General features: G+C 67.7%; 122 protein-coding genes, 1 tRNA gene and 2 pseudogenes (2 of these 125 cut by a window edge). 75 read left to right on the forward strand and 50 right to left on the reverse strand.

Going from position 1 to position 105,312, the window contains the following annotated elements; all coding sequences use genetic code 11:
* Positions 1 to 256 carry the 3' portion of a Rieske (2Fe-2S) protein gene (locus tag P1K88_RS07870; protein ID WP_276413913.1) on the forward strand. It extends 161 nt beyond the left edge of the window, so the window shows 256 of its 417 coding nt (coding positions 162-417); the start codon falls outside the window, past its left edge; its stop codon occupies positions 254 to 256.
* 30 nt (positions 257 to 286) lie between these two features.
* Here the strand turns inward: P1K88_RS07870 and P1K88_RS07875 are convergent, their stop codons facing one another.
* Positions 287 to 577 (reverse strand): transcriptional regulator, encoded by a 291-nt coding sequence (locus P1K88_RS07875; protein WP_276413914.1) that lies wholly within the window; start codon positions 575 to 577, stop codon positions 287 to 289.
* Positions 578 to 661: 84 nt separating this feature from the next.
* Between P1K88_RS07875 and P1K88_RS07880 the strand changes: the two genes are divergently transcribed.
* Positions 662 to 1,117 (forward strand): pyridoxamine 5'-phosphate oxidase family protein, encoded by a 456-nt coding sequence (locus P1K88_RS07880; RefSeq protein WP_276413915.1) that lies wholly within the window; start codon positions 662 to 664, stop codon positions 1,115 to 1,117.
* A 104-nt stretch (positions 1,118 to 1,221) separates the two neighbouring features.
* On the forward strand, positions 1,222 to 3,801 hold the full coding sequence (locus P1K88_RS07885; protein ID WP_276413916.1) for a cation-translocating P-type ATPase: 2,580 nt from the start codon (positions 1,222 to 1,224) through the stop codon (positions 3,799 to 3,801).
* 1 nt (position 3,802) lies between these two features.
* Here the strand turns inward: P1K88_RS07885 and P1K88_RS07890 are convergent, their stop codons facing one another.
* Positions 3,803 to 4,384, reverse strand: a complete 582-nt coding sequence (locus tag P1K88_RS07890) for a VIT1/CCC1 transporter family protein (protein WP_276413917.1) — start codon at positions 4,382 to 4,384, stop codon at positions 3,803 to 3,805.
* Positions 4,385 to 4,387: 3 nt separating this feature from the next.
* On the reverse strand, positions 4,388 to 4,678 hold the full coding sequence (locus P1K88_RS07895) for a DUF211 domain-containing protein (protein WP_276413918.1): 291 nt from the start codon (positions 4,676 to 4,678) through the stop codon (positions 4,388 to 4,390).
* Positions 4,679 to 4,778: 100 nt separating this feature from the next.
* On the opposite strand from P1K88_RS07895, the gene P1K88_RS07900 reads away from it, so the two are divergent.
* From P1K88_RS07900 to hpt, 18 genes are all read left to right on the forward strand, one after another.
* The gene (locus P1K88_RS07900; protein WP_276413919.1) at positions 4,779 to 5,645 is read left to right on the forward strand and encodes a universal stress protein; all 867 of its coding nucleotides are present in this window, start codon (positions 4,779 to 4,781) and stop codon (positions 5,643 to 5,645) included.
* Between the two features lie 86 nt (positions 5,646 to 5,731).
* On the forward strand, positions 5,732 to 6,097 hold the full coding sequence (locus P1K88_RS07905; protein WP_276413920.1) for a DUF4112 domain-containing protein: 366 nt from the start codon (positions 5,732 to 5,734) through the stop codon (positions 6,095 to 6,097).
* Positions 6,098 to 6,139: 42 nt separating this feature from the next.
* Positions 6,140 to 7,300, forward strand: coding sequence for a bifunctional phosphopantothenoylcysteine decarboxylase/phosphopantothenate--cysteine ligase CoaBC (coaBC, locus tag P1K88_RS07910; protein ID WP_276413921.1), 1,161 nt, complete (start codon positions 6,140 to 6,142; stop codon positions 7,298 to 7,300).
* A gap of 108 nt (positions 7,301 to 7,408) precedes the next feature.
* The gene (locus P1K88_RS07915) at positions 7,409 to 8,464 is read left to right on the forward strand and encodes a monovalent cation/H+ antiporter subunit E (RefSeq protein ID WP_379786848.1); all 1,056 of its coding nucleotides are present in this window, start codon (positions 7,409 to 7,411) and stop codon (positions 8,462 to 8,464) included.
* The gene (locus P1K88_RS07920; RefSeq protein ID WP_276413923.1) at positions 8,457 to 8,732 is read left to right on the forward strand and encodes a cation:proton antiporter; all 276 of its coding nucleotides are present in this window, start codon (positions 8,457 to 8,459) and stop codon (positions 8,730 to 8,732) included. The genes P1K88_RS07915 and P1K88_RS07920 overlap by 8 nt, the downstream gene beginning before the upstream one ends.
* On the forward strand, positions 8,729 to 9,049 hold the full coding sequence (mnhG, locus tag P1K88_RS07925; RefSeq protein WP_276413924.1) for a monovalent cation/H(+) antiporter subunit G: 321 nt from the start codon (positions 8,729 to 8,731) through the stop codon (positions 9,047 to 9,049). The genes P1K88_RS07920 and mnhG overlap by 4 nt, the downstream gene beginning before the upstream one ends.
* Entirely contained in the window at positions 9,046 to 9,585 is a 540-nt protein-coding gene (locus P1K88_RS07930; protein ID WP_276413925.1) for a DUF4040 domain-containing protein, read from the forward strand. The genes mnhG and P1K88_RS07930 overlap by 4 nt, the downstream gene beginning before the upstream one ends.
* Positions 9,582 to 10,055: a Na(+)/H(+) antiporter subunit B gene (locus tag P1K88_RS07935; protein WP_276413926.1), complete on the forward strand. Its 474-nt coding sequence runs from the start codon at positions 9,582 to 9,584 to the stop codon at positions 10,053 to 10,055. The genes P1K88_RS07930 and P1K88_RS07935 overlap by 4 nt, the downstream gene beginning before the upstream one ends.
* Positions 10,052 to 10,411: a cation:proton antiporter subunit C gene (locus tag P1K88_RS07940; RefSeq protein WP_379786850.1), complete on the forward strand. Its 360-nt coding sequence runs from the start codon at positions 10,052 to 10,054 to the stop codon at positions 10,409 to 10,411. The genes P1K88_RS07935 and P1K88_RS07940 overlap by 4 nt, the downstream gene beginning before the upstream one ends.
* On the forward strand, positions 10,404 to 11,903 hold the full coding sequence (locus P1K88_RS07945) for a monovalent cation/H+ antiporter subunit D family protein (RefSeq protein WP_276413927.1): 1,500 nt from the start codon (positions 10,404 to 10,406) through the stop codon (positions 11,901 to 11,903). Before P1K88_RS07940 ends, P1K88_RS07945 begins: the two co-directional genes overlap by 8 nt.
* A complete protein-coding gene (locus P1K88_RS07950) occupies positions 11,900 to 13,597 on the forward strand; it encodes a proton-conducting transporter transmembrane domain-containing protein (RefSeq protein ID WP_276413928.1) in 1,698 nt (565 codons plus the stop codon). The genes P1K88_RS07945 and P1K88_RS07950 overlap by 4 nt, the downstream gene beginning before the upstream one ends.
* Complete coding sequence (locus P1K88_RS07955) at positions 13,597 to 15,372, forward strand: Na(+)/H(+) antiporter subunit D (RefSeq protein WP_276413929.1); 1,776 nt, start codon at positions 13,597 to 13,599, stop codon at positions 15,370 to 15,372. The genes P1K88_RS07950 and P1K88_RS07955 overlap by 1 nt, the downstream gene beginning before the upstream one ends.
* A gap of 359 nt (positions 15,373 to 15,731) precedes the next feature.
* On the forward strand, positions 15,732 to 16,214 hold the full coding sequence (locus P1K88_RS07960; RefSeq protein WP_276413930.1) for a type IV pilin N-terminal domain-containing protein: 483 nt from the start codon (positions 15,732 to 15,734) through the stop codon (positions 16,212 to 16,214).
* A 132-nt stretch (positions 16,215 to 16,346) separates the two neighbouring features.
* The gene (locus P1K88_RS07965) at positions 16,347 to 16,925 is read left to right on the forward strand and encodes a DUF7344 domain-containing protein (protein ID WP_276413931.1); all 579 of its coding nucleotides are present in this window, start codon (positions 16,347 to 16,349) and stop codon (positions 16,923 to 16,925) included.
* 281 nt (positions 16,926 to 17,206) lie between these two features.
* Positions 17,207 to 17,641: a type IV pilin N-terminal domain-containing protein gene (locus tag P1K88_RS07970; RefSeq protein ID WP_276413932.1), complete on the forward strand. Its 435-nt coding sequence runs from the start codon at positions 17,207 to 17,209 to the stop codon at positions 17,639 to 17,641.
* An 87-nt stretch (positions 17,642 to 17,728) separates the two neighbouring features.
* The gene (locus tag P1K88_RS07975; RefSeq protein ID WP_276413933.1) at positions 17,729 to 18,217 is read left to right on the forward strand and encodes a hypothetical protein; all 489 of its coding nucleotides are present in this window, start codon (positions 17,729 to 17,731) and stop codon (positions 18,215 to 18,217) included.
* Entirely contained in the window at positions 18,214 to 20,112 is a 1,899-nt protein-coding gene (locus P1K88_RS07980) for a hypothetical protein (RefSeq protein WP_276413934.1), read from the forward strand. Before P1K88_RS07975 ends, P1K88_RS07980 begins: the two co-directional genes overlap by 4 nt.
* A 44-nt stretch (positions 20,113 to 20,156) precedes the next feature.
* Complete coding sequence (gene hpt, locus P1K88_RS07985) at positions 20,157 to 20,726, forward strand: hypoxanthine/guanine phosphoribosyltransferase (protein WP_276413935.1); 570 nt, start codon at positions 20,157 to 20,159, stop codon at positions 20,724 to 20,726.
* 120 nt (positions 20,727 to 20,846) lie between these two features.
* Here hpt and P1K88_RS07990 read toward each other — a convergent pair whose 3' ends face one another.
* The 4 genes from P1K88_RS07990 to P1K88_RS08005 all read right to left on the reverse strand — a co-directional run bounded on the left by P1K88_RS07990 (position 20,847) and on the right by P1K88_RS08005 (position 23,307).
* Positions 20,847 to 21,668, reverse strand: a complete 822-nt coding sequence (locus P1K88_RS07990; RefSeq protein WP_276413936.1) for a CPBP family intramembrane glutamic endopeptidase — start codon at positions 21,666 to 21,668, stop codon at positions 20,847 to 20,849.
* A 246-nt stretch (positions 21,669 to 21,914) separates the two neighbouring features.
* Positions 21,915 to 21,989: transfer RNA gene (locus P1K88_RS07995), tRNA-Met, on the reverse strand.
* A gap of 74 nt (positions 21,990 to 22,063) precedes the next feature.
* Complete coding sequence (locus P1K88_RS08000; protein WP_276413937.1) at positions 22,064 to 22,543, reverse strand: GtrA family protein; 480 nt, start codon at positions 22,541 to 22,543, stop codon at positions 22,064 to 22,066.
* Positions 22,540 to 23,307, reverse strand: a complete 768-nt coding sequence (locus P1K88_RS08005; protein WP_276413938.1) for a glycosyltransferase — start codon at positions 23,305 to 23,307, stop codon at positions 22,540 to 22,542. Before P1K88_RS08005 ends, P1K88_RS08000 begins: the two co-directional genes overlap by 4 nt.
* 98 nt (positions 23,308 to 23,405) lie before the next feature.
* On the opposite strand from P1K88_RS08005, the gene P1K88_RS08010 reads away from it, so the two are divergent.
* Complete coding sequence (locus P1K88_RS08010) at positions 23,406 to 25,733, forward strand: DUF2298 domain-containing protein (RefSeq protein ID WP_276413939.1); 2,328 nt, start codon at positions 23,406 to 23,408, stop codon at positions 25,731 to 25,733.
* Between the two features lie 32 nt (positions 25,734 to 25,765).
* On the opposite strand, the gene P1K88_RS08015 is transcribed toward P1K88_RS08010, so the two are convergent.
* Positions 25,766 to 26,038 (reverse strand): HAH_0734 family protein, encoded by a 273-nt coding sequence (locus tag P1K88_RS08015; RefSeq protein WP_276413940.1) that lies wholly within the window; start codon positions 26,036 to 26,038, stop codon positions 25,766 to 25,768.
* 185 nt (positions 26,039 to 26,223) lie between these two features.
* Entirely contained in the window at positions 26,224 to 27,210 is a 987-nt protein-coding gene (locus tag P1K88_RS08020; protein ID WP_276413941.1) for an LLM class flavin-dependent oxidoreductase, read from the reverse strand.
* A 323-nt stretch (positions 27,211 to 27,533) separates the two neighbouring features.
* Here P1K88_RS08020 and P1K88_RS08025 point away from each other — a divergent pair, with 323 nt between their 5' ends.
* From P1K88_RS08025 to P1K88_RS08050, 6 genes are all read left to right on the forward strand, one after another.
* A complete protein-coding gene (locus P1K88_RS08025; protein WP_276276875.1) occupies positions 27,534 to 27,812 on the forward strand; it encodes a 50S ribosomal protein L44e in 279 nt (92 codons plus the stop codon).
* A 2-nt stretch (positions 27,813 to 27,814) separates the two neighbouring features.
* Positions 27,815 to 27,988, forward strand: coding sequence for a 30S ribosomal protein S27e (locus P1K88_RS08030; protein ID WP_276276876.1), 174 nt, complete (start codon positions 27,815 to 27,817; stop codon positions 27,986 to 27,988).
* 1 nt (position 27,989) lies between these two features.
* Complete coding sequence (locus P1K88_RS08035) at positions 27,990 to 28,790, forward strand: translation initiation factor IF-2 subunit alpha (protein WP_276413942.1); 801 nt, start codon at positions 27,990 to 27,992, stop codon at positions 28,788 to 28,790.
* A gap of 4 nt (positions 28,791 to 28,794) precedes the next feature.
* Positions 28,795 to 28,977 (forward strand): RNA-protein complex protein Nop10, encoded by a 183-nt coding sequence (locus P1K88_RS08040; RefSeq protein ID WP_276413943.1) that lies wholly within the window; start codon positions 28,795 to 28,797, stop codon positions 28,975 to 28,977.
* A gap of 5 nt (positions 28,978 to 28,982) precedes the next feature.
* Positions 28,983 to 29,741: a proteasome assembly chaperone family protein gene (locus P1K88_RS08045; protein ID WP_276413944.1), complete on the forward strand. Its 759-nt coding sequence runs from the start codon at positions 28,983 to 28,985 to the stop codon at positions 29,739 to 29,741.
* Between the two features lie 85 nt (positions 29,742 to 29,826).
* The gene (locus P1K88_RS08050; protein WP_379689297.1) at positions 29,827 to 30,387 is read left to right on the forward strand and encodes a J domain-containing protein; all 561 of its coding nucleotides are present in this window, start codon (positions 29,827 to 29,829) and stop codon (positions 30,385 to 30,387) included.
* Here the strand turns inward: P1K88_RS08050 and P1K88_RS08055 are convergent, their stop codons facing one another.
* Positions 30,388 to 31,209, reverse strand: coding sequence for a hypothetical protein (locus P1K88_RS08055; protein WP_276413946.1), 822 nt, complete (start codon positions 31,207 to 31,209; stop codon positions 30,388 to 30,390).
* 452 nt (positions 31,210 to 31,661) lie between these two features.
* Positions 31,662 to 32,822, reverse strand: coding sequence for a threonine synthase (locus tag P1K88_RS08060; protein ID WP_276413947.1), 1,161 nt, complete (start codon positions 32,820 to 32,822; stop codon positions 31,662 to 31,664).
* Between the two features lie 82 nt (positions 32,823 to 32,904).
* Here P1K88_RS08060 and P1K88_RS08065 point away from each other — a divergent pair, with 82 nt between their 5' ends.
* Positions 32,905 to 34,164 (forward strand): NAD(P)/FAD-dependent oxidoreductase, encoded by a 1,260-nt coding sequence (locus P1K88_RS08065; RefSeq protein WP_276413948.1) that lies wholly within the window; start codon positions 32,905 to 32,907, stop codon positions 34,162 to 34,164.
* 26 nt (positions 34,165 to 34,190) lie between these two features.
* Here the strand turns inward: P1K88_RS08065 and P1K88_RS08070 are convergent, their stop codons facing one another.
* Together P1K88_RS08070 and P1K88_RS08075 are read right to left on the reverse strand one after the other, a co-directional pair.
* Positions 34,191 to 34,349, reverse strand: coding sequence for a hypothetical protein (locus P1K88_RS08070; protein ID WP_276413949.1), 159 nt, complete (start codon positions 34,347 to 34,349; stop codon positions 34,191 to 34,193).
* 37 nt (positions 34,350 to 34,386) lie between these two features.
* Positions 34,387 to 35,067, reverse strand: a complete 681-nt coding sequence (locus tag P1K88_RS08075; protein ID WP_276414130.1) for a metallophosphoesterase — start codon at positions 35,065 to 35,067, stop codon at positions 34,387 to 34,389.
* A gap of 85 nt (positions 35,068 to 35,152) precedes the next feature.
* Between P1K88_RS08075 and P1K88_RS08080 the strand changes: the two genes are divergently transcribed.
* The 8 genes from P1K88_RS08080 to P1K88_RS08115 all read left to right on the forward strand — a co-directional run bounded on the left by P1K88_RS08080 (position 35,153) and on the right by P1K88_RS08115 (position 40,975).
* Complete coding sequence (locus tag P1K88_RS08080; RefSeq protein WP_276413950.1) at positions 35,153 to 35,926, forward strand: DUF7839 domain-containing protein; 774 nt, start codon at positions 35,153 to 35,155, stop codon at positions 35,924 to 35,926.
* A gap of 36 nt (positions 35,927 to 35,962) precedes the next feature.
* Complete coding sequence (locus tag P1K88_RS08085; protein WP_276413951.1) at positions 35,963 to 36,130, forward strand: hypothetical protein; 168 nt, start codon at positions 35,963 to 35,965, stop codon at positions 36,128 to 36,130.
* 43 nt (positions 36,131 to 36,173) lie between these two features.
* Positions 36,174 to 37,337 (forward strand): thiolase family protein, encoded by a 1,164-nt coding sequence (locus tag P1K88_RS08090; protein ID WP_276413952.1) that lies wholly within the window; start codon positions 36,174 to 36,176, stop codon positions 37,335 to 37,337.
* A gap of 329 nt (positions 37,338 to 37,666) precedes the next feature.
* Positions 37,667 to 38,788: a pyridoxal phosphate-dependent aminotransferase gene (locus tag P1K88_RS08095; RefSeq protein ID WP_276413953.1), complete on the forward strand. Its 1,122-nt coding sequence runs from the start codon at positions 37,667 to 37,669 to the stop codon at positions 38,786 to 38,788.
* Positions 38,789 to 39,001: 213 nt separating this feature from the next.
* The gene (locus tag P1K88_RS08100; protein ID WP_276414131.1) at positions 39,002 to 39,280 is read left to right on the forward strand and encodes an ArsR/SmtB family transcription factor; all 279 of its coding nucleotides are present in this window, start codon (positions 39,002 to 39,004) and stop codon (positions 39,278 to 39,280) included.
* Between the two features lie 58 nt (positions 39,281 to 39,338).
* Positions 39,339 to 39,635 carry a DUF8036 family membrane protein gene (locus P1K88_RS08105; RefSeq protein ID WP_276413954.1) on the forward strand — a complete coding sequence of 99 codons (297 nt, stop codon included), beginning with the start codon at positions 39,339 to 39,341 and terminating at the stop codon, positions 39,633 to 39,635.
* Positions 39,636 to 39,689: 54 nt separating this feature from the next.
* The gene (locus P1K88_RS08110) at positions 39,690 to 40,061 is read left to right on the forward strand and encodes a hypothetical protein (protein ID WP_276413955.1); all 372 of its coding nucleotides are present in this window, start codon (positions 39,690 to 39,692) and stop codon (positions 40,059 to 40,061) included.
* A 59-nt stretch (positions 40,062 to 40,120) separates the two neighbouring features.
* Complete coding sequence (locus tag P1K88_RS08115) at positions 40,121 to 40,975, forward strand: UbiA family prenyltransferase (RefSeq protein WP_276413956.1); 855 nt, start codon at positions 40,121 to 40,123, stop codon at positions 40,973 to 40,975.
* A 73-nt stretch (positions 40,976 to 41,048) separates the two neighbouring features.
* On the opposite strand, the gene P1K88_RS08120 is transcribed toward P1K88_RS08115, so the two are convergent.
* The 3 genes from P1K88_RS08120 to P1K88_RS08130 all read right to left on the reverse strand — a co-directional run bounded on the left by P1K88_RS08120 (position 41,049) and on the right by P1K88_RS08130 (position 43,136).
* Positions 41,049 to 41,765, reverse strand: coding sequence for a hypothetical protein (locus tag P1K88_RS08120; RefSeq protein ID WP_276413957.1), 717 nt, complete (start codon positions 41,763 to 41,765; stop codon positions 41,049 to 41,051).
* A gap of 88 nt (positions 41,766 to 41,853) precedes the next feature.
* Positions 41,854 to 42,543, reverse strand: a complete 690-nt coding sequence (locus tag P1K88_RS08125) for a hypothetical protein (protein WP_276413958.1) — start codon at positions 42,541 to 42,543, stop codon at positions 41,854 to 41,856.
* The gene (locus P1K88_RS08130; RefSeq protein WP_276413959.1) at positions 42,540 to 43,136 is read right to left on the reverse strand and encodes a DUF7344 domain-containing protein; all 597 of its coding nucleotides are present in this window, start codon (positions 43,134 to 43,136) and stop codon (positions 42,540 to 42,542) included. The genes P1K88_RS08125 and P1K88_RS08130 overlap by 4 nt, the downstream gene beginning before the upstream one ends.
* Before the next feature lie 323 nt (positions 43,137 to 43,459).
* On the opposite strand from P1K88_RS08130, the gene P1K88_RS08135 reads away from it, so the two are divergent.
* The 4 genes from P1K88_RS08135 to P1K88_RS08150 all read left to right on the forward strand — a co-directional run bounded on the left by P1K88_RS08135 (position 43,460) and on the right by P1K88_RS08150 (position 47,351).
* Positions 43,460 to 43,984: a hypothetical protein gene (locus tag P1K88_RS08135; protein WP_276413960.1), complete on the forward strand. Its 525-nt coding sequence runs from the start codon at positions 43,460 to 43,462 to the stop codon at positions 43,982 to 43,984.
* Between the two features lie 372 nt (positions 43,985 to 44,356).
* Positions 44,357 to 44,770, forward strand: a complete 414-nt coding sequence (locus tag P1K88_RS08140) for a DUF1102 domain-containing protein (protein ID WP_276413961.1) — start codon at positions 44,357 to 44,359, stop codon at positions 44,768 to 44,770.
* A gap of 219 nt (positions 44,771 to 44,989) precedes the next feature.
* Positions 44,990 to 46,153, forward strand: coding sequence for a signal peptidase I (locus P1K88_RS08145; RefSeq protein WP_276413962.1), 1,164 nt, complete (start codon positions 44,990 to 44,992; stop codon positions 46,151 to 46,153).
* A 76-nt stretch (positions 46,154 to 46,229) separates the two neighbouring features.
* Positions 46,230 to 47,351 carry a DUF5305 domain-containing protein gene (locus P1K88_RS08150; RefSeq protein ID WP_276413963.1) on the forward strand — a complete coding sequence of 374 codons (1,122 nt, stop codon included), beginning with the start codon at positions 46,230 to 46,232 and terminating at the stop codon, positions 47,349 to 47,351.
* Positions 47,352 to 47,363: 12 nt separating this feature from the next.
* On the opposite strand, the gene P1K88_RS08155 is transcribed toward P1K88_RS08150, so the two are convergent.
* Positions 47,364 to 48,542, reverse strand: a complete 1,179-nt coding sequence (locus tag P1K88_RS08155) for a redox-regulated ATPase YchF (RefSeq protein WP_276413964.1) — start codon at positions 48,540 to 48,542, stop codon at positions 47,364 to 47,366.
* 96 nt (positions 48,543 to 48,638) lie between these two features.
* Between P1K88_RS08155 and P1K88_RS08160 the strand changes: the two genes are divergently transcribed.
* Entirely contained in the window at positions 48,639 to 49,067 is a 429-nt protein-coding gene (locus P1K88_RS08160) for a hypothetical protein (RefSeq protein ID WP_276413965.1), read from the forward strand.
* 1 nt (position 49,068) lies between these two features.
* Here P1K88_RS08160 and P1K88_RS08165 read toward each other — a convergent pair whose 3' ends face one another.
* Positions 49,069 to 50,088, reverse strand: coding sequence for a polymer-forming cytoskeletal protein (locus P1K88_RS08165; protein WP_276413966.1), 1,020 nt, complete (start codon positions 50,086 to 50,088; stop codon positions 49,069 to 49,071).
* Positions 50,089 to 50,218: 130 nt separating this feature from the next.
* Between P1K88_RS08165 and P1K88_RS08170 the strand changes: the two genes are divergently transcribed.
* The 3 genes from P1K88_RS08170 (at position 50,219) to P1K88_RS08180 (ending at position 52,132) form a co-directional block, all read left to right on the forward strand.
* On the forward strand, positions 50,219 to 50,416 hold the full coding sequence (locus P1K88_RS08170; RefSeq protein ID WP_276413967.1) for a DUF5800 family protein: 198 nt from the start codon (positions 50,219 to 50,221) through the stop codon (positions 50,414 to 50,416).
* A 166-nt stretch (positions 50,417 to 50,582) separates the two neighbouring features.
* Positions 50,583 to 51,749 carry a thiolase C-terminal domain-containing protein gene (locus P1K88_RS08175; protein ID WP_276413968.1) on the forward strand — a complete coding sequence of 389 codons (1,167 nt, stop codon included), beginning with the start codon at positions 50,583 to 50,585 and terminating at the stop codon, positions 51,747 to 51,749.
* Positions 51,746 to 52,132, forward strand: a complete 387-nt coding sequence (locus P1K88_RS08180; protein WP_276413969.1) for a Zn-ribbon domain-containing OB-fold protein — start codon at positions 51,746 to 51,748, stop codon at positions 52,130 to 52,132. Before P1K88_RS08175 ends, P1K88_RS08180 begins: the two co-directional genes overlap by 4 nt.
* A gap of 14 nt (positions 52,133 to 52,146) precedes the next feature.
* On the opposite strand, the gene P1K88_RS08185 is transcribed toward P1K88_RS08180, so the two are convergent.
* The 7 genes and pseudogenes from P1K88_RS08185 to P1K88_RS08215 form a co-directional block, all read right to left on the reverse strand.
* The gene (locus P1K88_RS08185) at positions 52,147 to 53,085 is read right to left on the reverse strand and encodes an alpha/beta fold hydrolase (protein ID WP_276413970.1); all 939 of its coding nucleotides are present in this window, start codon (positions 53,083 to 53,085) and stop codon (positions 52,147 to 52,149) included.
* Between the two features lie 82 nt (positions 53,086 to 53,167).
* On the reverse strand, positions 53,168 to 54,226 hold the full coding sequence (gene meaB / locus P1K88_RS08190; RefSeq protein ID WP_276413971.1) for a methylmalonyl Co-A mutase-associated GTPase MeaB: 1,059 nt from the start codon (positions 54,224 to 54,226) through the stop codon (positions 53,168 to 53,170).
* A complete protein-coding gene (locus P1K88_RS08195) occupies positions 54,223 to 54,645 on the reverse strand; it encodes a cobalamin B12-binding domain-containing protein (protein ID WP_276413972.1) in 423 nt (140 codons plus the stop codon). Before P1K88_RS08195 ends, meaB begins: the two co-directional genes overlap by 4 nt.
* Before the next feature lie 52 nt (positions 54,646 to 54,697).
* Positions 54,698 to 54,835: a hypothetical protein gene (locus P1K88_RS08200; protein ID WP_276413973.1), complete on the reverse strand. Its 138-nt coding sequence runs from the start codon at positions 54,833 to 54,835 to the stop codon at positions 54,698 to 54,700.
* A gap of 47 nt (positions 54,836 to 54,882) precedes the next feature.
* The gene (locus P1K88_RS08205) at positions 54,883 to 55,314 is read right to left on the reverse strand and encodes a hypothetical protein (protein WP_276413974.1); all 432 of its coding nucleotides are present in this window, start codon (positions 55,312 to 55,314) and stop codon (positions 54,883 to 54,885) included.
* Positions 55,315 to 55,320: 6 nt separating this feature from the next.
* Positions 55,321 to 57,445: pseudogene (locus tag P1K88_RS08210) on the reverse strand (alkaline phosphatase PhoX).
* A 272-nt stretch (positions 57,446 to 57,717) separates the two neighbouring features.
* Complete coding sequence (locus tag P1K88_RS08215) at positions 57,718 to 58,005, reverse strand: DUF7111 family protein (protein WP_276414132.1); 288 nt, start codon at positions 58,003 to 58,005, stop codon at positions 57,718 to 57,720.
* A 94-nt stretch (positions 58,006 to 58,099) separates the two neighbouring features.
* Between P1K88_RS08215 and P1K88_RS08220 the strand changes: the two genes are divergently transcribed.
* A complete protein-coding gene (locus P1K88_RS08220; protein WP_276413975.1) occupies positions 58,100 to 59,530 on the forward strand; it encodes an HTTM domain-containing protein in 1,431 nt (476 codons plus the stop codon).
* A 121-nt stretch (positions 59,531 to 59,651) separates the two neighbouring features.
* The gene (locus P1K88_RS08225; RefSeq protein WP_276413976.1) at positions 59,652 to 59,933 is read left to right on the forward strand and encodes a PadR family transcriptional regulator; all 282 of its coding nucleotides are present in this window, start codon (positions 59,652 to 59,654) and stop codon (positions 59,931 to 59,933) included.
* On the opposite strand, the gene P1K88_RS08230 is transcribed toward P1K88_RS08225, so the two are convergent.
* The 3 genes from P1K88_RS08230 to P1K88_RS08240 form a co-directional block, all read right to left on the reverse strand.
* A complete protein-coding gene (locus P1K88_RS08230; protein ID WP_276413977.1) occupies positions 59,930 to 60,919 on the reverse strand; it encodes a hypothetical protein in 990 nt (329 codons plus the stop codon). The two genes, P1K88_RS08225 and P1K88_RS08230, sit on opposite strands and share 4 nt — an antisense overlap.
* Before the next feature lie 58 nt (positions 60,920 to 60,977).
* On the reverse strand, positions 60,978 to 62,120 hold the full coding sequence (locus P1K88_RS08235) for an acyl-CoA dehydrogenase (RefSeq protein WP_276413978.1): 1,143 nt from the start codon (positions 62,118 to 62,120) through the stop codon (positions 60,978 to 60,980).
* 91 nt (positions 62,121 to 62,211) lie between these two features.
* Complete coding sequence (locus tag P1K88_RS08240) at positions 62,212 to 63,069, reverse strand: 3-hydroxyacyl-CoA dehydrogenase family protein (RefSeq protein ID WP_276413979.1); 858 nt, start codon at positions 63,067 to 63,069, stop codon at positions 62,212 to 62,214.
* Between the two features lie 257 nt (positions 63,070 to 63,326).
* Between P1K88_RS08240 and P1K88_RS08245 the strand changes: the two genes are divergently transcribed.
* A complete protein-coding gene (locus P1K88_RS08245; RefSeq protein ID WP_276413980.1) occupies positions 63,327 to 64,202 on the forward strand; it encodes a class 1 fructose-bisphosphatase in 876 nt (291 codons plus the stop codon).
* Here P1K88_RS08245 and P1K88_RS08250 read toward each other — a convergent pair.
* Entirely contained in the window at positions 64,196 to 66,106 is a 1,911-nt protein-coding gene (locus P1K88_RS08250) for a PKD domain-containing protein (protein WP_276413981.1), read from the reverse strand. The genes P1K88_RS08245 and P1K88_RS08250 overlap by 7 nt on opposite strands.
* Positions 66,107 to 66,290: 184 nt before the next feature.
* On the opposite strand from P1K88_RS08250, the gene P1K88_RS08255 reads away from it, so the two are divergent.
* The 3 genes from P1K88_RS08255 to P1K88_RS08265 all read left to right on the forward strand — a co-directional run bounded on the left by P1K88_RS08255 (position 66,291) and on the right by P1K88_RS08265 (position 69,982).
* Positions 66,291 to 68,048: an acyl-CoA carboxylase subunit beta gene (locus tag P1K88_RS08255; RefSeq protein WP_276413982.1), complete on the forward strand. Its 1,758-nt coding sequence runs from the start codon at positions 66,291 to 66,293 to the stop codon at positions 68,046 to 68,048.
* Positions 68,049 to 68,310: 262 nt separating this feature from the next.
* The gene (locus P1K88_RS08260; RefSeq protein WP_276413983.1) at positions 68,311 to 69,240 is read left to right on the forward strand and encodes a hypothetical protein; all 930 of its coding nucleotides are present in this window, start codon (positions 68,311 to 68,313) and stop codon (positions 69,238 to 69,240) included.
* 106 nt (positions 69,241 to 69,346) lie between these two features.
* On the forward strand, positions 69,347 to 69,982 hold the full coding sequence (locus P1K88_RS08265) for an HAD family hydrolase (RefSeq protein WP_276413984.1): 636 nt from the start codon (positions 69,347 to 69,349) through the stop codon (positions 69,980 to 69,982).
* Between the two features lie 102 nt (positions 69,983 to 70,084).
* On the opposite strand, the gene P1K88_RS08270 is transcribed toward P1K88_RS08265, so the two are convergent.
* From P1K88_RS08270 to P1K88_RS08280, 3 genes are all read right to left on the reverse strand, one after another.
* The gene (locus tag P1K88_RS08270; protein WP_276413985.1) at positions 70,085 to 70,444 is read right to left on the reverse strand and encodes a DUF5518 domain-containing protein; all 360 of its coding nucleotides are present in this window, start codon (positions 70,442 to 70,444) and stop codon (positions 70,085 to 70,087) included.
* Positions 70,445 to 70,508: 64 nt separating this feature from the next.
* Positions 70,509 to 70,910, reverse strand: a complete 402-nt coding sequence (locus tag P1K88_RS08275; protein ID WP_276413986.1) for a DoxX family membrane protein — start codon at positions 70,908 to 70,910, stop codon at positions 70,509 to 70,511.
* A complete protein-coding gene (locus P1K88_RS08280) occupies positions 70,910 to 71,359 on the reverse strand; it encodes a MaoC family dehydratase (RefSeq protein ID WP_276413987.1) in 450 nt (149 codons plus the stop codon). Before P1K88_RS08280 ends, P1K88_RS08275 begins: the two co-directional genes overlap by 1 nt.
* A gap of 78 nt (positions 71,360 to 71,437) precedes the next feature.
* On the opposite strand from P1K88_RS08280, the gene P1K88_RS08285 reads away from it, so the two are divergent.
* The 3 genes from P1K88_RS08285 to P1K88_RS08295 all read left to right on the forward strand — a co-directional run bounded on the left by P1K88_RS08285 (position 71,438) and on the right by P1K88_RS08295 (position 74,127).
* Positions 71,438 to 72,271: an HpcH/HpaI aldolase/citrate lyase family protein gene (locus P1K88_RS08285; protein ID WP_276413988.1), complete on the forward strand. Its 834-nt coding sequence runs from the start codon at positions 71,438 to 71,440 to the stop codon at positions 72,269 to 72,271.
* A 66-nt stretch (positions 72,272 to 72,337) separates the two neighbouring features.
* The gene (locus P1K88_RS08290) at positions 72,338 to 73,594 is read left to right on the forward strand and encodes a Glu/Leu/Phe/Val family dehydrogenase (protein ID WP_276413989.1); all 1,257 of its coding nucleotides are present in this window, start codon (positions 72,338 to 72,340) and stop codon (positions 73,592 to 73,594) included.
* A gap of 47 nt (positions 73,595 to 73,641) precedes the next feature.
* Positions 73,642 to 74,127, forward strand: coding sequence for an SRPBCC family protein (locus P1K88_RS08295; RefSeq protein WP_276413990.1), 486 nt, complete (start codon positions 73,642 to 73,644; stop codon positions 74,125 to 74,127).
* On the opposite strand, the gene P1K88_RS08300 is transcribed toward P1K88_RS08295, so the two are convergent.
* A complete protein-coding gene (locus tag P1K88_RS08300; protein WP_276413991.1) occupies positions 74,124 to 74,654 on the reverse strand; it encodes a hypothetical protein in 531 nt (176 codons plus the stop codon). The two genes, P1K88_RS08295 and P1K88_RS08300, sit on opposite strands and share 4 nt — an antisense overlap.
* A 126-nt stretch (positions 74,655 to 74,780) precedes the next feature.
* Here P1K88_RS08300 and P1K88_RS08305 point away from each other — a divergent pair, with 126 nt between their 5' ends.
* Positions 74,781 to 75,335 carry an FAD-dependent oxidoreductase gene (locus tag P1K88_RS08305; RefSeq protein ID WP_276413992.1) on the forward strand — a complete coding sequence of 185 codons (555 nt, stop codon included), beginning with the start codon at positions 74,781 to 74,783 and terminating at the stop codon, positions 75,333 to 75,335.
* Positions 75,336 to 75,350: 15 nt separating this feature from the next.
* Here P1K88_RS08305 and P1K88_RS08310 read toward each other — a convergent pair whose 3' ends face one another.
* Entirely contained in the window at positions 75,351 to 76,163 is an 813-nt protein-coding gene (locus P1K88_RS08310; RefSeq protein ID WP_276413993.1) for an RIO1 family regulatory kinase/ATPase domain-containing protein, read from the reverse strand.
* Between the two features lie 80 nt (positions 76,164 to 76,243).
* On the opposite strand from P1K88_RS08310, the gene P1K88_RS08315 reads away from it, so the two are divergent.
* Together P1K88_RS08315 and P1K88_RS08320 are read left to right on the forward strand one after the other, a co-directional pair.
* Positions 76,244 to 77,428, forward strand: coding sequence for an acyl-CoA dehydrogenase family protein (locus tag P1K88_RS08315; RefSeq protein WP_276413994.1), 1,185 nt, complete (start codon positions 76,244 to 76,246; stop codon positions 77,426 to 77,428).
* A gap of 206 nt (positions 77,429 to 77,634) precedes the next feature.
* Positions 77,635 to 77,919 (forward strand): hypothetical protein, encoded by a 285-nt coding sequence (locus P1K88_RS08320; protein ID WP_276413995.1) that lies wholly within the window; start codon positions 77,635 to 77,637, stop codon positions 77,917 to 77,919.
* A gap of 7 nt (positions 77,920 to 77,926) precedes the next feature.
* Here the strand turns inward: P1K88_RS08320 and P1K88_RS08325 are convergent, their stop codons facing one another.
* Entirely contained in the window at positions 77,927 to 78,334 is a 408-nt protein-coding gene (locus P1K88_RS08325) for a universal stress protein (protein WP_276413996.1), read from the reverse strand.
* A 49-nt stretch (positions 78,335 to 78,383) separates the two neighbouring features.
* Positions 78,384 to 79,841 carry an RtcB family protein gene (locus tag P1K88_RS08330; RefSeq protein ID WP_276413997.1) on the reverse strand — a complete coding sequence of 486 codons (1,458 nt, stop codon included), beginning with the start codon at positions 79,839 to 79,841 and terminating at the stop codon, positions 78,384 to 78,386.
* 217 nt (positions 79,842 to 80,058) lie between these two features.
* Between P1K88_RS08330 and P1K88_RS08335 the strand changes: the two genes are divergently transcribed.
* From P1K88_RS08335 to nth, 4 genes are all read left to right on the forward strand, one after another.
* Positions 80,059 to 80,583: a DoxX family protein gene (locus tag P1K88_RS08335; RefSeq protein ID WP_276413998.1), complete on the forward strand. Its 525-nt coding sequence runs from the start codon at positions 80,059 to 80,061 to the stop codon at positions 80,581 to 80,583.
* Positions 80,584 to 80,597: 14 nt separating this feature from the next.
* Complete coding sequence (locus P1K88_RS08340; protein ID WP_276413999.1) at positions 80,598 to 80,888, forward strand: hypothetical protein; 291 nt, start codon at positions 80,598 to 80,600, stop codon at positions 80,886 to 80,888.
* Between the two features lie 126 nt (positions 80,889 to 81,014).
* Positions 81,015 to 81,476: a redoxin domain-containing protein gene (locus P1K88_RS08345; protein ID WP_276414000.1), complete on the forward strand. Its 462-nt coding sequence runs from the start codon at positions 81,015 to 81,017 to the stop codon at positions 81,474 to 81,476.
* Positions 81,477 to 81,520: 44 nt separating this feature from the next.
* A complete protein-coding gene (gene nth, locus P1K88_RS08350; RefSeq protein WP_276414001.1) occupies positions 81,521 to 82,207 on the forward strand; it encodes an endonuclease III in 687 nt (228 codons plus the stop codon).
* Positions 82,208 to 82,228: 21 nt separating this feature from the next.
* Here the strand turns inward: nth and P1K88_RS08355 are convergent, their stop codons facing one another.
* The gene (locus P1K88_RS08355) at positions 82,229 to 82,711 is read right to left on the reverse strand and encodes a DUF7321 family protein (RefSeq protein ID WP_276414002.1); all 483 of its coding nucleotides are present in this window, start codon (positions 82,709 to 82,711) and stop codon (positions 82,229 to 82,231) included.
* A 152-nt stretch (positions 82,712 to 82,863) separates the two neighbouring features.
* On the opposite strand from P1K88_RS08355, the gene P1K88_RS08360 reads away from it, so the two are divergent.
* From P1K88_RS08360 to P1K88_RS08395, 8 genes are all read left to right on the forward strand, one after another.
* Positions 82,864 to 83,670 (forward strand): DUF7319 domain-containing protein, encoded by an 807-nt coding sequence (locus tag P1K88_RS08360; RefSeq protein WP_276414003.1) that lies wholly within the window; start codon positions 82,864 to 82,866, stop codon positions 83,668 to 83,670.
* Between the two features lie 81 nt (positions 83,671 to 83,751).
* Positions 83,752 to 84,405, forward strand: coding sequence for a halocyanin domain-containing protein (locus tag P1K88_RS08365; RefSeq protein ID WP_276414004.1), 654 nt, complete (start codon positions 83,752 to 83,754; stop codon positions 84,403 to 84,405).
* On the forward strand, positions 84,405 to 84,824 hold the full coding sequence (locus P1K88_RS08370; RefSeq protein ID WP_276414005.1) for a DUF7318 family protein: 420 nt from the start codon (positions 84,405 to 84,407) through the stop codon (positions 84,822 to 84,824). The genes P1K88_RS08365 and P1K88_RS08370 overlap by 1 nt, the downstream gene beginning before the upstream one ends.
* Entirely contained in the window at positions 84,824 to 85,687 is an 864-nt protein-coding gene (locus P1K88_RS08375) for a ubiquinol-cytochrome c reductase iron-sulfur subunit (RefSeq protein WP_276414006.1), read from the forward strand. The genes P1K88_RS08370 and P1K88_RS08375 overlap by 1 nt, the downstream gene beginning before the upstream one ends.
* Positions 85,688 to 85,690: 3 nt before the next feature.
* Positions 85,691 to 86,494 (forward strand): cytochrome b, encoded by an 804-nt coding sequence (locus tag P1K88_RS08380; RefSeq protein WP_276414007.1) that lies wholly within the window; start codon positions 85,691 to 85,693, stop codon positions 86,492 to 86,494.
* A gap of 4 nt (positions 86,495 to 86,498) precedes the next feature.
* Positions 86,499 to 87,266, forward strand: a complete 768-nt coding sequence (locus P1K88_RS08385) for a cytochrome b family protein (RefSeq protein WP_276414008.1) — start codon at positions 86,499 to 86,501, stop codon at positions 87,264 to 87,266.
* A 157-nt stretch (positions 87,267 to 87,423) separates the two neighbouring features.
* Complete coding sequence (locus tag P1K88_RS08390) at positions 87,424 to 87,732, forward strand: DUF7315 family membrane protein (protein ID WP_276414009.1); 309 nt, start codon at positions 87,424 to 87,426, stop codon at positions 87,730 to 87,732.
* Complete coding sequence (locus tag P1K88_RS08395) at positions 87,725 to 87,994, forward strand: DUF7314 family protein (protein ID WP_276414010.1); 270 nt, start codon at positions 87,725 to 87,727, stop codon at positions 87,992 to 87,994. The genes P1K88_RS08390 and P1K88_RS08395 overlap by 8 nt, the downstream gene beginning before the upstream one ends.
* A 387-nt stretch (positions 87,995 to 88,381) precedes the next feature.
* Here P1K88_RS08395 and P1K88_RS08400 read toward each other — a convergent pair whose 3' ends face one another.
* The 3 genes from P1K88_RS08400 to P1K88_RS08410 form a co-directional block, all read right to left on the reverse strand.
* Positions 88,382 to 88,843: a DUF7313 family protein gene (locus P1K88_RS08400; RefSeq protein WP_276414011.1), complete on the reverse strand. Its 462-nt coding sequence runs from the start codon at positions 88,841 to 88,843 to the stop codon at positions 88,382 to 88,384.
* 50 nt (positions 88,844 to 88,893) lie between these two features.
* Complete coding sequence (locus P1K88_RS08405) at positions 88,894 to 89,619, reverse strand: NAD(+)/NADH kinase (RefSeq protein ID WP_276414012.1); 726 nt, start codon at positions 89,617 to 89,619, stop codon at positions 88,894 to 88,896.
* 67 nt (positions 89,620 to 89,686) lie between these two features.
* Complete coding sequence (locus tag P1K88_RS08410) at positions 89,687 to 90,919, reverse strand: digeranylgeranylglycerophospholipid reductase (protein ID WP_276414013.1); 1,233 nt, start codon at positions 90,917 to 90,919, stop codon at positions 89,687 to 89,689.
* Between the two features lie 110 nt (positions 90,920 to 91,029).
* On the opposite strand from P1K88_RS08410, the gene P1K88_RS08415 reads away from it, so the two are divergent.
* Positions 91,030 to 92,196: a hypothetical protein gene (locus P1K88_RS08415; RefSeq protein WP_276414014.1), complete on the forward strand. Its 1,167-nt coding sequence runs from the start codon at positions 91,030 to 91,032 to the stop codon at positions 92,194 to 92,196.
* A gap of 6 nt (positions 92,197 to 92,202) precedes the next feature.
* Here the strand turns inward: P1K88_RS08415 and P1K88_RS08420 are convergent, their stop codons facing one another.
* From P1K88_RS08420 to P1K88_RS08430, 3 genes are all read right to left on the reverse strand, one after another.
* Positions 92,203 to 93,573, reverse strand: coding sequence for a cryptochrome/photolyase family protein (locus P1K88_RS08420; protein WP_276414015.1), 1,371 nt, complete (start codon positions 93,571 to 93,573; stop codon positions 92,203 to 92,205).
* Positions 93,574 to 93,738: 165 nt separating this feature from the next.
* A complete protein-coding gene (locus P1K88_RS08425; RefSeq protein WP_276414016.1) occupies positions 93,739 to 94,602 on the reverse strand; it encodes a 2-oxoacid:ferredoxin oxidoreductase subunit beta in 864 nt (287 codons plus the stop codon).
* A complete protein-coding gene (locus P1K88_RS08430) occupies positions 94,599 to 96,371 on the reverse strand; it encodes a 2-oxoacid:acceptor oxidoreductase subunit alpha (protein WP_276414017.1) in 1,773 nt (590 codons plus the stop codon). The genes P1K88_RS08425 and P1K88_RS08430 overlap by 4 nt, the downstream gene beginning before the upstream one ends.
* Before the next feature lie 141 nt (positions 96,372 to 96,512).
* On the opposite strand from P1K88_RS08430, the gene P1K88_RS08435 reads away from it, so the two are divergent.
* A complete protein-coding gene (locus P1K88_RS08435) occupies positions 96,513 to 97,148 on the forward strand; it encodes an FAD-dependent oxidoreductase (protein WP_276414018.1) in 636 nt (211 codons plus the stop codon).
* Between the two features lie 135 nt (positions 97,149 to 97,283).
* Here P1K88_RS08435 and P1K88_RS18430 read toward each other — a convergent pair.
* A pseudogene (locus P1K88_RS18430) lies at positions 97,284 to 97,394 on the reverse strand (FAD-binding protein); the annotation flags it as partial.
* A gap of 144 nt (positions 97,395 to 97,538) precedes the next feature.
* On the opposite strand from P1K88_RS18430, the gene pan1 reads away from it, so the two are divergent.
* Together pan1 and P1K88_RS08455 are read left to right on the forward strand one after the other, a co-directional pair.
* Positions 97,539 to 98,753 (forward strand): proteasome-activating nucleotidase Pan1, encoded by a 1,215-nt coding sequence (gene pan1 / locus P1K88_RS08450; protein WP_276414019.1) that lies wholly within the window; start codon positions 97,539 to 97,541, stop codon positions 98,751 to 98,753.
* Positions 98,754 to 98,816: 63 nt separating this feature from the next.
* The gene (locus P1K88_RS08455; RefSeq protein ID WP_276414020.1) at positions 98,817 to 99,449 is read left to right on the forward strand and encodes a DUF420 domain-containing protein; all 633 of its coding nucleotides are present in this window, start codon (positions 98,817 to 98,819) and stop codon (positions 99,447 to 99,449) included.
* A gap of 19 nt (positions 99,450 to 99,468) precedes the next feature.
* Here P1K88_RS08455 and P1K88_RS08460 read toward each other — a convergent pair whose 3' ends face one another.
* From P1K88_RS08460 to P1K88_RS08480, 5 genes are read right to left on the reverse strand one after another with little or no spacing between them, the layout of a single operon-like run.
* The gene (locus P1K88_RS08460) at positions 99,469 to 100,209 is read right to left on the reverse strand and encodes an ABC transporter permease (protein WP_276414021.1); all 741 of its coding nucleotides are present in this window, start codon (positions 100,207 to 100,209) and stop codon (positions 99,469 to 99,471) included.
* Entirely contained in the window at positions 100,206 to 101,147 is a 942-nt protein-coding gene (locus tag P1K88_RS08465) for an ABC transporter ATP-binding protein (protein WP_276414022.1), read from the reverse strand. Before P1K88_RS08465 ends, P1K88_RS08460 begins: the two co-directional genes overlap by 4 nt.
* A 42-nt stretch (positions 101,148 to 101,189) precedes the next feature.
* Positions 101,190 to 101,420 carry an Rdx family protein gene (locus tag P1K88_RS08470; protein WP_276414023.1) on the reverse strand — a complete coding sequence of 77 codons (231 nt, stop codon included), beginning with the start codon at positions 101,418 to 101,420 and terminating at the stop codon, positions 101,190 to 101,192.
* A 35-nt stretch (positions 101,421 to 101,455) separates the two neighbouring features.
* Positions 101,456 to 102,145, reverse strand: coding sequence for a DUF7546 family protein (locus P1K88_RS08475; RefSeq protein ID WP_276414024.1), 690 nt, complete (start codon positions 102,143 to 102,145; stop codon positions 101,456 to 101,458).
* Positions 102,142 to 103,545: a heme o synthase gene (locus P1K88_RS08480; protein ID WP_276414025.1), complete on the reverse strand. Its 1,404-nt coding sequence runs from the start codon at positions 103,543 to 103,545 to the stop codon at positions 102,142 to 102,144. Before P1K88_RS08480 ends, P1K88_RS08475 begins: the two co-directional genes overlap by 4 nt.
* Positions 103,546 to 103,676: 131 nt before the next feature.
* Between P1K88_RS08480 and coxB the strand changes: the two genes are divergently transcribed.
* Positions 103,677 to 104,402: a cytochrome c oxidase subunit II gene (gene coxB / locus P1K88_RS08485; protein WP_276414026.1), complete on the forward strand. Its 726-nt coding sequence runs from the start codon at positions 103,677 to 103,679 to the stop codon at positions 104,400 to 104,402.
* 45 nt (positions 104,403 to 104,447) lie between these two features.
* Entirely contained in the window at positions 104,448 to 104,882 is a 435-nt protein-coding gene (locus P1K88_RS08490; RefSeq protein ID WP_276414027.1) for a MaoC family dehydratase, read from the forward strand.
* Here the strand turns inward: P1K88_RS08490 and P1K88_RS08495 are convergent, their stop codons facing one another.
* Positions 104,883 to 105,312, reverse strand: the 3' portion of a protein-coding gene (locus P1K88_RS08495) for a CAP domain-containing protein (RefSeq protein WP_276414028.1). Its footprint extends 338 nt past the window's final position; the window shows 430 of its 768 coding nt (coding positions 339-768); its start codon lies beyond the right edge, outside the window; its stop codon occupies positions 104,883 to 104,885. It lies immediately after the preceding gene.

Genomic DNA, 105,312 nt, shown 5'->3' on the forward strand with positions numbered 1-105,312 from the left:
CCGCCTCGACAAGGGCAGCGGGGCGACGATGCGCGGGGACGAACTGGTGTGTGAGAAACACGGCGCGACGTTCGAATCCGACTCCGGGTACTGCAACTACGGCCCCTGTGAGGGGGCGGTACTCGAGGCGATCGCCGTCCGCGTCGAGGACGGAGCGGTGTACCTCACCGACGACCGCTACGAGTTCGAGAACCGTGGGCCGTCTGGCGACCACGACCGGTCCTCGCGGGGCCGGATCGGGTTCTCCGGCCAGTAGGCGGGCCACGCGACCGCCGACCCACACCGGCTACTGGATCCTGTAGGCCGGTTCCGAGACGCTCTCGTGTTTGCACTCCGGGCACCGACTGGGCCGGTTCGTCAGGTCGTCGAAGTCGGCGAACCCGCAGGCGTCACACTCCGGGGGCGCCACGAGCAGCTGTTCGTCGGTCGAGTCGAGCGACCGGGCGATGTGTTCGACGTGTGTGAGCGCGTCGCTGGTCTGTATCTCGAACGTCCGTGCAATCGTCCCGGCCGCCATCGGTTCCTCGCGCAATCGGTCCGCGATGCGCTGGCGCGTCGTCCGACTTGCCTCGCGCATGCCAGTAGTTGGCAACCAGCCGTTATAGACCTGTTCCTCAGGCGCCGGCGTGGCTTTATTACTTCCGGTAGAGTTACATGACGTATGGAAGACACACACCGCGCAGCGGTCGCCGCCGAGGAGCGCGACGAGTTCCTCGGGGTCGGCGGTACCGGCGTCGTCTCGTTCGAGACCGAGTCGGGCCGCTCGCCACACTCGGTCCCGGTCTCGTACGGCTACGACCCCGACCAGACGACGTTCTACTTCCGGCTGGCGACGGGCCTAGACAGCGAGAAAGGCGAGGTCCTCGACCGGCCGGTCACCTTCGTCACCTACGGTCGCGACGGGGAGACCGACCGCTGGGTGAGCGTCGTCGCGAAGGGTCGCCTGGAGGCCGTCGACGCCGAGGGCATCGAGACGGACACGCTCGCGGGCCTAGAGCAGGTCGACATCCCGCTCGTGGACGTCTTCGACGTGCCCGTCCGGGACATCTCCTTCGAGTTCCTCCGGCTCGTCCCCGAGGAGCTGACCGCCCGGAGGGAACTCCGGGCCGACGTCTGACCGTGTTCCGGTCACCGGCGTCGAGGGCGGCCGGCGCGACGCCGGGCGTGCGCGCCGCGTCCGAGCGACACGCGGCCAGTGGGGGCTGAGCCCGCGGGCGACAGATGGAGTGGCACGCACGCTCGGCGTCGGACGTCCTGGCGGCGCTCGAGACGACCGAAGAGGGGCTCTCGAGCGACGAGGCCGCCGAACGACTCGCGTCCGTCGGTCACAACGAGATACGGACCGACGAGCGCCGGCACCCGGTCTGGGTCTTCCTCGACCAGTTCTCGAGTGCGCTCATCTGGGTCCTCCTCGCGGCCGCGGCCCTCTCCTTTGCCATCGGGCACACGGTCGATGCCGTCCTGATAACGGTGATCCTGCTCGGCAACGGCGTCTTCGGGTTCGTCCAGGAGTACCGCGCCGAGCGAAGCCTCGAGGCGCTTCGCGAACTGGCCACGCCGGAGGTGCGGGTCCGCCGTGACGGCACCGACGCGACGGTAGCGGCGACAGATGTGGTCCCCGGAGACGTGGTCCGCCTGAAGCAGGGCGACGTCGTGCCGGCGGACTGTCGCCTGCTCGAGAGCCGGAACCTGGAGGTCGACGAGGCCGCGCTGACCGGCGAGAGCATGCCCGTCGAGAAAGCCGTCGAGGCCGTCGACGCGGACACACCGCTGGCCGAGCGCCCCAACGTGGTCTACAAGGGAACGAACGTCAGCCGCGGCCGGGCGCTCGCCGTCGTCGTCGAGACGGGGATGGAGACGGAGATGGGCGCTATCGCGACGGAACTGCTCGCCGCCGAGGATCCGGAGACGCCCCTGCAGCGTGACCTGCACAAGCTTGGGCGCCGACTGGGCCTCGCGGTCGTGGTCCTCTCTGCGATCATCGTCCCGTTGCTCGTCGCCGGCGGCACGGCGCTGGTCCAGGCGGCCCTGACGGCCGTCTCGCTCGCCGTCGCCGCGATTCCCGAGGGGCTGCCCGCCGTCGTCACGCTGACGCTGGCGCTGGGCGTCCGGCGGATGGCCGACGAGAACGCGCTGGTCCGGACCCTCCCGGCCGTCGAGGGGCTGGGCTCGGTCGACGTGGTCTGTACGGACAAGACCGGGACGCTGACCGAGGGCGAGATGCGGGTCCGGGTCGCCTGGGTCGACGACCAGTTGTTCCGCGTCGAGGGCGTGACGGACGAGACAGACGCCGAGCACGAGTCCGACGACCGGCTCCGTACCCTCCTCGAAATCGGTGCGGTCTGTAACGACGCGACCGACGACGAGGGCGACCCGACCGAACGGGCACTCGTCGCCGCCGCAGCGGAGCACGGCCTCGACGTGGGAACGCTCCGCGGGGAGCGCCCCCGCGAGGACGAGGTGCCCTTTACCTCGGAGCGAAAGCGCATGGCCACCGTTCACGAGGACGTCGTCTACGTCAAGGGCGCACCCGGGGTCGTCCTCGAGCGAGCGACCCGCGTGCTCCGCGAGGACGGCCCGGAACCGATGGACGAGGCGACCAGGGAGCGCATTCTGGCCCAGGTCGAGGGCTTTGCGAGCGACGCGCTGCGCGTGCTCGCGTTCGCCTACAAGGACCGCTCGGACGAGGGCGGTCCCGAGGAGAACCTCGTCTTCGTCGGCCTCCAGGGGCTCATCGACCCGCCGCGTGACGCGGTCGCGCCGGCCATCGACGACACTCACCGGGCGGGTATCGACGTGAAGATGATCACCGGGGACAACGAGGTGACGGCCCGCGCCATCGCCGGGCAGGTCGGAATCGAGTCGGCGTCGCTGACCGGCGCGGACATCGAGGCCATGGACGACGAGACGCTCCGCCAGCGAGTCGAGGAGATCGACGTCTTCGCCCGCGCCGAACCGGTCCACAAGGTCCGGATCCTCCGGGCGCTCCAGGCCAACGGCCACGCGGTGGCGATGACCGGCGACGGCGTCAACGACGCCCCGGCGCTGAAAAACGCCGACGTCGGCATCGCGATGGGCATCCGCGGTACCGACGTCGCGAAGGAGGCAAGTGACATCGTCCTGCTCGACGACAACTACGCGACCATCCGGACTGCCATCGAGCGCGGACGGACCATCTTCGACAACATCTGGAAGTTCGTGGGCTACCTCCTCTCGGCGAACGCCGCCGAGGTGTTGCTGGTCTTCATCGCGTCGCTCTTTGGCTACCTCATCCTGCCGGCGGTCCAGCTGCTCTGGATAAACCTCCTGACCGACGGCCTGCCGGCGCTCGCGCTCGGTACGGACCCCTCCGGCGACGTGATGGACCGCCAGCCCAGGGAGCGGGGGTCGGGCATCATCGACCGGGAGATGGTGGCGTTCATCGTCGGCGCGGGACTCGTCGCCACCGCCGTCATGCTCGGACTGATGTTTTTCACGCTGGACGGGGCACCGGCGGTCACGCCCTACGCGATGACGATGGTGTTCACTGGGTTCGTCGTCTTCGAGTTCGCCAAGCTGTACGTGGTCCGCTGGACGAGAGACACGCCCGTACTGTCGAACCGGTGGCTCGGGGCCGCCGTCGCGCTGTCGAGCCTGCTCCACCTCGCGGTCCTGTACACGCCGCTGCGGACCTACTTCGGGACGGTGCCGCTCTCGCTCGCCGACTGGGGCCTGCTGGCGGGCGCACTCGCCATCGGTGGACCGCTGTTCGTCGTCGTCGGCTTTGTCGTCAAGCGGTACGTCGCCCGGCCGACCGCCTGACTCACCCCGGCAGGACGAGGTTCACCGCCGCGACGACCAGTCCCGCGAGCCCCATCCGGGCGGCCGCGACGTACCACCGCTGCCCGGAGATAGAGCCCATGTAGGCCCCGAACGCGCCGAGGACGCCGACGCCGAGACCGACGGCGACGACCGCCGCCTCGGCCATCGTGAAGACCGACCCCTCGAAGAGGAAGGCTGTCAGCGGCACGAGGATGCCGACCAGCGGCCCGAGGCCGCTCATCGTCGCGTGCAGGACGCGTGCACTGCGGTGGTCCCGCTGGATCCGCGTGTCGTCCAGGTCGGTGAGCATCGCGCGCTCGATGCGCCGTATCTCGGCTCTGGTCTCGGCGCGCTCGATCTCCCAGACGCTCCAGACCGCGGAGGTGCCCAGGCCGACGGCGGCGCCGAGCCCGATTCTGATGACCGTCAGCCCGTCGGGCACTCCCGACAGGACGGCCCCGACGACGATGCCGATGCTGGTCAGCGTCCCGTCGAAGCCGTTCGAGATGAAGTACCGGCGCGAGATAGCGCGGACGTCCTCCCGGGCGAGCAGCGCCCGGAGCCGACTGCGAACGGGGGGCACGCCTCAGGCGTCCTGGAACGTCGCTCGTTCCTCGACGACGTACTCGCCACAGGACACTTCGTCGATGGAGTGGACCGACGCGCCCAGCTCCTCGATCGTGCCCTCGACGTCGTCGTAGGCGACGCTCTCGCCTTCCAGCGTGACCTTGACCGTCTGTACCTCCTTGTCCTGTTCGACCAGCGAGACGGTGGTCCCCACGACGCTCTCGACCCCGGTGATCCGCTTGGTGAACGCGGGCAGCGGGGGCTCGTGGGGCTTCAACACGTCGAGGACGATACGGCGGACGGCGACCATGGCACGTCGTAGGGGTGCCCCGGCCCTAAAAGTACCTCTCCAAAAGTACTTTCGGACGAGCAACAATTTAAGGCCGCATCCCCCGAACTCTCGGGCACAGATGTTCGACACCATCATCGTACCCACCGACGGTAGCGACCAGGCCCACCGGGCACTGGCGACGGCCGCCGAACTCGCGCGACAACACGACGCGACGGTCCACGTCCTGACGGTCGTCGACAGTCGCTTCCTCGGCAAGGCGACGGAGATAGACGACGCCGAGGCGACGGCCTCGGCCGACCTCGCGGAGTTTACCGCCGCCGTAGACACCGAGGGGCTGTCGGTGACCACGACGGTCCGCCACGGGATCCCCGACGAGGAGATCCGAACCTACGCGACCGACCACGATGCCGACCTGGTGGTGATGGGGACCCACGGCCGGACCGGCGTCCGCCGCTACGTCCTCGGGAGCGTCGCTGAGAAGGTGGTCCGTCTCTCCGACGTGCCGGTCCTGACGGTCCACGGGACGGACGGCGGCGCCGACGTCTCCTTCGAGAACATCCTCGTCCCGACCGACGGGAGCGAGGGGGCGCAAGCGGCGGCCCGTCCGGCCGCGGCCGTGGCGATGCCCACAGGCGCGACGGTCCACGCACTGTCCGTCGTCGACGTCCGCTCGATGGGCGTCGACGTCCGCTCGGACCTGATACTCGACGAGCTCCAGCACGTGGCCCAGGACGCCGTCGGCAGCATCGAGGACGACCTGGCGACCGAGGGCGTCCAGTCCATCCGCACCGAGATCGTCCACGGCGTGCCCTACCAGGCGATTCAGTCCTACGTCGAGGACAACGACGTCGACCTGGTGGTGATGGGGACCCACGGCCGGACCGGCCTCGAGCGCTACCTCCTCGGGAGCGTCACGGAGAAACTCGTCCGGACCGCGCCGGTGCCGGTGCTGACCATCCGGGCCCCGGAGGAAGGCGAGGAATGAGCACGGCGTGACGCGGGTTGTGCCGATGCCGGGACCAGGCCCTTGTTCGGTGAACGGGTAGTGGAGGGACACGCACCGCCAGACCGATGATACGCTATCGAACGCAACCGGAGCGGGAGGCCGGCCTCGAGCGCGCCCGCCGCGTCGCCCACGTCATGGACGGCGCGGTCAGGGTTCCGGGCACGGACGTCAGGGTCGGACTCGACCCGATCCTCGGCGTCGTCCCGGTCTCGGGCGACGCCGTCGCCGCGCTCGTGTCCCTGTACGTCGTCTTCGAGGGCCTCCGCGTCGGCCTCCCGAAGCGAACGCTTGCGGCCATGCTCTGCTGGGTCGCACTCGACTTCCTCGTCGGGTCGATTCCGCTCGTCGGCCCGCTGTTCGACGCCCGGATGCGAGTCAACGAGCGGAACGCGGGGACCATCGATCGGTACGTCGACCGACGGCGACAGTGAGAGGGGCCGGGACTTTTAGCCGATGGGGGCGAAGTGGCGGCCATGCTGACCGGAGTCAACGTCGTCCTCGGGGTGTCCGGGTCCATCGCCGCCGTCAAGACGGTGGAACTCGCCCACGAGTTGCGCCGCCAGGGGGCCAGCGTGCGGGCCGTGATGACCGACAGCGCGACGGGCATCGTCCACCCCTGGGCCCTCGAGTTCGCCACCGAGCACGACGTGGTGACAGAGATAACCGGCGCCGTCGAGCACGTCGACCTCTGTGGCACCGACGGGTGGGGCGACGTCCTCCTGCTGGCGCCCGCGACGGCCAACACCGTCGGGAAGGTCGCGGGCGCCATCGACGACACGCCGGTGACGACGTGTGCGACGACGGCACTGGGGGCCGGGATTCCGGTCGTCGTCGCCCCGGCGATGCACGAACCGATGTACGACCATCCGGGCGTGCTGGACGCCATCGAGCGCGTCGAGTCCTGGGGTGTCGGATTCGTCGACCCCCGCGTCGAGGAGGGGAAGGCGAAGATCGCCACCGAGGAGGCCATCGTCACCGACGTCGCCAGGGCGGCCGGGGACCGCCCACTCGGGGACCGCCACGTCGTCGTGACGGCGGGGGCGACCACCGAGTCCATCGACCCGGTCCGGACACTCTCGAACCGGGCGTCGGGCCGGACCGGCCGCGAGGTGGCCCGGGCGTGTTACGTCCGCGGGGCCGACGTGACGCTCCTCCACGACGGGCCCGACGTCCCGTACGCCACCGTCGAACGCGTCGAATCCGCCGCGGAGATGACCGCGGCGGCGACGGACCTGGCGCCGGCGTGCGACGCGCTCGTCTCGGCGGCCGCCATCTCGGATTACACCGTCGACCGGGCCGACGAGAAGATCCGCAGCGGCCGGTCGGGGCTGACGCTCGCGCTCGAACCCACGCCGAAACTCATCGACACGGTCCGGGAGGCTGCCCCGGACCTCCCCATCGTCGGCTTCAAGGTCGAGACGGACGGCGACGACCCGGCCCTCGTCGAACAGGCCCGCGCGCTTCGCGACCGGGTCGGCCTCGCCTTCGTCGTCGCCAACGACGCCGGCGTCATGGGCGCCGACCGGACCCGCGCGCTGGTCGTCCGCGACGGCGACGCCACGGAGTACGCCGGTGACAAGCGGGGACTCGGAGCGCGCGTCGCCGACGAACTGGCGTCGGAACTTGACAGCTGACACACGGCGGGTGACTCATTGCGAAATAGTTTTGCGTGTGCCGCAGTTTCTCACCGATAACGACAGTACAGCGCGCCAATCTACGATAGACAGGATTCTCAAACCACTGTGACTGTATCCAATTCACGCCGACTGCTGGTCCCTGTCGCCGATTCCGTGACGGTGCGAAACACCGTCGCCTACGCCATCGACCAGGCCGGGGTGCTCCGGCGGGACGGCGACGCACCGGTGGAGCTCCACTTCGTCGTCGTCCCGGGGACCCGTGCCGTCGATCCCGACGCCCCGGAAGAACTGGGCGCGGCGACCGACCTGCTCGACCGCGTCGCCGTCTGGACCGACGAGGACCTCGGGGGCGACCCCCCCGAGGGGCTCTCGGTGACCCTCGAGGTGGTCGGCGCCGACCGCTACCTGTTCAGTCCGGGCGACTACGCCGACGTCCTCCTCGAGTACGCGGCCGAACACGACATCGGCCGGGCGATCCTGGACCCGGAGTACAACCCCGGTGGCGCCGCGCCGATGTTGCGCCCGCTCGAACTCGAACTCGCCAGAAACGGTCTCGAGATAGAGGAGGCCCCGGTCGAGCGCGAGGCCCGACAGACGGTGCTGGCCCGCGCGGCGACGCTCCCGAAGTACGTGAGCGTCTTCGCCGCCTCGTACCTGTTTTACCTGCTGTTGAGCCCGTGGAAACCCCTGGACTTCTTCACGGGCGCGATAACCGCCACGCTGGTCTCGGCGCTGCTGGCGCCAATCGCCTTCAGCAAGCAACCGTCCATCACGCGCCTGCCCGTCCAGCTGGCCCGGATGGTCGTCTACGTCCCCTACCTGCTGTGGGAGATCGCCCTGGCGAACCTCCACATCGCGAAGGTGGTCCTGCACCCGTCGCTGCCTATCGACCCCACCGTCGTCCGCTACCGGGCGGCCGTCTGGGGCGACGTCCCGGTCACGACGCTCGCGAACAGCATCACGCTCACGCCGGGGACGCTGACGATAGACGTCACTGACCGCGCCTTCGACGTCCACGCCCTGACCGACAGCTCCCGGGCGGACCTCCTGGACGGCAGCCTCGAGCGGGCGGTCCGGTTCGTCTTCTACGGGCGCGAGGCCGCCGCCATCGCCTCGCCCGAGGAGCGCGGCGACGGCGAGGAGGTGACGTACGATGGTTGAGTTCGAGACGGCGCTGCTGGTCATCGCGGGGGCGTTCGTCGTCTTCGCCATCGTCTCGCTGTACCGGGTCTTCGCCGGCCCGACGCCGTTCGACCGCATCATCGCCGTCAACGTCGTCGGGACGAACACCGTCATCGCCATCTCGCTGGTCGCCGGCGCGTTCGACCAGTCGGTGTTCCTCGACGTGGCGCTGGTCTATGCCCTGCTGAACTTCCTGCTCTCTATCGCGTTCTCGAAGTTCACCGTCGAGCGGGGTGGTGTGCTGTGACGCCGACCGAGTGGGCCATCGTCGCGCTTGCGGCGCTGGGCGCCTTCTTCGGCGGTGTCGCGGCCATCGGCATCGTCCGTCTACCGGACGTGTACACACGCGCCCACGCGGCCTCCAAGAGCGACACGCTGGGGGCGGTCCTCGCGCTCGCGGCCGTCGCGCTGGCCATCCAGACGAACCTCTCGACCGTCAAGGCCGTGTTCCTGCTCCTGTTTATGTTCCTGACGAACCCGACGGCCGCCCACGCCATCGCGCGTGCCGCGGCCGACCAGGGCATCCAGCCGTGGACCGTCGAGGACGGGGAGGGTGACCGATGACGCTGACGCTCGTCGAGGCGGCGCTCATCGTCTTCGTCGTCGCCTGTGCGCTGGGTGCGGCGCTGTTGCGGGACCTCCTCTCGTCGGTCATCGCCTTCGCGGCCTACAGCCTCGGGGTCTCTATCATCTGGGTCATCCTCCAGGCGCCCGACGTGGGGTTGACCGAGGCGGCCGTCGGCGCCGGCATCATGACCATCCTGTTCCTGCTGGCGATGGCAAACACCGTTCGCCCGGACGAATCCCGGCGCTTCGAGTCGGTCCGGCTGCGGACGGTCGTCGGCGTCGGCGCGTTCGTCGTCGTCCTCGGTGCGACGATACCCTCGCTGCCGGCCATCGGCGACCCGACGGCCCCGGTGGTCGCCGGCGAGGTGACCCAGTACTACATCGCCAACGCCTACGAGGAGACGGGCGTACACAACGCCGTGACGGCGGTGCTCGCGGCCTACCGTGGGTTCGACACGCTCGGCGAGGCCGTGGTGGTCTTCGTCGCCGGCGTGGCCGCGCTGTCGGTCCTCCGGCAGGAGGTGTTCGCATGAGCGCCGACGACCAGCCCGGACTCTACGTCGAGAGCACCATCATCATGACGACGGTGCGGGTCGTCTCGCCGTTCGTCCTCACCTTCGCCCTGTTCGTGATGTTCCACGGGGCCGATTCGCCCGGCGGCGGGTTCCAGGGCGGGGTCATCGCCGGCGCGACGGTGATGATGCTCGCGTTCGCCTACGGCATCGAAACCACTCGCGAGTGGGTCGACGTGCGTGTCATCGCGGCGCTGGCCTCCGGCGGCGTCCTCACGTTCGCCGCCATCGGCCTGGGTGCCATCGCGCTGGGCGGAAACTTCCTCCAGTACGACGAGTACCTGTTCATCTACAAGGAGGCCAGCAAGTACGGTATCGAACTTGTCGAACTGGGCATCGGCGCCATCGTCGCGAGCGTCGCCATCGGCCTGTTTTTCCTCCTGGCGGCTGGCTACGGCCACGTCGTCGACGGCGAGGGAGGTGAGGCATGATACTCGACCTGCTCCAGACCCACTACAACTACTACGCGGTGGTCGTCCTGCTGGGTATCGGCCTGTACATGCTCGTCGATTCGGACAACCTCGTCAAGAAGGTCATCGGGATGAACATCTTCCAGACGGGCATCTTCCTGTTTTTCATCACGCTGGCCTTCCGGGCCGGGGGCAATCCGCCGGTCATCACGGAGGGCGGGGGTCCCTATGTCAGCCCGCTGCCCCACGTCCTCATCCTGACCGCCATCGTCGTGGGGGTGAGCCTGACGGCGGTGGCGCTGGCGCTCATCATCCGCATCTACTCGGAGTACGGGACGCTGGACGAAGAGACCCTCAAACAGCTCTACTATGATTGAACAACTCCCCGTCTTACTGGTCGTCGTCCCCATCGTCGGCGGTGCGGTACCGCTGGTGGCGAGTCTCGTCTCCGACCGTGCTGGCTGGCCCATCGCGACCCTCACGCTCGCGGTCCACACCGCACTCGCGGGGTGGCTCGCGTGGTCGGTCGGGACCGGCGGGACGATCGACTACGCGGTCGGCGACTTCGCCATCCCCTACGGCATCGAACTCGTGGTCGACGGCCTCTCGGCGGCCGTCGTCCTGCTCATCAGCGTGGTCGCTCTCGGGCTACTCGCCTACGCGCGCAGGGCGGGTCCGCGCTCGAACGCCTTCTACAGCCAGTATCTCCTGCTCGTGACCGGTCTCTCCGGGATGGCGGTCACCGGCGACGTGTTCAACCTCTATGTCTTCCTCGAGATCACCGGGCTTGCGGCCTACGGCCTGGTCGCCAGCGGCCGGGAAGCCAGCGCTGCCGTCGCCGCGCTGAAGTACCTCATCATCGGGACGGTCGGCGCGTCGCTGTACCTGCTGGGCGTCGGCTACCTGCTGGCGGTGACGGGGACGCTGAACATGGCCGACCTCGCGGGCAAACTCGCGGCCATCGGCTACGGATCGCCGCTCGTCCTGACTGCCTTCGCGCTCATGGTCGGCGGCCTGACGGTCAAGGTCGCGCTCTTCCCGCTGCACACCTGGCAACCCGACGCCTACGCCAACGCACCGGATACGGTGAGCGCGTTCATCTCGGCGCTGGTCTCTACCGTCGCGGCGTACGCGCTCGTTCGCGTGCTCTTTTCGGTGTTCACCGTCGACTTCCTCACGGCGGTGCCGGTGGCGCGCTGGACGCTCGTCGGCCTGGCCTGCGTGAGCATCGTCGCCGGCAGCGCCCTGGCCGTCTCCCAGACCAACGTCCAGCGGATGCTGGCGTACTCCTCGGTCTCCCAGTTCGGCCTCGTCGTCGCCGGGTTCGCCATCGCGACGCCCACCGCGGTCGTCGGTGCGACGATCCACCTGCTGGGCCACGCCGTGATGAAGGGGGGCCTCTTTGCCGCCACCGGCGTCATCGAGCGCGAGACGGGCGCGTCGACGGTCGGCGGGTACGCCGGACTGGGAAGTCGGGTGCCCGTCGGCGCGGCGAGTTTCGCCGGCCTCGCGCTGGCGATGGTCGGCGTCCCCCCGGCCATCGGCTTCGTCGGCAAGTGGTACATCGTCGTCGGCGCCGTCCGGGCGGAGATATGGCCCGTCGTCGTCGTCCTGCTGGCGAGCACGCTGCTGACGCTCGCGTACTTCGCGAAACTGGTCGAGCGGCTCTACTTCGCCGAACCGACGATCTACGAGGGCGACGACGACGCCGGGGCCGCACCGGTCGCAGACGGCGGTGAGAGCCCTGTCTCGGCCGGGATGCTCGCCGTCGTCGTCGGCGCGGCCGTCCTCGCCGTCGCGCTCGTCGCCGCCGTCCCGACACTCGAACAGACGCTGCTCGAAACGCTCCCACCGCTCCTGGACCAATGACAGACGTCGCCTCACTCAGACCCCTGCTCGCCGTGCTCGTGTCGGCCGTAGCGATCCCAGTCATCCTCTCGTTCAAGGAGCGCCCGAACGTCCGCGAGGGCGTCACCATCGCCGTCGCGCTCGCGAAGTTCGGCGTCGTCGCGAGCATGGTCCCCGGCGTGCTCTCGGGCACCCGCTATGTCTTCTCGATCGGTCAGTTCGCGACCGGCATCGAACTCGCTCTCCGCGTGGACCCGCTTGGCCTCCTGTTTGGCCTGCTCGCGAGTCTGCTCTGGATCGTCACGAGCTTCTACTCCATCGGCTACATGCGTGGGCTGAACGAACACGCCCAGACGCGCTACTTCGCGGCCTTCGCCGCGAGTCTCGCCTCCGCTATCGGCGTCGCGTTCTCCGCGAACCTCCTGACACTGTTTGTCTTCTACGAACTCCTGACCGTCTCGACGTACCCACTCGTGACCCACGACGAGACGCCACAGGCCCGCGCGGCCGGCCGGAAGTACCTCGCGTACACCTTCGGCGGCGGCGTCGCCGTCCTCGGTGGCACCGTCCTCGTGTTCTTCCTCACCGGGACCGGGGTGACCGGGGGCACGACGGCGTTCACGCCCGGGGGAATCGCCGCCCTCGCGACCGCCGACCCGACGCTGGCCCGCGCGGCGTTCGCGCTCCTCGTCGCCGGCTTCGGCGTCAAGGCGGCGCTGATGCCGATGCACTCCTGGCTCCCCGACGCGATGGTCGCGCCGACGCCCGTCTCGGGCCTGCTGCACGCCGTCGCCGTCGTCAAGAGCGGCGTCTTCGGCATCGCACGCGTCGTGCTCGACGTCTTCGGCCCCGACGTGATGGCCGACCTCGGCGTCGACCTCCCGCTCGCCGCCGTCGCCGCGTTCACGCTGCTGACCGCGAGCGTCATCGCCCTCCGCAAGGACAACCTCAAGCGCCGCCTCGCCTACTCGACGATCAGCCAGCTGTCCTACATCGTGCTGGGGCTCGCCTTGCTCGAGGGGCCGGCGCTGGTCGGCGGCCTGCTCCACATCCCCGCCCACGCGTTCATGAAGCTCACCCTGTTCTTCTGTGCGGGGGCCATCCACGTCGAGACCCACACCGACGACATCAGCGACATGGCCGGCATCGGGAGACGGATGCCGCTGACGATGGTCGCCTTCGGCGTCGCGGCGGCCGGGATGGCCGGCATCCCCCTGGTCGCCGGGTTCGTCAGCAAGTGGTACATCATCATCGGCGCGCTGGAGGGCGGTGGCCTCGTCTTCGCCGCCGCCCTGCTGGTCTCGGGCGTGCTGAACATCGCGTACTTCTGGCCCATCGTCTACCAGGCGTTCTTCGAGTCGCCCGACTCCTACGACGAGAAACCGCTCCTCGAGGAGGTGCTGGGCGGGCGGACCGCGGTTCGCGCCGACGGCGGCGACGAAGCCGCGACCGACGCAGAGGGCGAGGAGATTCCCCGGCCCGAACACGTCGACCACCTCGGCAAGCACCACGAGGACCACGATCACCACGGCGGTCCGCCCGCCGACGGCTGGGACGACCGCGGCTGGCTCGGCGCCGAGAGCACCTGGTTCATGCTCGCCCCCATCCTGACGGCCGCCACGCTCTCGCTCCTGCTGGGCATCGTCCCCGACACGGCCGTCTTCCTGCGCATCGTCGAGGCCGTCGTCACCGGCCTCCCGGGGGTGGTGGCCTGATGTCGACGCTGACGCTCCTCCCGCCGGTGGTCGTCGTGCTGGCGACGGCGATCCTCGTCGGGGTGCTCCCCCGGAAACCTGCCCACGCGCTCGGTGCCGCCGTCCCCGCGCTGGCCGTCCCGTGGTCGCTTTCAGTTCCCGCCGGGACCCATCTCCAGACGACGTTCCTGGGCTTCCAGGTCGCCTTCCTCAACGTCGACGAGTTCTCGCGGCTGATGGGCCTCATCTTCGGCATCATCGGCACCGTGGCGGTACTGTACTCCTACGCGAGCGAGGCCGAGTCGGTCCAGACGGCGTTCGCGCTCTCGTACGTGGGGACGAGCTTCGGGGCCGTCTTCGCCGGCGACTGGCTCACGCTCCTCTTCTTCTGGGAGCTGATGGCCGTCACGAGCACGCTGCTGGTCTGGCACTACCGCGGCGTCGCCGTCCGCGCGGGCTTTCGCTACGCCCTGCTGCACGGCATCGGCGGGACGCTCCTGATGGCCGCCATCCTCCAGCACTACGTCGTCCAGGGGACCTTCATGTTCACCGGCGACGGGATCACGGCGGGGCTCCCCGCGGCGCTGGCGGCCGTCGGCATCGGCGTCAACGTCGGGTTCATCGGCCTGCACGCCTGGCTGCCCGACACCTACCCGCGCCCGCACATCGCCGCCAGCGTGTTCCTCTGTGTCTTCACCACGAAGACCGGCGTCTACGGGATGTACCGGGCGTTCCCCGAGGGCAACGTCGCCATCGCGTACATGGGCGGCGGGATGGCCGTCTTCGGCGCGATGTTCGCGCTGTTCCAGAACGACATGCGCCGCCTGCTCTCCTATCACATCCAGTCCCAGGTCGGCTACATGGTCGCCGGCGTCGGCATCGGGACGACGCTGGCCCAGGCCGGCGCGTTCGCCCACGTCTACAACCACATCCTCTACAAGGCGCTGCTCTTCATGACCGCCGGCGTCGTCATCTACCGCACCGGGAACGAGAACCTGAAGAAACTCGGCGGCCTCGCCCGCGAGATGCCCATCACCGCCGTCGCGTTCACCGTGGCGGCGCTCTCTATCGCCGGCTTCCCCGGCTTCAACGGCTTCGTCAGCAAGGGCATCGTCATCGCCGGCGCGCACTACGACTTCGTGACGGGCCCCATCACGCTCGGCACCGAGCGCACGACGCTCGAGTGGCTCCTCCTGCTCGGGGGCGTCGGCACGTTCATGTCGTTCATCAAGTTCGGCTACTACGCCTTCTTCCACGGCGAGTACGACGGCACCGTGAAGGACGCCAACCGCGGCCAGACCGTCGCGATGGTGGCCGTCGCGGTTCTGTGTGTCGGCTACGGCCTCCTCCCGGGGACGCTGTTCGGCATCCTCCCCTTCGACGTGACCAGCGAGAGCGTCGTCTCGCACGTCTACGTCACCTACACCACGGGCCACGTCGTCGAGGGACTCGCGCTCGCGATCGCGGGCCTCGTCGGCTTCTATGTAACCAAGAAGCCACTCTCGAAACTCGGCCGGGTGCCCGACGTCGACTCGCTGTACAACCCGGCCGTGTTCTACGGCATGCGCGCGCTCGTCTACGCCACGACGGACCTCTATGCCGCCGTCGACCGGGCGGTGGTCCGGGGGACGGCGGTGACGACGCACGTCGTCTCCGAGCCAAACGAGGTGGTCCGCCGTCTGCGCGCGTCGGCACAGGACGACGAGTCCTTCGCCTACCCGCTTCGTGCCGGCATCGGGTTCAGCATCCTGGTGCTGGCGGTGTTCGTCGCGCTCGCGATGCTCGCCCTGTCGTGACCCTTCCGCTCTCCGCTCCTGTCCGTCGGTCGATGGGACTGGCGCCCCACGTCGCGGCACCGTCCGCACGGATTCGGTGACTGGTAACCGACCCCGTCGTCGATGGGCCACGCTTACCGACGATTGGACAGTTATAGTGACTGTTTACTGAAGCCGAATTACTCAAGGTAATTCGGGCTCTTTGGGGCCTAAAAACTCATTTCAAGGCGTAATTGAATCGATGAAGGGTGAGAAGGGTATATATGCGCTGCAGTCCAAGTACGAGTCAGCACACCTCCGCGAACAAGGCCCGACTTCCGAACAGTAGGGACTTGTTACCACCGTGCGATACGCACCGCCGGTGTGCGTGGACACAAGACATGAATCCGAAACAACTCCTCTCAGACGACGACGCTGTCTCGCCGGTCATCGGCGTCATCCTGATGGTCGCGATCACAGTTATCCTCGCCGCCGTCATCGCAACGTTCGTCCTCGGTCTCGGTGACCAGATCAGTAATACCGCGCCGCAAGCGAGTTTCTCGTTCGAGTATAACGAAGGTGCCGATGATAACTATGATAATGACGACGACGGCGATGGGACGCTGAATATAACCCATGATGGCGGAGACACGATTGAAGCCCAGGACCTTTCGGTTTCAGGTTCTCAAGACGACGGTTCTTGGGGAGATGATATTTCAGAGATCGACTCCAGCACTGCTCAGTTCGCTGCCACCTCTAAAATTAGCGCCGGAAGCACGCTTACAGTGAACGTTAATTCCGACGATACAGTCCGAGTCACCTACCAGGATCCCAGCGGCGGGAGCACGGCCACTCTCGGCAAGTGGGAAGGTCCCGACGCGTAACCACTTCGGTTCCAGTTCTCTGCGGATTTTCACGAGAAATCTCGGCCACCGCTGGAGTTATTAGTGCGCATCGCGCACCTCCTGGTATCGGATGGTTTCCGGACGAACGGGACGACGGGGTCCTGCCCAGCAATGAGTCAGGAGACGAAGGTGTCCGGGACCCGCACGTCGAGTGACCGGCTGTCGAAGGGCGAGATTTTCGACGTCCTCCAGAACGAACGCCGCCGCTACGTGCTCCAGTATCTACGCACAAACGGCGGCCCGGTCGAACTCGGCAATCTGGCGTCGGACGTCGCCGCGAAGGAATACGACTGCGTGCCTGCCGAAGTCTCGAGCGCACAGCGCAAGCGCGTGTACACGACACTCCAGCAGACGCATCTCCCGCGCATGCACGACGCGGGCATCGTCGAGTACGATTCCGAGAACGGCGTCATCGACACAACGTCACATACGAACGAGCTGACGGTGTATCTCGAGATCGTCCCGGGGGGCGAGTTCCCGTGGCGGGAGTACTACCTCTCGCTGGGCGCCATCAGCCTCGCCGTCGTCGCGATTCTCTGGGTCGGCATCTACCCGTTCACGCTCGTCCCACCGCTCGTATGGGCGACGGTGATGGCCCTCGTCCTCACGGGCTCGGCAGCGTACCACACGTACGTCGCACGCGAGGTCACGCTCAGCGAGTACGCCGAGGACCAGGAGAGCGACGAATAGCTGCGTTCGGTTTCGTGGGCGGCACTTTTCCTGTTACATTGCCGACCACTTTGTCGATTGGCCCCCTCGACCTATTACCTCACCAACTAGTCTCGGAATCCGGCTTCAACAGGCTCTTGACGCGTTTCAAGCCGGGGTTGAACGGGTGAAACGTGTTTCGGGTATAAGTCAGATCACGTGGATACACCAACCAAGCACACCTCCACGAGCAGCGAAATATCTCCTTACCGGAGATAGGTTCGAATTACTGCTCGGACAAAACCCGGTGTGTGGAGAACACAATGGATATCAAACGACTCATCCACGACGACGACGCTGTCTCGCCGGTCATCGGGGTCATCCTGATGGTCGCGATTACCGTCATCCTGGCGGCCGTCATCGCGTCGTTCGTCCTCGGACTCGGCGACCAGGCACAGCAGACGACTCCACAGGCAAGTTTCTCGTTCGATTATACATCCGGTGGCCCGCTTGATGTCACTCATGATGGTGGTGACTCTATCGAAGCACAAGAGCTGTATATTCGCGGTAGTAATCTAAATAGTCAGACTGGAAGTTGGGACTCAATCGGCTCTTACAGTCCAACTAGTGAAATCACAGCTGGTAATTCTCTGAGCCTTAGCGGGGTTCCAAATAACTACGATGTGAGGGTTGTCTACGAAACTGTGGAGGGCGACAACTCTGCGACTCTCGCTCAGGACCAAGGGCCTAACGCATAACTAACCCCGATTTTTCTCGTTTCTACCGTCCCACAGCGACCGCTCTCTACGATGCATTTATCTCCGGCTATCCAGTGGGTGCTAACGATGGACTATGCTCGTGGCGTCGTGTTCGGCGCGGTCGGCGTCATCCTCGTCACGACGCTCGTCTCCGGCCCCCTCGTTCCCGGTGTCGCGCTCACGTCCGAACCGGCCCAGCAGGCGCTGGGTCAGGGGACCGCCACCGTCGCCGACGCCACGCTTCCCGAAACCGCCACCTTCGAGCGTGCGTCCTTCGGGGCAGAGAACTACCATCTGACCGTGCCGGCGACGACGGTACGATTCAGCACGCTCGAGGGGAGTCCGACGCTCTCCTATCGGCTGACCATCGCCGGGCTCGATTACACACGGACGACGACGCACTTCCTCGGGCCGTCGACGGGTGACCGGTACCGACTGACGATGCGGTCGGACACCTTCTCGCTCGAGGCTATCAACCAGTCGTCGTACGAGGGCCGACTCTCGGTCGTCAAACGCGACTCGAGCGGTGAGACCGTCGTCGCGTCGCGAACCGTCACCATCGGGGTGTCCGGATGAGCGTCGCCGAAGCGGTCGCCAACCTCCGGACCGAGAATCCGCTCGACCATCTCCGAGAGCGGAGCGTGGCCGTCCTCTTCGGTGACAGACCCGGCCTCGCAGTCTTCTTGGGCACGCTGTGCCTGTTCGGCCTCGTCTGGCGCACCGACTTTCTCATCACCGACTCCTATACCCTCGCCAACGGGCTCTACAGTCTCTCGAACGGCCAGCTCGTCCTCACCGAAGCCGCCTACGGTCCGCGGCTGGATACCCCGGGTGCGGAACGGGTCGGCGACGCGCTCATCGCGCGGAACTACGGCGCCATCGTGCTCTCGCTCCCGGTCTGGCTCGCGCTGGAGGGGCTCGAACGCGCCGTCGACCTCCGCATCGCGCTCGTCGCGCTCTGGTCGCTGGCGCTGCTGGCGCTCGTCGTCACGGTCGGGCGCTACCTCGGGGACGACCGTATCACGGTCGCCGGTAGCCTCGGCGTGCTCGCGCTGTTCGCCCTGAACGTCACGCTCGCGCACCCGCTCGACGGCGAGATGACGCACCTCTACGCCCTGCAACTGTTCCACCTCGGGATCGCCGCGTTCACGCCGGTTCTCTTCTACCGCCTCCTTGCTCGCATGCACTCGGCGCGCGTGGGGCTGGCCGGCACCGTGGTGCTTGTCCTGGGCACGCCGCTGGCGCTCTGGGCCAGCGTGCCGAAACGCCACGCGCTCACGGCGACGGTCGTCGTCGCCGTCGCGTACTTCCTCTACCGGAGCCGGACCGATGCCGACGGCACGCTGGTGCGTCGCCCGGCGACGTTCCGCGGCCTCGGGTACGCGACAGTCGGCCTGTACGCCTGGGTCCACGCGCCCGAGGCGCTCCTGTTGCTCGTCGCGCTCGCCGTCGCCGACGTCCCGACAGCCCCGGACAACAGCGCGCGGACGCTCGCTATCGTCGCGGCGGCGTTCGCCCTCTCGCTGGTTCCGTTCCTCGTGACGAACGCGCTCGTCGTCGGGTCGCCGCTCAAACCGCCGCGGCTGTTCGCCGTCTCGGGTGGTGACGCGGTGAGTTCGGCAGCCGGTGGCTCGAGTTCGGGTTGGACTTCGACCGGCCCGCTCGAGCCGCTGCTCCTCGCCCTCTCGCCGTTCCTGTCCGTCGTCTCGAAGTTCCTCCGTCCGCTCACGATCCTCGCCGGCGAACTCGTCGTCGGGTTCGAGTCGATACTGACAGGACCGTCCGAAATCTACCACACGCTCGTCCGGTCCGGCCACACCTCGGGCACGCTGAACCTCGACAACGAGGAGGCCGTCAACCTCTCGGTGCTCGAGTCGGCCCCCGTGTTGCTTGCCGCCGCGGGTGTGCTCCGAGCCGCACAGGCGCGAGCAGCTGATCTTTCGCTCCCCGCCCGCGTGCTCCCGGCGAGCCGCGTCGTGGACCTCTTTGCCCTCCTGGCCGTCGTCGGCCTCACGCTGCAGTACGCCAGCCGCCTCCCCATCCACGCCCAGATAACCGTCCGGTACCTGTTCCCGCTCTTCCCGCTGGGTGTCTACCTGGTCGTTCGCCTCCGGGTCGTCCGGCAGACGCTCACCGACCACTGGCGACCGTTCGCCTGGACGGTCGCGGGGACGCTGCTGGTCGGCGGGCAACTCGTCGTCGTGGTCGTCTACCTCACCGCCGACGGCCTCGGCGAGGCGTTCCAGTTCCACGCGCTGCTCGCGCTCGCAGTCGGACTCCCGCTCGGGGTGTGGGCGCTCGCGGGTCGGTCCGACGGGTGGGGCGGCCGCGTCGGGGCCGTGCTGCTCGGCGTCGCCACGGCCGTCCCGACGCTGTTCGTCCTGCTGACCGCCCTCGAGTACTACCCGCTTGGCAACGCCCACGCGCTCCCGATGGTGCGGGAATTTGCCGATCTGCTGACACTGCTGTGAGTCGCTGACGGAGAATTTTTGTACGGGCTTGCAGTACCGACGCCATGGACCAGCTCAAGGAGTCGCTGCTCGAGGCGCCGATAATCGAGAAAGACGGATACCACTACTTCGTCCACCCCATCAGCGACGGCGTCCCGATGCTGCACCCGGAACTCCTCCGCGAGATCGTTATCAAGATCATCCGGAAGGCCGAACTCGACGACATCGACAAGATCGTCACGCCGGCCGCGATGGGCATCCACATCTCGACGGCCGTCTCGCTGATGACGGACATCCCGCTCGTCGTTGTCCGCAAGCGCAAGTACGGCCTCGACGGCGAGGTGTCGCTCTCGCAGGTCACAGGCTACTCCGAGAACGAGATGTACGTCAACGACGTCTACGAGGGCGACCGCGTCCTCGTCCTCGACGACGTCCTCTCGACCGGCGGCACGCTGGCCGCGCTCACCGGTGCCCTTGAGGACATCGGGGCCGAGATCTGTGACGTCGTCAGCGTCATCAAGAAGGACAACGGCACGAACGAACTCGACGAGGCCGGCTACGACGCCAAGACGCTCATCAACGTCCAGGTCGTCGACGGCGAGGTCGTCATCACCGACGAACACGGCGACGGTTGAGGGTCGCGGCGTCGCTACTACGGTCCCTCGCCGGAAGTCCGTTGCCCGTGATAGATTCACTGTGGACGAGAGACGTGGGCGTGCGACGGCTCTCGGCACCGAGGACAGGTGGTCGTCGTCTTATCGCGAGTTCGAGACGAGCTCGGCGCTCTCGGTGTGCGTCGCGCTGCCGTCGCGGGAGCGGCCATCTTCGGCGGCCCGGTCGTCCTTCCAGAGGAGCCAGACACCCATCACGCCGACGACAAAGATGACGCCCAGCGTCGTGAGGGTGTACGCCTGTGGCTGGCTGGCGCTGAGAAGTCCCGTCACGTTGACGGCGAAGTGCCAGACGATCAGTGGCCAGATACTATCGAGTCGGAAGGCGACCGCGGCGAGCCCGATACCCAGCGGGATGATGAGAATCATGGACGGGAGCCACTCGGCGACCGAGCCCCCGAGGATGATCTTCGAGACGTGCGTGAGACCGAATGCGGTGGCGGTGACGACGCCGGCAAAGAGGTGGCCCCGCGACTCGAGCGCCCGGAGCAAGACGCCCCGGTAGAGGATCTCCTCGAAGAGCGCCGCGCCGAGCGCAACGCCGACCACGATGACGAGGAGGGTCGCCCAGTCCTGGAGAATCACTCCCCGGACGAGGGATACCTCGGGGATAGCGAGTCCGAACACGACCGGTATCGCCACCGCTGCGCCGAACGGCAGGAGGTACACCAGCGCCCGGCGGTCGACCGGAGCGAGGAGACGGATCTCGTCCCACCACCCCAGCCACGCAACCAGTGCGATCGTGAGGCCGACGAACAGCCAGTTCAAGAGGAGTCCGACACCGTCGAGCGTGAGTTGCGGCAGGAGCGGCGCGAGGACGAACCGACCGCCGACGGCTACCCCGACAAGTACGACGGTCACCCCGAGGGTGAATGTGATCGGCCGACGTTCGATAATCGCGTTCATACGATAGCAACGACGTCAGACTACTTATAGAGATATTGATATATACTGGCAAACGATACCCTGCCGGCTCTGTCGCTTCGTTACTGTCACCGTTCAAAGCGCGACGGGTGTCGGTCCCCGCGATGTGACCGCCAGCCGACGGGAGGTAGATCTGAACAACGCGAACCCCTCGCTACGCTCGGCGTTCTCTCGTTCAAATCGACTCCGAGAGAATTTGCTGCTCGCGTGTTGCTCGCAGCAAAATTATAGCGGGAGGTAGATTTGAACTACCGATCTGCGGGTTATGAGCCCGCCGGAATCTCCTGGCTATCCCATCCCGCTACCTCTCGCTAACCCCGGCCACTCATTAAGGGTTGTGATTCAGGCGCCGTCCGTGAATTAGTACCGCGGTCGGCTCAGTCGGGCTCGTGGACCTGCCAGGTAAAGAGGCTCTCGAAGACGTAGTTGACGAACATCCCGACGCCGATGCCGCTTCCCTTGGCCACGAGCAACCAGAGGTCGACGCCGACGAGCGACAGCGGGACGAAAAGGAGGCGGTAGACGACGACGAAGACGACGAACTGCGTGGTGCTGCCGCCGGCCCGAACCGCGTGGGACCGGAGGAGGCGGCGACCGAGCGAGCGGTGCTCCCCCTCGGCGTCGAACGTCCAGTTGTCGTTGATCGCGAACATCACGAGGATGGCCGTCTCGATGCCGAGGACGGTGGCGATCTCGGGCAGGACGCCGAACACCTCGGTCAGCACGACCAGCACCGTCGTATCACAGAGGGCGCCGACGACGCCGACGGAGACGAACTGGCCGAAGCGCACGCCCGAGACGAGCGCCTCGAAGCGGTCGGGGACGACCTCGCGGAGTCGTGCCAGCCGTCCCGTCATCGCTCCTGTTCGACGAGTGCGGTCGGTTGCTCGCGCCGGGCGGCGATGGCGGTGTGGAGGCGACTGTCGCTGAGCCGTTTCGCCCGGTGACGGGCGGCCAGCAGGGCACGCATGAGCGCGACGGAGGTGCGGACCGGCGAGACGGTCGACCCCGGCCGGTCCTCCCACTCGATGGGGACCTCGACGACGTCGTGCTCCAGCGCGCCCGCGACGGCGATCAGTTCGACGTCCCAGGCGAAGCCGGGCTCGTAGATGTGCTGGCGGACGCGTTCCCAGGCCTCGGCGGTGAGGGCCTTCGCGCCACACTGGTAATCGTAGAGGTCGACGGCGAGCAGTCGGCCCGCCAGCCACGCGAACCCGTCGCCCAGGAAGCGGCGGGCGAACGTCTGGTGGCTGGTGACCGTTGCGTCGGGATGGCGGCGCGACCCGACGGCCAGGTCCGCGCCACGGTCGGTCACCTGCGCGACGACGCGCTCGAGCGAGTGGACCGGCGTGGATGCGTCTGCGTCGACGAAGGCGTAGACGTCGGTCTCGAGCCGTTCGAAGCCGGCGGTGATGGCCGCGCCCTTCCCCCGGCGGTACGGGACCGTCTCGATTTCGGCTGACAGGTCGGCGAGGGTGGCGGGCACGCCCTCGCAAGGGTCGTCGAGTTCGACGACGACCCTCGCCGGCGAGAGGGCGTCCTCGATGGCGACGACGTACGCTCGCAACTGGTCGACGTCGGGGCGAAAGGCGGGCACGACGACGCCGACGGAATCCGACATGGGGAACAGTCCACTCCCGGTGAGTAAAAACAGTTCGAATGTGCCAGTGCCGTCGCGGTGCAAAAGAGGTATAGGACAGGATTGCGCTCTATCTACCGATGGAGTACGGCCTCGTCGGGCTCTGGCTCGCGCTCTACCTGTTGTTGCTCTACACCGGCGGGACCGTCGCGGCGTCGCTCTGCCCGCGCTTTGCCGACCGCGGCGCGGCGTTCGGCGTCCCGGTCGCAATCGGGATCCTGTGGCTCGCGACGTACTTCTTCGGTCGCCTCTCGCTCACGCTGGGCGTCTGGATCGGTCTCGTCGTGCTGGTCGCGACGGCCATCGGGCTCACCTACCGGGGCGTCTCGGTGGACGAACGGGCGGCCGCCGAAGCGGCCGTCGTCTTCACGGTCGGGTTCCTGTTCGTCGTCTGGATTCGTGCGCTCGACCCCGCCATCGTCTCGCTCGGCGGCGAGAAGTTCCTCGACTTCGGGTTGCTCCAGTCGCTGCTGCGGGCCGACAGCCTCCCGCCCGAGGACATGTGGTTCGCCGGCGAACCGGTCGCGTACTACTACGGCGGCCACCTCGCCGCCTCGATACTGGCTCGGCTCACCGGGACGCCCGGCCAGTTCGCCTACAACCTCGCGCTCGCGGGGTTCTACGCGACGCTGGTGACGGCCGCCTACGGGCTCGCGGGGACCATCGCGGCCGACCGGGGCCTCCCGCGGCGACTCGCAGCGGGCCTGGGCGCGTTCTTCGTGGGCTTCGCGAGCAACCTCTCGACGCCCGCGCAGTTCGTCATCTGGCTGTTGCCCGGCGGCCTCCGACAGTCGGTGCTCGCGGCCACGGGCTACGAGCCACGGGGGCTGGCCGACGGCCCCGACGCGTTCAGTTACTGGGACGCGAGCCGGGTCATCACCGACGACGCCGGCGACTTTGTCACCTACGAACCCTCGGCGGCGTTCGTCATCGACGAGTTCCCGCTGTTCGCCTGGCTCAACGGCGACCTCCACGCCCACATGATGAGCACGGGCTTCCTGTTGCTCGTCGCGGCGCTCTGTCTCAGTTACGTCCAGACGCCCGAGACGGAGCGGCGCCGACGCCTCGCCCTGTTGTTCGGCGCGATACCGGCGGTCGGTGGCGTCGTCGCGGTCACGAGCACCTGGTCGTTCCCGTCGGTCGGCGGCCTCGTCTTCCTGACTGTCGCGGTGGCACCGGCCGATCCGGCGTCGCTCCTGCCGGCCGGTCTCCGGGCCCGGATTCCCTCGGCGGGTGTCTCTCACGAACTGACTCGAGTCGGCCTCGCCCTTTCGGTCGCTGCCGCGGTCCTCCTCGTCGGCCTGCTCTGGTCGCTCCCCTTCTGGCTCGGGCCCGCCAGCGGCCGCGAGATCGCCGTCCTCCCGGACCGCATCTCGCTGGTGGAACTGCTCTCGGTCCACGGCCCCTTCGTCGTCCCGTTCGCGCTGTACCTGTACGCGCGACTCGGTCGCGGGGTCGGGACCGCCCGGGCCCGCCTCGTCGGCGCGGCGACGCTCGCCCTCGTCGCCGTCACCGCCGTCCTCGACGCCGTCGCGGTCGGCGTCCTCGTTCCCCTGCTGGTGGGGACGTGGCTACTGGCGCGCTCGCCCGCGCTCGAACAGTCCGTCGCTGCCGTCCCCGCCCTGGCCGACGGCGGCGACCGCCCGGTGGGCTTCGAGGCGGTTCTCGTGCTCGCCGGCGCCGGCCTGGTCTTGCTCGTCGAGTTCGTCTTCGTCAGGGAGAACATCGGCCGGATGAACACCGTGTTCAAGACCTACATGCAGGTGTGGATCCTCTGGGGCGTCGCCGTCGGGCCGGTACTCGCGTGGCTCCTGACGCGCTGGCGACCCGAGCGGCCGGCGGCACTCGATGGGACACACTGGGTCCGCCCGGCGACGACGGTGTTCGTGACGCTACTGGTCCTCTCGACGTCGCTGTACGGCGCCTTCGCGCTCGCGAACCACGCCGAGCGGGGCGGGGACGCGACGCTGGACGGACTGGCACACCTGGAGCGGACCCAGCCAGTCGAAGCGGCGGCCATCCGGTGGCTCGACGCGACCGTCGAGGGCCGCCCGACGATGGTCACGGCAGCGCCGGCCGACTACGGGTGGGATCCGGCCGAGGGCGAGGGCGCGAGTGCGCCGGCGAGCCTGACGGGCATCCCCACCGTCGCCGGGTGGACCCACGAGGCCCAGTACCGCAACCAGTCGGTCTACGACGCCCGCGTCGAGGACGTTCGCACTATCTACACCGGCAGCGCCGACGCACAGATTCGTCTCCTCCGGGCCTACGACGTCCGCTACGTCTACGTCGGCCCGGCCGAGCGCAACCGCTACGGGGAGATAACGGTCGACCATCTCTCGGGTATCACGCCAGTGAGGCGCGCGGGTGACGTCGTGATCTATCGGGTCCACCCCGAGCAGCTGTAGGTCGGGCCGCCAAAAACCGGGTGTCGGGCCGCTCAGGCTTCGCCGGCGGCCGCGCCGCGCTCGCGGAGCACGGTGACGCCCTCGGCTTCGATGTCCTCGGTGTCGAGGTGCATCGGGATGTAGTCTTGCTTCTCGAAGGTCTCCTGTTCGTCCTCGCTCCCGATGGTACACCACAGCTGGGGCCGGTCGGGGCCGTGCCAGTCGCCCTGGCGCGCGACGGCGAACACCTCGTACTCCTCCCCGTCGTACTCGATGCGGCCGCCCTTCCGGAGGCCGGGGTCCCCGTGAATGATGAGTTTCTTCATGCCCAGGGGTTCGGAAACGGCGTACTTAGGGATATCGAAGGCGAGTCCGGCACCCGTGGGGGACCGTCGATATCCGATATCCGATATCCGAGGCGGTTCGTCCGAGCGGCCCGGTCCGCTTCGACAGAACGTGTGATACGCGTGCGCCACGAGACCGAGGCCACTGGTGGCTGTCATCGTCCCCATCAGCAGCGGTCGCGACTACTCGGGGCAAGTTCCCGGACCGTTCGCTCCCGGAGGTCGCGGCTCGCACCGAGCGGGATCGTGACGATGACGTCGTCGACTACGTCACGCGCAGCGAGACTCTCGAACTGCATACGGGCCTCGCTCGGACGACCGACGATTGCCAGCTGTCCCATCATCTCGTCGGTGACAGCGTTCCGGGCCGCGTCGCGGTCACCGTCGCGCCAGGCGGCAGCGATTCGAGCGGCCTGGTCGGGAAAGGAGAGCGCCACGGCGTTCTCGTAGCCCTCGCTGCTTCCCACGTAGTACGCGAGGTGGTTGCGAACCGTCGTGACTGCCTCGTCGGTGTCCTCGCTCACCGCACACGGGACGTACGGCACGACGGAAATCTCACTCCGGTCCCGGCCCGCGTCGCTGGCGGTCTCGGCTACTGTCTCGTAGGTCGCTGCTAACTTCTCGAAGGGGATGTTGTGTGGCAACCAGCCGTCGGCGACGCGACCGGTCGCACGTCGATTCGCCGCACCGAGGGCGGCCGCGTAGACCGGGATGGATTGGTCTAAGGGCGGGAAGTCCGCGACCTGAAACACCTGCCCGTCGTAGGTCACCCGGTCGTCGCCGTCCAGGAACAGCTTGACGAGTTCGACGGTCTCGTGGAGTCGACGCGGCGGATTGTCGAAGGCCATCCCGTGGAGGTCGGTCACGGCTTTGGCCGTGCTCGTCCCGAGACCGAGTCGGACCCGGCCGGACGCGGCGCCAGCGAGGGTCGCCGCGGCCTGCGCCAACGTGGCCGGCGAGCGGCCGTAGACGTTGACGATAGCGGTCCCGAGGTCGAGCGTCTCCGTCTGTTCTGCGGCCGTGGTGAGCGTGACGAACGCGTCTCGGCCCCACAGTTCGCTCGCCCACAGCGACTCGTACCCCAGCGATTCTGCCCGGGCGGCGAACGCCGTGACGTCGTCGTGCTCCGCCGGAAGCAAGAGGCCTGCTGCCATGGTGACTCCACCGCTCCGGCGACGTAATAACACTCCGCCGGGTCTCGACCCGCCAGCGAACCCGGCCGGCTAGCGATACGTGATACCGAGCACGGACGCCCCTGCACGCGGGACGCTGTCGTCACGGCTTCCGCAACATATCACGGGCCGTGGTGTGAACACGTCGTCCGTGGACTCGTCTGGCGTCCAGACGGCGACACGACGGCCGTTCGGGAGAGCGCAGTCGAGTACGTGCACGTCCACCAAACCACGCACGGCGGCCCGACTCCGAACCAAACGGGTTTTAAGCGGCCACGCCAAATCGCTCCGTAAGGTCGATATCTATGGAGATGCCGCGACGCTTTAACACGTACTGTCCGCACTGTAACGAGCACCACGAACACGAGGTCGAGAAGGTCCGTTCCGGCCGCGAGACCGGGATGAAGTGGATCGACCGCCAGCGCAAGCGCAACTCCGGCATCGGGAACGACGGCAAGTTCTCGAAGGTCCCGGGTGGCGACAAGCCCACCAAGAAGACGGACCTGAAGTACCGCTGCTCGGAGTGTGGGAAGGCCCACCTCCGCGAGGGATGGCGCGCCGGCCGACTCACCTTCCAGGAGTAAGCATGGCAGGGAGCTTCATCACCGTCGCCTGTCCGGACTGCGAGAACGAACAGACCATCTTCGAGAAGGCCGCAAGCGAGGTCTCGTGTGCCGTCTGTGGCCACACGCTCGCCCGCCCGACCGGCGGGAAGGCCGACATCGAGGGCGAAGTGACCGCCGTCGTCGAGGCACGATAGGATGAAATACAGCGGCTGGCCGGAGCCCAGCGAACTCGTCGTGGGCAAGATCGACGAGATAGAGGACTTCGGCGTGTTCGTCGACCTGGAGGAGTACGAGGGCAAGCGCGGGCTCGTCCACGTCTCGGAGGTCGCCAGCGGGTGGATCAAGAACGTCCGCGACCACGTCAACGAGGGCCAGACGGTCGTCGCGAAGGTCCTGGACGTCGACGAGAGCGCCCAGCAGATCGACCTCTCGATCAAGGACGTCAACGACCACCAGCGAAAGGAGAAGATACAGGAGTGGAAAAACGAGCAGAAGGCCGACAACTGGATGGAACTGGCCTTCGGCGAGGACTTAGACGACGAGACCTACGGCGCCATCGCCAACGAACTGCTCGCCGAGTTCGGCTCGCTGTACGACGGCTTCGAGGCGGCGGCCATCCACGGCGAGAGCGCGCTCGAGGACACGGACCTCGACGACGACGAGGTCGAGGCCATCGTCGAGACGGCGCGCAACAACGTCTCGGTGCCCTACGTCAACGTCACCGGCTACGTCGACCTGCGCTGTTCGACCAGTGGCGGCGTGGACGTCATCAAGGAGTCGCTCAAGGCGGCCGAGGGCAACGGCGAGGTTCCCGACGAGATCGAACTCGAGGTGACCTACGTCGGCTCCCCCGAGTACCGGATCCAGGTGCGAGCGCCCGACTACAAGACGGCCGAGAGCGAGCTCGAAGCGAGCGCGGACCGCGCGCGGGCCGTCGTCGAGGCCGAGGGCGGCACCGCCGAGTTCCACCGCGAGCGCCACGAAGACGACGAGTAGGGCGATGAAATCCGACATCCGGGTGTGCTCGGACTGGGAGACGGCACACGAGCGCCCGGTGTACACGCTCTCGGCGACGTGTCCCGACTGCGGGGCCGAGGCGATAAACAGCGCCCCGGCGCCGTTCGATCCGACCGATCGGTACGGCGAGTATCGACGTTCTCTTAAGCGCCGCCGCCGGGAATAGCGGGTATGGACGAATTCGACATCGAAGTGGCGGCGGACCCGACCCTCGAGGACCCGGTGCTCATCGAGGGACTTCCCGGGGTTGGCCACGTCGGCAAACTCGCTGCGGAGCACCTGCTCGAGGAACTGGACAGCGAACTGGTCCGGCGGGTCTACTCGACGCACTTCCCGCCACAGGTCACCATCGACGAGGGGCGCGCACAGCTGGCCTCCGCGGAGTTCCACGCCGTCCGGACCGAGCAGGGCCCGGACCTGCTGGTCCTCTCGGGTGACCACCAGGCACAGGACAACCAGGGCCACTACGGCCTGACCGACACCTTCCTCGACGTCGCCGCGGACTTCGGCGTCCAGCGGGTGTACGCACTCGGTGGCGTGCCCACCGGCGAACTCATCGAGGAGTACGACGTGCTGGGCGCGACCACCACCGACGAGTTCGCCGACGAACTCGAAGCGGCCGGCGTCGAGTTCCGCGAGGACGAACCGGCCGGCGGTATCGTCGGCGTCTCGGGCCTGCTGCTGGGCCTCTCCGAGCGACGGGACCTCCCCGCGACCTGTCTCATGGGCGAGACCTCCGGGTACCTCGTCGACCCCAAGAGCGCCCAGGCCGTCCTCGAGGTCCTCCAGGAGATGATCGGCTTCGACGTCGACTACGCGTCGCTGGAGGAGCGCGCCGACGAGATGGAGGAGGTCGTCCGCAAGATACAGGAGATGGAGGGGCAGAACGCACCGGCCCCGTCCGACGAGGACCTCCGCTACATCGGCTGAGACGGGCAGCGAGCATTTCTTTACCGCTCGGTTCCAACGCTGGCGCGTGCAAAGCGCACTGGGGACGCTGCCGGACTGGCTGACCATGGGACTCCTGCTCGGGGGTGGGTTTAGCCTCGCCGTCGCGGTCGTCTTCGTGGCCGCAGACCGCCTGTTCCCGACCGAGCGACCGGCCCGACAGCTGTACGACGGCGGCGAGACCAAGCGCCGGACCGAGCTCCGCGAGTACCTGCGGGCGATCGACGAGCAGTTCGCCGAGAACCACTTCGTCGAGGGCCAGCACGTCGCCTTCTACCTGCCCGAACGCGACGTCGCCATCACGTTCGACGCCCGGGCGTACTACCGCATCGAGCGCTCGCCGACGATTCCGGTGCTGGTCGAACACGAGATGCCGGGCGTGCAACTGGGGGCGCGCCTCCCCTTCGACGTCCCGGAGGTCGACCTGGGGCCGGACCCGAAGACGCAGGTCCACCCGACGGTGCAGGCGTTCGCCGAACTGGGCCTCCAGCAGACCGCCACCATCGACGAGGTGAAGTCGGCCTACCGGCGTCGCGTCAAGGAGGTCCACCCGGACCACGGGGGCGACGAGGCCGAATTCAAGCGCGTCCGCGAGGCATACACGACGGCCAAGCAGCACGCGTCGTAGTCACGGCTCGGGCGACGGGTAGTTCCCTCGGCCGGTCTCGGTGTACCCCGACGCCGTAATCCACCCGTCCTGTGGCCCGGTCGCCCGCGCGTGGACCCTGTCCTGATAGTCGTTGCCCGTCCACCCGCCGGTGAACCACTCGTTGGCCCCCGTGACAGACACTGTGCTCTCGACCAGCGCGTCGTCGCTCGTCTTGTAGTCGAGATACACCGGCGCGTCGTACCTGTAACAGACCGCCTCGTCGTGATAGGGGAGCGTACACTCGGTCAGGTCGCGCGCGACGCCCTCGCCGTAGAGCGTCGGCGAGACGCCGACCGGGTCGCGCGTCTCGATGGGGTAGGTCGCGTCGACCGAGATCGTCCTCGCGACGGTCCGCCGGTCCCGTTTGGCGTGGTCCGGGTTCTCGGGGTCGTACTCCGCCTCGGAGATCTCCTCCTGGCGACCCAGCCCGTCTTCCTCCACGTACCGGAAGTAGCGAGTCTCGACGGTCAAGCGCTCGGTCGTGAGCTCGAGCATCGGTCCGCGCTCGGTCTCGACGACCGACGCGTCGAACGTCTCGCCTGCCCCCTGGCCCCCGGAGTCGAAGTCCGCGGCGAAGGTGCCGTTCGGGGCGACCTCACCCGCGTCGACCGGGGACTCACCGTCGACGAGCGGCAGTGGCACGCGGACGGTCACGTTCCGGAGGGTCTCGTTGGCGTCGACGCCGACGCTGTACTCGTAGGTGCTGGTGTAACTGTCCGGGTTCGGGCCGAAGAACGAACAGCCGGCGGTCACGGCGAGACAGGCGACGAGCAGGAGGGTGAGTGGGGGGCTGGCGGACATGGATGGCGAGTGGTTCGATGGGACGAATTGACAGCCACCTCACAAAACTGTTCGGGGCTTTTACCCGCAGTGTTTCGTCAAGAGATTAAGATCGTAACCAGCCGGAAAACCCCGACTGACTGAACTCGGAGGCCTCGATGCGGTCCTAACCCACTACGTTCGTTGCGGTCCTTACGTCGGCCGCCGTCCTCAGAAATCGGAGATTGCTGCTGGGCTGCGCAAGAGCTGTGCTCTTGCGAACGTCGTTCAGCCTGCCGCTCTTTCCAGTCCCACCCAAGCCCGCTGGTCAGTTGGCATGGGCGGGAATGAAAGGGGCTGCGCTCTCAGCGAACCCCGGCGACGCAAGCACCGCAGTGAGGCAACGAACGAGGAGCGCAGCGAGTCCCGGCAGCTGAGAGCGCGGGGGATTTCTGGCTCTACAACCCGAATACGGCGAAAGTAAATACTGCTAGTCAGAGCCCGCGGCTCATCAGGTGCGAGCGCAGGAGGTCGGCCTCCTTGCTCCCGGCGACGGGGTTGACGAGCACCACGACGTCCTCGGCGTCGAACGCACCGCGCGCCGCGAGCGTGCGGGCGCCGGCGACGGCCGTCCCGCCGGTCGCGCCGACCTCCGGCCCCAGTTCACAGCAGTCGACGGCGCCGCGGAGGGTGTCCTCGTCCTCGACGCCGACGGCGCCACCGTCGCTCTCGTCGATTGCGCCCAGCGCCGCCTCCCCGGCGGCGGGCTCCGGGACCTCCAGCGGGCCGACGATGGTGTCCGGGTGCTCGATTCGCGCCGGCTCCGACCGGCCGTCAGCCCACGCCCCGGCGACGGCGTCCGCGGTGGCCGGCTGGGCGGCGTAGAGGCGCGGGGCGGCCTCGCTCAGCCCGCTCTCGGCCGCCACGTCGAACCCGCGCTGGAGGCCGACGAGCGACTCGCCGTGGCCGGTCGGCTGGACGACGGCGTCCGGGGCAGTCCACGACAGCGCCTCCAGCACCTCGAGGGCGACCGACTTCGCCCCCTCGACGCGGAAGGGGTCGCCCGGGGCGACGGGGGTCCAGTCGCCGTCGGCCTCGCGGAAGGCGTCGACGGCGTCGGCGTAGCGCCCCTCGACGACGCGCATGTCGCCGCCGTGGACGTTGACCATCGCCTTGTTGAGGAACGGACAGCGCGAGGGGACGAATCCCTTCGAGTCGATGCCGGCGCGGGCGGCGTAGGCGGCGCTGGCCTGGGCGCCGTTGCCCGTCGACGGCGTCGCGACTCGCTCGGCCCCGCGCTGGGTGGCCGCCGTCACGGCGAGCGAGAGCTTCCGGTCGGCCAGCGACCCGGTGGGGTTGCGGCCCTCGTCTTTCACGTAGACCGCGGCGACGCCCAGCTCGTCCGCGAGTTCCGGCACCGGGACCAGCGGCGTCGCCCCCTCGTCGAGGCTCACCGCCACGTCCCGCGGGAACGGGAGCAGCGGTTCGTATCGCTCCGGCCCGCTCACGTGGGGCAGGTCGTCGGGGTCGAGGGCCGGCACGTCGTAGTCGGCGACCAGCAGGCCCTGACACGCCGGACAGCGCCGGGTCCCGGGGTCGCTTCGCTCGCCGCACTCGGTGCATCGCAGGCCGCGGAAGGCCGCCGTCGTCTCCATGTCCGGTCCTCGGGGCGGGGGAACCAAGTGTCGTCCGGTCTCCTCCAGCACCCTCTTGACGGGTGCGGCCCAAGCCCCGCCCATGACCGAAGTCGCCGTCGTCGGGAGCGGGCTCGCGGGGCTGGTCGCCGCCCGCCACCTGGCCGAGGCCGGTGTCGACGTGACCGTGTTCGAGGAACGCGACGAGGTGGGTGGCCGGGTCCGTACGGCCCACGAGGACGGCTACACGTACGACCGGGGGTTCCAGGTGCTGTTCTCGGCGTACCCGGCGGTCCAGCGGGAACTGGACGTGAACGCTCTCTCGCCGCGGCGGTTCTCGCCCGGGGCGACCATCGCCCGCCCGAACCACCGCTCGGTGCTGTCGGACCCGCTCCGGGTGCCCTCGGCGGCCGTCGAGACGCTGTTCAACCGCGAGGTGAGCACGGCCGACAAAGTGCGGCTCTTCCGGCTCCAGCGCGAGCTGGCCGGCGCGGACCCCGAGACGCTGCTCGACGGTGGCGGGTCGACGATTCAGGACTACCTGGTCGACTACGGGTTCTCGACGCGGTTCGTCGAGCGATTCGCCGCCCCGTTCTACGGCGGCATCACGCTCGATCGCTCGCTGGGGACCGACTGCGCCGTCTTCGAGTACACCTACAAGATGCTGAGCGAGGGCGAGATCTTCGTGCCGGCCGCGGGGATGCAGGCGATGCCCGAGCAGCTGGCCCGGCGGGCCCGGGCCGCCGGCGCGACCATCGAGACCGGGCGCGCGGTGACGGGTGTCGACGGGGCCGACGACCTCGGCGAGACCACCGTGACGGTCGGCGGCGAGACGCTCGTCGTCGACGGGTGCGTCGTCGCGACGGACCCACAGGCGGCGCGGGACCTGACCGGCGTCGACGCCATCCCGACCGGGGGGCTTGGCTGTGTCACGCAGTACTTCTCCCTGCCGACGAACCGGGCGCCCGACACCGGCACGCGCATCGTGCTCAACGCCGCCGACGACCGGCCCAACACCGTGGCCCCGATGTCGGCCGTCGCGCCCGAGTACGCGCCCGAGGGCATGGAGCTGTACAGCGCGACGTTCCTGGGCGTGCCCGACGAGAGCGACGCCGACCTGGCCAGCGGGGTGCGGGAAACACTCCAGTCGTGGTATCCCGCGGCGGGGTTCGACGGACTGGAACTGCGACGGACCGACCGCGTCCCCTTCGCCCAGTTCGCCCAGCCGCCGGGGTTCCGCGCCGGCCGTCCCGCCCCCGACGCGCCCGACGGTAACGTCGTGCTGGCCGGGGACTACACCCGCTGGTCGTCGATACAGGGGGCCCTAGAGAGCGGCCGCGTGGCTGCGGGCCTGGTGCGATAGCGACGGGTCGCAGAACGCGCGACGGCCTAGACGGGTCGACCGCCGCTATTCGGGTTTCCCTCGTGGTCCTCGCTCTCGTCGTCGAGGAGGACCGCGGAGACGTACTTGATCGTCGCGTAGTACAGCGCCAGGAGTGCGATGAGCGTGACTCCGATAAGCGCGAGTGCGGCAGTGGTCTGGACCATGTTCGACGGTCCACCGCGATGGCTGAAATACCTACCGTTATAGCATCTCACGGAACTCCCCGAGGGCGGGGAACCGGAGCGCCTCGCGGCCGCTCTCGTCCCAGACGACGGGTTCGAGTCGGTCGCCGTCCGTCACGAGCGGCGACTGGAAGTCCTCGGCCCGCATCCGGTTGACCTCGACGCCCGCGTTGAGCGTGTTGAACGAGGGGAGCATCACGACCGTCGCGCCGCGCAGCTGGTCGCTGCCGACGAGGTAACAGGGCTGGCGCTGCCCCTCGATGGTGATGGTCGGGTGGTCGTGGCCGACGACGTACCGGTCGGCCTCGGCGTCGGGGACCTCGTGGCCGTGACAGACCACGGTGTCGCCGACGCGGTAGGACGGCGGCGCGGGGCCGTCCCAGACGGCATCGAGCATCGTATCGTGGTTGCCGGGGGTGACGACGAGGTCGGCACCGGCGTCCACACAGGCCGCCCGGAGGCCGGCGACCACGTCCTCGACGGTCCGGGGAATCGTCTGGAAGGAGTGCAGCAGGTCGCCGGCCACGACGACGTCGCTCGGGCGGTGCCGGTCGACCAGCGCCTCGAACCGCCGGGCGACGTCGGCGCTCGACCCGACCGGGAGTTCCAGGGACCCACCGGTCCCGCGGCCGAGGTGGAGGTCGGCCACCACGAGCGTCTCCCCGAGCAGGACCGCCCGGTCGTCGTAGGTGGGCGTCATCGCCTCCGGGTCGGGGCCGGCCACACAAAGCCGTGACGCCCGCGCCGTCGGTGGAGTTTTTACCGCCCACACCCGTGGACCCAGTATGGTCGACGTCCTCGAGAACAAGCGAGCGGCGACGCGCTTTCGCGTCCTCGTCGAGATCGCCGAGCGCCAGCCCGCGGTGAGCCAGGGCGAGATAGCGGAGGCCGTCGGCGTGACCAGCCAGGCCGTCAGCGAGTACATCCGCGAGCTGGTCGACGACGGCTTCGTCGAGAAGGAGGGCCGATCGCGCTATCGGGTCACCAAGGAGGGCGTCGACTGGGTGTTCCAGGCCGCCACCGACCTCCGCCGGTTCACCGAGCGGGTGACCGAGGACGTCCTGGGCAGCGTCCAGGAGGACGCCGCCATCGCGTCGGCCGACCTGACCGAGGGCCAGACCGTCTCGCTCTCGCTCGCCGAGGGGCTCTTGCACGCGGCCCCGGACAGCGACGACGGCGGCGCGACGGGCGTGACGACCACGAGCGCCGCGGCGGGCGACGTCGTCGGCGTCACCGGGTTCGAGGGGATCATCGACCTCGACCCGGGCCACGTCACCGTCGTCCAGATCCCTCCCATCCGGTCGGGCCCGGTCGAGGACGCCGCCGGGGTCGCCGACGCCTGCGAGGGCGTCCCCATCGTCACTGCGGCGGGGGTCGAAGCCGTCGCCACACTCAGGGACGCCGGGGTCGAACCGACGACGTACTTCGCGGCGGGCGAGGTGGCCGCCGACGCGGCCTCCCGCGGCCTCGATGCCGCCGTCGTGACGACGCGTGACGCCGTCGGGCGCGTCACCGACGCGCTCCGGGACGCCGGCGTCGACTACGACGTGACCCAGTGAGCAACCTTTTCGAGGCCACCACGCCTCTCTCCATACATGACTGACATCGACGCGGACTCGACCGACGAGGCCCTGGCGACGTTCTTCAGTGCAGCCGAGGACGCCTTCGACGAGTACGAGCGCGGCTACACGGACGCTGACGCGACGCTGCGGCGCCTCGAGAGCGCCATCGACGACCTCAGGGCAGCGACCGGGTCGGAGTGACCTGGGGCGAACAGTATTGTAGTCTCGGCGTCACGTCACTGGTATGACCGACGTGGTCGTCGTCGACGGGGCACGAACCGCACACGGGTCGCTCCTGGGCGCGCTCTCCGAGCGGTCCGCGACCGAACTGGGACGCGCGGCAGTCGAGGGGTTGCTGGACCGGACCGGGGTCGACCACGACCTCGTGGACTGGGTCGCGATGGGCAACGCCGTCCAGGCCGGGGTGGGGCAGGTCCCGGCGCGCCAGGTCGTCGTCGAGTCACCGCTGCCCGACGCCGTACCGGCGACGACCGTCAACGAGGCGTCCGGGTCGGGACTGCGGGCCATCACGTCGGCCGTCGACCGGATCGAGGCCGGCCGCGCGTCGCTGTGTCTCGCCGGCGGCATGGAGTCGATGTCGAACGCGCCCTACCTCGTCCCCGAGCTGCGCGGCGGGCGCCGCCACGGGAACACGACGCTCGTGGACGCGATGATACACGACTCGCTGTGGGACACCCACTACGACGCGCACGTGGGGACCCTGACCGACCGCATCGCCGACCGGTTCGACATCGGCCGGCAGGCACAGGACGAGTACGCCCGCCGGAGCAACCACCGGGCCAGCGAGGCCGTCGAGTCGGGCGTCTTCGACGAGGAGATCGTCCCCGTCGAGGCGGGCGAGTACCTCGTCACCGAGGACGAGGGCCCCCGGCCGGACACGACGGTGGAGGAACTCGCCCGCCTCCCGCCGGCCTTCGGCGAGGACGGCACCATCACCGCTGGCAACGCCTCGAAGCTCTCCGACGGCGCCGGCGCGGTGTTGCTCGCCGACGCCGAGACGGTCGACGAGGCGGGAATGGGGCCGATGGCCCACGTAGAGGACTATGCCGTCGCCTATCGCGACCCCGCGGAGTTCTCGCTTGCCGTCTGTGATGCCGTCTCGACACTCCTGGCGGCCAACGACCTCTCGGTCGCGGACGTCGACCACTTCGAACTCAACGAGGCCTTCTCGGCACAGATGGTCTACGTCGCCGAGGAACTCGGTCTGCCACCGGAGACACACAACCCGCTCGGCGGGGCGGTGGCGCTGGGCCACCCGATCGGTGCCTCGGGGGGCATCCTGACGACGACGCTGCTGTACGCGATGGAGCGCGAGGACCACGACCGGGGCGTGGTGGGGATGAGTGTGGGTGGGGGCGGGGCTATCGCGATGTCGCTGGTGCGCTGAACTGACCCAGGAACCCTGGCGCGCGCTGTCGCTCGCTCCGTCGAGCGACGGAACTGTGCGAGGGATGAGCGAGGGAGCCGGCGACCGAGCGAATCGGCTGGGGAGGGTGTGGCTGTCGGGTGGAACGAAAGGGGCCGACCGCTCGACGAGCGAGACGAAGCCAGCACTACAGCGAACGGAGTGAGCGAAGCGCGCAGCGAGTCGCAGCCGTCGAGCGGGAGGGGAATTTCTGGCTGTTGGTAACTCCCCGGATACCCAGATCCGAGGCGGCCTCTCCCGGACGTGGACGGGAAGAATTATCGGCCCAGCACTCACCCACCCAGTATACGATGACCGAATTCTCTCACCGCGTCGAGCAGGTGTCGATCTCCGGAATCCGCGAGGTGTTCGAGGCCGCGGGCGAGGACGCCATCAACCTCGGCCTGGGCCAACCGGACTTCCCCACGCCGGAACACGCCCGCGAGGCGGCCGTCGAGGCCATTCGGGCCGGGAAGGCCGACGCCTACACGTCGAACAAGGGCACGCTCGAGCTCCGGGAGGCCATCGCCGCGAAGCACGCCCGGGACAACCACCTTGAGGTCGACCCCGAAGACGTCATCGCCACCTCGGGCGGGAGCGAGGCGCTCCACATCGCCCTGGAGGCCCACGTCGACCAGGGCCAGGCGGTCGTCTTTCCCGACCCCGGGTTCGTCTCATACGAGGCGTTGACCCACCTCGCGGGCGGGGAACCAAGGCCCGTGGGGCTGCGCGAGGACCTGACGCTCGATCCGGAAACTGTCGAGGACGCCATCACCGAGGACACGGCGGCGTTCGTCGTCAACTCGCCGGCCAACCCGACGGGGGCGGTCCAGTCGCCCGAGGACATGCGCGAGTTCGCCCGCATCGCCGACGAGCACGACGTCCTGTGTATCTCCGACGAGGTGTACGAACACCAGGTGTTCGAGGGCGAGCACCGCTCGCCGGCGGAGTTCAGCACGGAGGGCAACGTCGTCGTCGTCAACGCCTGCTCGAAGGCCTACTCGATGACCGGGTGGCGACTGGGCTGGGTCACCGGCCCGAACGACCGCATCGAGCGGATGCTGCGGGTCCACCAGTACGCCCAGGCATGTGCGTCGGCGCCGGCACAGTTCGCCGCGGAGGCCGCACTCACCGGCCCACAGGACGCCGTCGGCGAGATGCGCGAGGCCTTCGAGGAACGACGGGACGTCCTGCTCGAGGGCCTCGCGGAGATGGGGCTGGAGTGCCCGACGCCGAAGGGCGCGTTCTACGCGATGCCGAAGGTGCCCGACGGGTGGGTCGAGGCGGTCATCGACCGCGGCGTGGTCGTCGTGCCCGGCGACGCGTTCGGCGAGCGCGGTGCGGGGTACGCGCGGATCTCCTACGCGACGGACATGGAGTCACTCGAGGCGGCCATCGACGTCATGGCCGAGGCGACCGCGGCCGTCCGCTGAGCGTCGCCCTGCCGGTGGCGCTCGCGGACGCTGCTGGCCCGACCTGAATTTGGTAGAGCCTCGGTAGAGAGTGCGAAGAACGGTTATGTGTCTTCGACGTGTCGCTCCGGTGAGCGCTCCGTGTCGCCCACACACCACATCGGCAGTCCGTTCGCAGCCCGCGAGAGTCAGGCCTATAACCAGGGCACGAGCACACAGACACGGGAACGCGCGATGGAGAAGGCGCTCTGGTACCTCCTGACGGCGACGCGCGGCGGGGCGAACAGAGCCCGCATCATCGACGCGCTGTCGGAGCGACCGATGAACGCCAACGAACTCGCCCAGGAACTCGACGTGGGCTACAAGACGATTCGACATCACGTGGAACTGCTCGAGGAACACGACGTCGTCGAATCCGGCGACGAGAGCTACGCGAAGCTGTACTTCCTGACCGACCGGTTCGACAACTACCGGGACACGTTCGAACAGATCGTGGCGCAGATGGACGAATGACTGGGCGAACCGACGCCGTCGACGGTGGCAAGCGACGCTTCGCGGGGGTGGCTCGCTGATGGCGATGGGGCCGCTCATCACGGCCGCCGCGGCGCTCGCGGGGTTGAACGTCCTCCTCTTGCTCCCGCTGGTGGGGGTCTGGGTGCGCAACTTCACGACGTTCCGCTCGGGGCTGGTCGGCGGGTTGCTGACCTTCGCCGTCGCGATGCTGGTCGAGAACGCGCTCGCGCTGTACTTCTTCTTCTCGATGCAGAGCTTCTACGCCGGCGACCCGCACGTCCAGCAGGCCGTCCTCGTCCTCCGGACCGTCCAGTTCGTCGCCATCGCGGTGCTGAGTTACAGCACGCTCAGGTAGCCTGGCTGACGCGACGCCGAAGGGTGGATATGGACCCGGCCCCTAACCCGGCCGATGGATCACCTCGCACCCTCTAACGTACCGGTGTACACGACAGCGACGGAACATCGGGCCATCTGGGACCGCTGTGCGGACCGGGGCCATCCGGTTCTGGCCGTCCGCGTGGCCACCCGCGGCTACATCGTCAGGTACGACCTCCAGCATCTCGACCGGGAACTCACACCGGCGGCTGTCCAGGCACTTCGTGACCGCGTCCGGGCGCGCAGACCCTATCCCACCGACACCGACCCCATCTCGGAGTCCGAAGGGGTCGGCGGCGAGGCCGGTGCCGTCTCCGGGGCGTTACACACCCGGACCGAACAGGCGGGGCGCGACCTCGCCTCGCACATCTCCGAGTTCGTCCTCGACCGGCGCAACTGGCGCTGACCCCTCGCAAGAAACGGCACGCACGAGACTTTTTGCCGTCGGCGCCCGTGTATCGTCGTATGGCAGTCGCCCGACACGACACGGGGCCGCTCTCTGCCGGGCGCGCCCTCGCCTCCCAGGTCCACCCGGTCTTCATGCTCCCGCCGCTGGCGACGTCCCTGTTCGGTGGCTTGCTTGCAGTCGGTCTCTCCCTGCCGGTCGCTGCGCTCCACGCGGGGGCGATGTTCTTCGCGGTCTACACTGCCCACGTCAAGGACGGCTACGTCGACTTCCACGTCCGCGGCGAGGACGACGACCACCCGATGACCGTGACGGGATGTCGCCTCGCACTCGCCGCGGCGACAGCGGGATTCGCCGCCTGCACGGCCGGCATCGCGCTGGCCGTCGGCCCGTGGGCGGCCCTCCTGACAGCGCCGACGTGGCTCATCGGCTACGCCCACGCGCCACAGCTCGACCTCAACACCGTCGGCGCGACGGTGGGGTATCCGACCGGTATCGCGCTGGCGCTCGTCGGCGGGTACTACGTCCAGGCGACTTCGCTCTCGCCGCGCGTGCTGGGACTCGCCGCCGTCTTCCTGGTCCTGTTGACCGGTATCAAGATAATCGACGACGAGAAAGACCACGACTACGACCGGTCCATCCAGAAGCGGACCGTCGCCGTCGTCCTCGGCCCGCGGTACGCCCGCCACCTGGCGCTCGGCCTGCTGACTACTTCCCTCGCTGGTGTCGTCGCGCTGACGGTGACGCTTCCGGGGATACCCCCGAGCAGCGCCGGTGCCGCGCTGGTGTTCGGTGCCGTCGTGCTCGTCGCCCAGCGGGCCGAGTCGTCGCTGGCGACGAAACTCCTGATTCGCGGATCGTACCTCTTTCTCGCGGTGCTGGTGGCCGCGGTCTGGTTTCGTCCGCTGGGATAGCCACCCGGACGCGGTCGCCGACCTCAGGCCGAGACGGTCGCCTGGTCCGAGACGGTGTTGCCGGCCTGGTCGGTCACCGCGATGCTGACCCGGTAGTCGACGCCGCCGCCCTTCTCGAATCAGAACTCGTCGGTGTCCGAGGCCGCGGCGATGCCGTCGTAGGTCCAGGGGTGCTCCGGAGGGGGGTCCCGCTGCTGTCGGCGACTGCAAGCGACACCGAGACGAGGTCGGCGTCGACGTCCGTGACCTCCCAGTTGACCGTGACCGCCGCGTGTGGGTCCTTCCGGCCGGCCTCGGAGACGTTGCAACGGGTGATGACCGGCGGCGACTCAGTGGTCTCCGTGACCGTGGTGAACGTCGCCGTGGTCCCGGCGGCCGACTCACCACTCGAGGAGAGTGTCGTCGTGCGGAACTCGTAGTCGATCCCGCTGGACAGTCCGGAGACCGACTGGGAGACGCTCCCCGCGGCAGTGACCGACTGCGATGCGGTCGTCGACCAGGACCCCCCGACCGGCCGGTACTCGAAGGCGGCGTCCACGGAGTCGGCGCCGCCGAGGTCGGTGACCGACCCGGTGAGCGTCGCCGACGTCGTCTGGACGTCCGTCGCCCCGTCTGTCGTCACGGCCAGTGAGGACGTCGTCTCCTCCGTCCCGTAGCCGTCCGCCCCGTAGCCGCCCTCGCCGAACCCGGCCGTGCTGTCGGCGGCGGCGACGTTGCCGACACCGAGCGAGGAGGCTGCGACCGTCCCGAGAGCGCCCGTCAGTTTCAGTACCGACCGTCTGCTGAACACGCTTCCCTGACCCGACCCTGCGTGCTGGCGATCCGTCGTTCGACTCCGCTAGTCGTGTCTCGCTATCGAGTCGATGGGGCCAACCTACTTAAAAAGGAATTCGTACCGAGGACCCATCCCTACTCCAGAGACAGTGATAGTTGCACCCCAGATACGTACGATAGTTACAGACCTCGTCTGAATGACGTCTCTCGTGCAAACACTTCACAAACACGGGGCTGGAACTGGATATTATTTTTGGATTGACATTCGATATGCCCGCCGTGGACGAGGCACGCCCCTTGCCGCCGGCCGTCGTGGTCGTCTCGGCGGATTCCGTCTCGACTATCGACTCGCAGGTGACCGCGACCGACCGCGTCAACTCGACGCCGACGTCGGGGCCCGTTCCCTCGACGACGACGTCGACCGACTCCACGGCCGTGCTGTCGCCACACGAGACGTCTGCGATGACGGCGCCGCTCTCGCCGGAGGAGAGCGTCTCCGGACCGCGCACGCTCGACAGTGTCGGTGGTGTATCCTCGTCCCCGGCGACGCTGACAGAGACCTCGAGGGTCGACCTGAAACGGTTCGTGACCGTCGCGAGCGACGCCCGCGTGGTCGTGTTGCCCGGCACAGAGACGGAGTGCTCCTGGACGCCGAGATACGCGGCCTGGTCGTCGCCGATGACGACATCGACCCCCCGTTCGGCTATCGTCGCGGTGAAGGCCCCGGTCTGTGCCACGGCGAGGACGAGCGCGAGACCCAGGCCGACAAGTGCGACCTGGCGGCCGGCGTTCATCGGTCGCCCACCTCCGGTGGGTCCGCGGTGGTGCCGAGCCGCAGGCGCGAGACGTTGAAGTACGTGTGGACGGCCGCCGAGACCAGCAGCACGACAGCCAGGAAGACGGCCCCGGAGAGGTCGGGAATCGAGCCGAACGGCCCGAGGTCCATCCACGCGCACCCCAGCACGAGCAGTCCCAGCACCGACAGGCCGAGGTAGTAGAGGCTCCACGGGACGTCGCCACCCGGGACCACGTCGAGATAGACCTCCAGGTCCGCGACGGCGTCGGCGAGTTCGACCGTCTCCCTGTTAGAGTCGTACGCGACGAACCCGCTCTGGTCCATCTTCGGCAGGTGGTGCTGGTGGAGCGCCGTCTTGACGCGCTTGGTCTCCATCGAGGTGAGTTCAGCGACCGGTTTGTCGTTCTCCCAGGCCGCCACGTGCTCGGCCAGCTCCCGCAGGTAGACCTCCCGTCGCTCCCGTTTGAGATAGTGGAAGACGAACCGTCGTCGCCTGTTGCTCAGGATCTCGAATACCTGGTCTTGCGACGGTGTCTGCTCGTCGTCTGATCCCCCGGTGCGCCTGGATAGCTCTGTCCGTGCCTGGCTCATTCCTCGTCTCCCCCGAACGTCGACGGATATCGACACCTCATTCCGGATTCATTTAGTTAGTAATATTACATTGGATGGTAATCCCGTTGTGATATCTCCAAGGTAACCCGAATACTGTGGGCAATCGAGATAAGCCCAAGTTACTCACCAGAACAGAGGTATTGCGCATCGAATACGCCGGTTTCTGTCGTGCAACCCCTCTCTTCGATGTGCCACTCGTGTATACAAAAGAGAGGACGAGTCGTTGCTTCTCGCGCGCACACCGGTGCAGTCACGCCGTCTGGCACGACTGGCCGCCGGGTGTGTCCATGGGACATCCAACGATGCAACGACGCAACTTCCTCGTCGGCATGGGTTCGCTGGCCGCCGGTTCGGCGGCGGCAGTGGGTACAGGCGCGTTCACCTTCGTTGAGGCCGGCCGTGGCGTCACGGTCCAGACCACCGGCGACGACTCGGCGTATCTCAAACTCGACGGTGACAACGAGTACGTCACAGACAACAACGGCGAACTGACGATCGACCTCGGGGGGACCTCGGGCAACGGCAACGGCGGGTCCGCGTTCAACTACGACGCCGCGACGCGCGTACAGGGCGTCGTGACGGTGGTGAACCAGGGGCCCAACAGCCTGTCTGTCTCCCTGGAGGGAGACGGTGGAAACGTCTCGGTCGTCGGGGACGTCGATAACGTCGACATGGACTCCGGGGAAGGCATCTACTTCGCCGTTCGGAGTCCGACGGTCGCCCCCGGCGACGCCGCGTTCATCGACGTCGCTATCGTCGAAGGCCCGGACGGTGACACCGAGGTCGGCAACGGGGCAGGTGGCACCCTCACGATAGTCACGAATTGAACAGCCTCGGGCCCTGTCGGTTCGGGGTTTGACGAATTCGGAACTCGGGAGTTGGTGACTCGATGGGTTAGCTCGGTTTCGATCTGCGGTCCGCACGGCAGCCCCCTTCTGGAAAACGTCTGCGGAGCGTCGTTCCCAGTCGTTCTTGGACGCTTGGTGTTCGATGGCGAAACTCACCAGGTAAACCTACCTTACACTTTGAAAACACTCACTTCAGCATGCAGAGGCACGTTCTCTGCACACAGGATATCTTTGCATTGGTGTCACTGTATATACACAAAGGGTGGTGGGACCATGCAACGAACGAGCACACCCCTGACGGCGTGTCGGTGACGGGATCGGTCGTACGGGTGTGCGCACGGAGACCAAACAATGCAACGACGCAAATTCCTCGTCGGAATGGGATCGCTCGCCGCCGGCTCGGCGGCTGCAATGGGTACTGGTGCGTTTGCTAGTGTGGAGGCTACTCGTACCGTCGGTGTCAATGTGGCAGGTGACCAGGCTGCTTATCTCGGTTTGGAAGCGACGTCACCGTACGCCGAATACAGCGGGAAACAACTCGTCTTGGACTTCAGTGGCAACAATAACGGTGGCAGCGGTATCAACGCCGACTCGGTTACGACTTTTGATGGCGTTTTTCGGATGACCAATAACGGTCCGAACAATCTCGACATCACTATCGATAAATCCGGTTTGGCTAACCCGGATCGATGGCATTTCGTCCCAAAAGAAGTGTACGAAGAGTACAGTGGTTCCTACCCCGAAGATAGCTTCTACCCGAGCTAGGACGACTTCGGCGGGTACGAGAGTACCAATGCAAGTGGAGGTGGTCTTGACTCGGGTACTTCTACGCTAGTTGGTGTGGCGATCGACGCGCGGGACATGGCCAGTGTTCCAGGGGGCGAAATTAGATTCGCCGTCACGGATGCGGATGGTCCGTACGGAAGCAGTTAATTTGAAACAGCTTCGTAACTAAACTCTTGCAGTAATATTTTTTGTCCTGACATGGGACTGAAGAAGGCGGGGATTGTAATTCCACAACTTGCAATCCTTCTCATCGTGCTATTATTGGTTCTCGGATCAGTCCTCGGCCAACCAACCCTTCTCGGCTTCGTGACCTCTGGCAGCATGGAACCGACTCTTGACGAGGGCGACGGCTTCTTCGCAATCCCGGCGGCTATCACCGACGGCCCGGGAGCGGGTGACGTCGTCGTCTTCCGTGCCGAGGAGATACAGGGCGGCGGCCTGACCACCCACCGAATCGTCGAGGAAACCGACCGAGGCTACATCACGAAAGGCGACGCCAATCCGTTCACAGACCAGGACAGTGGTGAGCCACCGGTAAAATCAGAGCAGATCGTCGCCGTCGCCTGGCAACCCGGTGGCGAGGTGCTAGCGATACCCGGCGTCGGGAGCGTCGTCACCGGCACCCAGCGCGTCCTGCAGACAGTCCAGAGCACGCTCGCCTCGGCACTCGGCACCCGTTCCTTGCTCGGCGTCCAGGGACTCGCGTACCTCGTCTTCGCGCTCTCGCTCCTGTTCTACGGGATCGACGTGTGGCGGGACAGCGGCCGGGAACGGACCTCGCGCGACCGGTCACGGGACACCGGCACCAGCGCACGGCTCGTCGTCGGCGTGCTCGCCGCCGTCGTCGTCGTGAGCGCCACCGCGGCGATGGTCGGGCCCGCGGGCCCACAGGAGTTCGGCGTCGTCAGCGCCGAGAGCGACTCGCCGGGGCCGCGCGTCATCGAGAAGGGGACCACCGAATCGACCACCTATCCCGTCGGCAACGGCGGGTTCGTCCCTGCCATCGTCTTCCTCGAACCGGGCGACGAGAACGTCGACGTCCAGCCGCGCGAACTCACCGTGCCGCGACAGTCGGTGGTCAACGCGACCCTGACGATTCACGCGCCGCCCGAGACGGGCTATTACCGCTACTTCGTCACGCAACACCGGTACCTGGCGTTGCTGCCCCAGGCCCACGTCCGGGCGCTGTACGAGGTCCACCCGTGGGCGCCCATCGCCGTCATCGACGCGCTGCTCGGCGTGCCGTTCTACCTCGTCGGCGTTACGCTGGTCGGGACCGGGCGAGTACGCAGGCGGTCCCGCGACACGGGGCGCTCGACGGCGGCACGCGTCCGGCGTCGGGTGCGCCGGCTGTATCGCTAACCCGAGCCAACCGAAAATATTGATAGTATAACAATAGCGATCCCAGGCGGCCTTGCAGGTCATGGGGGACCGCTGGTTGCAGACGCGCGCAGCGCTCGAGTCGTGGTTCGAGGTCGTGGTCGTCGTCTTTCTCGTCCTGGCACTCGTCGGCGGCTGGGTGGCCTACGGGGCGCACGTCGACCCGGGCACGACCACGGAGGAACGGACCGTCTCGTCGTGGGCGACGACGGGGACCTACACCCACCAGGCGACGGTCACCGAACCGAACCCGGTGTACGACCGCGGGACGACGCTCGAGAACCGGTCCGTGTATCTGCTGGCCGCGACGCCGGACCTCGACGGGCAGTTCGCCTTCTCGTACAACGCCACCGACGGCGGCAGCCTCGACGTCGACGTGGAGGAGGCGCTCGTCGTGCGGGCCGTCGACGAACGACAGGAGCGGACGGCAGTGGTCTGGGAGCAGTCCCGGACGCTCGAGACGCGCACCGAGTCCGACGTGGCGCCGGGGTCGCGGGTGACAGTCCCGTTCTCGCTGGACGTCAACCGGACGCAGAACCGGACCGAGCAGATTTCGGAGCGACTGGGGAACCCGCCCGGCGAGCCCCGCGTGCTCGTCGTCACGACGGTCCAGTTCTCGGGGACGGTCAACGGCCAGGCGGTCAACCGGACGGCGGCCTACGCCATGCCGATAACGTTCTCGCAGAACGCCTACCGGGTGAACGCCTCGGCAGACACGACCCGCGACGAGACGACGGCCCTCGTCGAGGTGCCCCGTGAACCCGGGATGCTCCGGACCGTCGGTGGGCCGCTGCTGTTCGGCGTCGGGTTCCTGGGCCTCGCGGCGCTCACTGTTGCTCGCTCGCGAAACGATTTCGAGTTGAGCCAGCGCGAACGGGACCTGCTGGCGTACCGGGGTGATAGAGCCGAGTTCGACGAGTGGGTCACGTCGTTCGACCTGCCGCCGGAGGCGCTCGACCTTCCTCGGGCGGAGGCGACGTCGCTCGCGGACCTCGTGGACTTCGCCATCGACACCGATAACAGCGTCGTCGAGAACCCGGGGAGCGAGACGTTCTACGTCCGGCACGACGGCGTGCTGTACACCTACGAAGCACCACCGATGGACGCACCCGAAAACGCGCCGACGGTGGACGGCTCGCCACCGGAGGCCGAGCTGAGCGAAGACGAGGGCGCACAGTAGCCCACCACCAGGTCAGTTCGAACTGACTATCTTGATGACGGCTCCCTCCTCCAGTTCCGTCTCGTCGGAGACCCGCCGCTCGGCGCGGGCGTCGACGGCGTGGATGTAGCCCTCGCCGATGTCCGAGTGGACGGCGTAGGCGAGGTCCTTCGGGGTCGACCCGCGGGGGAGCAGGTGGGCGTCCGGCAATACGTTCCCCTGGCCGTCGGTCCACTTCGTGTCGTTCTGGACGGGGTAGGCCGTGATGTGATCGAGCAGGTCGTAGACGGCGGTGTCGAGCGACCCCTGGACGCCGGTGCCGCCCCACTGCTCCATGACGTCGCGAATCTGATCGAGGCCGGCCCGCTGCTGGTCGCTCACGTCGCCGGTTATCTCGAAGTCGGGGTCGCCGGGGTCGTAGTCGACGACGCCGGCCTCGGCGGCGTTTCGCAGCGCGAGTTCCCCGTCGGCCGTCGCCGGGACGACGATGTCGGCCGCCTCGCGCAGGCGCTCGACGTTGCCCTCGGGCGCGACGTCGGCCTTGTTCGCGACGACGACGATGGGTTTCGTCCGCAGGCGGATCTCGCGAGCCAGCGACTCGCGGTGCTCGTCGGTCCAGGCGATTGGGTCCTCGGGGTACTCGAGTTCGCGCAGCGTGCGGGCGACGTCGAGTTCGCTCGCCCCGACGCCGGCCAGCATGTCCACGAGCGCCTCGTCCAGCGAGAAGTCCGGCGACCGGGACTGTCGCTCGATGGACTCCCAGTTGCGGTCGACGATGCTCGCCAGCCAGAGGTCCATCTCCGCTTCGACGAAGTCCACGTCCTCGACGGGGTCGTGTTCGCCCACCTCGACGGGGTCGCCCTCGGCGTTCGTCCCACCGGAGGCGTCGACGACGTTCAGGATGACGTCCGCGTTCGTCAGCTCGTCGAGGAACTGGTTGCCCAGGCCGCGACCCTCGTGTGCGCCGGGCACGAGTCCGGCGACGTCGATGAGTTCGACCGGGACGTAGCGCTTGCCGGCCCGGCAGTGCTCGTCGCCACACCGCTCTTCGCGGTCGAGACAGGGACAGTCGGTCCGGACGTGGCTCACCCCGCGGTTGGCGTCGATGGTCGTGAACGGGTAGTTGCCGACGTCGACGTCGGCCATCGTCGCGGCCTTGTAGAAGGTAGACTTCCCGGCGTTCGGTTTGCCGGCGAGTGCGATAGAGAGCATGGCAGGCCGTACCAGTGGCCGGGGAAAGGGGGTTTCGGTTCGACGGCAGTTTGACCGTCCCCAGCGGTTATTGTCGCTTCGCTGGTACGGTCGGGTATGTCCCCGCCGTCTCGCTCGCGACGCTGGGTGCTCCGTCCCGCCGTCGCGTTGCTGGCCGGACTCGGCATCGCCACGCGACTCCTCGCGATAGACCTCGTCCCCGCGTGGCTCTACCTCGGCCCCGTCACGCTAGATACGATCAGTCTGCTGGCGTTCGTACTCGGGTGTGTCGTCGTCGTCGACTGGGTCCAGCGCCGGAGCGCCGGTGGGCCCGACAGCACGGCACGCGTCGGGACCGGTCTCCTCGGCGTCCTGACCGTCCTCGCGTCGGTGTTCGCGCTGGTGTCGCTGAACACGTCCGCCGGCGGCGTCTTCTTCGCGGGCGTCCCGGCACTCCTACTCGGGAGTTGCCTGGTCGTGGTGGTACTCGTCCGGTCGGGATATCGGCTGGTACTCGGTGCGCACAGCGGCGACCACCCCACGTAACTCAGTTCGAGGCTTCGGCCGATTCGTTCCCGTCGTCGGTGGTCGCCTCGGCTGCGCTATCCTCGGCGTCTTCGTCGCCGTCGGGAGCCTCAGGCTCGCTCGCGTCGTCGCCATCGTCGTCCCCTGCCTCGAGTTCCTCCGCCATCTCGGCCATCGCCGCGGCCGACTCGTCGGGCCGGTCCAGCACCTCGTCGGTGTGCATCCGCATCTCCTCGCGGGCGCGGATGGTCCCGTCGACGGTGGCGTTCTCGTGGAGGTGGACGGTTCTGGCCGAGATGTCGCCCCAGATCTTCGCGCCCGGGCCGATGCGGACGTCGCCGTTCCGCGTGGTCACGTCGCCTTTGATCTCGGTGCCTCGCCCGACGACGATGTCCTGGCGCGTACGCAGACTGCCGAAGACGACGTTGTCGCGACCGACCTCCAGGGACTTCGCCCGGATGTTGCCGTGGAGACGGCAGTCGTCGCCGACCGTCGCCGGGGTCGAGACGCGCCAGGCGTCGTCGGAGACGGTCGCGCCCCGCGGGATACGGATCGGGTCGTGCTCGCTCTCGTCGCCCAGCATCTCGTCTAAGACGTCTTTCGCGGCCGCCTCCTCGCCGATGCGCAGCAGGTGCGAGAGGTAGACGAACAGGAAGACGATGGTCGGCATCGGGTTCCGGATGACGATCCAGCCGTTGGCCTCGAACCCCTCCTCGATGTCGACCTCGTCACCGATGTCGAGGTCGCCAGCGACACGGAGTTCGCCGCCGATGTGGACGCGCTCGCCGATGTAGGCGTCCTCGCCGACGAGGACGTTGTCCGCGACGTCACACCACATGTCGAGGCGGCAGTCGCCCTCGGCCTCGATGTGGCCGCCAAAGCGGACACGTTCGTCGGCGACGACCGACCGCCCGCGGACGCCGAACTCGACCGTGCTCTGCCCGCCGATCAGGACGTCACCCTCGGTCACCAGGTCGTGTTCCTCGACGGTGGTGCCGTCGGGAATCGCGAGTTCCGAGAGCGGGTCAGAACCGAGTTGCACGTCGCGTATGTGGGAATCAGGCGTATTAAACCCTCAGGACGCGCACGACGGGCGTCTGACGGGCGTCTGACGTGCCCGTGGTGTCCCGCCAGAGGCTACACTTTTATCCGGCGGTCGCCTAGCCCGGTCCATGACCGTCCTTTCGTTCGACGAGCAGGGGGTCGACGTGGTCTACGAGGGAACCGAGTTCCGCCTCGAGAAGGCCCTCATCGAGGACGCCGTCCAGAAGTCCTACCCGGACGTCACCGACCACGAGGTGTTACAGATCGTGGAACCCGAGCCGTCACTGTCGGGCGAACCCCGCCGAATCGCAGAAATCGTCCGGTGAGACTGGCCGCCGTCCTGTAGACCCCACGAGGGAAATGTAACCTTCGACGGAAACACTCGAAAATTCAACTATTGTATCGCTGTCTTGCGAAACTGACGACCCGAAATCGTGGCAAAAACTCACAATGGCGGCAAGCATTTACGTGCCAGCGGCCGAACGAAGATTAATGTCAAACCCACGTGTCGCGGGGGCCGGTGTCACGAAGTTCGGGAAACACCCCGAACGCACCGGCCGTGACCTGTTTGCACAAGCGGGGCTCGAAGCACTCGACCAGTCCGGCGTCGACTCGGACGACGTCGACGCCCTGTTCTACGGCAACTTCATGGGCGAACTCGCGGAACACCAGGGGCACCAGGGCCCGCTGATGGCCGAGGCCATCGGTCTGGACGTACCGGCGACCCGTTTCGAGGCCGCCTGTGCGTCCGCGGGCGCGGCCATCCGGGCGGCGGTCAAGGACATCCGCAACGGCGAGGCGGACGTCATCGTCGTCGGTGGGGCCGAGCGGATGACGAACATCGGAACGGCCGCCGCGACGGACGCGCTTGCGATCGCCGCCGACGACCTCTACGAGGTCCGTGCGGGGATGACCTTCCCCGGTGCCTACGCGCTGATGGCCCGCTCGTACTTCGAGGCCTACGGCGGTTCCCGCGAGGACCTGGCCCACATTGCAGTCAAGAACCACGAGCACGCGCTCGTCAACGAGCACGCCCAGATACAGAAGGAGATCTCCGTCCAGGACGCCCTCGAGGCCCCGACCATCGCCAGCCCCCTCGGCCTGTACGACTCGTGTCCTATCACCGACGGCGCCGCGGCGGCCGTCCTCACCAGCGAGGCCTACGCCGAGGAGCACGGACTCGAGGCCCCGGTGGCGGTCACCGGGACCGGCCAGGGCGGGGACAACCTCGCCCTGCAGGACCGCGCCCACTTCGCCCAGACGCCCGCGGCCGACGCGGCGGCCGAGGAGGCCTACGCGGACGCTGGCATCGGCCCGGCCGACGTCGACGTCGCCGAGGTCCACGACTGTTTCACCATCGCCGAGGTGCTGGCCATCGAGTCGCTCGGGTTCTACGAGCGCGGCGAGGGCATCAGTGCGGCCACCGACGGGGAGACGACGCGTCACGGTGTCATGCCGGTCAATCTCTCCGGGGGCCTCAAGGCGAAGGGGCACCCGGTCGGTGCGACGGGCGTCGCCCAGCTCGCGACTATCGCGTGGGTGCTCGACGGGTCGCATCCGCGGGCCGACGCCGTCGAGGACGGCCGGATCGGCGTCTGTCACAACGCCGGTGGGACCGTCGCCTCTACGACGGTCCACGTCCTGGAGGTGGCAGAATGACCGAGGCGGCCCCCGACGGGCAGTACGACGCCTGGCTGGACGCTATCGAGGCCGGCGAGGGCTACTACCTGGAGTGTGCGAACGGGCACGGCTGGCTCCCGCCCCGGCGCATCTGTCCCGAGTGTCGGTCCCGCGACCTCGGGGAGGAGCGGCTACCCGATTCCGGCAAGGTGACCACGCACACGACCATCACGGTCCCGACGCCGCAGTTCGAGGACGACGCCCCGTACGTGACCGCCGTGGCGGACTTCGGATCCGTCTCTATCACCGGGATGGTCCGTGGCATCGATCCGGAAGACGTCGAGATCGGCACGGTCGTCGGCGTCGAGGTCGGCGAGCGGGTGACGACGGGCGACCGGGCCGTCGTCTTCCGGCCGCGCTGAGACCGACCCGCCGCTCACTCGACGGTGATAGAGGCCGTCTCGCCGCGGACGACGGCGACGAACTGGGCGGGGTGCTCGACGTGTGGCAACAGGAGCGAGTCGCCGAAGACGACGAGTCGCACGTCGGCCTGCTCGGCCAGTCCGCGCCCGTCCGAGAGTGGCGTGATGTCGGCGTCCTCGCCCCAGACGAGCGTCGTCGGGACGTCGACCGATTCGAGCACGTCCCCGAGGTCCGCCTGTGGGTCGAGGAACCCCGAGACGAACGACGCCGGCGCGAACCTGGCGCCCGGCTGGTGGCCGGACTGCCACTCGTAGTCGACCACCTCGTCGGTGAGGTTGTCCATGTCGTAGTAGCCGTGGTCGGCGTGGAAGTGCCGGATGGAGGGCTTCGAGACGATGAGGTTGTAGATGGCCTGGCCGACCACGGGCGCGCGAAGCAGCGACCGGAGCCAGACGTTCCCGCCCCCCATCGACGAGTCCGTCGGACAGACCAAGATCAGCTCCGCGACGTCGACGTCCCGGGCGGCCGACGCGGCGTAGGCCCCGGTCAGCGACGAGGCGACGACCGTCGGGTCCGTGGCCTCGTCGGCGAGGAAGTCACGGACGAACGTCGTCAGCAGCGACGCCGAGTACAGCAGCGGCGGTCGGTCGGAGTGACCGAACCCCGGGAGGTCGGGGGCGAGGACGTGGTAGTCCGCTGCCAGCTCGTCGACGACGGTGTGGAACTCGTGACTGGACCCAGCGGCGTTGATGCCGTGCAACAGCACCAGGTCCGGGGCCCCGGGGTCGCCGGCCTCGGTGTAGGCGACGTCGAACCCCCGCCAGCGGTACGTCCGCTGGGTTCCCGGCAGGAATGGGTCGAACTCGTCGGGCGAGGCCCGGAGGAGTCGGTTGGCCAGCGCCGTCGCGCCGACGGTTCCCGCCGCGAGTCCGAGCACGTTGCGGAGTTTCATGCCCGACTGTAGGGGACAGAAGCTCTTAATACGTAAGGGCGGCGACACGTGCCGAACCGACCGACGACGGGCCGGCCCGCGCCTATGCCTCGCGGTCCAGACACTCCCGGAGCGGCGCCAGTACCTCGTCGACCACGGTATACGGGTCGGTCTCGCGGGCGACCACGTCGTCGACCAGTCGGTCGAGACCGCCCTGGCGGTCGAGCTCGCGGGTGACCAGGCCGTTGGCGTCCTCGCGGAGGAGCGTCCGTATCTCGGCGGCGAAGCGCGCCCGTTCCTGTTCGTCGCGCCGGCCGGTCCGGTCGAGGAAGTCGCCGTGGTCGGCCAGCGCGTCGAGGAACGTCTCGACCCCCTCGCCGCGGTTGGCGACCGTCTCTACGATAGGCGGGGCCCACGTCCCCGGAGCTCGCTCCCCGTTCGTCGCCGGTCCATCCTCAGTCGTCCCCCCGGCGGTCTGGTCGGGGCCGTGGTGGCCGCTGCCTGCTCTTCCGTCTCGCTCCCCCTGGCCCCGGTGTTGCAACATCTCGCGCAGCTGCTGGACCGTCCGGTCGGCGCCGTCCAGGTCGGCCTTGTTGACGACGAAGACGTCCCCGATCTCGAGGATACCGGCCTTGAGCATCTGGACGTCGTCGCCGCTGCCGGGCGGGACCAGCACCGCGACGGTGTCGGCCGTCCGGACGATGTCGACCTCGTTCTGGCCGGCGCCGACCGTCTCGACGATGATCTTGTCCTTGCCGAAGGCGTCGAGCGCGGTGACCGCGTCGGTGGTCGCCGTCGAGAGGCCGCCCAGCGACCCGCGGGCGGACATCGACCGGAAGAAGACGTCCATGTCGCCGGCGTTCGAGGCCATGCGGATGCGGTCGCCGAGCACCGCGCCCCCGGAGTACGGCGAGGAGGGGTCGATGGCGATGACGCCCACGGTCAACCCGCGCTCGCGGTAGGCCGCGGCCACCTTGTCGACGAGCGTCGACTTGCCGGCCCCGGGGCTGCCGGTGACGCCGACGACGTCCGCGTGCCCGGTGTGCTGGTGGAGCGTCGAGACGACGTCGCGATAGCCGGGCGCCCGGTTCTCTATCTTCGTGATGACCCGGGCCAGCGCGCTGTGCTTGCCCGCGAGCAGGTCCGCGACGAGGTCGTTCATCGCTCGGGCGCGTGCTCGCGGATGTAGGCTATCATCTCGTCCATCGACGCGCCGGGCCCGAATATCTCGTCGACGCCCTGGGCGCGCAGCTCCGCCTTGTCGTCGTCCGGCACGATGCCCCCGACGAGCACGAGGCGGTCGTCGAAGGCGTCGTACTGCTTGAGGCCGTCGAGGATCTTCGGGACCAGGGTGTTGTGCGCGCCCGAGAGAATCGAGATGCCGACGACGTCGACGTCCTCCTGGACGGCGGCCTGGACCACTTCCTCGGGCGAGCGGTGCAGGCCGGAGTAGATGACCTCGAACCCGGCGTCACGCAGGGCACGGGCGATGACGTGTGCGCCCCGGTCGTGGCCGTCGAGGCCCACCTTCGCGACCAGGCAGCGAATGGTCCGCTCGCTCTGTTCGTGCTCGACGCTCATGGCAACGTCTACCACGTCCGGTGGTTTCACTCTTGCCCACACGGGGTCGCGCTCAGGACAGCGAGAGGGCCAGGTAGGGGACGACGAACAGCACGACGAACATGAACAGTAGAATCAGCCCGTAGCCCGCGAGGGTGCTGGCCGCGGTGAGCCAGGCCGGGTGATCGAACTGCTCGAGACGAGTCACCATACTCGTAGTTGGGGGTGGGTCGCCAAAGCGTTGGGGGACGACCCCCCTCAGGCGTGTCCCTGCTCGCGAGCGCCGTCGCGAATCTGCGTGGCTCGCTTGCGGACGCGGTTGGCGTACCGCTGGACTTTCTCGGGCTTGTGGCCGTAGAACGAGGCCACCCAGTGGACGTCGATGCCCGGCATGGTCAGGAAGTACGCGGCCAGCGTGTCCCGGCCGGCCGCGATGACGACCGGCGGGACGCCGCGCTCGCCGGTCCCGGCCTCCTCGAACCCGTTGACGTCGAAGTAGACGTCGGCATATAGCGTCGCCGTCTCCGGGTCCGCGAACTCGATACCCCCGTGCTCGGGGGCCTCGAACCGGTAGCACCTCCCCCCGCCGGGCGTCTCGCGCTCGACGATGCGGACCCCGAGGATGTACTCGCGGTACGTCGCGCCGGTCTCCTGGTCGGACGTCGACGTCTGGTCGTCGGTCTGGGACATGGCTGGTCAGTTCCCGTTGCCGTTGCCGTTGCCGTTGCCGTTCGGACTGCCGTTGCCGTTGCCGTTACCATTCCCGTTACCGGGGGTCGACTCCGGTTCGTAGACGTAGAGACAGTCGTTGGGGTAGGAGCGCTTGGACTCGGCGAAGCCGTCCTCACAGCAGAGGACGCGGCCGTCGTCCATCGCGTAGACGTTGTCGATATTTCGCAGAGCGTCGTTGGCGTCCTCGGCGGGGTCGGTGAAGTCCGGACCGACGATGACCGGTTCGAGCGTCGAGACGTTGTAGTCGTCTCCGAGCTCGGCGCGGTAGACCACGCCGCCGTCGACGCGATCCATCTGGATGTCGCCGGTGTCGTCGGCCATGTCGTCGTTGAACTCCGAGATACCGAAGTAGACGTAGTCGCCGGGCCCAGCGCCCGCGACGCTGTCGACGCCCTCGGCCTTGTTGAACTCGATGGAAGCGCCGACCTCCTTTGCGGCCGCGCGGGTCTCGAGGAAGGGTACCTTGCGGAGCTCCTCGTCGACGTTGTCGGGGCCCTCGGCGGTGTACTGGTCGGCCCACTCGAGGATCATCTCGTTCGTGATGTAGTTCTGGTTCCCGTTCGCGACGACTTCGCGGTCGGCTTCCTCGAGGGCGGCTTCGAGGTCGTCTTCCCAGTCATTCTCCTCGGTGTGGGCTTCGAGGTAGTCGACCTGGTTCACGTCGTCGTACTCTGCAATCCACTCCGCACACTCCGCGTTGGAGGCGTGGCCGAGCGGGACCCACCCGACCTCGAGTGGGTACTCCGCGGGCGATTTCCGGGTTCCAGTCTCGGACGCGTTCGCCTGGTCGTTCGTGATCTTGGGCGCGTAGAGCGTCCCGGCGATCTCCATCGGGTCGACGGTCGTCATGTCCTCGTCGGCGACGAACTTGTAGATGCCCTTCGAGTCGCCGTCCGAGCAGCCGTAGACGGTCCGGTTGTCGCTCTGGAAGTCGGGCGCTTCCCACGACGCTCGGCCCATCACGTAGTGCTTGATGGCGGTCGGCGGCTCGTCGTCACCCTGCTCGCGGAATTCGACGTGGTAGCCGTAGCGGTAGGGGTTCGGGTAGACGTCGCTGATCGGCTCTACGGTGTTCCCGCTCGCGCCCTGGTCGACCTGCTCCGCGCCGAGGTAGTACGCGAGGAACTCGACCCCGGTGAGCGCCCAGTAGCCCTGGACGTACCAGGACTCGTCATCGTAATAGTCGTCGACGGCGTCCTGGATGCCGTTGGGGTTCGGCCGGTTCCAGAACTGCGCGCCCCCGACGAAGCCCTTGCCGGCCCCTGCCTCGACGATATCGCCGACGGACGCCGTCAGCGAGACGCGCGGGTGTGCGTAATTCTCCTCCGAAGAGACCATCGTCCCCCAGGGGGTCTTATCGCCGTAGCAGTTGATGCGCGTGCCACCGAGGCTGCGGAGCGACTCGGTGTTCGCGAGGTTGATCGCGTGCTCGAGGTCAGACTCCCACTCGCCGTCGTCCGTCTGTGTGAGGGGGATCCGTGAGACGTTGCCCGGGCTGTTCTCCCAGTTGGTGTAGAGGAACCCGTCGTACTCGGAGTCCTCGCCGGCTTCGACGACCTGGTTGCAGTCGGGGTTCGTCGCGGCCGCACCGTACTGGGTCCCCTCGAAGTTGCCGAGCGTGATGTCGGTGCCGTCGGGCGTCTGTGCCACGCCGAGCAGTTCGGCGCCCCCGTTGATGACGTCGCGGCCCTGACCGAGGTACGTATACTCGCCGGCACTGCTGCGGATCTGCGTCTGTTTCTCCTTCGTGTCGGGGATGCTCAGCTCCTCGAAATCGTCGTTGTCTCCGTCCAGCTCGAACTGGAACCCGCTGAAGTAGCCGACACCGGGGTTCTTGAACTCGCCCTGGTTGTTCTCCTCGGGGTGCTGGTTGCTGAAGAGGAGTGTCCCGTCGCCGAAGACGTACGGACCCGTGACCTCCGCACCGAACGCAGTGTTCGCGAACCGCTTGAGTTCACCCTTGACGCTCGGGGCGTCCGGGGGTGTCCGTCTCTGCCACTTCTTCGCCACTCGCAACGCCGATGACGCTCGCGCCGAGCGCCGCAGCGACTGAGGTCTGGAGCAAATTCCGCCGGGTAAAGTCGGGCATGCGGGTGAAGCGCCGGCCGGTAAATTTAAATTCATTTATATTTCTCGAATAGGGGTAGATGTTTGGAACATAGTCGACCCGGGTGCTACCGGCAGACGGTATCCGTCGGGTATGTCTCAGTAGACTATTTTTGTCAGATACGTACCAGATCCACCGCCGCACCCGTCTCGGTACTCTCGCTCCCGCATCGCTATTCGCTGAACCGCTTCTCACCGGCACACTCCGTCACCGAAAACGCATCTGCACCTTGAGCCGCTGGATGGCTCGTCCTGTCACATCCCCATGTCGTCGGCCGCCCCCGGAACCGGCAGCGAGTGGGGGTCGGCCCCCAGCAACTCGGCGGCGTGGTCCAGGGCCATGTCGAACCCGTAGTACCGCTCGAGTTCGTCGCCGTCGGCCGTCGGGCGGACCTTGAGCATCGCGTAGCCCTCGCGGTTCTGTGCGACAGCCGCCGTCCCGGACTCGCTCTCGAAGGTCAGCACGCGCTCGGCCTCCGTCTCGTAGTAGCGGGCGGTGACACCGCCGGCGGACGCCTCGGTCGCTGGCTCGGAGTCGGTCATCGCCGCGGTGTTGGGACCGCTCATAGTGAAAGCTGTCGATAGCCCGGACGGGACTGGAAGATTTATGCGACGCTCCCCGCACCCTACAGGCAGGATGGCCCGACGCGCCGGCACGGCATGGCTCTGCCGCGCCCTCGCTTCGCGGTTCGCCGTCGACACGCGAGCGCTGGCGGTCTTTCGCGTCGCGCTGGCGACGCTCCTGCTCGTCGACCTGGCGCGGCGGGCGACGGACCTCGTGGCCTTCTACACCGACCACGGCGTGTTTCCGCGGGCGCTGCTGCCCGTGGTCGAACCGGGCTACCAGTACCTCTCGCTGCACGTCCTCTCCGGGGCCGCGTGGGTCCAGTGGACGCTCTTTGCTGTCGCGGCGCTCGCGGCCGTCTCCCTGCTCGTCGGCTACCGGACCCGCCTGGCACTCCTCGTCTCGCTTGTCCTGCTGGTCTCGATACAGGCCCGTAACCCCGCGATTCTGAACAGCGGCGACACGCTCTTTCGCCGCCTGCTGTTCTGGAGTCTGTTCCTCCCGCTGGGCGAGCGGTGGGCCGTCGACGCTACGGGCGAGGACTGGCGGCCGGCGGTCGTCGGCCCGGCGACGGCGGGCCTCCTGCTCCAGGTCGTCGCCGTCTACGCGACCAACGCCGTCGTGAAGTTCCGCGCCGACGTCTGGCTCCGGGGCGACGCGGTCCGCTACGCCTTCCAGCTGGACCATTTCACGGTACTGCTGGGCGACGTGCTGGCCGGCCACGCGACGCTCCTGACGCTGGCCGACTGGGGGTGGGTAACGCTCCTGGTCGCGTCGCCGCTGCTCGTCGCCCTGACGGGTTACCCGCGGGCCGCGCTGGCGGCCGCCTTCGCCCCGGTGCACCTCGGGATGGTGCTGACACTCTCGCTGGGCATCTTCCCGCTGGTGTCGGTGACCGCGCTCGTCCCGTTCGTCCCGCCGGTCGTCTGGGACCGCCTCCAGCGACGCGGGCCGACCGGACTGGGGGCGCTCGCCGGGACACTGCCCGACCGGCGGGACTCTTTTCAGGTGCCAGGGGGGGTCCGCTCGCTCGCCCGCGCGGCCGCGGTGGTCTGTCTCGTCGCCCTCCTGGCCGTCAACGCCGTCGGCCTGGGGCTGGTTGCACCGCCCGCGGGGACGCCCGACGCCGTCGCCGACCGGTCGTGGGACATGTTCGCGCCGTCGCCGCCACTGGGGACGTGGTGGTACGCCGCACCGGCGACGCTCGCGTCGGGCCAGCGAGTCGACGCGCTGCGCCGCGGGCCGGTCGACCTCTCGCGACCGCCGGACGCCGCGGGGACCTACCCCAACGAGCGCTGGCGGAAGTTCCTCGACGACGCGAGACGCGAACCGGCGCTCCAGCGGTCGCTGGTCGCTCACCTGTGCTGGCGGTGGAACCGGGCCCACGAGGACGAGATGGTCGCAGTCCGCCTGGTCCAGCTGCGCGAACCGACGGACCTCGACGGCCCCGAGACGGTCGAACGCGAGCAGTTCGCGGCGTTCGAGTGTGCGGACGTCTCCTGATACTGCCGGCTGTAACATTTAGAAAATATTCGTCATCCCGGGGTGCCGAGAATCGTTACGAACTTACAGCCGGCAGTATGCGGACCGCAACGCAGAAGGGGGTCTCCCGCCCGGTCACGGTATGAGCAAGTGGTTACAGAGCGGGCGCCGACGGGACATGTGTATCCTCCTCGCCGGCGCCGAGGACGGGGAACTGTCCGGCCAGCGGCTCAAGACCCGGCTGGAGGACCGCTACGACACGCGCATCGAGCCCCGGAGTTTCTACGGGGCGCTGGAGGCGATGGCGGACGCGGGGTTCGTCGAGAAGCGCGTCGACGGCATCGCCGAGAAGTACGCCCTGACCGAGGCCGGCGAGCGACGCCTCCGCGAGCAGTACGAGTGGATGGGAGACCACCTGGACTAGACGACCCACTCCAGCGTCTCGACGAGGTAGCTGTCGCCCTCGAGGCCCACGAGCCACGAGTACTCGAACGGCGGCGGGAGCCTCGCGTCGTCGGTCAACGTCTCCCGGAGCGACGTGAGCGGCCGGGAGACGGGCACGCACTCCCGGTACTGGTCGGCCCTCGCCGCTCGAAGGACGTCGCGCTCTGCGGCCGAGAATCGCTCCCCCGGGATGCGGTACTGTTCGCGGACGAGGGTCCCGAAGGCGTCGCGGTCCGGCGCGACCGCCGTGGCGCCCACCTCGTGTGTGAATCGCTCCGTCGACGGCCGGCCCCCGCTCCACACACGGAACCAGCGGTCCCGCCAGCGTACCCACAGCACGTCGCCGGTACCGGCGAACCGCGAGTTCTCGAGTCCATCCGGGTAGGGGACCGGCGACTTCCGGACGGAGAGACCCTGCGCCGGGAGTTCGTCGCGACGTTCGGACCCGGCGCCGAAGACGAGCGTATCCAGCGCCCGCTGGTCGACCTGTGGGAGAGCCCCGAACTGGACGGTGGTCGCGTCGTCCGGGGGTGACTGTCCCTTCTGCCACTCGACGTTCAGGACGAGCGCGGTGACGGCCGTCGTGTTGGTCGTGGTCGCATCCAGTCGGTAATAGCGGCCGCGGTGGGCGACGAACGCCCCGGACGGGACGGGCGGCCGGTGGGTGTACGACTCGACTGTCGTCGTGCCGTCTTCGACGGCGCGCTCCACGAGCGCGAGGCGATCGCCCTCGAGGGACAGCGGCAGCTGCTCGACCGGGTCGAACCGCTCGGCGGAGACGTTCACCCCCTCGTCGCAGTCGGGCGTCTCCGTGTGGGTGTGCGTATCGGTGAGGCCCGCCGTCTCGCTCGGTTCGGACTCGGGAGGCGGAGCCGGCGACGTCTCGGTGTCCCGACCGGCCGGTGCGACGCACCCGGCACCTACCGCCGAAGCGACCGTCGCGAGCAGCGCGCGCCTGTGGGGCATATCCGGAGCGTGCGTCCGGGACGGAAAAGGCCTTCTGGACGCTCAAAACGCCGCCGAGCTACTCGAGCAGCTGGTCGGCGATGGTGTTCCGGAGCACTTCGCTGGTCCCCTCGTATATCTCGTTGAGCTTGGCGTCCCGGAAGAACCGTTCGACGGGGAAGTCCTGGGTGTAGCCGTAGCCGCCGTGAATCTGGATGCCCTCGTTCGCGACCTCGCGGGAGACCTCGGAGGCGTAGAGCTTGGCCTGGGCGGCTTCCTTGACGAACCGCTCGCCGCGCATCTTCTTGTCCGCCGCGCGGTGCATCAGCATTCGCGCGGCCGTCGTCTTCGTGTCCATGTCGGCCAGCTTGTGCTGGATGGCCTGGAACTCCGCGATGGGCTGGTCGAACTGCTCGCGCTCCTGCGCGTACTCGATGGCCGCGTCGAGCGCGGCCTGTGCGATGCCGACCCCGCGGGCGGCGATGGTGATGCGCCCGCCGTTGAGCGTCTTCAGCGCGTGGACGAAGCCCCGTCCCTCCTCGCCGAGCCGTCGCGATTCGGGCAGTCGCAGGTCGTCGAAGCGCAGTTCCGCCGTCGGGCAGCCCTTGTCACCGAGTTTGTGCTCGGTCCCCTCGACGACGAACCCGTCGTCGGTCTCGGGGCGGACGACGAACGAGGAGATGCCCCTGTTGCCCGCGTCGGGGTCCGTCTTCGCGAAGAGGACGACCGTATCGGCGACCGACCCGTTCGAGATCCACAGTTTCCCGCCGTTGACGACGTACTCGTCGCCCTCGCGGCGCGCCGTCGTCTCCATCGCTGGCACGTCGCTGCCCGCGCCGGCCTCCGAGAGGGCGAAGGCACCGACGTCCTCGCCCTCGGCGAGCGGGACGAGGTACGCCTCCTTCTGGGCCTCGTCGCCGAACTCGTATATCATGTTGCAGGCCAGCGAGACGTGGGCGGCGACGATGGTCCCGAGGCCGCCGCTCCCGCGCGAGATCTCCTCTAAGGCCATCGCGTAACTGTGGTAGTCCAGGCCGGCGCCGCCGTACTCCTCGGGGATGGGCATCCCCAGCAGGCCGAGGTCGGCCATCTCCGAGACGAGGTCGGCGGGGAACTCGTCGTTCGCGTCGATGTCGCCGGCCCGGGGGACCACTTCCTCGTCGACGAACTCCGCGACCATCGCCCGTATCTGGCGCTGCTCCTGGGTCGGACTGAAATCCATGCGATCAAGTACCGACTTGCAACGCTTTACTGTTGGCCAACCGCCCGTCCGTTGTCGGGAATTGAACCGCGCGCGAGTGACGTCGCTCGGCCTACTCGTACTCGTAGAACCCGGCGCCGGTCTTCTTCCCGAGGTCGCCGGCGGCGACCTTCCGCTTGAGGAGGTACGCGGGCTGGTACCGGTCGCCGAGTTCCTCGTGGAGCGTCTCGCTCGCGTCGAGGACGACGTCCAGGCCGATGTGGTCGGCCAGCTCGAGCGGTCCCATCGGAACGTTGGTCCCCAGGGTCATCCCGCGGTCGATGTCGGCCTTCTCGGCGACCCCTTCGTCGAGGGCACGGACCCCTTCGTTTATCCACGGCATCAGGATGCGGTTGACGACGAAGCCCGGTTTGTCGTCGGCCTCCCACGTCTCCTTGTCAAGGTCGGCCGCGAAGTCGTGCGCAAGGCGCAGCGTCTCGGCGCCCGTCCGCTCGCCGACGACCACCTCGACGCCTTTCATTATCGGGACCGGGTTCATGAAGTGCAGCCCCAGCACGTGTTCGGGGTGGTCGGTGACGCTCGCGATGGTCGTCACCGAGAGCGTGCTGGTGTTGGTCGCCAGGACCGTCTCCGGCCCACAGACCTCCGACAGCTCCTCGAAGACCGTCTGTTTGAGGTCCATGTCCTCGGTGACCGCCTCGACGACCAGGTCGGCGGCCGCCAGGTCGGCGAGATCCGTCGTGCCCTCGATGCGCTCGCGGGCGGCAGCCGACTCGCCCTCGGAGACGGCCCCGCGCGCGACCAGTCGGTTGAGACTCTCCTCGATGGCGTCGAACCCCTCCGAGACCAGCTGCTGGTTCACGTCGCGCATCACGACGTCGTAGTCTGCGGTCGCCGCGACCTGAGCGATACCGCTCCCCATCGTCCCCGTACCGACGACACCGACGGTGTCTATCTGGTCCAGCTTCATGTGGGAACTGTTCACAGGGCATTCGTGTAAGTCTGCCGACGTTCTCACGGCCCGTGAGGCGTGGCTTCTCTGCGACACTGTCGCAGGGCTGCAGCGCTCCGTCGAAAGGTTCACTCGGCTTGTAGTAAATGTCAGAGAAAAGATACTTATGGATGCCGTGAGTACGACTGTTCGATGACAGACTTCGGACGACCTCCGACTCTCCCCTCGTCAGTCGGGCTCTCGGCGTCCGAAGCCGTCCGACACCTTCCCGACCAATGAGCAAGTCACTCGAAACCCCGACCAGTACGACCGACCGGACGATCGATACTATTCTCGACACCATCTCGTCGACGACGACGGACGTTCGCTCGGCTATCGCCGGCCACCGGGAGGCGGCCGGGACGACCAACCCCACCGGCGACTCGCAGCTGGCCGCCGACGTCAGAGCAGACGAGCTGTTCGAGCGTCGCATGCTCGATATCGACGGCGTCGCCACCTACGCCAGCGAGGAGCGCGAGTCCCTCGCGACGGCCGACGGCCGTCTCCACGTCGCCATGGACCCCCTCGACGGCTCCTCGAACCTGGTCCCCAACAGCGGCATGGGCACCATCTTCGGCGTCTACAGCGAGCGCCCCCCGACGTCGGGCCGGAACCTGCTTGCCGCCGGGTTCGTCATCTACGGGCCGGCGACGACCATGGTGGTCGCCCGGGACGGCCACGTCCGCGAGTACATCGTCGAAGCGGGCGAGCAGCGCCTGGTCGACGACGACGTGACCCTCCCCGAGGACCCGACGGTGTTCGGGTTCGGCGGCGGCGAGGACTCCTGGACCGACTCTTTCACCGGCTACGCCGACGAGATCCGCCAGGAACTCAAACTCCGCTACGGCGGCGCGATGATAGCGGACATCAGCCAGGTGCTCTCCTACGGCGGCGTCTTCGCGTACCCGGCGCTGCAGTCCCGGCCCGAGGGCAAGCTCCGTATCCAGTTCGAGGGCCAACCCATGGCCTACGTCATCGAGACGGCGGGCGGCCGCTCCAGCGACGGTACCCAGTCGCTGCTCGAGCCGGAGCCAGCCACGCTGCACGAGCGGACGCCGCTGCACCTCGGCAACGCGGCGCTCATCGATCGACTCGAGGCCTCGCTTCAGTAACCTAAGTATATCGCGAGCGCCTTCAGGACGCCGTAGACGACGACAACCAGCCCGACGACTGCCGAGAGAATCGTCCCGACGATGCCGCCGGGCCACAGCGCCAGCGGACTGGGCACGCCCAGGTCGGGCAGCGAGAGTGACGGGAGCGACGGGCCGCCCCCGCCCGAACTGACGTTCGCGACCCGCCGGTTCGCCACGGCCAGCGTCCCGCCCTCCGGCACCGTCCGCGCGAACTCGGTCGTCCGCGTCTCGCCGGCCGGCACCGTCACCGTCCGACTCGTGAGCACGCTCCCGTTCAGGACGACGACGACGCGGCGGTCTCCGGTCGCGGTACCACGGTTCGCCAGGACGACGGTCACGACCGCCTGGTCGCCCGCCGACAGCGTTTCGGGCGAGACGGTGACGTTCGTGACGACGACGTCCGGGTCGCCACTCTCGGTCGGTGCGGGCGTCGACTGTGCCCGTGCCTGCACCGTCGCGTCGGATTCGGGGCCGCTCGCGGGAGTGACTTCCCCGGTGCCGACGACGAACGTCGAGAGGCCGGGCGAGGACGCCTGGTAGATCACCCGCGAACCGGTGCGGTCGACGACGGCCGTCTCCAGCGGGACCCACCCGCCCTCGTCGCGGTAGAGCGTGACGCTCGCCGGGTCCGTGTCGGTGGCGTTCAGCGCCGCCGTCGGGACGGCGAACGTGAACGTGACGCCGCTGGCGGTGGCGTTGCCGTGTTCGAGGTCGAACCGGACCAGGCCCACCTCGCCGGTGGCCGTCGCGAACGACGGTGGGGTCCGGTCTCTGGCCCGGACGTCCAGTCTGACCGTCTCGTTCGTCGGGAACGTCGCCCGGATGCGCTCTACCGAGGCGTTCGCGCCGGTCACGAGCGACCCGTTCGCGCGCGTGATTCGCTGTGCGGTCCCGGTGCCGGTCAGGTTCACGACGGCGCGCCGGGCGCCGGGCTTCCTGACGTTGGCGGACCCGTCGATGCCGGCACCGACGACCGCCACCCGGTGTGTCTCGACGGCCGTGTTCCCGAACGGGTCTGTCACCTCGACGGTGAGCTCGTGGGTCCCGGGACTGGCGAACGCCACCGTCACGGAGTCGCCCGGGAGGATGGTACCGCCGTCGACGCGCCACCGGTAGGACTCGATGCCCTGGTCGTCGGTCGCGTTCGCGGTGACGGTGACTGACTCGCCGACCGTCGCGTCGGTCGGTCCCGCGACGGTGACGGTGGGCGCCGACCCGTCGTACCTGAACGTCCGCTGGTGGCCGAACCTGATTGCGTTGTCGTGACGGTCGACCACCGAGAGCAAGATCAGGGAGTACTCCCCCTCCTCCGGGAACGTGTACCGGGTGGTGTAGGTCACCGAGCCGTCCACGTCGACGCTGAAGTTCGAGCGGTAGAGCGTGTCTATCTGTGGGCCACCGATGGAGAGCGTGAGGTTGCCCAGGCGCTCGTTGACCGTGATCGCCATCTCGACGGTCGAGCTGTTCACCCGCGTCGTCTCGAAGGCCTGGTAGCGTGGCGTCACCGTGTCCATCCCCGTCGCGGTCACCGTCCCGTCGGTGAGCGTGTTGCCTGCCTCGTCGGCGATGGCCGCGCCGCTTCGGAGACCGACGGTGACGTTGTTCACGTTCAGACGCTCGGCTAAGTGCAGCGACACCCGCGCGCCCGTCCGGTTCGCGCCGGAGGCGTTGATGGACGTCACCGTGACGTTCTCGACGGTCCCGCTCGACAGCAGGAAGTCGTCGCTGGTGATGCTGCCGGTGTCTACCGCCCCGTTGTCGTAGACGGTGACCTCGATGGTCGTCGCGTTGCCCTTCGTGGCTGTCCCCCACTCGGGGGCCTCGGTGTCGGCGGCCGCGACGGTCCCGGTGAACGCCGGGAGGGCGACGAGCGCCACCAGCACACAGCATACCCCCAGACGCCACTGGCGATACCGCCGTCCGGGGCCGTGCTCCCTCCTCGCCCTCCGGTGCATTGGTACGTAGTTGCCAAGCGCCCGCTATCAATCGCACGGCGACATTACCTCGGTTGATAATCGCGTGCCGGGAGGGGTAACTACTGAGACCCCTCCGGCCGTGAGGTGTGGTATGAAGGTTCGCATCGCTGCGGAGGCCAGCCGGGACGAGGCCTCGGCCATCGCCGCCGCGGTCGCCGAACACGTCGGCGAGAGCGTCGAGGTGTACGTCGGCGACGCCCAGGAACCGACGCTGGTCCGGGAGGTCCTCGAGTCTGACGACGCGGGCACGACGGCCGACGGGGACCTCGGCCCGACCGAGCGCGAGGCCCGCCTGCGCGAGGAGATCGCCGACATCGAACGCGGCGGCCCCGAGAAGTACCGCGAGCGCCTCGCCGAACGGGGGAAGCTGTTCGTCCGCGACCGCCTCAGGCTCTGGTTCGGGGAGGACGGGCTGGACTTCGAGGACGGACGGTTCGCCAACTTCGACAGCTGGCATCCGGACAGCCCCGACGTCGAGGACGCGGACCCCGACATCCGCCTCCCGGCCGACGGCCTCGTCACGGGTGCGGGGACGCTCGACGGCCGGCAGGTCCACGTCGGCGCCAACGACTTCACCGTCAAGGCGGGCTCCGTCGCGGCCCGCGGCGTCGAGAAGTTCATCCGCCTCCAGGAGCGCGCCCTCAAGACCGGCCGGCCGGCGCTGTATCTGGTCGACTCGTCGGGCGGGCGAATCGACGAGCAACGGGGCTTTTTCGCCAACCGCGAGGGCATCGGGAAGTTCTACTACAACCACTCGCGCATCTCGGGGGTCGTCCCCCAGATCTGTGTCCTCTACGGTCCCTGTATCGCCGGGGCGGCCTACACGCCGGTGTTCTCTGACTTCACGGTGATGGTCCGCGGAATGAGCGCGCTCGCCATCGCCTCCCCGCGGATGGTCGAGATGGTCACCGGCGAGGACGTCGACCTGCAGGAACTCGGCGGCCCGGACGTCCACGCGAAGTACTCTGGTAGCGCAGACCTGGTCGCCGATGACGAGGAACACGCCCGCGACCTCGTGGCACAGCTCGTCACGTACCTGCCCGACAACTGCGAGGAGCGCCCGCCGCGTCGGGAGGGGACCCGCCCCGCGCACTCGCCGTCGGAGTTAGACGCCGTCGTGCCGGCCGAACCGAACAAGGGCTACGACATGCGCCGGGTCATCGAGCGCGTCGTCGACGCCGACTCCTTCTTCGAACTCCAGCCGGAGTACGGCAGAGAGGTCCTCACCGGGTTCGCCCGCATCGACGGCCGGTCGGTGGGCGTCGTGGCGAACCAGCCCAACCACCGTGCCGGCGCCATCTTCCCGGATTCGGCGCGCAAGGCCGCCGAGTTCGTCTGGAAGTGCGACGCGTTCAACGTCCCGCTGTTGTACCTCTGTGACACGCCGGGGTTCATGGCCGGCTCCGGTGTCGAGAAGGAGGGCATCCTCGAGGCGGGCAAGAAGATGATCTACGCCACCTCGGAGGCGACGGTGCCAAAGCAGTGTGTCGTCGTCCGCAAGGCCTACGGCGCGGGCATCTACGCGATGTCCGGGCCGGCCTACGACCCCGAGTCGACTATCGCGCTCCCGTCGGGTGAGATCGCGATCATGGGCCCGGAAGCCGCAATCAACGCCGTCTACGCGAACAAACTCGACGCCATCGACGACCCCGAGAAGCGGGCCGAGCGCGAGCAGGAACTCCGCGAGGCCTACCGCGAGGACATCGACGCCCACCGGATGGCCAGCGAGGTGGTCATCGACGAGATCGTCCCGCCGAGCGACCTCCGGGCGGAACTGGCCGCTCGCTTCGAGATGTACGAGACGGTCGACAAGGACCGCCCCGAGAAGAAACACGGGACGATTCTCTGATCGTGATTAGTGCCGGTCAGTTCGGTAGCGACCGCACGACGCCGGCCGGTCGCATCGGCACACAGGGACAGCGATCACTATGAGCCAGGCTCGTCGAACTCGTCACGTACTGTGTTCCTCGAGAATCCTGCTGAGTCGAGGGGCGTACATCTGGCAGATAATTCTCTGCCTGGGATTCTGTGGAGGACCACCTTCTCTCGGTGTAAATATCAAACATAACAGTGGGTATAAAATTATTAGAACGGCAAACCAGTAGCAGGACATGGTGCTGGAATCACAGTGGAAGCAGCTACGAGACGTATATCGGCAGTCCCGTGTTCGGCGTGGAACGAAAATCGTACTGCTCATTCTGCTCGGGTTAGTTGCGCTCACCATCGAGTTGGCGCCGACGTATTTTTCGGTGCCACAGAACACACTGTACCTGGTCGCCTTCACGCTCCTCTCTCTGGAGGTTGTTGAGACAAAGCTTTACGATATCGAACAAGAGGTCGAGAGCGTACAGAGCAGTTTGGAATCTAGCTCTAAGATATTCACAAACACTAGAGATGCCTACCAGTACTTGGAGGAGCGAGCGTTCGACTACCCGAACACGACCGGCCCGGATCAGGAGGCGGTCAATAGCAATCGCATCTATCTAATCCACTATCTCGGCAGTTCCTTTTCGACCAGAAACGCGCTCACGTACGCGAAAGACTCCAATAGCGAGGTGTTCATCCTGCTGAAACACCCCTCCTCGATAGAGGTGGAGGAACTGCGCAATCAAGTGTATACGTTCATCGAGGAGACACTGCCTGCCTACTTCGGCACCTATGACAAACTGCACGTGCGGTTCTACCGCTTTCAGCCTTCGGTCAACGGTATCAAAATCGGATCACATAGCATCGGAGTCGGGTGGTACACCTTCCACGACGAGGGCGGGTTTCCACGAAAGGTGAACGACGATCTGAACCCCACGCTCATATACACGCGAGAGAACCCCAACAATTACAAGATCATCAATGAATGGTTCGTGGACGTCTTTACGAAGCTGTGGAAGGAAAGCGAAACGCTCTCCGATATGTACGACGCCGAATCTCCGGAGCGGATAACCGACTGGGTAGAACAGTCGAACACCGAAGACAAAGAGGCGTTGTTGCGTCGCCACAGTGCGAACCACCCTGAAACGAAAGAGGCGCTTTTCCCGGACCAATAACTGAACAGCGAGACAGTGTTCCTCCATCTGCGAGTATCTGCTACCGGAGAACACCTGGGTTCGACGCGAAAGATGTTTATATGTAATAATGTAAGAAGCAGCAAGAGTGACTGATTGGGTAGTTTTCGATTTTGACGGAACGCTCTGTACGAACCGGTCGGGGTGGACCGTTCTCGCTGCACTATTTGGAACAGAATCGGAGTCACTCCGTCGAAAGCAGGCGTACTTTGACGGCGAGATGTCCTTCGACGAACGAATCGAGAGAGACGTGCGTGCCTGGAGACAGTATGACGTCACGAAATCCGACGTCGAGCGGGCTGCAGAGGCCGTTAAACTTATGCCCGGGACGGAGTCGATGCTCCGGAAACTCGACGAATCGGGATTCGAGTTCGGCGTGTTGAGTGCGGGCGTGGCCGACCTGACGGCCAAAATAGAGCGGTTCGACCCAGCGTTTATTGTAGGAAACGAACTGCACTTCGAAAACGGACTGCTCGCAGATGGCGAAACGAAGGTAAGCGCGACATCAAAGACGAATTGGCTGGCCAAGCTGGGTGCTGAACACGGATTCGATCCCGCAGAGATAACCTATATCGGCGACTCGAACACGGACATCGAGCCGTTCAAGCTGGTCGAGAGGGCGATCCTCTTCAATCCCGACCCTGCACTCGATCCGACCGGCCACGAAGCCGCTGACGTGGTCAGGGAGTCACAAGATCTCTCGGATCTTGAAAGCCATTTCTGAAGCGTCGTTCGGGTTGCCCACGATTGAGAACCGTATTGAACAGAAGTAGCGTAGAGATTCCGCGAATAACGTTCGGAAATCGGTCGATGACAGCAGTCTCGATCAGGATAGCAGCGACCCGACGGCGCCACCGACGGCCGAGTCCAGGGCGAGCACGAACGCGATGAGGACGCCAACCACGAGGACGCTCAGCCCCGCCACCCCGCCGATGGGGCCAGCCCCGATGCCGCCGACGAGGGTGGCGACGACGCCGAACAGGAGTGCGACGATCACGCCACCGATCGCGCCGGCCAGGAGCCCGTGCCACAGCCCGCTCCGGATGTTCCCGCCGGCGACGTAGCCCGCGGCGAAGCCCCCGATGAGGCCCGCGCCGATGTGGCCGACGACCGGGAGGAGGAATGCCAGGAGTCCCGCGACGATGCTTACAACGAACCCGATGCCGACCGCTCGCCAGTCAGTCATACCCGTCGGTACGACACCGACCGGATTAGCGGTTCTGCTTGCAGTGGCAGGGTCGGCGGTGGACTCACTCGAGTGAGCGCACCAGGACGGCGGCCGCGAGTGCCGTCAGCCCCACGTCCCGGACCATCACGTCGAGGAAGACACCACCCTGTGTCACCCCGACCACGAGGAGGTACAGCGTCGTCGCGGCCAGCGAGACTGCGCCGACGGCCGCGGCCGCCGTCGTGTGCCGGTCCGCGATCAGCGCCGCGCCGAACCCCAGTTCCAGCACCCCGTTGGCGAGCATGAACCGGACCGGCGTGACGACGAGCCAGGGTTCGAGCCAGGCGACGACGTAGGCGGCCCACGACGCGGGGTCGAGCAGTTTGTGGGCACCGGCGAGAAGCAACATCACACCGAGCCCGACACGGGCCAACGTGTCGGCGTCCCACCTTCGGAGCGCCTCACGGGTGCGCGCGACGATCATCACTCCAGCGACCGCTCGACCAGCGCCGTCCGCTCGAACGAACAGACGAGGGTGTCGTCCTGCCGGTAGACCTCGACTTCCATCGTGACCACGCCCCGTTCCTCGTCGCTCGTGAGTCGCGTCTCCGTCACCGTCGTCTCGGCCCGGACGGTGTCGCCGTGGAAGACCGGCGCGGGGTGCTCGACGTCGTCGTAGCCGAGGTTCGCCACGATGGTCCCGTCCGTCGTGTCCGGGACGGTGAGCCCGACGGCGAGCGACAGCGTGTAGAGGCCGTTGACGACGCGCTCGCCGAACTGCGTGTCGGCGGCGAACTCGGCGTCCAGGTGGAGCGGTTGCTGGTTCATCGACAGGTCACAGAAGCGCTGGTTGTCGCTCTCGCTTATGGTGCGGCGCGTCTCGTGGACGATGGTCTCGCCCTCGGTGAACGCCTCGAAGTACTTGCCGGCCATGGCTGGCGTCAGGTGCGCGGCGGCCTTAGGGGTGCGGGACGGGCCGACACTTACGGTCCCGCCGGTCCAAGCGGGGGCATGGTCCGCAGGAGTGTCCTCTTTTCGCCCGGCGACGACGGGGAGAAACTCCGGAAGGCCGTCGACAGCGACGCCGACACCGTGGTGTTCGACCTCGAGGACGCGGTCGCGCCCGACGCGAAAGCGGCCGCTCGCGAGACGGTCCGCGACGCGCTGGGCGACGTGCTCCCGTGCGACCTCGAGGTGTGCGTCCGCGTCGACCCCGTCGGGCAGGGCGCAGCAGCGGACCTCGACGTGGTGCTCTCCGGCCCGCACCCGGACGCCGTCGTCCTGCCGAAGACCAGCGGCCCGGCGGACGTCGACGGACTCGCGGCGCTGCTCGGCGACCACGGAGCGGCCCTGCCAGTGCTGGCGCTCGTCGAGTCGGCCGCGGGCATCCTCCACGCGGAGGCCATCGCCGCCGCCGACGCCACCGACGCGCTCGTCTTCGGCGCGGAGGACCTCGCGGGCGACATCGGGGCCACGCGGACGGCGGCGGGCGAGGAGGTGGCCTACGCCCGCCAGCACGTCGTGCTCGCCGCGCGGGCGGCGGACGTCGACCCCATCGACACGCTCTATCCAGCCTACGAGGACCGCGAGGGACTGCGCGCCGACACCGAGACGGCCGTCGGGCTGGGCTACGAGGGCAAGCTCGCCATCCACCCGGCCCAGGCGACGGTCATCAACGACGTGTTCACGCCAACCGCGGAGCGACTCGCGTGGGCCGAGCGGATCCTGGCCGCCCGCGAGGAGGCCGACGGCGGCGTGTTCGTCGTCGACGGCGAGATGGTCGACGCACCGCAGGTCCGCCAGGCCGAACGGATCCTCGAACGCGCCGAGGCCGCCAGGAACTGACCGCGTGTTACGGGGCGACCATGGCCGGCGGTATCCTTTTGCCGTCTCTGTGTCAATCGCTACGGTATGCCCACCGAGGTGAACCCGTTCGAGAGTCTGCAGGAGCAGATCGACGACGCGGCGGCGTATCTTGAATACTCGACCGACGTCCTCGAACGGCTGAAACACCCGGAGCGGGTACTCGAGACGAACCTCTCCGTCGAGATGGACGACGGCTCCATCGAGGTGTTCCGCGCGTACCGGTCGCAGTTCAACGGCGACCGCGGTCCCTACAAGGGCGGCATCCGCTATCACCCGCAGGTCTCGCGCGACGAGGTGAAGGCGCTCTCGGGGTGGATGGTCTACAAGTGCGCCGCCGTCAACATCCCCTACGGCGGCGGGAAGGGGGGCGTCCGAATCGACCCGCGCCAGTACTCCGACAGCGAGATAGAGCGCATCACCCGCTCGTTCGGCAAGGAACTGCGCCCCATCATTGGCGAGGACCGCGACATCCCAGCACCGGACGTCAACACCGGTCAGCGCGAGATGAACTGGATCAAGGACACCTACGAGACGCTGGAGAACACGACCGAACCGGGCGTCATCACGGGCAAGGCGCCCGAGTCCGGCGGGAGCGCCGGCCGCGTCGAGGCCACCGGCCGCTCGGTGATGCTCGTCACCCGCGAGGCCTTCGACTACCTCGACCGGGACATCGAGGACGCGACCGTCGCCGTCCAGGGCTACGGCAACGCCGGCTCGGTCGCCGCGAAACTCATCGACGACCTGGGAGCCAACGTCGTCGCCGTCTCGGACTCCTCCGGCGCGGTGTACAACGCGGACGCCCTCGATACCCGCGCGGCCAAGGAGCACAAGCGCGAGACGGGGTCGCTGGCCGGGTTCGAGGGCGCGACCGAGAAACTGACCAACGAGGAACTCCTGAAGATGGACGTCGACCTGCTCGTCCCGGCGGCGCTGGAGAACGCCATCGACGGCGACCTCGCGACGTCGGTCGAGGCAGACATGGTCGTGGAGGCCGCGAACGGGCCGCTCACCCCGCGAGCCGACGACGTCCTCACCGACCGCGACGTCCACGTCTTCCCCGACATCCTCGCGAACGCCGGCGGCGTGACCGTCTCGTACTTCGAGTGGGTCCAGAACCGCCAGCGGTTCTACTGGTCCGAAAAGCGGGTCAACGACGAACTGGAGACCGTCATCACCAGCGCCTTCGACGACCTGGTCGACACCTACGAGCGGACGGGCGCGCCGAACTTCCGGACGGCGATGTACGTGGTCGCCATCGAGCGCGTCGTCTCGGCGGCCGAAGAGGGCGGTATCTGGCCGTAGCTCGCCGGGACCGCCGCCGTTTTCCGCGCGCCGTCCCACGGACCGATATGGACACCTACGAGCGGTCGGTTCGCGTGAAGGCCCCGTTCGAGACCGTCTGGGAGTTCCACTCGACCGGCCAGGGCCTCGTCGCGCTGACGCCCGACTGGATGAACCTCCGTATCGAATCCGAGACGGGCCCGGACGGCGAGTCCGACCCCGAGGTGCTCGACGCGGGGTCGACCGTGGTCTCCTCCATCAGACCGTTCGGCGTCGGCCCGCGCCAGCGGTGGGTCTCGGACATCGTGGCCCGCGAGGACGGAGAGGACGAAGCCATGTTCAGGGATGTGATGCGGGAGGGTCCGTTCCCGCACTGGGAACACACCCACCGGTTCCGCGCCGACGGCCCTGACGCCACCATCGTCGAGGACCACGTCGAGTACGAGCTCCCCGGGGGACCGCTGGGTCGTGCGGTGGGGCCGCTCGGCTTCCTCGGGTTCGAACCGATGTTCCGGTACCGCCATCGGGAGACCAAACGGCTCCTCGAGGCCTAGAGGTACTGGGCCTCGGTCTCCTCGACGCCGACGGGGACCTCGCGGCGCGCCGTCCGGCCGTCGAGCTCGACCGTCACGGTCACCGTCCGTGGGGCGACAGACAGCACGCGGTCGAGCGGGACGGACGGCTCGGCGACGACCGTGCCGTCCCTGTCGCGCGTGACGCCGTAGTCGACGGTGACGACCGACCCGAACACGAGGCTCCTGATGCCCCGGCCGAGGCCGGTGTCGGACTCGCCCAGGCGGTCCTCGACGACCGGAACCACCGTCTCGGTGGCGTGTTCAAACGCCGTGCGGCGAAGCCACGCGGCGAACGGGTGGGTCCCATCCCCGTCGCGGACCCCATCTCGCTCGGTGAGGAACGTGGCGTCGTCGCGGACCGCCCGCGTCGAAACGGGTGCCCCCCTCGGTCGGTGGAGGCCGCGCTCGGCGGCGACGTCCGCTCTGGTGGCGTCCCCCACTGCCGCCACGCCGAGGAGGGCGGCGAGGGCAGCACCGACGCCTGACAGGTAGCGTCGTCGGTTCACGGTCGCTACCACGTGGCCACCGGGAATGAAGATTCAGATGACTCAAGCGTCGTTTGTAGCGTCCCGCGCTCGTGGACCGGGTCCGACAGGGCCTACATTTATCTGTCAAACGACCCACTATATCGTATGCCTGATGTACTCGTGGTCGGCGGTGGCGCCGCCGGCCTCAGCGCGGCGCTGTTCACTGCGAAGAACGGACTCGAGACCGTCGTCTACGACACGGACGGGACGTGGCTGCACAAGGCGCACCTGTTCAACTATCTCGGCATCGAGTCGCGAGACGGCACCGAGTTCGTCGAGGACGCCCGCAAGCAGGTCGAGTCGTTCGGCGCCGACCGCCGCGAGGCGACGGTCACCGCCGTCGAGGCCACCGACGACGGCTTCACCGCGACGACCGACGAGGGCGAGGTCTCGGCGACCTACCTGATCCTCGCGACGGGCGCGAAACGCGACCTGGCCGAGGACCTGGGCTGTGCGACGACCGACGAGGGCGTCGTCGACGTGGACGTCTCGATGGAGACCAGCGTGGCGGACGCCTACGCGACGGGCGCGATGGTCCGCGCCGAGGAGTGGCAGGCCATCATCTCCGCGGGCGACGGCGCGGCGGCCGCGCTGAACGTCCTCTCAAAGGAGAAGGGCGAACACTTCCACGACTTCGACACCCCCGACGACGCGCCGTGAGCGCCTGCCGGCGAGTCACGTCCCGTCGCTGTCCAGTGCCCGCTTCTCGACGGCCCCGCGAATCGCGGCAGCGTCGAAGTCGTGGTCCGGTCGCAGGTTGACGAAGTCGAGGAACTCCTCGGCGGCCAGCAGTTCGCCGGCGTCGTAGTACTGCGCGGCCGCGGCGACGGCCACCGGCGCACCGACGAGCGGTTCCAGCGCGCCCAGCGCACACGCGAGGTCGTAGGCACGGGCGTCCGCGATGGCGTCCGCCCGGACGCTCGTCGCGTCGATGAAGTACACCTCGTCGTCGGCGACCAGGACGTTCTCACACCGGAAGTCGCCGTGGGCGAGGCCGTGTTCGTGCATCCGGTGCAGGTCGTGGAAGACTGTCGGCGTGTGGCGTTCTATCTGCTCGCGCGGCAGGTCGTCGAGCGTCTCGAAGTCGGGGAGATACGACAGCACCACGACGCCCATCCCCTCGTACTCGAAGGCCTCGACGGGGTCGGGGGCGTTGACGCCCAGTTCGCGCATCCGCTCCGTGGCCGCGAGTTCGTGTTCGGCCATCTCGTACGGGGTCCCGAAGTGCTCGAAGAAGCCCTCGGTCCCCGAGGAGAACGCACCGAGGTTCCGCCCCGTGGTCAGCAGGCCGTGGACCAGCGAGTTCTGCTGGGTGATGAGCTTCACGAACCACCGGTCGTTGACGACGAAGGGCGTCGAGAGCCAGTTGTCCGCGTTCAGGAACGTCACGCGGGCCGACGGTTCGTCGTAGCGGTCCATGACCGCCCGAACGACCCCCTCCAGTTGCTCCCAGGGGACCGACCCGCGCAGGAACCGTCGGAACGCCATCGTCAGAACGGAGGGAGGGCGCGGGCAAATGGCTTGTGACCGGCCCCGTGGTATTTGTTCACAGAACCCCTACGACGGATATGGACTTCACGCTCCCCGACGAACACCGGATGATACGGGATTCGGTCCGCGAGTTCTGCGAGCAGGAGATCGCGCCTATCGCCCAGGACATCGAGGACGACCACCGGTTTCCGGCGGAGATATTCGACCAACTGGCCGACCTGGACGTGATGGGCGTCCCCATCGACGAGGAGTGGGGCGGCCTGGGGAGCGACACGTTGACCTACGCGCTGGTCGCCGAGGAACTGGGTCGGGTCTCGGGGAGCGTCGGCCTCTCGTACGTCGCGCACACGTCGCTGGGGTCGAAACCCATCGAACAGTTCGGGACCGACGCGCAACGCGACCGGTGGCTCCGCCCGCTGGCGACGGGCGAGTACCTCGGCGCGTGGGCGCTGACCGAACCCGGGAGCGGGAGCGACGCCAGCGACATGGACACACGCGCCGTGCGGGACGGCGACGAGTACGTCATCGACGGCACCAAGCAGTTCATCACCAACGCCTCCATCGCGGGGTCGGTGCTGGTGAAGGCCGTCACCGACCCGGACGCGGGGTACGACGGGGTCTCGACGTTCGTCGTCTCGCCGGACGACGAGGGCTGGGCGGTCACCACCGAGTGGGAGAAGATGGGGCTGAACGCCTCGCCGACCTGCGAGCTGCAGTTCACGGACTGCCGGATCCCCGCCGACCGACTGCTGGGCGAGGAAGGCGAGGGCTGGGACCAGACCCTCACGACGCTCAACGGGGGGCGCATCTCCATCGCCGCGCTCTCGGTTGGCCTGGCACAGGGCGCGTTCGAGGCCGCCCGCGAGTACGCCACGGAACGCGAGCAGTTCGACCGCCCCATCTCGAAGTTCGACGCCGTCCGCGACAAGCTCGTCGAGATGGACCGCAAGATCGAACGCGCACGCCTGCTCACACACAAGGCCGCGACGATGTACGACGCGGGTGAGGATAGCGCTGGGCCGAAGGGCCAGCGAGGCGGCGGCGAAGCCGCCAGCCTCACACGCATGTCCTCGCTGGCGAAGCTCGACGCCAGCGAGATTTGCCGGGAGGTCGCCGAGGAGGCCGTCCAGGTGCTCGGGGGCTACGGCTACACCACGGACTTCGCGCCCCAGCGGTTCTACCGGGACGCGAAACTGATGGAGATCGGCGAGGGAACCAGCGAGATTCAGCGCCTGGTGCTGGGTCGCGAACTCGGCCTGTAGTCGGCCCCACGGTGCCGGTAGTGCGTGGCCGGACTCGGGGCGCGTCGGCCGACTGCGAGTGCCCGCCCGGCACGTTGCCGGATCCCCCCCGACAGATCGCAGACTACGTACCACTCCGGTGCGGATGGGGTCGCTCACTGGCCACTCGCCGTCTGGTAGGTACCCACAAGAAGAACGGTTTTGAGGGTATGTTCGTCTTACCCGCTATGGACCTGGACCGACTGTCGCCGCTCGACACCGACTCGCTCGACCAACTCGCCGCGTTCACCGGCCTCGGATGGACGACCTCGCTGTGTGGCTTCCTCGCTCTCAGCCTCGGCTACGGCCCCGGCGTCTTCCACCGGGCCCTGGTCGACTCTCGCCTCCTGCTGTACGTGAGTGCCGGCTGTTTCCTCGCGACGCTGGGGCTCGACCGCCTGGCGAGGCGGCTCGCCGACCGGGCCGACCCAGCAGAGGGCCACGCCGACGCAGGGGCCCAGCCGGCCGACTAAGGTGGGCTTACTCCACTTCGGGGACGATGGTCACCGGCACCGACACCGTATCGAGGACGGCGAAGGCGGCGGTCCCGCCGGTCAGCCGGTCTTTGAGTCCCTTGTGTCTGTGCCCCATCACGATGTGGGTGATGTCGACGTCGGCGGCCAGTTCCAGCAGTTCCTGTGCGACACGGGTACCGTTGCGCCGACCCGACCGGCCGACGTACTCCAGTGCCACCGTGGCGACGACGGGCGCGTCCCCGAGGCGCTGTCTGAGTTCTTCGCGGAGCTGTCTCGCGCCGGCGTCTGCGAGTTCCTCCTCGAGCAGGTGGACGACGTACAGTTCCTCGTCTAAGCCCTCGGCGAGCGTTATCGCGGTGTCGAGGACGTCGTCCGACACGGCGTCTGGTGCGATGGCCACCAGGATTGTCATACGCTAGCCACGTGCGCCAGCAGCAAATACGTTTCATCGCACCGCCCGCTCAGGTCGTGGCTTTCAGGTTGTGGACCGGGTCGAGACGCTCTATTACCTCGGCGGTCGGTTCCAGGGCCCGGCGGATGACCTCCGCGTCCTTGTAGGCCATCGGTGCCTCGTCGCGGACCGCCTCGACGACCGACTCCGAGTAGACCCCGTCCATCGCCTCGGCGAAGGCGTCCATGTCGACAACGTCGTGAGCGCGCCCCCTGCTCATCACCCGGCCGGCCCCGTGGGGAGCGGTCTGGTGGTACGCGTCGTTGCCCTTTCCGCGGGCGATGACCGACCCATCGGCCATGTTGAACGGGACGACGAGGCGCTGGCCCTCGCGTGCCGGCGTCGCACCCTTGCGAACCGTGAGGTCCCGGAAGTCGATGTAGTTGTGGATACTCTGGAACCGGTCGACCGGGTCGACGCCAAGCGCCTCGCAGATGGCGTCGCTCATCAGATCGCGGTTCCAGCGAGCGTACTGCTGGGCGAACAGCATGTCGACGTAGTACCCGTGTGCCGCCCGTCCCTCGAGCCAGTCGAGGTCGGTGTTCCGGTCGTCGCCCGCGCCGACGTGGGGGCCCAGCGACCCGAGCGCGTCGAAGGCGTCTTCGATGTCGTTCCCCTCCAGTTCCCGTCGCAGTTTGCCCTTCCGGATGTGTGACTCGCCTTTGCCGCCGGTGACCCACTCGTAGAGGTCGGCGTCGCTGACCGTCTCCGGATCGAATTTCAGGTAGTCGGCGTACTCGTCGGGGATCGACTCGCGGATGGCCCCGACCGCCCTGCGGTCGGTCGCCTTCGACTGCCAGTACTCCGCGACGGACTTGCCCAGGTACCGGGACCCGCTGTGGACGACGAGCCAGTAGGCGCCCGAGTCGCGGGCGCGGGCGAACTCGACGAAGTGGTTGCCCCCGCCCAGGGTGCCGGCGCTCCGGATGACGTGGCCCATCCCCTGGCGCTGGTCGGCCAGCACGCGCGCACAGAGCGACTCGAAGTACTCGCCGTCGTAACCGTCGAAGTCGAACTCGACGGGGTCGACGTGCTCCCCGAACCGCTCCGCGACGGCCGCGTTGAACTGCTCGAACACCCGGTTGGCCCGCTCGAAGGGGAACTCCTCGACCAGGTGCGGGGCGTCGTCGTAGTCGTGGACGGACCGCCCCATCGGAACTGCCTCGCGCACGCGGTGCTCGCGCTCCGGGTCGGTCAGGGGCAACTCGTCCCCGAGGTCGGTCGCGGCCATGCCACACCCCACGTCGACGCCCACCACGTTCGGGACGATGCGGTCGCCCAGCGGCATCGTGAACCCGATGGGTGCGCCCGCCCCCCAGTGGGTGTCGGGCATGATTCGGACCGGTTCGGTGAACGCCGGGTGGTCGATGAGCGCCTGTATCTGGGCGCGACACTCCGTCTCCAGTAGTGACTCGTCGTCCACCATCACGCGCGCCGTGGTGTGCTCGCCGACCAGTTCGATGGGCATCTCTGTCGAGGGTAGTCGAGACGGTGTGTTGAACTTCACGGTGGCGACTGCCCCTCGGCCCGGGCGGGCACGGAAAGATGCACGGCCGAACGCGGCCAGAATTCTAAATGTCCGATAATTCGGGTTCTCGACCCCTCAGAATCGTTTTCAGTTGCTGGGAACACGTGGCTGTTTATATGGAGTTGCTCCACACACATCCACATGTGAGGTAACGACGATGTCCTACCAAGCAACCAACCCACTGGCCGACGAGTTCACGCTCGACCTGGACGGCCCACTGACGGCGTACTGGCTGGCCTTCCTGCGCATCGTCACCGGATGGTGGTTCTTCCACGCCGGTGTGACCAAACTGATCGAGGACGGCCTGGCCTTCACCTACGGACCGGCCTACATGCAGCAGATGACCGGTACCGCGCTGGGCCCCATCCCGGTCTGGATGGGGAACAACCTCGCGTGGCTCATCAAGCCCGGCGTCCCGCTGTTCGAGACGCTCATCGGCCTGGCGCTGATGGCCGGCGTCCTGGTCCGGCTCGCCTCCCTCGGGGGCATGATATTCATGACCCTGTTCTGGATCGGCAACGCCGGCTTCGGCCACGGCCTCGTCAACGGCGACCTCATGGGCCTGCTGCTGTTCGCCACGATGCTCATCCTGGGCACGGGGCGATACTACGGGCTCGACGCCATCATCGAGAAGCTCGAGTTCGTCAAGCAGCATCCACGCCTGAAATACATCCTCGGCTGAGGAGGTGACACAAAATGACTAACGACATCATCGACAAAGCGGCAATGGCACTGAGCGGCGGACTGATGCTGCTGGGCATCGTCGGGCTCGGCATCGTCGAGATCCTCGCCGGCAAGCCCTACGGGGCGGCACCGATGACGAACGACGCCGGAGAGGTCATCGCGACTCCGATGGTCGACCCGGCGCTCCGGACCGGCCTGGTCCTGCTCGGGCTGGCCATCCTGGCACTGTACGGAGCCTACCGGTTCACGGCCCAGATAGAAGAGGAAGCGGCTGCGGCTGGCCACGAAGTGACGGCCGACTGACCGAGTGCATCGGACACACTCGTTCCCGCGGATTTTCGGACGGTCCTGACCTGGTAGCGACAGCGTCGTCTCGTCGCCGACCGAAGTGACCGTGGATTTATCGGTCGGTCGACCCTCGGTCGGACCATGCTCGACGTGGGCGACCCCGCACCGGACTTCGACCTCGACGGCACCGCCGGCGCGGGCTCTGGGTCCTACCGCCTCTCGGCCGCCGCCGACCGGGTCCCGGTGCTGGTGGCCTTCTACACCGAGGACTTCGCGCCGGCCTGTGCGGGCTACCTCGAGGCGCTCCGGGACGCCGACTGGGGCGCGCTGACCGACGGCATCGGTGTCTTCGGCGTCGCCCCCGGAACGATGGCATCCCACCGCGAGTTCGCGACCGAACTCGACCTGCCTTTCCCCTTGCTCGTCGACGACCCCGGCGTCGACGCCCAGTTCGGCGTCCAGCGACCCGACGGGACGACCCGCCGCTCGGCGTTCCTCGTCGACCGGCGGGTTCGAGTCGCGTTCCGCTGGGCCGACGAGCGCGAGGCACCCGACACCGCGCCCGACGTCGACCCCATCCTGGACGCGGTCGGTCGCCTCTAAGGCGAGAACGACACGCCAAAGTCCGGGCGGACCAGGGAACGGGTATGGGCACGCCCCTGGATTCACGTACGGCACAGGCCGCCGAAGTCGTCGACAGACTCCACGATGAGTACCCCGACTCCACCATCTCGCTCGACTACTCGACCCGCCTGGAGCTGCTGGTCGCCGTCGTCCTCTCGGCGCAGTGTACCGACGAGCGGGTCAACGAGGTCACCGGGGACCTGTTCGAGAAGTACCAGACGGCGGCGGACTACGCCGAAGCCAGCGAGGAGCAGCTCGCCGAGGACATCTACGGCATCACCTTCCACAACAACAAGGGCGGTTACCTGAAGGGCATCGGCGAGCAGCTCGTCGAGAACCACGACGGCGAGGTGCCCGACACCATGGCGGCGCTGACCGAGCTGCCGGGGGTGGGGCGCAAGACGGCCAACGTCGTCCTCCAGCACGGCCACGACGTCGTCGAGGGCATCGTCGTCGATACCCACGTCCAGCGCCTCTCGCGGCGCCTCGGACTGACCGAGGCGGAACGGCCCGAGACCATCGAGCAGGACCTCCTCGATGTCGTCCCGGCGGACGAGTGGCAGCAGTTCACCCACCTGCTCATCGACCACGGGCGAGCGGTCTGTGGGGCGCGGTCGGCCGACTGCGAGGCCTGCGTGCTCGCCGACATCTGTCCGTCGGAGCAGGGCGACAGCGACGTCGACCTCGCCAGCGGCGAGGCCTGGGCCTGATTCTGGACGCCCCACCGGCACTCAGACGACGTACCGGAGGACGTACCGCGCCGCGCCGACGACGTACGCCAGCATCCAGAAGATGACGTAGCCGAACACGCCGATGCGCAGTCGCGAGCGCCAGTGACTCATCTGCTCACCGCCGATCTCCTCGAGGAGCAGGTCCTGGTCGTAGTCGTTGTAGAGGTCGTGTTCCCGCTTGGCCCGGAAGATGCGGACGATGCCCGTGCCGCCGAACAGCAGGAGAGCGTAGGCCTGCAGGCCCAGATAGGCGTGGACCGCCGAGAGGCCACCGAGCTGGTCCGGGAGCCGTGGCACCATCCAGCCCAGCATGGGCACCGTCGTCAGCGTCAGGCCCGTCGTGACGAACTTCAGGTGGTGGACCAGCACGTCCCACGTGACCGGGTCGGACTCGATGATGTAGTACGCGCCGTAGACGAAACAGGGGAAGCTGAGCGTCACCGACGCCAGCACCACTGTCGCGATGGCGCTCTCGGACACCATAACCCCGGCTTAGGACCCGACGGCAAAAGGGGCGCGGTTCCGAGATTCGCGCCCCGGGCCGGCCGGCGCCCGCCGCCGATGGCACGCGGCGTCGTGGCGAGGAGCGCCCACAATCGTCACCCTAAGGGGCTTTGCCCCCCTAGAGGAGCGTGATGAGTGATTCCTCGGACAAGCGGTCTCGCCCGGACCGGCCGACCGATACGCCCGACACCGACTCCGAGGACGTCGAGGCGCTCCGGAAACAGGTCGAGGAGAAGTACGACTTCGACAACTTCGGACCGGCGGACATGGCCGATATGACCGCCGAGGAGTGGGACGTCGCTTTCGACCCCGACACCTGGATCACCGGGGACGAACTGCTCGACCGCGTCGATCGCGACCTCCGGAACCGGGTCGCCCAGCGGGACGTCTTCGCCCGCATCGAGCGCCACGAGGACCCGCCGCGGGTGCTCGCCTACTCGGACGAGGGCTACGCGCTGGTGTACCCCGACGGCAGCGTCGAAGGCGAGGGCACGGTCATGCGGGACGTGAAACCGACGGTGGCGCTCGCGTCGATGGACTCCTACGACGTTCCCGAGACGGTCCCGGACAACCCCCTGCCCGAACCCGAGGCCGTCCCCGAGGGCGGCGGCGAACTGGGCAACCGGATGCTCCAGGTCATCGCCGGCGCGCAGCTGCTGGCCGGTCTCGGCCTCCTGCTCGGTGGCGTGCTCGCGGTGGCGAACCTCATCGGCGGGCCCGGCGTCAACACCGTCTTCCTGTTCGTCGCCGGCCTGGCCTTCATCGCCATCGCGCTCGTCCTCTTTTTCACCGTGGCCAACGCCCGGCTCTCGGATACGTTCCGCGCCGAGGAGTACCGCGAGCGACTGCGCGCAATCGGCCTCGAGGACGGCGAACGTCCCGACTTCGTCCCCGAACTGGACCCCCAGGCGGCCGGGGAGCGAGAGGAGACGGAGTAGCACACCGGAGGAGGCCAAGACGGTGCCTGCGGGCGGTATCCGGTGGGTTTATACAAACTCAGTCCTGACTTTCCGTTGTATATGAACAGGCGGGAGTTCGTCCGGACTGCCGGGGGTGCCGCCGGTGCGACGGCGGCCCTCAGTGCGACCGGCACAGCCGCGGCCCAGGAGGAGGGTGGCGGCGGCGAGACAGTCCCGGATTACGGCGGTTTCCTGGATCAAGTTGGGAACTTCGACGGCACGACCGTCGACGCGACCGGGCAGGACGAAGTGACAGTCGCCGTCGGTGCGCAGGGCAACGGCGGCGCGTTCGCGTTCGACCCACCTGCGGTACACGTCGACAACGGTGCCACCGTCAAGTTCGAATGGACCGGCGAGGGCGGCGGCCACAACGTCGTCTCGGACGGCGACGGCCCGCTCGACTCCGGCGACCCGGTGTCGAACGCCGGCGTCAACTACGAACACACCTTCGAGGAAGACGGCATCTATCCGTACGTCTGTATCCCACACGAAGGACTGGGGATGAAAGCCGCCATCGTCGTCGGCGAGGACTACCCCACACAGACCGTCGGCGGTGGCGGCCCGGTAGAGGTCGACCCCCACAAGGCGGGGGTCCCCATCCAGCCCCACTTCGTCGGCTTCGGCGCGGGACTGGCCGTCGTCATCTCGCTGGTGTTCACCTTCTTCCTCCTGAAGTACGGTGAGTCGCCACACACGAGCGGGGGGAACAACTGATGTCCTCCGAAGGCTCCACCTACGGCGACATCCACCGGTACGAACCGCCCCGCGAGAGCACGGCCGCCGCCGTCGGCATCGTGTTGCTCACCGTCATCCAGATCGTCCTCGTCGGGCTCTTCACCTACGGGATGCTCGCCGGCTGGGCGTCCGGCATCGGCACCTCGCTGACCCTCCGACTCATCGAGGCCAACATGTTTTTGGGCGGCGTCCTGACGGCCATCTTCATCGACCTGGCCTTCATCATGATGCTGTATCGCAAGGAGTTCCTCCCCGACGTGATGATCGTCAAGAAGCGCCGTCGGAAGTGGGAGGACCTCTACATCGAACAGGACGACGTCGACGGGACCACCGTCCTCGACAACGAGGCGCTCGTCGAGAACATCAAACGTGCGGTCTACCCATACTACAAGAAATAATGCCACTGGACGAAGACAAATATCCATCCGAGACAGGTCGGCGCCGTTTCGTGAAAGGCGTCGTCGGGAGCGCAGCACTGTCGAGTGTCGGTGTCGGTGGCGCGGCCGCCGTCGACGCGACGACCGACGCGGCCGGTGAAGGCGGCGGGACGACCACGTTCGTCGGCGTCGAGAACACCGACGGACCCGCCCCGCGCGGGATGCCCATCATCCCCATCGAGATCAACGGCGGCGAACTGAGCGGGATCTGGCCGGAGTACGACCCCGCACAGGGCGTGGCCGTCCAGCAGGACTTCGGCGGGAGCGGCATCGACTACTCGTCGGCCTGGTTCCAGTACTGCGGCGTCCAGAGCGACGGCGCGATCTACCCGCAGGCCGAGCGAAACAACAGTTTCAACAACAACACCGGGTCGTTCGCCTGGCAGAGCGAGTACGAGAGCGGCGTGACGCTCACGGTCGACATGTTCTCGGACTACAAGGAGTGGGGCAACGGCATCGGACGGTCCGGGGTCGGCAAACCGGCGAGCGTCAACTGGCGGTCGAACAGTGACGGTACCGGCGGCGTGCCGGTCCAGATCATCCGCTCCGTCGAGGTCGAGAAGATGGCAAACGGCGAGGGCAAGTACGGCGACCTGCCGGGACCGGTCCAGTCGTTCGTCTCGGCGGCGACCCAGGAGGGCTTCATCGCCTGGCTGAACAAGTGTACCCACTTCTGCTGTGTCCCGGGCTTCAAGACACAGGCGGGGAGCGCGAACTTCGGGGCCGCCGACGAGATCTACTGCCAGTGTCACCAGTCGGTGTACGACCCGTTCAGTCCCGTCCAGAAACAGTTCGTGTCGCTCCCGCGGCCACCACAGGAGTAACCAATGAGTCTCGAACGCAAAGACGACCACGACCACAAAGGCTGGATGGAATCGCGTGAGCTGACACCGATAGAGACGGTGTACCTCACGGCGCTGATCTGGCTCGACAAGCGGCTGCGCATCGTTGACTACCTCGAGATCCTCGAGGACCTCTACTACAAGGTCAACATGCAGATGCCAAAGAGCCACACCGAACAGTACAACCTCGACAACAAGTTCTGGTACTGGTACCCGCTGTACGCGCTGGGGTCGTTCTCGACGCTCGCGTACATCGTCGCTGCCATCTCCGGTGCCCTGCTGGGCTTTTACTACGCGCCGGCCGCGGCGGCCGCCGACGGCTCGCCGACGGTCGCGTACGACTCCGTGATGCTCATCATGGGCCAGTTGAACCTCGGGTTCTTCCTGCGCTCGGTCCACCGCTGGTCCGCGCAGGTGATGGTCGCGGCCGTGTTCCTGCACATGCTGCGGGTCTACTTCACGGGCGCGTACAAGGAACCGCGGGAACTCAACTGGATCATCGGCATCGTCCTCATCTCGCTGACCCTGGTCTTCGGGTACACGGGCTACCTGCTCCCCTGGAGCCAGCTGTCGTTCTGGGCCGGCCAGATCGGCGTCGAGATGTCGCTGTCGATCCCACTCATCGGCGAGTGGGTCGCCCAGCTGATGTTCGGTGGCTTCACGCTGAGCCAGTCGACGCTCGTGCGGATGTACATCCTGCACGTGTTCGTCCTGCCGTTCGTCACGACGGCGGTCATCGCCGTGCACATCGGCATCGTCTGGATGCAGGGCATCGCGGAACCACACTGATACAATGAGCGACAACGACACCAACGACGACGTTCGCACAGACGGCGGCGGTACCGGCATCGTCCCGCCGGACGACGAGACCCCGACGTGGTCCGAACGCAAGCAGCGGACCCAGGGACTCTCCCGGCTGACCTACGAGTACTTCGAGCGGTCCCGCCGCGAGGACCAGGACCTCCGCCAGGAGTCCGACTACGTCGAGCGCGACGTGCTGGCGTTCCCGGCTTGGCCCCACGAGATGATCCGCAACCTCGCGCTGTCGGCCTTCTTCGTCGGCATGATCCTGTTCGTCTCCGCGGCGCTCCCGCCGGAGATGCCGAACCCGGCCAACTCCAGCGTCACGCCGGCCATCATCCTGCCCGACTGGTACCTCTACTGGTCCTTTGGCCTGCTGAAACTCGGCCCGCTGAACCCCGATCTGAGCATCCTGGGCGGGCAGAAGCTGATGGCCGACCGGACCTACGGCGTGCTCGCCAACGTGGTTGTCGTCGGCTTCGTCGCCATCGTCCCCTTCCTCAACAAGGGGTCGGCCCGGCGCCCCGTCGAGCAGCCGTTCTGGGCCGCCGTCGGGATGTCCGGCGTCATCTTCAGCCTGACCATCGCCGCGCTGTCCATCAAGAACCTCATTCCGATGGACTCCCACCTGCTGTTCGACCTGACCTTCCTCCTGCCCGTCGTCAGCGCCACCATCACCTACGCGGTGCTGAAGACGATGCGCGAGGGGTACATGTTTGACCTCAACCGGCGGTACTACCGCTTGCGCCCACCGAAGTAGACCCTCGGTTCGAGACTCCTCCTGTTTTTCGTCGGTACATCTTTCGACGTTCTTCGAACCTCGGTTTCGGCTGGCAGCGTCTCTCAGGCGACGACCGGTCGGTCTCCGAGAGCGGCGTCTCGCCGCAGTAAAGTAGGTCGCGCCCCTAGCCGCGGTGATGACCGAGGACGACTCGAAGCCGACGGCGGACCGACGTGACGTCGTCGTCCCGTTGCGCGTGTACAAGACTGTCACCGTGTTCTCGACGCTCTTTGCCGTCCTCTGTGTGGTCGGGGGGTTCATCCTCGTCGACACGGCGACCCAGCGCGCGTCGGTCCCGGCCTCGGAGATCGACGTGCCCGTCGCCATCGCGGGGCTGGGACTCATCCTCGCCGGAGCCGTGGTCTATGCCTTCTCGACGCGCTTTCGGACCGAGGAAATGGGAAAGTCTAAAGACGACGCTACCGAAGAATCAGGTAATGGCTGACGAATTCATCAAGGGGTTCGGTATCCTCATGGTCGGCGGGCTCGCCTGGATGACCTTCGCGGGCTGGTACCGCACGCCGAGCTTCGAGGAGGCACAGCTCACCGGTGAGGTCACCATCGAGAACCCGACCGTCTTCGACCAGATCGGACTCGTCCTGATGGACGCGTTCTTCTGGTTCGCCATCATCGGCGCGCTGACGTTCTGGGTGATCATCCCGCTCATCGGCGAAGCCCGCGAGTATCTCGACGAGCGCTCGGCCTGATTCTCCGTTCGCCGTCCACGCAGGGGGCTGTGACCCCGCCGCCCTCGCCACGACGTTCTCCCGAGTAGCCGACGGCACGTACACGTGACGTGCGTGTCGGGTGGCGTCGCGGCGCCGGTCCGAAACGGACAGCGTCCCCGGGGCAGGTTTGGACGCCCGTCGGTGCGAGAGGGCAGACAGCACCGTCGTCGGGCGTTGTCTGCGGGCCACGCGGGTGGGGAATCGGCCTCGCTACGCGGTAGCCGGTACCGTCTCGGTGGTACCGTAGTCACGCCCCGACGACGATCTGAGACACGTTCGAGAGTCACCCGCCCGTCGGAGGCCGGCCGGTCGACAGCAGTCCGGTCGTGGATGCTTCGGTCGGGAAAAGACCTCGTCCGTGTCGCGTCAGACGATGGCGTTCCAGGGCGAGGCGATTATCCAGAAGAGGCTCTGGAAGCCGGCATAGAGGAGGACGAGCATCGAGGCGACGATAGACCCTTTCGGCCGTTCGAGGGGAATGTCGCGGCGTGCCTCGACCTTGCGGGACTCGAACTCGAAGAAGTCCGTGATGACAGCACCGAGGACGAGTACCGACATCACCATCCCGCCGTGGTGGGCCAGCGTCATGTAGTAAAACGAGGCGACGACCAGCTGCACGTTCGTCCCCACGTGGAGGGGCATGCGTGTGATGGCGTCCACACCGCCCTCGCTGTACTGCTTGACGTGTTGTCGGTGGGCCAGCTGCCGGGTCAGCAGGTTCGCGACCACCAGGACCATGATGACGTACTCGATGACGAGGACGCCGCCGGGGCCCGTGCTCCCGAAGATGGTGTCCAGCGGCCCGAAGAGCGTGACTGATGGCTGCATACGAGACACTGTGTTCGGTCCCCATTAGTGTCTTTCCAATTCTCGCCCGCTCAGTCGAAGCGCGACCGGCTCGCGTCGACGACGGCGGCCCGCCAGGTCCCGTCCCTGGCGAGTGTCACCGATCTGGCGTAGTCGACCGCCCCCGCCTCCGCTCCATCGACGAACAGCGAGACGGTGGCCTCGTCACGGTCGACGGTCACCGTGACGGTCTCGGCGGGGAGCACCCAGTGGTCGGGGTTCGTCGCGAACGGAGCGATTGGGGCCACGACGCTGACGGGTGCGGGTTCGACCACCGGCCCACCGATGCGCCGCGCGTAGCCGGGCGACCCCGCCGGCGTCGCGACGGCGACGCCGTCGGCCCTGAAGGTCCCGACGTGGTCCGTCGGGCTGGCGACGGTGTACTCGGAGATGTGGGCCGCGTCCGCCGTGACGAGAATCGCGTCCCGGACGGCCGTCCCGACCGGCTCCTCGTCGAGCGTGACCGACAGGAGCGGGTGGCGTTCGACCCGGGCCGACCCGAGCGAGCGGACCGCGTCCGGGACCGCTTCGCGGGACACCGACCGGACGCCCCGTCCGGCCGCGACCGGCAGGATCAGCGGGTCGTGGTCGGCCCGCGCGGCGGCGGTCACGGCGGCCTCGCCGACGGCGACGACGCCCTCCGTCGACGGGACTGCGCCGGTCGTCTCCGTCTCGACCGGCACGCCGGCCGACTCGAGGCGCGCCGCCACGTCGCCGTCGCCGACGACCCCGACGGTGTCGCTCGGGTTCGCGGTCATCACTGGAGGATCCGACCGACCGGCAAAAAGCCTGCCGCACTGCCCCCACAGCGGGCGCTCTGTCGCCTCAGTTCAGGAACCGATTCCGTGCGTACTCGAACAGCGTCGGGAGGTCGTCGAGGTGCAAGAGCTGTGCCATCGCGAGCTTGTCGCCCCGGTTGGCCCGCTGGAGGACGTCGTCGTCGCGTGCACGGAGGTCCGCCATCAGGCGGTCGTAGCGCTCGTTGGGGACGAGATAGAGCAGCTCGGTCAGCGTCAGGCGCGCCCGCGCCCGCGGGGCCACGTCCCGGTGCCAGAGGTCCTGGTAGACCGAGAGGTGCTCGGCCGAGGTGTCGCGCCCGTCCGGGGTGAGCGCCGAATCGACGGTGATGGCGGCCGCGCGGGCGGACTTCATGCCCGTGTGGATACCCTCACCCCAGAGCGGGTCGATACTGGGGACGGTGTCCCCGATGGCCAGGAAGCCGTCCGTGTACATCTGTCCCGGCGACTGGATGTGGGCCGACCCGCGGTGCTGTTTGCCCTCGATGCGTTCGGCGTCTTCGAAGCGCGGATCCGTCTCGAGCCAGTACTCCAGGTAGTCGTCGATGCCCATCCCCTCCGTGGCGTACTGCTGGTGGGAGTCGTTCTGGATGTAACAGAGGCCGACCTTGGCCGTGTCCGCGCCGGTGTGGAAGAGCCAGGAGTAGCCGCCCGGCGCCAGGTCGTGGTCGAGGCGGAGCATCATCGCGTCGGTGAGGTCCGCGTAGTCGTCGTGGTCGACGTCGACGCCCTCGAACTCCCACTCGACGCCGATGGCCTGGTGGTCACGAGCGAGGTCGGTGACGCCGAGTTTCTTCGCCAGCGGTGCCGCCGGCCCGGTCGCGTCGATGACGACGTCGGCGTACACTTCCTCGTCGCCGTCGTAGCGGACGCCGACGATTTCGCCGTCCTCCATGATGGGCGCCGAGACCCGTGAGTCGAAGCGGTAGGTCGCGCCGTTCTCCCGACCCTCCCGGACGAGAAAGCGCTTGAAGTCTGCGAACTCCAGCACCGCGCCGGTCTGTTCGCGGACGTAGTGGTCGTTGGGCGACTCGAGGACGACGCTGTCGGTGTAATTCATGACGACGTCGTCGGGGATACCGAAGGACGCCATCATGGAGGGGAACGTGCCTGCGGTCGACTTGTTGCTCTGACGCGGGAACTGGGCTTCCGGTTCCGTCTCGAGGACGAGGACGTCGTAGCCCCGCTCTGCTATGTCGCGGGCACACTGGGCTCCGGCAGGCCCGGCCCCGGCTATCACCACGTCAAAGCGGTCGCGCATAGTCCAACGTGCCTCCTGTGCGTAATCAGTCTTGCTGAATGCACCGACGGGGCTCTCGAAAGCGTAAAGGAGCCCCCAGTCACAGCACCGCCAACGCGGAGATTCGACAGATGGTCCTGCAAACTGCGGCGGGCGTCCTCGCGAACCGGCGGCGAGTACCGACAGCCCTGCGAGCGGTTCTGGGGTACTACGCCGACACCGGCGTCTTCGACTACGCGAGCCTCTCGCTGAAGTCCGAGATAGACGACCGGACGGAACGGATGGTCGCAGACGTGAACGCACGCGTCGAGGACGCGCTGGCCGACGAGTTCGGCCACCCCGTCGACTTCGAGTACGACACCAAGCTCATCCTGCCGGCCCAGCTCACGCTGGGGTACGTCTACCGGGCGGCCCGCCGGGCGGCCGACGGCGACCCGGTTCGAGAGCCAATCGCCGACGGCGTCCCGCCGGTCGACGAGACGGCACTCGAACGGGGGCCGGACCAGGACCTCTCGCCCCGCGAGATGGTCGTCCGGGCCGAACAGATGACCCGTCTCTCTATCGAGGCACTCGTCGACGGCGACATGCGCGACGCCATCAACGACGACGAGTTCGAGGACTTCGAGGTGGACTTCGACGCCGACGAAGCCGACCGGCGACGGGTCGCCGAGGTCGCCCAGGCGGCCCTGCAGGACCACCTCGAGGGTCTGCTCGAGGAGATGCCGCCGGTCGTCGCTGAGGCCTACCAGTGGGCCGTCGACTACAGCGAGGCCCACCAGGACCGCGACGAGCACTTCCGGGACCTGATGGCCGACGCGGAGGCCGGCGACGAGGCGGCACTTGCCGCCATCCGCGAGGAGTACAAGTTCGCCGACTTCGACGAGGAACCGCCGACGTTCGGCGAGCGCGAGATGGGGCTGCCATACAGCAAGACCCAGTACGCACGCGTGGGGGTCATCTACGACGGCATGCTGGATCTCTATCGTCTGGCCGGCCTCGACGTCGACGAGACGTTCGCGAAGGCCATCGTCCTGGCCATCGTCGGCGCGCAGGTGTGGCTCGACGACGTCGACGACTACGCCGACGACCGGGCGAACGGCCAGCTGACGCCGGTCACCGCCGAGTACCTGCTCGCGCCCGACGACGAGGCCGCCTACCGGCACGTCGTCGACATCACCGAGCAGTACCTCGACCTCGCGGAATCGTATGCCACCGCGGCCGACTCGCCGCTGACCGGCATCGCCGCCGAGTACATCTACCGCTCCGGCGACCCGCTGGTGCTCCCCGGCTCGTTCTGAGGTGCCCTACCGCTTGCCCAGTGCCGTCTCGAAGACGCGCTGTGCCCGCTCGTAGGCCACGTTCCGGTCGACGATAGGGTGGGGGTACTCCGGGGCCAGGCGCTCGCGCTCGGCGTCCGAGAGGTTCGGCCACTCGACGATCGTCTCGGCGTCGACCCCCCGGAGTTCGGGGACGTACGCCGTCACGTAATCGGCACCGGCGTCGTACTTCGCCATCTGTGCGACGGGGTCGAAGATGCGCACGTCGACGGAGTCGGTCCCCGTCGAGGCGGTCCACTGCCAGTTCGCCGCGTTGTTCGCGGGGTCGTAGTCGACCAGCTGCTCGGCGAAGTAGCGCTCGCCGATTCGCCAGTCGGTCAGCAGATGCTTCGTGAGAAACGAGGCGACGTTCTGCCGGGGCCGGTTGTGGACGTAGCCTTCCTCGTGCAGCTGGCGCATTCCGGCGTCGACCAGCGGGTAACCCGTCTCGCCCGTCTTCCATGCCGCGACGTGCTCGGGGTCGTTCGCCCACGGGATGGCGTTCGGGAACGACCTGTAGTTGTCCGTCGGGAGCGTCGGGTTGTGATACAGCAGGTGGTAGTTCCCCTCGCGCCAGGACAGCTCGTACCGGAACTTCTGGACGTTGCGCTCCGGATCTCCGTCGACGGCGCGGTACCGGTCGGTGGCGTCGGCCCACACCTCGCGGACGCCGAGCATCCCCGTCGCCAGGTACGGCGAGAGGCGCGACACCGCGCCGACGGGGCGCGCGACGGCCGCCGCCATGTCGTCGCGCGTGTCGGCGTACGTCTCGATGCCGTCGGCGAGGAACCGGTCGTAGCGCTCCCTGGCGGCGTCGTAGCCCGCCGCCGGCAGGTCGACGTCGGCCTCGGTTGCCGGCGGCGCCTCGTCGTCCGCCACCGCCTCCAGCGCCCCGTCGGCGGGGTCGTCCGCGGGCGGCATTTTCTCCCGGGTCTGCCAGTCCTCGAAGAACCGACTGTGGTTCCGGTAGCGCTCCGCGAGCGTGCCAGGGTCGACGAGGACGCGGTCGACGACCGACCGGGTCGGCACTGCCTCGTCGACTCGCCGCTGTCGCTCACGTCGCTCGGGGTGGTAGTGTTCGTTGTAGTAGACGCAGTCGGCGCCGTACTCATCGAGGACGTCCGCGAGGACGTCGGCGGCCGGGCCGGTCCGCACCAGGAGGTCGCTCCCTCGCTCGCGGTAGGCCTGTTTCAGCGCCCGGACGCCGTCGAAGACGAACGCCCGCTGTCGTGTGCCGACCCGGTCCAGGACGTCGGTGTCGACGACGAAGACCGGGAGAACCCGGTCCTCGCTCGCCGCGCGTACCAGGCCCCGGTTGTCCGGAACGCGGAGGTCGCGCTGGTGCCAGAAGACGTGCATACTCCATACAGGGAACCGCGCGGTATGGGTTCGTCCCCAACTCTGTTGTGTGTGCCAGGTGTGAACGCGGACCGCTTCGCCCCCTGGGTTGCCGAAAGCACGACCGTCCCGCGAGCGACCCAAGTGGGTCCCGCTCGGTTCGAACCCGGGGCAGAAACGGGTGAGCTAGTAGAACTCGCGGACCAGGTCCATCGCGCCCTCGGGGGCGCCGTCGGGGACGTCGTTCATCGGGGCCTCGATGCCCTCGCGTTCCTCGAAGGGTACGGAGGAGTCGTCCTGGTAGAGGACGCCCATGTACTCCTTGTCGGACTCCAGGATCTTGTCCTTGGCCTGGTCGCGGTTGCTCGGGTCGTGGTCGGTGTCGGCCAGGTCCACGATGGAGTCCCGGAAGTAGTCGTAGGTGTCGACGTCGTTGAACGTGACACAGGGCGAGTAGACGTTGACGAAGCCAAAGCCGTCGTGCTCGATGGCCTGCTTGACGATCTCGGCGTGGCGCTGGGCGTTCGAGGAGAACGACTGGGCGATGAACGTCGCGCCGGACGCCAGCGCGAGCGCCTTCGGATTGACCGGCGGCTGGCCGGGGCCATCCGGCGTCGTCGCCGTCTCGAAGTCCTCCCGGGAGGTCGGCGAGGCCTGCCCCTTCGTCAGGCCGTAGATTCGGTTGTCCATGACGACGTAGGACATGTCGACGTTGCGCCGGACGGCGTGGATGAAGTGGCCCGCACCGATGGAGTAGCCGTCGCCGTCGCCGCCGGCGACCATCACTTCCAGTTCGGGGTTGGCCATCTTCACGCCGATGCCGACCGGGAGCGCGCGGCCGTGGACGCCGTGCAGGGCGTAGCTGTGCATGTAGGTCCCGATCTTCCCGGAACAGCCGATGCCGGCGACCACGAACGTGTTGTCGGGGTCGTTGCCGGTCTCGGCCAGGGCTTTCATCATGCCGTTCATGGTCCCGAAGTCGCCACACCCGGGACACCAGGTCGGTTGCTTGTCGGACTTGAAGTCTGTGAATCGGACGTCTGAGCTCATTGTGTGGCCTCCTGTGTGCCGGCTTCGCCGGCGAGTTGCTGCTTGATCTCCTCCGCGAGTTCGTCGGCCTTGAATCGCACGCCGTCGTACTTGTTGATGCGGTCGACCCGCTGGAGGACGTCGTGTTCGACGACGTCGGCGAACTGGCCGGTGGCGTTACACTCGACGACGATGACGTCCTCGGCCGCCTGGACCTCGTCGGTCAGGTCAGGGCGTGGGAAGATGTAGGGCACGGAGATGAATCGAATGTCGTACCCCTCGTCGTCGAGGAGGTCGAGCCCCTCGCGGAGCGCGCCTTCGTTGGAGCCCCACGAGATGACCAGCGTGTCTGCGTCGGGATCGCCGAACTCGCGGTAGTCGAAGTCCTCCTGCTCGCGGGCGGTCTCGACTTTCTGCTGGCGCTTGTCGACCTGCTCGATGCGGACCTCCTGGTCCTCGGTTCGCCGGCCGAGTTCGTCGTGTTCGAGGCCGGTGGTCATGTGTGCCCCGTCTGTCGTCCCGGGGAAGGCCCGCGGGGAGATGCCGTCGGCGGCCGCGAAGTGCGCCTGGAAGCGCCCCTTCTCGTCCAGCCAGGCGTCGACCTCCTCCTCGTCGACGACCTTCCCGCGGTCGATCTCGACCTCGTCCATGTCGAACGTCTCGGGTGGGAACGTCTGTTCGGTGACCGCGAGCGCGAGGTCCGAGACCAGGAAGACCGGCGTCTGGTACTTCTCCGCGAGGTTGAACGCCTCGACGGTCTTCCAGAAGCACTCGGAGATGGTCGTCGGCGCGACGACGAAGCGCGGTATCTCGCCGTGGCCGCCGTACAGCGTCAGGTTCAGGTCGCCCTGTTCCTGCTTGGTCGGCATCCCCGTCGAGGGGCCCGAGCGCATCACGTCACAGATGACCAGCGGCGTCTCGCTGGTCGCGACCAGGCCGAACGTCTCGGTCATCAGGTCGATGCCCGGGCCGGAGGTGGCCGTCATCGAGCGCGCGCCAGCGCGGGCCGCGCCAAGCGCCATGTTGATGGCCGCGAGTTCGTCTTCGGCCTGGACGACCTTCCCGCCGAACTGGTCGATGCGGCCGGTCAGATACTCCATGACGTCCGTCGCCGGCGTGATCGGGTAGCCAGAGTAGAACTTGCAGCCGGCGGCCAGCGCGCCCATCCCGATTGCCTCGTCGCCGTTCAGCAGCACGTAGTCGGCGTCGGTACACTCGAGGTCGAAGCCGAAGTCGTGGTCGTACTCCTCGCGGACGTACTCCTGGCCCTTGCGGGCGGCCGTCTTGTTGTTCTCGACGATGGCCTCGCCCTTGTCCCCGAAGCGCTTCTCGAGGCTCTCGTCTAGGTTCTCGATGGGGAAGTTCGTCACCTCGCAGGCCGCGCCCAGCGCGACGACGTTGAGCATGATGGCGCCGCCCGCGTCCTCCGCCAGGCGCTTGAGCGGGACTTCGAGTGCCGTCGCGTCGCCGGGCACCTCGACGTCCTGCATGGTCGAGCGCTCGCCGTCGTAGATGATGACCGAGTCGTCGTGCAGCTCGTCCTCGTTCTCGTGGATGGTGCGCTCGGTCAGCGCGATGAGGATGTCGAGGCGGTCGACTACGCTCTCGACGCGGTCGACCGACGTGCGGACCTTGTAGGCGGTGTAGCCGCCTCGAATCCGCGAGGCGAAGTCCTTCGACGTGAAGACGTGTCGACCGGCCCGGGAGAGTGCTTGCGCAAAAATCTTCCCCGTGGAGTCGATACCATCGCCGGCTTCCCCGCCGATGGCCCAATTGAGGTCGTCTGGCATATATCTCAGGGGTAGCCTGCGGGGTGGGAAAAGGCTTCTGTGTGTGCCCGCCCGCGCGTAGACTCGAATGTGAAACAATTTCCCCGACAGCCGGCAGAATCGACCGAAACCCCCTTGGCGAGTCCCTGCCACCACCTCGGCATGGACGAACGTTCACTCACGGTCGCCGCCGTCCGGTCCGTCGGCCCCGACAGCGTCGCCATCGACATCGAGACGCCGCCCGAGTTCGAGGCCCAGCCGGGCCAGTTCGTCAAGCTCACCCTCGCCGTCGACGGCGAGGACCACGCCCGGTTCTACACCATCTCCTCGCCGGACGTCGACGACGAGTTCGAGATAACCGTCGGCATCGACCCCGAGGGGGCGGTCGCGCCCCACCTGGCGAACCTCGAGGCCGGCGACGAGGTACGCATCGAGGGTCCCTTCGGCTCGGACTACTACGAGGGCGAGGCGCGGGCTGTGATTCTCGCCGGCGGGCCCGGCGTCGGCCCGGCCGTCGGCATCGCCGAGCGCGCCCTGCAGGACGGCAACGAGGCCGCCGTCGTCTACCGCGACAGCGACCCGATTCACGTCGAGCGCCTCGAGGCGCTCGCGACGGCCGGGGCAGAGGTCCGGGTGCTGGCGGCCGAGGAGGACCTGACCGACGCCGTCGCGGCGGCCGTCGCCGACGGGGGGCAGGTCTTCGTCTACGGCTTCGCGGACTTCCTCGACGCGGCCACGGCGGCCATGGAGGCCGCCGGCGTGGACACGGAGGACATCAAGGTCGAGAACTTCGGCTAGTCGCCGGCGCCGTCGTCGACGAGGCTCGGGTGCATCGTCGGTTCGCCCGGCATCGGTTCCTCGAAGTACCGCTGCATCACCTCGAGTGACTCCTGTTCGCGCCGCTCGCGCTCGGCCTCGTCGATCTCCTCACACCCCGGCGGAGACGATTCGCGTCGAGACGCCGGCCCGGGCGGTGAATATCGCCGCCGAGAGTCCGGCGACGCCGCCACCGACCACGATGACCGATGCAGGTTCGTCCGTCATACCCGTCGGTAGCAAATCGGCTGACAGAAGTCTGCCGATTTCGGCCTGCGTCGTCGCTCGCGTGCACTCTGGCGTCCGGCCGCGGGCGGTCGAACATGGCACTACCCGAAGCCTCATAACGGTCCATCTACTAAGGGGGGTGTAATGACCGACACCGTCGATGAGGTGGACTTACCATACGACGACGACGCCTCTCAACAGAAGAAGATAGAGGCGCTGCAGGAGCGACTCGAGGTCTTAGAGTCGCAAAACGAGGACATGCGGGACAAGCTGCTCGACGCGAACGCCGAGAACAACAAGTACCAGCAGAAGCTCGAACGACTGACCCACGAGAACAAGAAACTCAAGCAGTCGCCGCTGTTCGTGGCGACGGTTCAGGAGGTCGGGGACGACGGTGTCATTATCAAGCAACACGGGAACAACCAGGAGGCAGTCACGGAGGTCACCGACGAGATGCGGGAGACCCTCCAGCCCGACGACCGGGTTGCGGTCAACAACTCCCTCTCTATCGTCAAGCAACTCGACAGCGAGACCGACGTCCGCGCTCGCGTGATGCAGGTCGACCAGTCGCCCGACGTCACGTTCGCCGACATCGGTGGCATCGAAGACCAGATGGCCGAGGTCCGCGAGACCGTCGAGATGCCGCTGACGAGCCCGGAGATGTTCGAGGACGTGGGCATCGACCCGCCGAGCGGCGTCCTGCTGCACGGCCCGCCCGGCACCGGGAAGACGTTGCTGGCGAAGGCCGTCGCCAACGAGACGGACGCGACGTTCATCAAGATGGCCGGGTCGGAACTCGTCCACAAGTTCATCGGCGAGGGCTCGAAGCTCGTCCGCGACCTCTTCGAACTCGCCCGCCAGGAGGAACCGGCGGTCGTCTTCATCGACGAGATCGACGCCATCGCCGCCAAGCGGACCGACTCGAAGACCTCCGGGGACGCCGAGGTCCAGCGGACGATGATGCAGCTGCTCTCGGAGATGGACGGCTTCGACGACCGCGGCGAGATCCGCCTCATCGCGGCCACCAACCGCTTCGACATGCTCGACCGCGCCATCCTGCGGCCGGGCCGGTTCGACCGCCTCATCGAGGTGCCCAAGCCCGACGCCGAGGGCCGCACCCAGATCTTCCAGATCCACACCCGCAAGATGAACGTCGCCGACGACGTCGACTTCGAGGAACTGGCCGAGGAAGTCGAGAACGCGTCGGGCGCCGACGTGAAGGCCATCTGCACCGAGGCCGGGATGTTCGCCATCCGCGACGACCGGACCGAGGTCACGATGGACGACTTCCGGGACGCCTGGGAGAAGATCCAGCAGGAGGAGGCCGAAGACGATGACGTCTCCCGGACGTTCGCCTGACCCGGTCCCGGTTTCCCCGATTCGTTCCAGAACACAGAAACCCGTCCGTTCCTGAGAGTGCATATGGCCGTCGCAGAGAAACTCCAGTCGCGCGTGCGCGCCTCGCCGCGGCGCGTCACCGCCCTCATCTCGCTCGTCGGATACGCGCTGGTCTTTGCTACGTTCGGCGGCGTACTGCCCTTTCCGGACATCAGCGACCAGACAGTCATCCTCCTGAGCGACGCCATCGCCGTCGTCAACGCCACCGCGCTGACGGCTATCGTCGCCGGAGTGTATTTCATCAAGACGGACCAGATCCGCAGACACCGGGCCGCGATGCTGACTGCCTTCGTCCTCATCCTCGCCTTCCTCGTGATGTACCTCCTGAAGGTCGGCGGGGGGTTCGAGAAGGAGATCCTCGCCGACGGGTTCGTCTGGACGGCCTACATCGTGATGCTGGCCGTCCACGTCGTCCTGTCCGCGATTTCCGTCCCCGTGGTGGTCCACGCCGTCGTCCTCGGCCTGACCCACTCGGTGTCGGATCTGCGCGAGTCCGCCCACGCCCGCGTCGGCCGCATCGCCGTCGCCGCCTGGGGCCTGAGCCTCTTTCTCGGACTGGTGACCTACGTGATGCTCAACCACATCTACGGGTGGGTGCCGAGGGGGACAGAGGCGGCGCTCCTGCTCGCGGTCGTCGGCCCGTCGATTCGTCGCTGAGTGCGGTCGCCGCCCGCGGTCAGTCCGTCCGGGGGAGGAGTCGTGCGCCGACGGTGACGGCGACGACGGCACAGACCGCGAGGACGACGAGCGGCACTGCCGGGTCGCCGGTCCCCGTGGTGACCGTGCGAACGCCCCGCGAGAAGTAGGTCAGCGGTGAGAGCCACGTCGGGAGCCAGGCCGGCAGCAGCGCGGGCGGGACGAACGTCTCAGAGAGGAACAGGAGCGGGAGCGCGATGCCGTTGCTCGCCGAGATGACGCCGTCCTGGGAGCTCGCGAGGGACCCGAGCATCGCGCCGACGCCACAGAACAGCGCGACGCCGAGGACGACGAACGGGACCAAAAGCGGCGAGGGCTGGATCGTCGCGCCCGTCAGGACGACCATCAGGCCCAGGATGAGCAGGCCGGCCAGGCCGATGACGACGACGTTGACCAGCGTCTGGGCGAGCAGCCACTCCGGCCGGGTCAGCGGCGTCGTCGCCAGCTTCTCGAACCGGTTGCCGTCCCGGTGGCGGGCCACCTCGCTGCCGACCCGCGAGAGTGGCGTGAACAGCACGACGACGGCCAGGTAGCCGGGGACGTAGTAGGCCGGCGGTTCGGTGAACAGCCCCCCATCCCCGGGGCGCGTCTGGACGAGGACGCCGAAGATGACGACGATGATGACGGGGAAGAAGAACGTGAAAAAGACTGCGGTCCGCCGCCGGAGGAAGGCGAGCGCCGCGGCCCGCGTCTCGGCCCGCAGGCGACCGGTCCAGCTCACGCGAGGCCCTCCGCCGGGCGCTCGTCCGCTCGCGGTTCACCCCGCTGGCCGACCGCCGTCCCCGTCAGTTCGAGGTAGACGTCCTCCAGGTCCGGCTGACGCCAGGTGAGGCTGTCGTAGGCGACCCCCGCGTCCTCGAGCGTGTCGACGACGCTGGCGATGGCCTCCGGGCGGACGCCGGCGACGACCAGGCTGCCGTTCCTGACGGCCATCTCGGCGGGGTAGTCGATTCGGTCGGGCGTCGACTCGTCGAAGGTGCCCTCGACGACGAGCTGGCTTGACCCGCCGTGCTCGGCGACGAGCGCGTCGGGGTCGTCGAGCGCGACCAGCCGTCCGTCGGCGAGCAGCCCAACCCTGTCGGCCAGCCGGTGGGCCTCCTCCATGTAGTGGGTCGTGACGACGATGGTCACGCCGCGGTCTGCCAGCCCCTCGAGGAGGTCCCACAGCGCCCGCCGGCCCGCCGGGTCGATGCCCGTGGTCGGTTCGTCCAGCACGAGCAGGTCCGGGTCGTTGATGAGTGCGGTGGCCACGCAGACGCGCCGCTGCTGGCCGCCCGAGAGGTTCTCGTAGGCCGTTCCGGCGCTGCCCGCCAGGCCGACGTCGGCCAGCACGTCGTCGACGGCCAGCGTCTCGTCGTAGAGGCCGGCGTAGTACGTGAGCAGTTCCCGCGCCGTGAGGCGCTCGGCGGGCGTGAACGACTGGGGGAGCAGGCCGATTCGGTCGCGGTCGACCGCCGTCGGGGGCGTGCCGAACAGCTCGACCTCGCCTTCGGCGTCAGTCGTCCCCGTCAGCGCCCGGACCAGCGTCGTCTTTCCGGCGCCGTTGGGGCCGACCAGCGCGAGCACCTCGCCCGCGTGGGCCGACAGCGACACGCCGTCGAGTGCCACCGTCTCGTCGTACGCACGGCGGACGCCGGTGGCGACCAGTACCTCGTCCATGGTGGGGCGTCTGTTCCCGCCGCCGAAAGCCGTTCCGTTCTCCTACAGGCGGGCCCGGACATCGCGGACGATGTCGTCGACGTCGTAGTCGTCCTCGCTCTTCTCGTAGACTGTCTCGCCGTCCACGGCGACCCGAAACACGCCGTGGTCGCCGGTGACCAGGCTGACGCGGTCGAGGTCCCGTTCCAGCCCGTTCAGTATCGCCCGCTGGACGTCTAGCGCTCGCTCTCTGAACCCACAGGGCACGCAGTACTCGATGGTGACGTCGCTCATACCTGCTCCTTCGGGGCCAGCGACAAAGGTCTGTCCTACCGCCTGAGCCACCCGACGAGCGTGACGTCGAAGCGGTTGACGGCATAGAGGAGGCCGACCGAGACGAGGAAGACGGCCGTGGACGCGCCGTAGGACTGGTTCGTCGCGACGGCCGAGAGCGTCGCGCTCGCCCCGACGACGCCGCCGACCACCGAGGCGACGATGGGCAGGACACAGCTCACACACGAAAACAGGCCGAGGACACCGCCGGCGAGGCCGCCGCTGGCGTTCAGCACCGTGATGTAGACCAGGTACGACAGCGTGAGGTAACCCAGGACCTTCCACGGCATCAACACGACGGCCAGCGGCGACCCGCTGTAGACGACGGTCGGCGAGAACCCGGGCGGGGCCGCCAGCACGAACCGGAGGCCGGTGCCCTGGCCCCCGAGGCCGGCGACGCCGCCGATCCAGGCCAGCAGGAGGCCGTAGCCGACCGCCACGGCCAGGCCGACGAACCGGCGTCGCCGTGGCACCGAGGGTGGACGGACCCGCCAGAACACCAGCGCGGCGACGTTGAGCCAGACGAACGGAAAGGCGAGCAGGAACCAGTCGGTGGCCGGGTCCGGAACCAGCGTGAGATACAGGAAGACCGCCAGCAGCTCGGCGTTCAGGACAGCCGCGACGACGAACAGCGACTGGCCGTCGGGGACGAACCTGCGCGGGTCGATACTGGTGGTGGTGCTCATAGGACGAGTGCGTCGACGACGACGGCCAGCAGCAGCGCCCCCAAGTACGCGTTTGAGGCGTGGAACGCCCGGAAGGCCGCCTGCTCGGTCTGCTCGCGGTGGAGGCGGACGACCGCCCACAGGAACACCGCGCCCAGCACCGCCGAGGTCAGCGAGTACAGCGCGCCCAGCGACGTCAGCGCCGCCAGCACGCCGGAGGCGACCAGCGTCGCCCCGAGGTAGTAGACGATGTGTTTCCGGGTGACCGTCTCGCCGCGGACGACGGGCATCATCGGGAAGCCACCGGCCTCGTAGTCGTCCTTGTACGCCAGCGCGAGGTTGTAGAAGTGTGCGGGCGTCCACAGGAAGATGACGCCGGCGAGCACCAGGCCCGGCAGTCCGATCGTCCCCTCGACGGCGGCCCACCCGATGAGCGCCGGGAGCGACCCCGCCGCACCGCCAAGTACCGTGTTCTGGACGGTGTTGGGCTTCAGCACCAGCGTGTAGATGACGCTGTAGAACAGGATGGCCGCCAGCCCGAGCGCGGCCGCCAGTGGGTTGACCAGCCAGAACAGCGCGAGCGAGGCGACCGCCAGCGCGACGCCGAAGGACATCGCGTTTCGGACCGGTATCTGGTGGGTCGCGATGGGCCGGTCGGAGGTCCGGTCCATGCGCTTGTCGACGTCACGCTCCAGCACGTGGTTGAACGTGCCCGACGAGCCGATGGCCAGGACCCCGCCGCCCAGGGTCAAAAGCACCGTCCTGAGCGACAGCTGCGGGCCGGCGGCCAGCGCCATCGCGGCGGCGGCGACCAGACACAGCAGCCACATCAGCCGCGGCTTTGTCAGCCGGACGTACGCCGACGCCGTGGCGACGAGGCGTTCGCGCGTGGTCAACGACGCCGGCGGCGACGGGGCCGGGTCGTCGGCGCCGTCGGCCGGCATCGGGTCCGGCGAGGGGTTCCGCACGGGGTCCTCGTCGTCGCTCCCTGTCTCGGCCTCCAGGTGCCAGGCCAGCGCCAGGACGAACGCGGTGAAGATTCCCATCCCGACGGCGAGGTGTGCGCCGGGGAGCTGGCCGGTGGCTCCGGACGTGGCGACGAACGCACCGAGGGCCACCTGCACGGGATAGAGGCCGAGCGCGAGCACCAGTGCGGCTTTCACCCGTGGCCGGGTCGCGGCTCTGAGCCCGGCCACGACCGTCGCGAGTGCGAGGACGCCCACGACGGCCGCCGTCAGTCGGTGGCCGCGGGCGATCAGCAGTGCCGGGTCGTTCAGGCTCACGGGACCTCGACACAGCGGCCAGGTCGTACAGGCGGTCACGGCGTCGGTGACCGCGCTCGTCGCGCCGGCGATGACCAGGAGGTAGACGCCGACAGCGGTGGCCGCCAGCAGTCCGGAGAACCGCCGGGTCTCTGCCATTAGTCGTTTCTTCGGTCCGGTGCACTTAGACCCCGCGCTTTTTCCCGCGCGACTGGAATCCGGAAGCCCGAGACGGGACCCGCCAGATGGAAGACAGCAGTTATTTATCTCCCAACTCCTAACCCGCGAATATGACTCGGAAACGTGCCGGCCTGGTCGCGCTGTTCGGCGTGGCGTTGCTCGCGCTCGCCGTCGAACCGGCCGCCGCGCAGACAGCGGACTCGACGACGGAGAGTCTCATCTGGGGCCTGAACCAGAACCTGCTTTACGTCGCGATTCCCATCACCGTACTCGTCGAAGGGATTCTCGTCTACACCGTCTGGCGGTTCCGGAACAAGGAAGAAGCGCTCCCGACCATGGAGAACCGCCGCCTCGAGATCACCTGGACCATCGCGACGGCCATCATCCTGCTGTTCGTCGGCGTCGCCTCCTACCAGGTGATGGCGAGTCCCTACGTGACCGCCTCGGCCGGAGACAGCGCCGAACTGGCCGATCAGGACCCCGAACGCATCGAAGTCGTCGCCCAGCGCTACGGCTGGACGTTCAACTACGGGCAGACCGACGTCTCGACGCAGGGCACCCTGCGCATCCCGGCCGACCAGGAGGTGGTCCTGCGGATAACCTCGACCGACTGGCTCCACGCGTTCCACGTCCCGGGCCTGGGCCTGAAGTCCGACGCGTTCCCCGGCCAGCACAACACCATCCGGACGGTCGCCAACGGCCCCGGCACGTACCAGCTCTACTGTGCGGAGTACTGTGGCTCCGGCCACTCCCAGATGCTGGGCACCGTCGAGGTGCTGCCCCAGGACGAGTACGACCAGTGGCTCCAGAGCCAGCAAAACGAGACCGCGAACTGATTTTCCCGGCCAAACCGTTACCTCGGTCCCGGCCGTGACCCCGACATGGAGTTCTACGACGACCTCTCGGTCGGTGATACGTCGTCTTTCGGCACCTACCAGGTCACGCGCGACGAGATCGTCTCCTTCGCCCGGCAGTACGACCCCCAGCCGTTCCACACCGACGAAGCCGCCGCCGAGTCCTCGATGTTCGGTGGCCTGGTCGCCAGCGGGTGGCACACGGCCGCGATGACGATGCGCCTGCTCGTCGACAACTACCTCTCCGGGTCCGGGGCGCTGGGCGCCCTGGGCGTCGACGAGCTCCGCTGGCCCACCCCGGTCGAACCGGGCGACGAGCTCGCGGTACGTATCGAGATCCTCGAGAAGGATGTCTGGGACGAAACCAGGGGGCGCGTCGCCACCGAGATCACGACGACGAACGACGACGGGGCCGTCGTCCTCTCGATGGTCGCGCAGGTCCTGTGGCGTCGCCGAGACTAATCAGCCACAGACGTTCGCCGTCGCGTAGACGTTCCCGGTGTTGGTGATGGTGACGCCAACACCCATGCGCTCGATGCCCGGGAGGAGGAGTCGATCGCGGTAGATGTTGGAGGCCATCCAGTCGTCGACGATGGCCCTGGCCACCGCGCGGTCGTCCTCGAGGAACCGCTCCTCACCGTCGACCGTGTAGGTCTGTCCGGCCACGACCTTCCCGATGGCCTCGAACTGGTTGCGCTCGGGGTTGTCGGGCTTGACGACGTAACTCCCCTTCTCGGACTCGTAGACGCAGGTCTCGTAGAGGTCGTGTTGGCGGTACCGGTCGGCGCTCGAGACACCGTCGATCTCGTGAACGACGCGCCCGGCCGACGCCATGTCGGTGCTGTGGTCCATCGCGAGGTCGTTCAGCTCACCGGCGGTCGTGCCGGTAATC

Origin of the sequence: Haloarcula halobia (assembly GCF_029338255.1) — an archaeon.
Lineage (GTDB): Archaea > Halobacteriota > Halobacteria > Halobacteriales > Haloarculaceae > Haloarcula > Haloarcula halobia.

Excerpts from the sequence above, each read along its gene's own strand:
- P1K88_RS07875 (WP_276413914.1), bottom strand. The coding sequence starts at position 577 with ATGCGCGAGGCAAGTCGGACGACGCGCCAGCGCATCGCGGACCGATTG.
- P1K88_RS07895 (WP_276413918.1), bottom strand. The coding sequence starts at position 4,678 with ATGGTCGCCGTCCGCCGTATCGTCCTCGACGTGTTGAAGCCCCACGAG.
- P1K88_RS08180 (WP_276413969.1), top strand. The coding sequence starts at position 51,746 with ATGACCGAGGCGGCCCCCGACGGGCAGTACGACGCCTGGCTGGACGCT.
- P1K88_RS08135 (WP_276413960.1), top strand. The coding sequence starts at position 43,460 with ATGCAACGACGCAACTTCCTCGTCGGCATGGGTTCGCTGGCCGCCGGT.
- P1K88_RS08400 (WP_276414011.1), bottom strand. The coding sequence starts at position 88,843 with ATGCAGCCATCAGTCACGCTCTTCGGGCCGCTGGACACCATCTTCGGG.
- P1K88_RS08270 (WP_276413985.1), bottom strand. The coding sequence starts at position 70,444 with ATGACTGACTGGCGAGCGGTCGGCATCGGGTTCGTTGTAAGCATCGTC.
- P1K88_RS08230 (WP_276413977.1), bottom strand. The coding sequence starts at position 60,919 with ATGCCCCACAGGCGCGCGCTGCTCGCGACGGTCGCTTCGGCGGTAGGT.
- P1K88_RS07930 (WP_276413925.1), top strand. The coding sequence starts at position 9,046 with ATGACGCTGACGCTCGTCGAGGCGGCGCTCATCGTCTTCGTCGTCGCC.
- P1K88_RS07955 (WP_276413929.1), top strand. The coding sequence starts at position 13,597 with ATGTCGACGCTGACGCTCCTCCCGCCGGTGGTCGTCGTGCTGGCGACG.
- P1K88_RS08305 (WP_276413992.1), top strand. The coding sequence starts at position 74,781 with ATGCCTGATGTACTCGTGGTCGGCGGTGGCGCCGCCGGCCTCAGCGCG.
- P1K88_RS08280 (WP_276413987.1), bottom strand. The coding sequence starts at position 71,359 with ATGGCCGGCAAGTACTTCGAGGCGTTCACCGAGGGCGAGACCATCGTC.
- P1K88_RS08005 (WP_276413938.1), bottom strand. The coding sequence starts at position 23,307 with ATGTCGGATTCCGTCGGCGTCGTCGTGCCCGCCTTTCGCCCCGACGTC.
- P1K88_RS08355 (WP_276414002.1), bottom strand. The coding sequence starts at position 82,711 with ATGGTGTCCGAGAGCGCCATCGCGACAGTGGTGCTGGCGTCGGTGACG.
- P1K88_RS08245 (WP_276413980.1), top strand. The coding sequence starts at position 63,327 with ATGAGCAAGTCACTCGAAACCCCGACCAGTACGACCGACCGGACGATC.
- P1K88_RS08065 (WP_276413948.1), top strand. The coding sequence starts at position 32,905 with ATGACCGAAGTCGCCGTCGTCGGGAGCGGGCTCGCGGGGCTGGTCGCC.
- P1K88_RS08025 (WP_276276875.1), top strand. The coding sequence starts at position 27,534 with ATGGAGATGCCGCGACGCTTTAACACGTACTGTCCGCACTGTAACGAG.
- P1K88_RS07940 (WP_379786850.1), top strand. The coding sequence starts at position 10,052 with ATGATACTCGACCTGCTCCAGACCCACTACAACTACTACGCGGTGGTC.
- hpt (WP_276413935.1), top strand. The coding sequence starts at position 20,157 with ATGGACCAGCTCAAGGAGTCGCTGCTCGAGGCGCCGATAATCGAGAAA.
- P1K88_RS08175 (WP_276413968.1), top strand. The coding sequence starts at position 50,583 with ATGTCAAACCCACGTGTCGCGGGGGCCGGTGTCACGAAGTTCGGGAAA.
- P1K88_RS08395 (WP_276414010.1), top strand. The coding sequence starts at position 87,725 with ATGGCTGACGAATTCATCAAGGGGTTCGGTATCCTCATGGTCGGCGGG.
- P1K88_RS07960 (WP_276413930.1), top strand. The coding sequence starts at position 15,732 with ATGAATCCGAAACAACTCCTCTCAGACGACGACGCTGTCTCGCCGGTC.
- P1K88_RS08405 (WP_276414012.1), bottom strand. The coding sequence starts at position 89,619 with ATGACCGCGAACCCGAGCGACACCGTCGGGGTCGTCGGCGACGGCGAC.
- P1K88_RS08335 (WP_276413998.1), top strand. The coding sequence starts at position 80,059 with ATGTCCTACCAAGCAACCAACCCACTGGCCGACGAGTTCACGCTCGAC.
- meaB (WP_276413971.1), bottom strand. The coding sequence starts at position 54,226 with ATGAACGACCTCGTCGCGGACCTGCTCGCGGGCAAGCACAGCGCGCTG.
- P1K88_RS08045 (WP_276413944.1), top strand. The coding sequence starts at position 28,983 with ATGGACGAATTCGACATCGAAGTGGCGGCGGACCCGACCCTCGAGGAC.
- P1K88_RS07920 (WP_276413923.1), top strand. The coding sequence starts at position 8,457 with ATGGTTGAGTTCGAGACGGCGCTGCTGGTCATCGCGGGGGCGTTCGTC.
- P1K88_RS08105 (WP_276413954.1), top strand. The coding sequence starts at position 39,339 with ATGGCGATGGGGCCGCTCATCACGGCCGCCGCGGCGCTCGCGGGGTTG.
- P1K88_RS08490 (WP_276414027.1), top strand. The coding sequence starts at position 104,448 with ATGGAGTTCTACGACGACCTCTCGGTCGGTGATACGTCGTCTTTCGGC.
- coaBC (WP_276413921.1), top strand. The coding sequence starts at position 6,140 with ATGCTGACCGGAGTCAACGTCGTCCTCGGGGTGTCCGGGTCCATCGCC.
- P1K88_RS08415 (WP_276414014.1), top strand. The coding sequence starts at position 91,030 with ATGGTCCTGCAAACTGCGGCGGGCGTCCTCGCGAACCGGCGGCGAGTA.
- P1K88_RS08420 (WP_276414015.1), bottom strand. The coding sequence starts at position 93,573 with ATGCACGTCTTCTGGCACCAGCGCGACCTCCGCGTTCCGGACAACCGG.
- P1K88_RS08140 (WP_276413961.1), top strand. The coding sequence starts at position 44,357 with ATGCAACGACGCAAATTCCTCGTCGGAATGGGATCGCTCGCCGCCGGC.
- P1K88_RS07970 (WP_276413932.1), top strand. The coding sequence starts at position 17,207 with ATGGATATCAAACGACTCATCCACGACGACGACGCTGTCTCGCCGGTC.
- P1K88_RS08360 (WP_276414003.1), top strand. The coding sequence starts at position 82,864 with ATGAGTGATTCCTCGGACAAGCGGTCTCGCCCGGACCGGCCGACCGAT.
- P1K88_RS07935 (WP_276413926.1), top strand. The coding sequence starts at position 9,582 with ATGAGCGCCGACGACCAGCCCGGACTCTACGTCGAGAGCACCATCATC.
- coxB (WP_276414026.1), top strand. The coding sequence starts at position 103,677 with ATGACTCGGAAACGTGCCGGCCTGGTCGCGCTGTTCGGCGTGGCGTTG.
- P1K88_RS08220 (WP_276413975.1), top strand. The coding sequence starts at position 58,100 with ATGGCCCGACGCGCCGGCACGGCATGGCTCTGCCGCGCCCTCGCTTCG.
- P1K88_RS08000 (WP_276413937.1), bottom strand. The coding sequence starts at position 22,543 with ATGACGGGACGGCTGGCACGACTCCGCGAGGTCGTCCCCGACCGCTTC.
- P1K88_RS08435 (WP_276414018.1), top strand. The coding sequence starts at position 96,513 with ATGGACGAACGTTCACTCACGGTCGCCGCCGTCCGGTCCGTCGGCCCC.
- P1K88_RS08195 (WP_276413972.1), bottom strand. The coding sequence starts at position 54,645 with ATGAGCGTCGAGCACGAACAGAGCGAGCGGACCATTCGCTGCCTGGTC.
- P1K88_RS08070 (WP_276413949.1), bottom strand. The coding sequence starts at position 34,349 with ATGGTCCAGACCACTGCCGCACTCGCGCTTATCGGAGTCACGCTCATC.
- nth (WP_276414001.1), top strand. The coding sequence starts at position 81,521 with ATGGGCACGCCCCTGGATTCACGTACGGCACAGGCCGCCGAAGTCGTC.
- P1K88_RS08480 (WP_276414025.1), bottom strand. The coding sequence starts at position 103,545 with ATGGCAGAGACCCGGCGGTTCTCCGGACTGCTGGCGGCCACCGCTGTC.
- P1K88_RS08325 (WP_276413996.1), bottom strand. The coding sequence starts at position 78,334 with ATGACAATCCTGGTGGCCATCGCACCAGACGCCGTGTCGGACGACGTC.
- P1K88_RS07880 (WP_276413915.1), top strand. The coding sequence starts at position 662 with ATGGAAGACACACACCGCGCAGCGGTCGCCGCCGAGGAGCGCGACGAG.
- P1K88_RS08275 (WP_276413986.1), bottom strand. The coding sequence starts at position 70,910 with ATGATCGTCGCGCGCACCCGTGAGGCGCTCCGAAGGTGGGACGCCGAC.
- P1K88_RS07900 (WP_276413919.1), top strand. The coding sequence starts at position 4,779 with ATGTTCGACACCATCATCGTACCCACCGACGGTAGCGACCAGGCCCAC.
- P1K88_RS08365 (WP_276414004.1), top strand. The coding sequence starts at position 83,752 with ATGAACAGGCGGGAGTTCGTCCGGACTGCCGGGGGTGCCGCCGGTGCG.
- P1K88_RS07905 (WP_276413920.1), top strand. The coding sequence starts at position 5,732 with ATGATACGCTATCGAACGCAACCGGAGCGGGAGGCCGGCCTCGAGCGC.
- P1K88_RS08425 (WP_276414016.1), bottom strand. The coding sequence starts at position 94,602 with ATGAGCTCAGACGTCCGATTCACAGACTTCAAGTCCGACAAGCAACCG.
- P1K88_RS08370 (WP_276414005.1), top strand. The coding sequence starts at position 84,405 with ATGTCCTCCGAAGGCTCCACCTACGGCGACATCCACCGGTACGAACCG.
- P1K88_RS08320 (WP_276413995.1), top strand. The coding sequence starts at position 77,635 with ATGGACCTGGACCGACTGTCGCCGCTCGACACCGACTCGCTCGACCAA.
- P1K88_RS08100 (WP_276414131.1), top strand. The coding sequence starts at position 39,002 with ATGGAGAAGGCGCTCTGGTACCTCCTGACGGCGACGCGCGGCGGGGCG.
- P1K88_RS08115 (WP_276413956.1), top strand. The coding sequence starts at position 40,121 with ATGGCAGTCGCCCGACACGACACGGGGCCGCTCTCTGCCGGGCGCGCC.
- P1K88_RS08390 (WP_276414009.1), top strand. The coding sequence starts at position 87,424 with ATGACCGAGGACGACTCGAAGCCGACGGCGGACCGACGTGACGTCGTC.
- P1K88_RS08235 (WP_276413978.1), bottom strand. The coding sequence starts at position 62,120 with ATGGATTTCAGTCCGACCCAGGAGCAGCGCCAGATACGGGCGATGGTC.
- P1K88_RS08455 (WP_276414020.1), top strand. The coding sequence starts at position 98,817 with ATGGCCGTCGCAGAGAAACTCCAGTCGCGCGTGCGCGCCTCGCCGCGG.
- P1K88_RS08145 (WP_276413962.1), top strand. The coding sequence starts at position 44,990 with ATGGGACTGAAGAAGGCGGGGATTGTAATTCCACAACTTGCAATCCTT.
- P1K88_RS08340 (WP_276413999.1), top strand. The coding sequence starts at position 80,598 with ATGACTAACGACATCATCGACAAAGCGGCAATGGCACTGAGCGGCGGA.
- P1K88_RS08345 (WP_276414000.1), top strand. The coding sequence starts at position 81,015 with ATGCTCGACGTGGGCGACCCCGCACCGGACTTCGACCTCGACGGCACC.
- P1K88_RS08015 (WP_276413940.1), bottom strand. The coding sequence starts at position 26,038 with ATGAAGAAACTCATCATTCACGGGGACCCCGGCCTCCGGAAGGGCGGC.
- P1K88_RS08375 (WP_276414006.1), top strand. The coding sequence starts at position 84,824 with ATGCCACTGGACGAAGACAAATATCCATCCGAGACAGGTCGGCGCCGT.
- P1K88_RS08410 (WP_276414013.1), bottom strand. The coding sequence starts at position 90,919 with ATGCGCGACCGCTTTGACGTGGTGATAGCCGGGGCCGGGCCTGCCGGA.
- P1K88_RS08255 (WP_276413982.1), top strand. The coding sequence starts at position 66,291 with ATGAAGGTTCGCATCGCTGCGGAGGCCAGCCGGGACGAGGCCTCGGCC.
- P1K88_RS08050 (WP_379689297.1), top strand. The coding sequence starts at position 29,827 with ATGGGACTCCTGCTCGGGGGTGGGTTTAGCCTCGCCGTCGCGGTCGTC.
- P1K88_RS08205 (WP_276413974.1), bottom strand. The coding sequence starts at position 55,314 with ATGTCCCAGACCGACGACCAGACGTCGACGTCCGACCAGGAGACCGGC.
- P1K88_RS08430 (WP_276414017.1), bottom strand. The coding sequence starts at position 96,371 with ATGCCAGACGACCTCAATTGGGCCATCGGCGGGGAAGCCGGCGATGGT.
- P1K88_RS08110 (WP_276413955.1), top strand. The coding sequence starts at position 39,690 with ATGGATCACCTCGCACCCTCTAACGTACCGGTGTACACGACAGCGACG.
- P1K88_RS08475 (WP_276414024.1), bottom strand. The coding sequence starts at position 102,145 with ATGAGCACCACCACCAGTATCGACCCGCGCAGGTTCGTCCCCGACGGC.
- P1K88_RS07980 (WP_276413934.1), top strand. The coding sequence starts at position 18,214 with ATGAGCGTCGCCGAAGCGGTCGCCAACCTCCGGACCGAGAATCCGCTC.
- pan1 (WP_276414019.1), top strand. The coding sequence starts at position 97,539 with ATGACCGACACCGTCGATGAGGTGGACTTACCATACGACGACGACGCC.
- P1K88_RS08185 (WP_276413970.1), bottom strand. The coding sequence starts at position 53,085 with ATGAAACTCCGCAACGTGCTCGGACTCGCGGCGGGAACCGTCGGCGCG.
- P1K88_RS07990 (WP_276413936.1), bottom strand. The coding sequence starts at position 21,668 with ATGAACGCGATTATCGAACGTCGGCCGATCACATTCACCCTCGGGGTG.
- P1K88_RS08380 (WP_276414007.1), top strand. The coding sequence starts at position 85,691 with ATGAGTCTCGAACGCAAAGACGACCACGACCACAAAGGCTGGATGGAA.
- P1K88_RS08020 (WP_276413941.1), bottom strand. The coding sequence starts at position 27,210 with ATGGCAGCAGGCCTCTTGCTTCCGGCGGAGCACGACGACGTCACGGCG.
- P1K88_RS08130 (WP_276413959.1), bottom strand. The coding sequence starts at position 43,136 with ATGAGCCAGGCACGGACAGAGCTATCCAGGCGCACCGGGGGATCAGAC.
- P1K88_RS08075 (WP_276414130.1), bottom strand. The coding sequence starts at position 35,067 with ATGACGCCCACCTACGACGACCGGGCGGTCCTGCTCGGGGAGACGCTC.
- P1K88_RS08055 (WP_276413946.1), bottom strand. The coding sequence starts at position 31,209 with ATGTCCGCCAGCCCCCCACTCACCCTCCTGCTCGTCGCCTGTCTCGCC.
- P1K88_RS08095 (WP_276413953.1), top strand. The coding sequence starts at position 37,667 with ATGACCGAATTCTCTCACCGCGTCGAGCAGGTGTCGATCTCCGGAATC.
- P1K88_RS08060 (WP_276413947.1), bottom strand. The coding sequence starts at position 32,822 with ATGGAGACGACGGCGGCCTTCCGCGGCCTGCGATGCACCGAGTGCGGC.
- P1K88_RS08225 (WP_276413976.1), top strand. The coding sequence starts at position 59,652 with ATGAGCAAGTGGTTACAGAGCGGGCGCCGACGGGACATGTGTATCCTC.
- P1K88_RS07885 (WP_276413916.1), top strand. The coding sequence starts at position 1,222 with ATGGAGTGGCACGCACGCTCGGCGTCGGACGTCCTGGCGGCGCTCGAG.
- P1K88_RS08170 (WP_276413967.1), top strand. The coding sequence starts at position 50,219 with ATGACCGTCCTTTCGTTCGACGAGCAGGGGGTCGACGTGGTCTACGAG.
- P1K88_RS08465 (WP_276414022.1), bottom strand. The coding sequence starts at position 101,147 with ATGGACGAGGTACTGGTCGCCACCGGCGTCCGCCGTGCGTACGACGAG.
- P1K88_RS07965 (WP_276413931.1), top strand. The coding sequence starts at position 16,347 with ATGAGTCAGGAGACGAAGGTGTCCGGGACCCGCACGTCGAGTGACCGG.
- P1K88_RS08200 (WP_276413973.1), bottom strand. The coding sequence starts at position 54,835 with ATGGTGACTCGTCTCGAGCAGTTCGATCACCCGGCCTGGCTCACCGCG.
- P1K88_RS08310 (WP_276413993.1), bottom strand. The coding sequence starts at position 76,163 with ATGGCGTTCCGACGGTTCCTGCGCGGGTCGGTCCCCTGGGAGCAACTG.
- P1K88_RS08090 (WP_276413952.1), top strand. The coding sequence starts at position 36,174 with ATGACCGACGTGGTCGTCGTCGACGGGGCACGAACCGCACACGGGTCG.
- P1K88_RS08035 (WP_276413942.1), top strand. The coding sequence starts at position 27,990 with ATGAAATACAGCGGCTGGCCGGAGCCCAGCGAACTCGTCGTGGGCAAG.
- P1K88_RS07950 (WP_276413928.1), top strand. The coding sequence starts at position 11,900 with ATGACAGACGTCGCCTCACTCAGACCCCTGCTCGCCGTGCTCGTGTCG.
- P1K88_RS08125 (WP_276413958.1), bottom strand. The coding sequence starts at position 42,543 with ATGAACGCCGGCCGCCAGGTCGCACTTGTCGGCCTGGGTCTCGCGCTC.
- P1K88_RS08215 (WP_276414132.1), bottom strand. The coding sequence starts at position 58,005 with ATGACCGACTCCGAGCCAGCGACCGAGGCGTCCGCCGGCGGTGTCACC.
- P1K88_RS08470 (WP_276414023.1), bottom strand. The coding sequence starts at position 101,420 with ATGAGCGACGTCACCATCGAGTACTGCGTGCCCTGTGGGTTCAGAGAG.
- P1K88_RS08260 (WP_276413983.1), top strand. The coding sequence starts at position 68,311 with ATGGTGCTGGAATCACAGTGGAAGCAGCTACGAGACGTATATCGGCAG.
- P1K88_RS08080 (WP_276413950.1), top strand. The coding sequence starts at position 35,153 with ATGGTCGACGTCCTCGAGAACAAGCGAGCGGCGACGCGCTTTCGCGTC.
- P1K88_RS08085 (WP_276413951.1), top strand. The coding sequence starts at position 35,963 with ATGACTGACATCGACGCGGACTCGACCGACGAGGCCCTGGCGACGTTC.
- P1K88_RS08155 (WP_276413964.1), bottom strand. The coding sequence starts at position 48,542 with ATGCTCTCTATCGCACTCGCCGGCAAACCGAACGCCGGGAAGTCTACC.
- P1K88_RS08010 (WP_276413939.1), top strand. The coding sequence starts at position 23,406 with ATGGAGTACGGCCTCGTCGGGCTCTGGCTCGCGCTCTACCTGTTGTTG.
- P1K88_RS08040 (WP_276413943.1), top strand. The coding sequence starts at position 28,795 with ATGAAATCCGACATCCGGGTGTGCTCGGACTGGGAGACGGCACACGAG.
- P1K88_RS08295 (WP_276413990.1), top strand. The coding sequence starts at position 73,642 with ATGGACACCTACGAGCGGTCGGTTCGCGTGAAGGCCCCGTTCGAGACC.
- P1K88_RS08315 (WP_276413994.1), top strand. The coding sequence starts at position 76,244 with ATGGACTTCACGCTCCCCGACGAACACCGGATGATACGGGATTCGGTC.
- P1K88_RS08290 (WP_276413989.1), top strand. The coding sequence starts at position 72,338 with ATGCCCACCGAGGTGAACCCGTTCGAGAGTCTGCAGGAGCAGATCGAC.
- P1K88_RS07945 (WP_276413927.1), top strand. The coding sequence starts at position 10,404 with ATGATTGAACAACTCCCCGTCTTACTGGTCGTCGTCCCCATCGTCGGC.
- P1K88_RS07975 (WP_276413933.1), top strand. The coding sequence starts at position 17,729 with ATGGACTATGCTCGTGGCGTCGTGTTCGGCGCGGTCGGCGTCATCCTC.
- P1K88_RS08160 (WP_276413965.1), top strand. The coding sequence starts at position 48,639 with ATGTCCCCGCCGTCTCGCTCGCGACGCTGGGTGCTCCGTCCCGCCGTC.
- P1K88_RS08030 (WP_276276876.1), top strand. The coding sequence starts at position 27,815 with ATGGCAGGGAGCTTCATCACCGTCGCCTGTCCGGACTGCGAGAACGAA.
- P1K88_RS08285 (WP_276413988.1), top strand. The coding sequence starts at position 71,438 with ATGGTCCGCAGGAGTGTCCTCTTTTCGCCCGGCGACGACGGGGAGAAA.
- P1K88_RS08330 (WP_276413997.1), bottom strand. The coding sequence starts at position 79,841 with ATGCCCATCGAACTGGTCGGCGAGCACACCACGGCGCGCGTGATGGTG.
- P1K88_RS08240 (WP_276413979.1), bottom strand. The coding sequence starts at position 63,069 with ATGAAGCTGGACCAGATAGACACCGTCGGTGTCGTCGGTACGGGGACG.
- P1K88_RS08385 (WP_276414008.1), top strand. The coding sequence starts at position 86,499 with ATGAGCGACAACGACACCAACGACGACGTTCGCACAGACGGCGGCGGT.